General features: G+C 74.1%; 93 protein-coding genes (1 of these 93 only partly in view). 38 read left to right on the top strand and 55 right to left on the bottom strand.

What is annotated here, in order from left to right; translation table 11 throughout:
• Positions 1-88 precede the first annotated feature (88 nt).
• From AB0J53_RS33705 to zwf, 7 genes are all read right to left on the bottom strand, one after another.
• Complete coding sequence (locus tag AB0J53_RS33705; protein ID WP_364179829.1) at positions 89-2,050, bottom strand: protein kinase; 1,962 nt, start codon at positions 2,048-2,050, stop codon at positions 89-91.
• A gap of 631 nt (positions 2,051-2,681) precedes the next feature.
• Positions 2,682-3,077, bottom strand: coding sequence for a hypothetical protein (locus tag AB0J53_RS33700; protein ID WP_364179827.1), 396 nt, complete (start codon positions 3,075-3,077; stop codon positions 2,682-2,684).
• Between the two features lie 27 nt (positions 3,078-3,104).
• On the bottom strand, positions 3,105-3,788 hold the full coding sequence (locus tag AB0J53_RS33695) for a class I SAM-dependent methyltransferase (RefSeq protein WP_364179825.1): 684 nt from the start codon (positions 3,786-3,788) through the stop codon (positions 3,105-3,107).
• A gap of 43 nt (positions 3,789-3,831) precedes the next feature.
• Complete coding sequence (locus AB0J53_RS33690; protein ID WP_364179823.1) at positions 3,832-4,443, bottom strand: bifunctional 4-hydroxy-2-oxoglutarate aldolase/2-dehydro-3-deoxy-phosphogluconate aldolase; 612 nt, start codon at positions 4,441-4,443, stop codon at positions 3,832-3,834.
• Positions 4,444-4,507: 64 nt separating this feature from the next.
• Entirely contained in the window at positions 4,508-5,494 is a 987-nt protein-coding gene (locus AB0J53_RS33685; RefSeq protein ID WP_364179821.1) for a glucokinase, read from the bottom strand.
• Complete coding sequence (gene edd / locus AB0J53_RS33680; RefSeq protein WP_364179819.1) at positions 5,470-7,404, bottom strand: phosphogluconate dehydratase; 1,935 nt, start codon at positions 7,402-7,404, stop codon at positions 5,470-5,472. Before edd ends, AB0J53_RS33685 begins: the two co-directional genes overlap by 25 nt.
• The gene (gene zwf / locus AB0J53_RS33675) at positions 7,401-8,885 is read right to left on the bottom strand and encodes a glucose-6-phosphate dehydrogenase (RefSeq protein ID WP_219517378.1); all 1,485 of its coding nucleotides are present in this window, start codon (positions 8,883-8,885) and stop codon (positions 7,401-7,403) included. Before zwf ends, edd begins: the two co-directional genes overlap by 4 nt.
• Positions 8,886-9,027: 142 nt before the next feature.
• Here zwf and AB0J53_RS33670 point away from each other — a divergent pair, with 142 nt between their 5' ends.
• The gene (locus AB0J53_RS33670; RefSeq protein WP_364179816.1) at positions 9,028-10,203 is read left to right on the top strand and encodes an ROK family transcriptional regulator; all 1,176 of its coding nucleotides are present in this window, start codon (positions 9,028-9,030) and stop codon (positions 10,201-10,203) included.
• Between the two features lie 36 nt (positions 10,204-10,239).
• Here AB0J53_RS33670 and AB0J53_RS33665 read toward each other — a convergent pair whose 3' ends face one another.
• Both AB0J53_RS33665 and AB0J53_RS33660 read right to left on the bottom strand, forming a co-directional pair.
• Positions 10,240-10,779 carry a hypothetical protein gene (locus tag AB0J53_RS33665; RefSeq protein ID WP_364179814.1) on the bottom strand — a complete coding sequence of 180 codons (540 nt, stop codon included), beginning with the start codon at positions 10,777-10,779 and terminating at the stop codon, positions 10,240-10,242.
• Between the two features lie 73 nt (positions 10,780-10,852).
• Positions 10,853-11,554, bottom strand: a complete 702-nt coding sequence (locus AB0J53_RS33660; RefSeq protein ID WP_364179812.1) for a DUF2470 domain-containing protein — start codon at positions 11,552-11,554, stop codon at positions 10,853-10,855.
• Between the two features lie 77 nt (positions 11,555-11,631).
• Here AB0J53_RS33660 and rpsD point away from each other — a divergent pair, with 77 nt between their 5' ends.
• Positions 11,632-12,246 (top strand): 30S ribosomal protein S4, encoded by a 615-nt coding sequence (gene rpsD / locus AB0J53_RS33655; RefSeq protein WP_219517313.1) that lies wholly within the window; start codon positions 11,632-11,634, stop codon positions 12,244-12,246.
• A gap of 33 nt (positions 12,247-12,279) precedes the next feature.
• Here rpsD and AB0J53_RS33650 read toward each other — a convergent pair whose 3' ends face one another.
• Both AB0J53_RS33650 and AB0J53_RS33645 read right to left on the bottom strand, forming a co-directional pair.
• Complete coding sequence (locus tag AB0J53_RS33650; protein WP_364179810.1) at positions 12,280-13,077, bottom strand: ion transporter; 798 nt, start codon at positions 13,075-13,077, stop codon at positions 12,280-12,282.
• A gap of 55 nt (positions 13,078-13,132) precedes the next feature.
• The gene (locus tag AB0J53_RS33645; RefSeq protein WP_219517302.1) at positions 13,133-13,597 is read right to left on the bottom strand and encodes a nitroreductase family deazaflavin-dependent oxidoreductase; all 465 of its coding nucleotides are present in this window, start codon (positions 13,595-13,597) and stop codon (positions 13,133-13,135) included.
• 86 nt (positions 13,598-13,683) lie between these two features.
• On the opposite strand from AB0J53_RS33645, the gene AB0J53_RS33640 reads away from it, so the two are divergent.
• Positions 13,684-14,007 carry a DUF4190 domain-containing protein gene (locus tag AB0J53_RS33640; RefSeq protein WP_364179808.1) on the top strand — a complete coding sequence of 108 codons (324 nt, stop codon included), beginning with the start codon at positions 13,684-13,686 and terminating at the stop codon, positions 14,005-14,007.
• Here the strand turns inward: AB0J53_RS33640 and AB0J53_RS33635 are convergent.
• Positions 14,004-14,606, bottom strand: a complete 603-nt coding sequence (locus AB0J53_RS33635) for a TetR family transcriptional regulator (RefSeq protein WP_364179804.1) — start codon at positions 14,604-14,606, stop codon at positions 14,004-14,006. The two genes, AB0J53_RS33640 and AB0J53_RS33635, sit on opposite strands and share 4 nt — an antisense overlap.
• Positions 14,607-14,672: 66 nt before the next feature.
• Here AB0J53_RS33635 and AB0J53_RS33630 point away from each other — a divergent pair, with 66 nt between their 5' ends.
• Both AB0J53_RS33630 and AB0J53_RS33625 read left to right on the top strand, forming a co-directional pair.
• The gene (locus tag AB0J53_RS33630) at positions 14,673-15,413 is read left to right on the top strand and encodes an ATP-binding cassette domain-containing protein (RefSeq protein WP_364179802.1); all 741 of its coding nucleotides are present in this window, start codon (positions 14,673-14,675) and stop codon (positions 15,411-15,413) included.
• Positions 15,413-16,135 carry an ABC transporter permease gene (locus AB0J53_RS33625; RefSeq protein ID WP_219517298.1) on the top strand — a complete coding sequence of 241 codons (723 nt, stop codon included), beginning with the start codon at positions 15,413-15,415 and terminating at the stop codon, positions 16,133-16,135. Before AB0J53_RS33630 ends, AB0J53_RS33625 begins: the two co-directional genes overlap by 1 nt.
• Positions 16,136-16,142: 7 nt before the next feature.
• Here AB0J53_RS33625 and AB0J53_RS33620 read toward each other — a convergent pair whose 3' ends face one another.
• Positions 16,143-17,501 carry a S8 family serine peptidase gene (locus AB0J53_RS33620; protein WP_364179800.1) on the bottom strand — a complete coding sequence of 453 codons (1,359 nt, stop codon included), beginning with the start codon at positions 17,499-17,501 and terminating at the stop codon, positions 16,143-16,145.
• A 176-nt stretch (positions 17,502-17,677) separates the two neighbouring features.
• Between AB0J53_RS33620 and AB0J53_RS33615 the strand changes: the two genes are divergently transcribed.
• Together AB0J53_RS33615 and AB0J53_RS33610 are read left to right on the top strand one after the other, a co-directional pair.
• Positions 17,678-19,714: a spermidine synthase gene (locus AB0J53_RS33615; RefSeq protein ID WP_364179798.1), complete on the top strand. Its 2,037-nt coding sequence runs from the start codon at positions 17,678-17,680 to the stop codon at positions 19,712-19,714.
• A gap of 267 nt (positions 19,715-19,981) precedes the next feature.
• Positions 19,982-20,674 (top strand): GH25 family lysozyme, encoded by a 693-nt coding sequence (locus tag AB0J53_RS33610; protein ID WP_219517295.1) that lies wholly within the window; start codon positions 19,982-19,984, stop codon positions 20,672-20,674.
• A 104-nt stretch (positions 20,675-20,778) separates the two neighbouring features.
• On the opposite strand, the gene AB0J53_RS33605 is transcribed toward AB0J53_RS33610, so the two are convergent.
• Positions 20,779-21,741 (bottom strand): AraC family transcriptional regulator, encoded by a 963-nt coding sequence (locus tag AB0J53_RS33605; RefSeq protein ID WP_364179795.1) that lies wholly within the window; start codon positions 21,739-21,741, stop codon positions 20,779-20,781.
• Positions 21,742-21,950: 209 nt separating this feature from the next.
• On the opposite strand from AB0J53_RS33605, the gene AB0J53_RS33600 reads away from it, so the two are divergent.
• A complete protein-coding gene (locus AB0J53_RS33600; protein ID WP_364179793.1) occupies positions 21,951-22,559 on the top strand; it encodes a flavodoxin family protein in 609 nt (202 codons plus the stop codon).
• 123 nt (positions 22,560-22,682) lie between these two features.
• Here AB0J53_RS33600 and AB0J53_RS33595 read toward each other — a convergent pair whose 3' ends face one another.
• A complete protein-coding gene (locus AB0J53_RS33595; protein ID WP_364179791.1) occupies positions 22,683-24,116 on the bottom strand; it encodes an LCP family protein in 1,434 nt (477 codons plus the stop codon).
• A 919-nt stretch (positions 24,117-25,035) separates the two neighbouring features.
• Positions 25,036-26,574, bottom strand: coding sequence for a neutral zinc metallopeptidase (locus AB0J53_RS33590; RefSeq protein WP_364179789.1), 1,539 nt, complete (start codon positions 26,572-26,574; stop codon positions 25,036-25,038).
• A 200-nt stretch (positions 26,575-26,774) separates the two neighbouring features.
• On the opposite strand from AB0J53_RS33590, the gene AB0J53_RS33585 reads away from it, so the two are divergent.
• Together AB0J53_RS33585 and AB0J53_RS33580 are read left to right on the top strand one after the other, a co-directional pair.
• The gene (locus AB0J53_RS33585) at positions 26,775-27,644 is read left to right on the top strand and encodes a LysR family transcriptional regulator (RefSeq protein ID WP_219517291.1); all 870 of its coding nucleotides are present in this window, start codon (positions 26,775-26,777) and stop codon (positions 27,642-27,644) included.
• A 79-nt stretch (positions 27,645-27,723) separates the two neighbouring features.
• Positions 27,724-30,726 carry a BTAD domain-containing putative transcriptional regulator gene (locus AB0J53_RS33580; protein WP_364179786.1) on the top strand — a complete coding sequence of 1,001 codons (3,003 nt, stop codon included), beginning with the start codon at positions 27,724-27,726 and terminating at the stop codon, positions 30,724-30,726.
• A gap of 10 nt (positions 30,727-30,736) precedes the next feature.
• Here AB0J53_RS33580 and AB0J53_RS33575 read toward each other — a convergent pair whose 3' ends face one another.
• The 3 genes from AB0J53_RS33575 to AB0J53_RS33565 form a co-directional block, all read right to left on the bottom strand.
• Positions 30,737-30,895, bottom strand: a complete 159-nt coding sequence (locus AB0J53_RS33575) for a hypothetical protein (protein WP_357592028.1) — start codon at positions 30,893-30,895, stop codon at positions 30,737-30,739.
• Between the two features lie 67 nt (positions 30,896-30,962).
• Positions 30,963-32,291, bottom strand: coding sequence for an ATP-binding protein (locus tag AB0J53_RS33570; RefSeq protein ID WP_364179784.1), 1,329 nt, complete (start codon positions 32,289-32,291; stop codon positions 30,963-30,965).
• Between the two features lie 7 nt (positions 32,292-32,298).
• Positions 32,299-32,973, bottom strand: a complete 675-nt coding sequence (locus AB0J53_RS33565; protein ID WP_364179782.1) for a response regulator transcription factor — start codon at positions 32,971-32,973, stop codon at positions 32,299-32,301.
• Between the two features lie 127 nt (positions 32,974-33,100).
• Between AB0J53_RS33565 and AB0J53_RS33560 the strand changes: the two genes are divergently transcribed.
• From AB0J53_RS33560 to AB0J53_RS33550, 3 genes are read left to right on the top strand one after another with little or no spacing between them, the layout of a single operon-like run.
• Positions 33,101-34,300 carry a DUF2092 domain-containing protein gene (locus tag AB0J53_RS33560; RefSeq protein WP_364179780.1) on the top strand — a complete coding sequence of 400 codons (1,200 nt, stop codon included), beginning with the start codon at positions 33,101-33,103 and terminating at the stop codon, positions 34,298-34,300.
• Positions 34,297-35,265: an ABC transporter ATP-binding protein gene (locus AB0J53_RS33555; protein ID WP_219519556.1), complete on the top strand. Its 969-nt coding sequence runs from the start codon at positions 34,297-34,299 to the stop codon at positions 35,263-35,265. Before AB0J53_RS33560 ends, AB0J53_RS33555 begins: the two co-directional genes overlap by 4 nt.
• Positions 35,252-36,229: an ABC transporter permease gene (locus AB0J53_RS33550; RefSeq protein ID WP_364179777.1), complete on the top strand. Its 978-nt coding sequence runs from the start codon at positions 35,252-35,254 to the stop codon at positions 36,227-36,229. Before AB0J53_RS33555 ends, AB0J53_RS33550 begins: the two co-directional genes overlap by 14 nt.
• A 56-nt stretch (positions 36,230-36,285) precedes the next feature.
• On the opposite strand, the gene AB0J53_RS33545 is transcribed toward AB0J53_RS33550, so the two are convergent.
• Complete coding sequence (locus tag AB0J53_RS33545) at positions 36,286-37,020, bottom strand: YcnI family protein (protein WP_364179775.1); 735 nt, start codon at positions 37,018-37,020, stop codon at positions 36,286-36,288.
• A gap of 47 nt (positions 37,021-37,067) precedes the next feature.
• A complete protein-coding gene (locus AB0J53_RS33540) occupies positions 37,068-37,604 on the bottom strand; it encodes an MFS transporter (protein WP_219519549.1) in 537 nt (178 codons plus the stop codon).
• Between the two features lie 146 nt (positions 37,605-37,750).
• On the opposite strand from AB0J53_RS33540, the gene AB0J53_RS33535 reads away from it, so the two are divergent.
• The 3 genes from AB0J53_RS33535 to AB0J53_RS33525 all read left to right on the top strand — a co-directional run bounded on the left by AB0J53_RS33535 (position 37,751) and on the right by AB0J53_RS33525 (position 40,137).
• Complete coding sequence (locus tag AB0J53_RS33535; protein WP_364179773.1) at positions 37,751-38,200, top strand: hypothetical protein; 450 nt, start codon at positions 37,751-37,753, stop codon at positions 38,198-38,200.
• 94 nt (positions 38,201-38,294) lie between these two features.
• On the top strand, positions 38,295-39,257 hold the full coding sequence (locus AB0J53_RS33530) for an alpha/beta hydrolase fold domain-containing protein (protein ID WP_219519546.1): 963 nt from the start codon (positions 38,295-38,297) through the stop codon (positions 39,255-39,257).
• A gap of 61 nt (positions 39,258-39,318) precedes the next feature.
• A complete protein-coding gene (locus AB0J53_RS33525) occupies positions 39,319-40,137 on the top strand; it encodes a siderophore-interacting protein (RefSeq protein WP_364179770.1) in 819 nt (272 codons plus the stop codon).
• Between the two features lie 35 nt (positions 40,138-40,172).
• Here AB0J53_RS33525 and AB0J53_RS33520 read toward each other — a convergent pair whose 3' ends face one another.
• From AB0J53_RS33520 to aceA, 3 genes are all read right to left on the bottom strand, one after another.
• On the bottom strand, positions 40,173-41,474 hold the full coding sequence (locus tag AB0J53_RS33520; protein WP_364179768.1) for a hypothetical protein: 1,302 nt from the start codon (positions 41,472-41,474) through the stop codon (positions 40,173-40,175).
• Positions 41,471-41,968, bottom strand: coding sequence for a SigE family RNA polymerase sigma factor (locus tag AB0J53_RS33515; protein WP_219518161.1), 498 nt, complete (start codon positions 41,966-41,968; stop codon positions 41,471-41,473). Before AB0J53_RS33515 ends, AB0J53_RS33520 begins: the two co-directional genes overlap by 4 nt.
• Before the next feature lie 161 nt (positions 41,969-42,129).
• Positions 42,130-43,416 carry an isocitrate lyase gene (gene aceA / locus AB0J53_RS33510; RefSeq protein ID WP_219518162.1) on the bottom strand — a complete coding sequence of 429 codons (1,287 nt, stop codon included), beginning with the start codon at positions 43,414-43,416 and terminating at the stop codon, positions 42,130-42,132.
• 259 nt (positions 43,417-43,675) lie between these two features.
• Between aceA and AB0J53_RS33505 the strand changes: the two genes are divergently transcribed.
• Both AB0J53_RS33505 and AB0J53_RS33500 read left to right on the top strand, forming a co-directional pair.
• Positions 43,676-45,115, top strand: coding sequence for a helix-turn-helix transcriptional regulator (locus AB0J53_RS33505; protein ID WP_219518164.1), 1,440 nt, complete (start codon positions 43,676-43,678; stop codon positions 45,113-45,115).
• Positions 45,116-45,158: 43 nt separating this feature from the next.
• Complete coding sequence (locus AB0J53_RS33500) at positions 45,159-46,094, top strand: glucosyl-3-phosphoglycerate synthase (RefSeq protein WP_357592013.1); 936 nt, start codon at positions 45,159-45,161, stop codon at positions 46,092-46,094.
• Here the strand turns inward: AB0J53_RS33500 and AB0J53_RS33495 are convergent.
• Positions 46,083-46,676, bottom strand: a complete 594-nt coding sequence (locus AB0J53_RS33495; protein WP_219518168.1) for a TetR/AcrR family transcriptional regulator — start codon at positions 46,674-46,676, stop codon at positions 46,083-46,085. The two genes, AB0J53_RS33500 and AB0J53_RS33495, sit on opposite strands and share 12 nt — an antisense overlap.
• A 69-nt stretch (positions 46,677-46,745) precedes the next feature.
• On the opposite strand from AB0J53_RS33495, the gene AB0J53_RS33490 reads away from it, so the two are divergent.
• Complete coding sequence (locus AB0J53_RS33490; RefSeq protein WP_364179765.1) at positions 46,746-47,936, top strand: MFS transporter; 1,191 nt, start codon at positions 46,746-46,748, stop codon at positions 47,934-47,936.
• 23 nt (positions 47,937-47,959) lie between these two features.
• The gene (locus AB0J53_RS33485) at positions 47,960-48,088 is read left to right on the top strand and encodes a hypothetical protein (protein WP_364179763.1); all 129 of its coding nucleotides are present in this window, start codon (positions 47,960-47,962) and stop codon (positions 48,086-48,088) included.
• Positions 48,089-48,158: 70 nt separating this feature from the next.
• On the opposite strand, the gene AB0J53_RS33480 is transcribed toward AB0J53_RS33485, so the two are convergent.
• The 9 genes from AB0J53_RS33480 to AB0J53_RS33440 all read right to left on the bottom strand — a co-directional run bounded on the left by AB0J53_RS33480 (position 48,159) and on the right by AB0J53_RS33440 (position 56,366).
• Positions 48,159-48,959, bottom strand: coding sequence for an urease accessory protein UreD (locus AB0J53_RS33480; protein WP_364179761.1), 801 nt, complete (start codon positions 48,957-48,959; stop codon positions 48,159-48,161).
• On the bottom strand, positions 48,956-49,657 hold the full coding sequence (gene ureG / locus AB0J53_RS33475; protein WP_219518174.1) for an urease accessory protein UreG: 702 nt from the start codon (positions 49,655-49,657) through the stop codon (positions 48,956-48,958). The genes AB0J53_RS33480 and ureG overlap by 4 nt, the downstream gene beginning before the upstream one ends.
• Before the next feature lie 23 nt (positions 49,658-49,680).
• Positions 49,681-50,358 carry an urease accessory UreF family protein gene (locus tag AB0J53_RS33470; RefSeq protein ID WP_364179759.1) on the bottom strand — a complete coding sequence of 226 codons (678 nt, stop codon included), beginning with the start codon at positions 50,356-50,358 and terminating at the stop codon, positions 49,681-49,683.
• Between the two features lie 78 nt (positions 50,359-50,436).
• Positions 50,437-52,332, bottom strand: coding sequence for an urease subunit alpha (locus AB0J53_RS33465; RefSeq protein WP_364179757.1), 1,896 nt, complete (start codon positions 52,330-52,332; stop codon positions 50,437-50,439).
• On the bottom strand, positions 52,325-52,972 hold the full coding sequence (locus tag AB0J53_RS33460; protein ID WP_364179755.1) for an urease subunit gamma: 648 nt from the start codon (positions 52,970-52,972) through the stop codon (positions 52,325-52,327). The genes AB0J53_RS33465 and AB0J53_RS33460 overlap by 8 nt, the downstream gene beginning before the upstream one ends.
• A gap of 130 nt (positions 52,973-53,102) precedes the next feature.
• The gene (locus AB0J53_RS33455; protein WP_364179753.1) at positions 53,103-53,741 is read right to left on the bottom strand and encodes a response regulator transcription factor; all 639 of its coding nucleotides are present in this window, start codon (positions 53,739-53,741) and stop codon (positions 53,103-53,105) included.
• On the bottom strand, positions 53,741-54,931 hold the full coding sequence (locus AB0J53_RS33450) for a sensor histidine kinase (protein WP_364179751.1): 1,191 nt from the start codon (positions 54,929-54,931) through the stop codon (positions 53,741-53,743). The genes AB0J53_RS33455 and AB0J53_RS33450 overlap by 1 nt, the downstream gene beginning before the upstream one ends.
• Complete coding sequence (locus AB0J53_RS33445) at positions 54,928-55,650, bottom strand: ABC transporter permease (protein ID WP_364179749.1); 723 nt, start codon at positions 55,648-55,650, stop codon at positions 54,928-54,930. The genes AB0J53_RS33450 and AB0J53_RS33445 overlap by 4 nt, the downstream gene beginning before the upstream one ends.
• Complete coding sequence (locus tag AB0J53_RS33440) at positions 55,647-56,366, bottom strand: ABC transporter ATP-binding protein (RefSeq protein ID WP_219518183.1); 720 nt, start codon at positions 56,364-56,366, stop codon at positions 55,647-55,649. The genes AB0J53_RS33445 and AB0J53_RS33440 overlap by 4 nt, the downstream gene beginning before the upstream one ends.
• 94 nt (positions 56,367-56,460) lie before the next feature.
• On the opposite strand from AB0J53_RS33440, the gene AB0J53_RS33435 reads away from it, so the two are divergent.
• Positions 56,461-57,735 (top strand): hypothetical protein, encoded by a 1,275-nt coding sequence (locus AB0J53_RS33435; RefSeq protein ID WP_364179747.1) that lies wholly within the window; start codon positions 56,461-56,463, stop codon positions 57,733-57,735.
• 14 nt (positions 57,736-57,749) lie between these two features.
• Here the strand turns inward: AB0J53_RS33435 and AB0J53_RS33430 are convergent, their stop codons facing one another.
• Positions 57,750-59,309, bottom strand: a complete 1,560-nt coding sequence (locus AB0J53_RS33430; protein ID WP_219510069.1) for a glycosyl hydrolase family 18 protein — start codon at positions 59,307-59,309, stop codon at positions 57,750-57,752.
• 318 nt (positions 59,310-59,627) lie between these two features.
• Between AB0J53_RS33430 and AB0J53_RS33425 the strand changes: the two genes are divergently transcribed.
• Positions 59,628-60,881, top strand: coding sequence for a serine hydrolase domain-containing protein (locus AB0J53_RS33425; RefSeq protein ID WP_364179744.1), 1,254 nt, complete (start codon positions 59,628-59,630; stop codon positions 60,879-60,881).
• Here AB0J53_RS33425 and AB0J53_RS33420 read toward each other — a convergent pair.
• Complete coding sequence (locus tag AB0J53_RS33420; protein ID WP_364179742.1) at positions 60,878-61,423, bottom strand: dihydrofolate reductase family protein; 546 nt, start codon at positions 61,421-61,423, stop codon at positions 60,878-60,880. The genes AB0J53_RS33425 and AB0J53_RS33420 overlap by 4 nt on opposite strands.
• Before the next feature lie 156 nt (positions 61,424-61,579).
• Between AB0J53_RS33420 and AB0J53_RS33415 the strand changes: the two genes are divergently transcribed.
• Entirely contained in the window at positions 61,580-62,047 is a 468-nt protein-coding gene (locus tag AB0J53_RS33415; protein WP_364179740.1) for a hypothetical protein, read from the top strand.
• A 4-nt stretch (positions 62,048-62,051) separates the two neighbouring features.
• On the opposite strand, the gene AB0J53_RS33410 is transcribed toward AB0J53_RS33415, so the two are convergent.
• Positions 62,052-62,846 carry an SDR family oxidoreductase gene (locus AB0J53_RS33410; protein ID WP_364179738.1) on the bottom strand — a complete coding sequence of 265 codons (795 nt, stop codon included), beginning with the start codon at positions 62,844-62,846 and terminating at the stop codon, positions 62,052-62,054.
• 113 nt (positions 62,847-62,959) lie between these two features.
• Here AB0J53_RS33410 and AB0J53_RS33405 point away from each other — a divergent pair, with 113 nt between their 5' ends.
• A complete protein-coding gene (locus tag AB0J53_RS33405; RefSeq protein WP_364179736.1) occupies positions 62,960-63,613 on the top strand; it encodes a TetR/AcrR family transcriptional regulator in 654 nt (217 codons plus the stop codon).
• A 210-nt stretch (positions 63,614-63,823) separates the two neighbouring features.
• Complete coding sequence (locus tag AB0J53_RS33400) at positions 63,824-65,209, top strand: MFS transporter (RefSeq protein WP_219510062.1); 1,386 nt, start codon at positions 63,824-63,826, stop codon at positions 65,207-65,209.
• Between the two features lie 15 nt (positions 65,210-65,224).
• On the opposite strand, the gene AB0J53_RS33395 is transcribed toward AB0J53_RS33400, so the two are convergent.
• Entirely contained in the window at positions 65,225-66,202 is a 978-nt protein-coding gene (locus AB0J53_RS33395) for an aldo/keto reductase (RefSeq protein ID WP_364179734.1), read from the bottom strand.
• A 17-nt stretch (positions 66,203-66,219) separates the two neighbouring features.
• Here AB0J53_RS33395 and AB0J53_RS33390 point away from each other — a divergent pair, with 17 nt between their 5' ends.
• On the top strand, positions 66,220-66,933 hold the full coding sequence (locus AB0J53_RS33390) for a hypothetical protein (RefSeq protein ID WP_364179732.1): 714 nt from the start codon (positions 66,220-66,222) through the stop codon (positions 66,931-66,933).
• Here the strand turns inward: AB0J53_RS33390 and AB0J53_RS33385 are convergent.
• A complete protein-coding gene (locus AB0J53_RS33385) occupies positions 66,875-68,581 on the bottom strand; it encodes a GNAT family N-acetyltransferase (RefSeq protein ID WP_364179730.1) in 1,707 nt (568 codons plus the stop codon). The genes AB0J53_RS33390 and AB0J53_RS33385 overlap by 59 nt on opposite strands.
• 73 nt (positions 68,582-68,654) lie before the next feature.
• Between AB0J53_RS33385 and AB0J53_RS33380 the strand changes: the two genes are divergently transcribed.
• Both AB0J53_RS33380 and AB0J53_RS33375 read left to right on the top strand, forming a co-directional pair.
• Positions 68,655-69,668, top strand: a complete 1,014-nt coding sequence (locus AB0J53_RS33380; protein ID WP_364179728.1) for a hypothetical protein — start codon at positions 68,655-68,657, stop codon at positions 69,666-69,668.
• A gap of 36 nt (positions 69,669-69,704) precedes the next feature.
• Positions 69,705-72,305, top strand: coding sequence for a hypothetical protein (locus tag AB0J53_RS33375; protein WP_364179726.1), 2,601 nt, complete (start codon positions 69,705-69,707; stop codon positions 72,303-72,305).
• Positions 72,306-72,319: 14 nt separating this feature from the next.
• Here the strand turns inward: AB0J53_RS33375 and AB0J53_RS33370 are convergent, their stop codons facing one another.
• Complete coding sequence (locus AB0J53_RS33370) at positions 72,320-74,197, bottom strand: ATP-binding cassette domain-containing protein (protein WP_364179724.1); 1,878 nt, start codon at positions 74,195-74,197, stop codon at positions 72,320-72,322.
• Between the two features lie 178 nt (positions 74,198-74,375).
• On the opposite strand from AB0J53_RS33370, the gene AB0J53_RS33365 reads away from it, so the two are divergent.
• Entirely contained in the window at positions 74,376-75,233 is an 858-nt protein-coding gene (locus AB0J53_RS33365) for a hypothetical protein (protein ID WP_364179722.1), read from the top strand.
• 9 nt (positions 75,234-75,242) lie between these two features.
• On the opposite strand, the gene AB0J53_RS33360 is transcribed toward AB0J53_RS33365, so the two are convergent.
• Positions 75,243-76,406, bottom strand: a complete 1,164-nt coding sequence (locus AB0J53_RS33360; RefSeq protein WP_364179720.1) for an acetate/propionate family kinase — start codon at positions 76,404-76,406, stop codon at positions 75,243-75,245.
• Between the two features lie 115 nt (positions 76,407-76,521).
• Between AB0J53_RS33360 and AB0J53_RS33355 the strand changes: the two genes are divergently transcribed.
• Genes AB0J53_RS33355 through AB0J53_RS33335 form a run of 5 tightly spaced genes read left to right on the top strand, consistent with a single transcriptional unit; the run spans position 76,522 to position 81,393 of the window.
• Complete coding sequence (locus AB0J53_RS33355; protein ID WP_364179718.1) at positions 76,522-77,301, top strand: alpha/beta hydrolase; 780 nt, start codon at positions 76,522-76,524, stop codon at positions 77,299-77,301.
• A gap of 35 nt (positions 77,302-77,336) precedes the next feature.
• Positions 77,337-77,825, top strand: a complete 489-nt coding sequence (locus AB0J53_RS33350; RefSeq protein ID WP_219510051.1) for a 2Fe-2S iron-sulfur cluster-binding protein — start codon at positions 77,337-77,339, stop codon at positions 77,823-77,825.
• A complete protein-coding gene (locus AB0J53_RS33345; RefSeq protein WP_364179716.1) occupies positions 77,822-78,793 on the top strand; it encodes a xanthine dehydrogenase family protein subunit M in 972 nt (323 codons plus the stop codon). The genes AB0J53_RS33350 and AB0J53_RS33345 overlap by 4 nt, the downstream gene beginning before the upstream one ends.
• Positions 78,790-80,814, top strand: coding sequence for a xanthine dehydrogenase family protein molybdopterin-binding subunit (locus AB0J53_RS33340; RefSeq protein ID WP_364179714.1), 2,025 nt, complete (start codon positions 78,790-78,792; stop codon positions 80,812-80,814). The genes AB0J53_RS33345 and AB0J53_RS33340 overlap by 4 nt, the downstream gene beginning before the upstream one ends.
• Positions 80,815-80,871: 57 nt before the next feature.
• Positions 80,872-81,393, top strand: a complete 522-nt coding sequence (locus tag AB0J53_RS33335) for a DUF6328 family protein (RefSeq protein ID WP_364179712.1) — start codon at positions 80,872-80,874, stop codon at positions 81,391-81,393.
• Here AB0J53_RS33335 and AB0J53_RS33330 read toward each other — a convergent pair.
• Genes AB0J53_RS33330 through AB0J53_RS33305 form a run of 6 tightly spaced genes read right to left on the bottom strand, consistent with a single transcriptional unit; the run spans position 81,360 to position 87,402 of the window.
• The gene (locus AB0J53_RS33330) at positions 81,360-81,710 is read right to left on the bottom strand and encodes a monovalent cation/H(+) antiporter subunit G (protein ID WP_219510047.1); all 351 of its coding nucleotides are present in this window, start codon (positions 81,708-81,710) and stop codon (positions 81,360-81,362) included. The genes AB0J53_RS33335 and AB0J53_RS33330 overlap by 34 nt on opposite strands.
• On the bottom strand, positions 81,707-81,967 hold the full coding sequence (locus tag AB0J53_RS33325) for a monovalent cation/H+ antiporter complex subunit F (protein ID WP_364179710.1): 261 nt from the start codon (positions 81,965-81,967) through the stop codon (positions 81,707-81,709). Before AB0J53_RS33325 ends, AB0J53_RS33330 begins: the two co-directional genes overlap by 4 nt.
• Positions 81,964-82,503, bottom strand: coding sequence for a Na+/H+ antiporter subunit E (locus AB0J53_RS33320; RefSeq protein ID WP_364179708.1), 540 nt, complete (start codon positions 82,501-82,503; stop codon positions 81,964-81,966). The genes AB0J53_RS33325 and AB0J53_RS33320 overlap by 4 nt, the downstream gene beginning before the upstream one ends.
• Positions 82,500-84,050, bottom strand: a complete 1,551-nt coding sequence (locus tag AB0J53_RS33315; protein ID WP_364179706.1) for a Na+/H+ antiporter subunit D — start codon at positions 84,048-84,050, stop codon at positions 82,500-82,502. The genes AB0J53_RS33320 and AB0J53_RS33315 overlap by 4 nt, the downstream gene beginning before the upstream one ends.
• Positions 84,050-84,619: a Na(+)/H(+) antiporter subunit C gene (locus AB0J53_RS33310; protein WP_357588488.1), complete on the bottom strand. Its 570-nt coding sequence runs from the start codon at positions 84,617-84,619 to the stop codon at positions 84,050-84,052. Before AB0J53_RS33310 ends, AB0J53_RS33315 begins: the two co-directional genes overlap by 1 nt.
• The gene (locus AB0J53_RS33305; RefSeq protein WP_364179704.1) at positions 84,616-87,402 is read right to left on the bottom strand and encodes a Na+/H+ antiporter subunit A; all 2,787 of its coding nucleotides are present in this window, start codon (positions 87,400-87,402) and stop codon (positions 84,616-84,618) included. The genes AB0J53_RS33310 and AB0J53_RS33305 overlap by 4 nt, the downstream gene beginning before the upstream one ends.
• Positions 87,403-87,564: 162 nt before the next feature.
• On the opposite strand from AB0J53_RS33305, the gene AB0J53_RS33300 reads away from it, so the two are divergent.
• Positions 87,565-87,933 (top strand): hypothetical protein, encoded by a 369-nt coding sequence (locus AB0J53_RS33300; RefSeq protein ID WP_219510041.1) that lies wholly within the window; start codon positions 87,565-87,567, stop codon positions 87,931-87,933.
• A 38-nt stretch (positions 87,934-87,971) separates the two neighbouring features.
• Here the strand turns inward: AB0J53_RS33300 and AB0J53_RS33295 are convergent, their stop codons facing one another.
• The gene (locus tag AB0J53_RS33295; protein WP_219510040.1) at positions 87,972-88,400 is read right to left on the bottom strand and encodes a hypothetical protein; all 429 of its coding nucleotides are present in this window, start codon (positions 88,398-88,400) and stop codon (positions 87,972-87,974) included.
• 233 nt (positions 88,401-88,633) lie between these two features.
• Here AB0J53_RS33295 and AB0J53_RS33290 point away from each other — a divergent pair, with 233 nt between their 5' ends.
• Positions 88,634-91,069, top strand: coding sequence for a DEAD/DEAH box helicase (locus AB0J53_RS33290; protein WP_364179702.1), 2,436 nt, complete (start codon positions 88,634-88,636; stop codon positions 91,067-91,069).
• Here AB0J53_RS33290 and AB0J53_RS33285 read toward each other — a convergent pair.
• Genes AB0J53_RS33285 through AB0J53_RS33275 form a run of 3 tightly spaced genes read right to left on the bottom strand, consistent with a single transcriptional unit; the run spans position 91,050 to position 94,216 of the window.
• Positions 91,050-91,871, bottom strand: coding sequence for a PIG-L family deacetylase (locus tag AB0J53_RS33285; RefSeq protein WP_364179700.1), 822 nt, complete (start codon positions 91,869-91,871; stop codon positions 91,050-91,052). The genes AB0J53_RS33290 and AB0J53_RS33285 overlap by 20 nt on opposite strands.
• 10 nt (positions 91,872-91,881) lie before the next feature.
• Entirely contained in the window at positions 91,882-92,985 is a 1,104-nt protein-coding gene (locus AB0J53_RS33280; protein WP_364179698.1) for a glycerophosphodiester phosphodiesterase, read from the bottom strand.
• 10 nt (positions 92,986-92,995) lie between these two features.
• On the bottom strand, positions 92,996-94,216 hold the full coding sequence (locus AB0J53_RS33275; RefSeq protein WP_364179696.1) for an MFS transporter: 1,221 nt from the start codon (positions 94,214-94,216) through the stop codon (positions 92,996-92,998).
• 63 nt (positions 94,217-94,279) lie between these two features.
• Here AB0J53_RS33275 and AB0J53_RS33270 point away from each other — a divergent pair, with 63 nt between their 5' ends.
• Positions 94,280-95,236: a LysR family transcriptional regulator gene (locus AB0J53_RS33270; protein WP_364179694.1), complete on the top strand. Its 957-nt coding sequence runs from the start codon at positions 94,280-94,282 to the stop codon at positions 95,234-95,236.
• Positions 95,237-95,309: 73 nt separating this feature from the next.
• Complete coding sequence (locus tag AB0J53_RS33265) at positions 95,310-96,107, top strand: NUDIX domain-containing protein (protein WP_364179692.1); 798 nt, start codon at positions 95,310-95,312, stop codon at positions 96,105-96,107.
• A 35-nt stretch (positions 96,108-96,142) separates the two neighbouring features.
• On the opposite strand, the gene AB0J53_RS33260 is transcribed toward AB0J53_RS33265, so the two are convergent.
• The 4 genes in view from AB0J53_RS33260 to AB0J53_RS33245 are tightly spaced (at most 48 nt apart) and all read right to left on the bottom strand, a layout consistent with a single transcriptional unit that may run on beyond the window.
• Positions 96,143-97,660, bottom strand: coding sequence for an acyl-CoA synthetase (locus AB0J53_RS33260; RefSeq protein ID WP_364179690.1), 1,518 nt, complete (start codon positions 97,658-97,660; stop codon positions 96,143-96,145).
• A 48-nt stretch (positions 97,661-97,708) separates the two neighbouring features.
• Positions 97,709-98,224: a GNAT family N-acetyltransferase gene (locus AB0J53_RS33255; protein WP_357588475.1), complete on the bottom strand. Its 516-nt coding sequence runs from the start codon at positions 98,222-98,224 to the stop codon at positions 97,709-97,711.
• 39 nt (positions 98,225-98,263) lie between these two features.
• Positions 98,264-99,445 (bottom strand): hypothetical protein, encoded by a 1,182-nt coding sequence (locus AB0J53_RS33250; RefSeq protein WP_364179687.1) that lies wholly within the window; start codon positions 99,443-99,445, stop codon positions 98,264-98,266.
• A gap of 45 nt (positions 99,446-99,490) precedes the next feature.
• Positions 99,491-99,518, bottom strand: partial view of a helix-turn-helix transcriptional regulator gene (locus tag AB0J53_RS33245; RefSeq protein ID WP_364179685.1) — the 3' end only. The gene runs 1,007 nt beyond the window's last position; only the last 28 of its 1,035 coding nucleotides appear in the window; its start codon lies beyond the right edge, outside the window; it ends in the stop codon at positions 99,491-99,493.

The following is a 99,518-nucleotide window of genomic DNA, read 5'->3' as shown; positions in this document are numbered from 1 at the left end:
CCCACTCCGCGTTCGTTAAGTCACCACGACCCATATGCCCATCGTGACGTCTCAACCACGAACGGTCATCAGATCTAAGAAACAGCCCCTAGCCGAGGCTGATGCGGACGCCGTCGCTCAGGGCCGAGTCGTGCAGCTCCAGGCCCGCCGGCTCGGCGTCGCGCGGCAGCTCGAACACGAGGGTGCCGGTGAACGACTTGCCGGGGCCGATGCTGACCGGGGAAATCTCGGCGCCCTCCTTGTCGAGCAGGCCGGAGCCGTCGTGGGCGCCGTCGTCGGCGTCGAGGAGCTTCTGCTGCGCCGGGTAGAGGACGCGGGCGTCCTGGCCGGCGTTGCTCACCTTCAGCGCGATCCGGCAGGTGCGCCGCTTGGCGGACCTGGCCGGCTCGGGGCACTTGGCGGCCGTGACGGCGAAGCTCAGCTTGCCGTCGCGCACCGGCTCGCCGTCCTCGCCCACGGCGGGGCCGCGTGACATCCAGATGAGCACCGTGATCAGCACCGCGATGAGCACCAGCGTGATCACCAGGGCGGTCATGCAGCCGGTGAACACGTTCCGGCCCGTCCGCGCGGCCTTGGGGAAGGGGCGCGGCGGGAGCGGGCCCTGGCCCGTACGGTGCGGCGCCATCGGCACCGGGCCGGTCCGCTCCGGGTGCGGCAGGGACGACGGTACGGGGCCGGTGCGCTCGGCGTGCGGCATCGGCCCCTGCCGCGTCCGGTCGCCACGCGGCTGCCCTCCCGGGACCGGGCCCGTACGGTCGGCGTGCGGCATGGCCGTGGGGCCGGTGCGCTCGGCGTGGGGCATGGGCGTGGGCCCGCTGCGCTCGGCAGGAGGCACGGGTGCCGGGCCCGTACGCTCCAGATGGGACGCCGGGACGGGGCCGGTGCGCTCCGGGTGGGGCGCGTGCCCCCGCGCGGACCCGTGCCCGGGCGGCGGTGGTGGCGGGGCGGCCCCGTGCCGCGACGACGACTGCGCCCCGGGCGGACGCCCCTGCGCGCCCTGCGGGCCGTGCGGCGCCTGCGACGACCCCTGCGGCCCCTGGGCCCCCTGCGGGCCCGGTGGGCGGTGCGGGGCGGCGGAAGGCTGCGGGCCGCGGGACGGCTGCGGCCCCGGCGGCGCAGGGCGGGGGCCCGGACGGCGTGACCCGGCGGCCAGCGGGGGGAACTCGGCCGGGTTCCACGAGTCGGTGAGGTGGCGGGTGGCGGCGAGCTGCGCGGCCGGCTCGTCCGTCGCGCTCACCAGCTCCAGCAGCAGCTGCTTGGCTGTGGGCCGGCGCGCCGGGTCGGGGTGGATGGCCGCGGCGACCAGCCGGTCGAGCGGCGCGGGCAGCCCGCGCAGGTCAGGCGGCGCGGTGCGGGCACGGGCCGCCATCACGTACGCGTCGCCCTCGCCGAACGGATGCCCGCCGAGCCCCGCGTAAGCGATCAGCGACCCCCACGCGAACACGTCGCCCGCAGGGCTGGTGCGGCCCTCGAAGACCTGCTCGGGCGCGATCCAGCCGGGCGTGCCCATCACCATGCCGGCGTTGGTGTGCCGGGAGCCGACGTGCGTCGAGCGGGCCAGGCCGAAGTCGATGACGCGCGGCCCGGCCAGCGTCAGCATCACGTTGGCGGGCTTGAGGTCGCGGTGCACCAGCCCGGCGGCGTGGATGGCGGTGAGCGCGGCGGCGACTCCGACGGCGGCCGAGTGGAGCATCGACGACGACAGGCTGCCGTGCTCGATGAGGTGGTCCTCCAGCGAGACGCCGTCGATGTACTCGGTCACGAGGTAGAGGACGCCGTCGTGCTCGCCGTGGTCGAGCACGCGGGCGGTGCAGAACGAGGCGACCTTGCGGGCGTTGGACACCTCTTCGTGGAAGCGCGCCCGGTAGACCGCGTCGGCGGTGAAGTCACGGCGGATCGCCTTGAGCGCCACCTGCTCGCCGTCGCCGCCACGGGCCAGGTAGACGGTGCCCATGCCGCCCGAGCCGAGCCGGCTGAGCAACTCGTACGGGCCGATCGCCGGCGGATCCTCCGGCGTCAGCGGAGTGCCGGAGCGACCCTGCTGCCCCAACGTCGCTGTCCTCTCGCCGTCGTCATCCCTGCCGACCAACCGACCATGTCACCCCAGACTCTAACGGAGGAAGCGACCGCTCGGTGGCGGTGCGGCGGCCTCGGTATCACCGGCTGCCGGGCGGGCGCGGCACCCCCAGCTCGATGATCTGCGCGTACACGCAAACGCCCACCTCGCCGGGGCTGCGGCTCCTCCGCCAGGCTCGGGCGCTTCCCTGCGCCGAAGGGCCTCACCGCCCCTCGGCCGTTCCCCATCAGCGGGCCCCGCCCGATCCCGCAAAGGCCCTCGCTCCGCTCGGTCGCCTTCCCTGGGCGCGACTCCGCCGCGCGCCGCCCTGTTGGCCGGCTGCCCACGGAACGGCCTTGCCGGATCGGGGAGAGGGAGAGACGGTCGGATCAGGTCGGGGAGGGAAGCCACCCGCAGTAGTGAGATGGAGCCATGGCCGGGTCGTGCGACGGCGACGTGGCCGCGTCAGTGAGGCGAGGAGGGGTCGCAGTCCGATCGGTGAGCGTAGCCAGGTCGCGTGGCACGGCACAGCAGAAGCCCCCGACGCATCGGGGGCTTCTCTCGCAGGCAGCGGACCTTCGGCTGGGGACGCCGGATGCCGTAGTGGTCGAGCAGACGTAGACGGTCAGGTGCCTGAGTCGGGCCAGGGGCGCGAGGTCCGAGCCGGGGCGGCTTCCACCAGCGACAAGCGGCGCAACTGGGGCAGATCCGTCAAGGGGAACAGGTCGGCGCGGGCCAGGGTGGCGGTGACCTCGGCGAGCACGACCACGCGGTCGTCGTCGCCCAGCCCCGCGAACTCGTGCGCGCACACCTTGAGCACCCGGGCGGTCACCGCGTCGGCGACGTCCTCGATCTGGCGCTCGGCCTTGCGGCGGACGAGCTGGTCGGGGAAGCGCGACCGCATGAGCTCGACCAGGTCCTTGCCTCGGCTCTCGGCGCCGGCCCGGGAGGTGAGCCAGGTGTGCAGAGCGCGGGTGCCGACCACCTTGCCCAGCCCGAGGGCGGCTGTTTCCAGGGCCACCCGGACATTATGACCCGCCCGGCCCTCTCACACGCTGTCTCCGTCGTCGCCCCGGATGTCGGCGACGAGGGCGTAGCGCTCGTCGCTCACCGGTCCGCCCCACAGGTCGGGGTCATCGCTGAGCGGCTCCACGTGCACGTCGCCGGCCAGCGGTCGTACGGCGGCGGCCAGGTCGGCGGCGGTGACCCCGCCGTTCCAGGGGAGTGCCTCGGCGCCACCCACGTAGCCGCCGCCGTCGCCGTCGCCCCAGCGGCCCTCGATCAGGAGCAGCCGCCCGCCCGGCCGCAGCCGGCCGGCCCAGGCGCGCAGCGCCGCGTGCGGGTCGGGCAGCGTCCACACCAGATGGCGGCAGAGCACCAGGTCGAAGCGCTCGTCGCCGGTCGGCGGCGACGCCGCGTCGCCCACTGCGAACCGGCCGGTGAGCCCGGCGGCGGCCAGCTTGGCGCGGGCCAGCTCGACCATCCGCGGCGCCACGTCCACGCCGGTCACCCGGTGCCCGGCCCCCGCCAGCAGGGCCGACAGCGAGCCGGTCCCGCAGCCCACGTCCAGCACGTCGAGGACGCCTCCCGGCGCGGCGGGCGTCCAGGCGCGCAGCAGCCGGTCCCAGGCCGCCCGCGTGCGGTCGCTGCGCAGGCCGTGGTCGGGCTCGTCGTCGAACGCCCCGGCGGCGGCGTCCCAGTAGCCGGTGATCGCGGTCATGAGTCGGGTCATGACCGCGATCCTCCCAGCCGCCACCGACAGAAATCGGGGCCCGTTATCGCAGGGCCGCGGCCTCGGAGGCGAGCTTCTCGATGCGCGCCCAGTCACCCGAGGCGAGGGCGTCGGCCGGGGTGAGCCAGCTGCCGCCGACGCAGCCGACGTTCGGCAGCGCCAGGTAGGAGGCGGCGGTCGACGGCTGGATGCCGCCCGTCGGGCAGAACCGGACGTCCGGCAGCGGCCCGGCCAGCGACTTCAGGTACGGCACGCCGCCCGCGGCCTCGGCCGGGAAGAACTTCAGCTCCTTGAGGCCGCGCTCGGCCAGCGCCATCGCCTCGGTGGCGGTGGCCGCGCCCGGCAGGTACGGCAGGCCGCTGGCGTCCAGGGCCTCCACCAGGGTGAGCGTCGTGCCGGGCGAGACCAGGAACTTCGCCCCGGCCTCCAGCGACGCCGCGATGTCGTCGGACGTGCGGATCGTGCCGGCGCCGACGCGGGCCTCGGGCACCTCGGCGGCGATCCGGGCGATGGCCTCCAGCGCGGGAGCCGTACGCAGCGTCACCTCGATGACCGGCAGGCCGCCGGCGACGAGCGCCCGGGCCATCGGCACGGCCGTGTCCGCGTCGTCGATCACCACGACGGGGATCACGGGGGCGAGATCGAGCAGGCTCATTGGATTGGTTTCCCCTCCCCGGGGCGGCGGCCCCGGGATCACGGCCCGCACGCGGGCCTGTCGTTCACGCGGCCAGGTCGACGGCGGCGCGCTGGGCGAGCCAGGCGGCCGCGCCGGTCAGCGCCGGTTGCGGCGCGACGATGAGCGTGGTCGCGATGGCTTCCAGATATGTGGACATGTCAGGATTCGTCGTGAACCGGGTGCGGAAGCTGCTGGCGCACACCCGTTCCACGATACGGGGCAGCACTCCGCCGCCCAGGTAGACCCCGCCCCGGGCGCCGAGCGTCAGCGCCGTGTTGGCGGCGAAGCTGCCCAGCATCCCGCAGAACACCTCGACCGTCTCCGCGCACAGCGGGTCGTCGAGCCGCGCCACGATCCCGGACGCCGTCGCCTCCACGGCGGGCACCCCGTTCACCCGGGCCAGCGCCCGGTGCAGCCGGACCAGGCCGGGCCCCGACAGCACGTGCTCGGCGACCACCTGCTCCAGCCCCTCGGCGCGCAGCACGCGGACGATCTCCAGCTCCCGCTCGCCGGACACCGGCACCGTCACGTGCCCGCCCTCGCCCGGCAGCGGGATCCACCCGTCGCCCGACGGCACGAGGGCGCCGACGCCCAGGCCCGTTCCCGGGCCGAGCACCGCCTTGACCCCGTGCGCGGGCTCCGGCCCGCCGAGCGGCACCAGGTCGGCGCCGCCCAGGTGGGGCAGCGACACGGCCAGCGCCTCGAAGTCGTTGAGCAGCGCCGCGAACGGCACCCCCAGATCGCGTACGGAACCGGCCCACGGCGAGTTCGTCAGCCGGTAGCGGTCCCCGTCGATCGGGCCCGCCACGGCCAGGCACGCCGCCCCCGGCCGCAGGCCCTCGCCGTGCTCGGCGAGATAGGCGTCCACGGCCTCGGGCAGCGTGGCGTACGCGGACCCGGGCAGCACGGCGACCCGCGACGGCGGCGCGCCCACCTCGGTCACCAGGCCGAACCTGGCGTTGGTCCCGCCGATGTCGGCGACCAGCCAGGGCAGGTCGAACGCCTTCACCGGCCGGCCGCCGCGGGCCACGTCGCCACGCCGGACTCCAGGTGCGAGTTGCCGGACCCGGCGGGGAAGCCCAGGCCGGGGCCGTGGTCGGCGGACTCGGCGCCGCTGACGCCGAAGATGCCCGCGCCCTGCTCGGCGTGCCCGGCCATGCGCCGGAACGCGGCGAACAGCTCGCGGCCGGTGCCGACCCACTGCGCGTCGCTCAGCGGGCGGCCGCCAGGCGTCCGCCGCGCCAGCTCCTCGGCCGGGACCAGCAGCTCCAGCGTGCCCGCCGCCGAGTCGAGCCGGATGACGTCGCCGTCGCGCACCAGCGCGATCGGCCCGCCGTCTGCCGCCTCCGGCGACAGGTGGATCGCCGCCGGCACCTTGCCGGACGCGCCCGACATGCGGCCGTCGGTGACGATCGCCACCCGCTGCCCCCGGTCCAGCAGCACCGCCATCGGCGGCGTCAGCTTGTGCAGCTCCGGCATGCCGTTGGCGCTCGGCCCCTGGTAGCGGATGACGGCGACGAAGTCCTGCCCGTCCAGCCCGCCCGCCTCGAAGGCGCGCAGCAGGTCGAGCTGGTCGTCGAAGACCTTGGCGGGCGCCTCGATCACCAGGTGCTCGGGCTTGACCGCCGACACCTTGCTCACGGCCCTGCCCAGGTTGCCGCAGACCATGTGGATGCCGCCGTCGGAGGAGAACGGCGCCGACACCGGCCGCAGCACGTCCAGGTCGGTGCTCTCGGTCAGCTCCGACCAGACCAGCTCGCCGTCCTCCAGCGCGGGCGCCGAGCGGTAGCGGTCCAGGCCGGGCCCGGCCACGGTCAGCACGTCGGCGTGCAGCAGGCCCGCGTCCAGCAGCTCGCCGATGAGCACCTGCATGCCGCCCGCGTCGCGGAAGTGGTTCACGTCCGCCTGGCCGTTGGGGTAGACCTTGGTCAGCGACGGCACCACCTTCGACAGGTCGGCCAGGTCGTCCCAGGTCAGCATGATGCCCGCGGCGGCGGCCATCGCCACCAGGTGCATGGTGTGGTTGGTGGAGCCGCCGGTGGCCAGCAGCGCGACGCAGGCGTTCACCACGGACTTCTCGTCGACGAGCTCGCCGATCGGCGTGTACTCCGAGCCGTGCGCGGTGATCTCCACGGCGCGGCGGCCCGCCGCCTCCGTCAGCGCGTGGCGCAGCTCGGTGTGCGGGTTGACGAACGTCGAGCCGGGCAGGTGCAGGCCCATGACCTCCATCAGCGCCTGGTTGGAGTTCGCGGTGCCGTAGAAGGTGCAGGTGCCGGGGGAGTGGTAGGACTTCGACTCCGACTCCAGCAGCTCCACCCGGCCCACCTTGCCCTCGGCGAACAGCTGGCGGGTGCGCGCCTTGGCCTTGTTCGGCAGCCCGGAGGTCATCGGCCCGGCCGGCACGAAGATCGCCGGCAGGTGGCCGAAGTGCAGCGCGCCGATGAACAGGCCCGGCACGATCTTGTCGCAGACGCCCAGCAGCAGCGTCGAGTCGAACATGTCGTGCGACAGCGCGATCGCCGTCGACATGGCGATCACGTCACGGCTGTAGAGCGACAGCTCCATGCCGGCGCGGCCCTGCGTGATGCCGTCGCACATGGCCGGCACGCCGCCCGCCACCTGTGCCACGCCGCCCGCCCGGCGCACCGCCGCCTTCAGCTCCTGCGGGTACGTCTCGTACGGCTGGTGAGCCGACAGCATGTCGTTGTAGCTCGTCACGATCGCGACGCCGGGCTTGGCCGAGCCCATCAGGGCGGGCTTGTCCTCGGCGGGCGCGGCGGCGAAGCCGTGCGCCAGGTTCGCGCACCCCAGGTGGGCGCGGGCCGGGCCCTTGGCGCGGGCGGCCTCGCCGTCGCGGCGGATGCGCTCGAGGTACGTGGCGCGGCTGCGGGCGCTCCGCGCCGCTATCCGGTCGGTGATCTCCTGGATGACGGTGTTCACGCTTCCTCCTCGTGCCAGGCGCGACCGCTGCGGCCGAGCAGTTCGTGGGCGCCCGCGGGTCCGGTGGACCCGGCGGGGTAGGGCTCGGGCAGGGCGGCGGACGCCTCCCACGCCTGCAGGATCGGGTCGATGAAGCGCCAGGCGGCCTCCACCTCGTCCCGGCGCATGAACAGCGTCGGGTTGCCGGCCAGCACGTCGGTGAGCAGCCGCTCGTACGCCTCGGGCACGCGCGCGGTGAACGTCTTGCCGAAGCTCAGGCTGAGCGGCACCGGCTTCAGCATGACCTCGCCCGCGCCGGGCTCCTTGGCCATGATGTGCAGCTCGATGCCCTCCTCCGGCTGCAGCCGCAGCACCAGCCGGTTCGGCGTGCCGCCGGGGAAGATGGAGTGCGGCACGTCCTTGAACTGCACCACGATCTCCGAGCGCCGCTGCGGCATCCGCTTGCCGGTGCGCAGGTAGAACGGCACCCCGGCCCAGCGCCAGTTCTTCACCTCGGCGCGGATCGCGGTGAACGTCTCGACCCGGGCCGACGCCTCGGTGGGCGGGGTGGAGCCGGGCTCGTCCAGGTAGCCGGGCATGCCGGCGGCCTCGGTGTACTGGCCGCGCACGGTGAAGCGGTCGACCTCGGTGCCCGCGATCGGGCGCAGCGACTGCAGCACCTTGACCTTCTCGTCGCGGATCGCCTCGCGGTCGTTGCGGGCGGGCGGCTCCATCGCGGTCAGCGTCAGGAGCTGCAGCAGGTGGTTCTGCACCATGTCACGCAGCGCGCCGGCCTGGTCGTAGTAGCCGCGCCGGCCCGGCGTGCCGACGGTCTCGGCGGCCGTGATCTGGACGTGGTCGATCCACAGCGAGTTCCAGATCGGCTCCAGGAAGGCGTTGGCGAAGCGGAGCACGAGCAGGTTCTGCACGGTCTCCTTGCCCAGGTAGTGGTCGATGCGGTAGATCTGCCGCTCGTCGAAGATCGCGCCGACCTCGTCGTTGATCCGCTGCGCGCTCGGCAGGTCGCGGCCCAGCGGCTTCTCCAGCACCACCCGCGACTGCGGCGTGACCAGGCCCTCGCGCTCCAGCTCCCGGCAGAAGGGGCCGAACGTCATCGGCGGGCTGGCCAGGTAGAACACCCGGTCACGGCCCTCGAACCCGGCCAGCATGGCGCCCAGCGCGGCCCAGCCGGACCGGTCGTCACCGCCCACGTCGACCGTCAGGTGGTGCAACCGGCCGAGAAAGCGCTGCCATCCGGCGTCGTCGTCGGCCGGCACCTGGTCACGTACCTCGGCGTCCACCTTGCCGCGGAAGTCGGCGTCGGTCAGCCCGCCCCGGGACAGGGCGATGATGCGGGTCTCGGGGGAGAGCCGGCCGTCCCGGTCGCTGTGGTAGAGCGCGGGCAGCAGCTTGCGCATGGACAGGTCGCCGGTGCCGCCGAACACGACGAGATCGGCCGTGTGGGAGGCAGAAGAGGCCGGGGAGGACGCAAGGGGGGACACGAGGAGAACTCCGATGATCTACCAAGCAATGGACAGAACGGACACTAGCCAGAGTTTGGGTCGTGCACAACCGTAGTTTTGGTATTCGAGATGAAAAAGTCGTGACTTTTCATGACACAAGGCTCTGTGGTTCACTTGGCCGATGGCACGACGTACCGCCGCTAGCCTCGCCACGAGTGGCGAGGTGCTGCGCCTCATCCGCACCGGTGAGGCCGTCACCCGGGCCGACCTCGGCCGGGTGACCGGCCTGTCCCGGCCCGCGGTGCAGCTCCGCGTCGGCGAGCTGCTCGAACGCGGCCTGGTCGTCGAGCGCACCGACGCCCCCTCCACCGGCGGGCGGCCGCCCGTGCGGCTGGAGTTCAACGCCTCCGGCGGCGTCGTGCTGGCGGCCGCGCTCGGCGCGAGCCGCACCCGCGTCGCCGTCTGCGACCTGGCCGGCCGCGAGCTGGCCGGGCAGGACTTCGCCATCGACGTCGAGCAGGGCCCCGACGTGGTGCTGCCGCTGGTCATGGACACCTGGGACGACCTGCTCGGCGACCGGCCGCGCGAGTGCGTCCGGGGCGTCGGCATGGGCATGCCCGCCACCGTCGAGTTCGCCCAGGGCCGCACCGAGAGCGCGCGGGTCATGGCGTCGTGGACAGGCGTGGTCATCCCGCCCCTGGTACGGGCCCGCTTCCCGGTCCCGGTGCTGGTCGACAACGACGTGAACGTGCTGGCCATCGGCGAGCACCGGGGCGTCTACCCCGAGCTCGGCGACCTCATGTTCGTCAAGATCTCCACCCGCATCGGCGCCGGCGTCATCGCGGGCGGCGGCATCCTGCGCGGCGCGCTCGGCGCCGCCGGCGAGATCGGCCACATCCCGGTCCGCGACGGCGGCGGCGTGCTGTGCCGGTGCGGCAACATCGACTGCGTCGACTCGGTGGCCAGCGGCACCGCGCTGCTGCGCGAGCTGCGCGAGGCCGGGAAGGACGTCAAGGCCATCGCCGACGTCACGGCCCTGGTCCGGGCCGGGGACGCCGAGACGATGGCCATCGTGCGCGAGGCCGGGCGGCGCATCGGCGAGGTGCTCGCCGGGGCGGTCAACATCCTCAACCCGTCGGTCGTGGTGCTCGGCGGCGACATGGCCGAGGCGTTCGGGCCGCTCGTGTCGAGCATCCGCGAGGTCGTCTACCGCCGCTCCACCGCGCTGGCCACCCGGCGGCTGCGCATCGAGCCCAGCCGCCTCGGCGCGAGCGCCGGCATCAGCGGCTGCGCGGTGATGGTCCTCGACCACGTCCTGTCGCCGGAAGCGGTCGACGAGAGCCTCGCGGTCCGCTGACGGCGCGACCCCGGCCGGCGTGTCCTGGGCGGGGCGCTAGCGGTGACCGCGCAACCGCATGTCGCCGCGGTCCTGGGGCTGCCGCGGGGGAGCGGGCGTGCGGGTGCGGCGGCCGGGCCGCGGGGTCGTGACGCCGGTCGGCGGCTGGGCCGCCGGGAAGCCGGAGCGGTCGGCCTCGGTGACCGGGCCTGAGCGGTCCGGCGCCGGGGCCACGGCCGTGGGGCGGGCGGACGGCCGCCGGGTCGGCTCGCCGGAGCGGCGCACCCGCGCCGGGACCCGCTCGGTGGGGCCGGCGTCGGGCGAGGCGGGCGTGGCCGCCACGCGGGCGTGGGGCGGCGTGCTGCCGGCCGGGGCGCGCCGCGTCGGCTGCGCCGCCGGGACCCGCGTGGGCACCGACACGAGCATCCCGCTCCGGTGCGCCGGGACGTCGCCGCCGAGGTCGGGCATGCCCGCCTGGGTGAGCGAGGCGCCGGTCAGCCCGCCGCCCGCCAGGACGCCCGCGAGCGCGACCATGACCGTCCCGGTCAGCGCCGCGGCGATCTGCAGGGCTCGCCCGCGCCGTTCCGTCTGTCCCACAGGGGCAGATGATAGTCACGCCTGGGGGCCGGCAGTGCCCGTACGTGACAATCGTGATCAAGTACGCACTCGATCAGCAGGCGCACAGCAGCCCGTTCAGCGCCGTCTCCAGGGCGCGGACGCCGGACGCCGGGGCGGGCCAGGGGAAGCGGATGAGCGCCCCGTCGGCCCGTACGGTGGCGCCGAAGGCGTCGAGCTCCCACAGCCACACGTCGCCGGCCGGCTCGCCGAGCTGCCGTGACACGCCACTGGCGAGCTGCGGCCGGTGGCAGGCGTTGACGTGCGCGAGCACCCGCTCGGCCGTCTCCGCCAGGGGGTCGGGCCGGGCGTCCAGGTACTCGTCGGCGTCGAGCACGCCCGACTCCTGGCCCGTCAGGTAGACGACCTGTCCCACGTCCAGCCGCAGCAGCCGGGGCGCGCCGGGCCTGCCGTACTGCTCAAGGGCGTCGAACAGGGCCTCGTCCGGGTCGGCGGCCGCCACCGCGACCGCCGCCGCGCGGGCCTCGCGCTCGGGCACGGGCTGCGCCCATCCCTGCACCTCCAGCAGGCCGCGCGGGTGCTCGACGTCGCCCAGGCGGCGCATCGAGGTCAGGTTCACGGCCACCACGGCGTCGTCGCGCAGCCCGTGCAGCGCCTCGCCGGGGCGGACCAGGAGCACCGGGCGGCCACGCTCGTCCACGCCGCCGCGGGCGGGGGAGGGGGCGCCGTCGACGGACAGCCGGGCGACGCTGGCGGTCGCGGCGAGGGTGCGGATCCGCTCCGGGATCGGGAGCATGACGCCTCCTTGAGATCACACTGAATAGTAGGTTAGGCTCACCTAAGTAAGGACTACCTAACCACATTGAGGTGAACGTGCGCTACACCGGTCCCAAGGTGCGACTGTCACGTCGTGCGGGCGTGCCGCTGACCAGGAAAGCCGTCCGCTACTTCGAGCAGCGCCCCTATCCGCCGGGCGAGCACGGCCGCAAGACCAACCGCCGCAGCAGCGGCGACTACGGGCTGCGGCTGATGGAGAAGCAGAAGCTGCGCTGGTACTACGACGTGTCGGAGCGGCAGCTGCGCCGCTACTGGGATCTGGCCGTCCGCAAGCCGGGCGCCTCGGGCGCCGAGCTGGTCACGATCCTGGAGACCCGGCTGGCCTCGCTCGTGCTGCGGTCCGGGCTCGCGCCGTCGATCTACGCCGCCCGCCAGTACATCGCGCACGGCCACATCGCCGTCGACGGCCGCAAGGTCGACATCCCCAGCTACCTGGTCAAGCCGGGCCAGGTCGTCTCGGTGCGCGAGCGCTCGCGCCGGATGCAGCCGTTCGTCGCCGCCGCCGAGGGCGTGCACGCCGACGAGCGGACCGCCGCCTACCTGTCGGCGGACCTGGCGAACCTCACGTTCACGCTGGTCTCCCGCCCCGAACGTGAGCAGATCGCCGTCCCGGTCGACGAGCAGCTCGTCGTCGAGTTCTACTCCCGCTGACGCGCCGGCCGGGCCGGCCCGTGCCGGGCCGGTCTAGCCGCGGTCCGGCGTGAGCCGGCCGCGCAGCTCGGCCACCTCCTGGCGCAGCGCCGTCAGCTCGTCCAGGATGCGCTGCGTGGAGGCCGCCGAGACGTCCTCCAGCTCGGCCAGCTCGGCGGCCGACTCCTCGTCCATGGCACTCACCACGACCGCCATGAACAGGTTGAGCACCACGAACGTGCAGACCAGGATGAAGATGGTGAAGAAGATCCACGCCGTGGGGTGACGGGTCATCACCTCCCGGGCGATGTTGCCCCAGTCGTCGCCCGTCATCGTCTGGAAGAGCGTGAACAGCGACGTGGGCAGCGTGCCGAACCGTTCCGGCGCGGTGTTCCCGTACAGCTTGGTGGCCAGGACGGCGGCCACGTACAGGACGAGGGAGAGCAGCAGCACGATCGAGCTCATCCCGGGCATGGCGCGCAGCAGGGCCGAGACGACCCGCCGCAGGCTGGGCACGACCGACAGCAGGCGCAGCGCGCGCAGGATGCGCAGCGAGCGCAGCACCGACAGGCCGCCCGTGGCGGGCGCGAGCGCGATGGCGACGATCACGGTGTCGAAGATGTTCCACGGGTCGCGCGGGAAGTCCGCGCGCTCGACGTACACCTTGGCCGCGAGCTCCGCCACGAAGATGTAGAGCGCCACGTGGTCGACGGCGGTGAGCAGGTCGCCGTACCCCGCCACGACGGACGGCACCGTCTCCAGACCGAGCGTGGCCGCGTTGATCAGGATGACGGCGACGATGAAGCGCTGGAAACGCCGGTGCGCCAGGACGGCGCGGGTGCGTTCACGCACGGGGTGCTGCTCCTCGGGGGACGGCGGCGGTCCCGCCCATCTTCCCGCAAAACGATCAATCCGTAGGAATCAACCGGAACACCCGCAACTCCCGCCCCGACCGCTCGGTGTAGCGCGCGTACACGGCCTGGTGGGCGACCAGCCGCGGCCACGCCTCCGCGCGCTCCGCGCCGGTCAGCAGCGACGCGGTGACCGGGAACTCGCGCCCGCCGAAGCGGACCGTGGCCTGCGGCCGGGCCAGCAGGTTGGCCGTCCACGCCGGGTGGCGGGGGCCGCCGAAGTTGCTGCCGACGACCAGCAGCGCGCCGCCGGGCTCCGGCAGGCAGGCCAGCGGGACGGCGCGCGGCAGCCCCGACTTGGCCCCGGTCGTGGTCAGCAGCAGGGCGGGGATGCGCCCGCGCTCGGTCATGCGGCTGCCCGCGAGCCTGCGCGCCACCGGGTCGAACGCGCGCATCAGCCGCGGCCCGGCCTGGGAGAACCAGGCGGAGCCCGCGAGCTTCTGGGAGAGGGCCTTGATCATGCGCGGAGTCTAGCTTGATCACCTGCGGCGCCGTCTCGCTCTGTGGTATAAATCCTGCCTATTCGCCAGCCGACGGGGGAGCGCCGATGTCCTATCCCAACTACGGCCCTTCCTATTACGGCCCGCCGCCGCAGACCCATCCCAACGGCACCACGATCCTGGTGCTCGGCATCCTGAGCCTGGTGGTCTGCGCGATCCTCGGCCCGTTCGCCTGGAACATGGGCACCAAGGCGCTGCGTGAGATCGACTCCAGCGGCTACATCTACGAGAACCGCGGCATGATCCAGGCGGGCCGCATCTGCGGGATCGTCAGCACCTGCCTCATGCTGGCGGTCGTCGGCCTCTACGCCATCATGTTCGTCTTCTTCGGCGGCATGGCGCTGCTCGGCGGCGTCTCCAGCTCCCTCTAGCCGCCCAGGCCCCGCTCCAGCAGGTCGAACGCCCGCTCGGTCTGCTTCTTCAGCGCGGGCTCGATCACGCTCCACGGCTCACCGGCGGCCATCCGCCGCACCGCGTAGCCGGACAGCGCGCGGGTCGCGCCGAGGATCTGCGCGGCGACCACCCGCGGCGTGACGTCGTCCCCGTCGGGATCGAGCGCCGCCGCCAGCGCCTCCTCGCGCTCGTCCTGGATCTCGCGGATGCGGGCCAGCAGCGACGGGCTGGCCCGCACCAGCGCGTCGAACACCTCGGCCCCCTCGTTGAAGCCGTAGCGCCAGCTCCGCGTGGCGATCGCGTCGAGCACGTCGCGCCGGAACGCCCGCACCACGCTCTCGCCTGGCTCGCGCCGCCGCGCGACCTCCTCCGGCCTGCCCTCGGTCCAGTCGCGCCGGTCGAGGAACAGGTCCTCCTTGGCCGGGAAGTAGTTGAACACCGTGTTGACCGACACGTCGGCGGCCCGCGCCACCTCGGCCACGGTCACGCTGTCGAACCCGCGCGCCGCGAACAGCCCCATCGCCACGTCCGCGATGCGCTGCCGGGTCTCGCGCTTCTTCCGCTCCCGCAACCCCATGCCGCCATCGTACCCAAATTGCAGTGACTCCAAATTTGTGGTTACTCTAATTTTGGAGGCGATGAAGTGATCAACACGACCGGTCTGACGAAGACCTTCGACGGCGGCGCGACAGCCGTCGCCGACCTGACCATGTCCGTGGAACCCGGCGAGATCGTCGGCTTCCTCGGCCCCAACGGCGCCGGCAAGACCACGGCCATGCGCATGCTCACCACCCTGCTCAGGCCCACCTCGGGCACCGCCGTCGTGGCCGGCCACGACCTGCTGGCCGACCCGCGCGAGGTGCGCCGCCGCGTCGGCTACGTCTCGCAGACCGGCGGCGTCGACCCCGCCGCCCCCCTGCGCGAGGAACTGCTGCTCCAGGCCATGCTGTACGGGCTCAGCCGGGCCGAGGCGGCGGCCGGGACCGCCGAGTCGCTGGCGCTGCTCGGCCTGACCGGACTGGAGGACAGGCCGGGCGGCGCGCTGTCCGGCGGGCAGCGGCGCCGCTTCGACATCGCGTTCGCGCTGGCGCACCGGCCCGTGCTGCTGTTCCTGGACGAGCCGACGACCGGGCTCGACCCGCGGAGCCGGGCCGCGCTGTGGGACCACGTCCGCCGGCTGCGCGCCGAGCGCGGCGTCACGGTCTTCCTCACCACCCACTACCTCGACGAGGCCGACGCCCTCTGCGACCGGCTGCTGATCATGGACCACGGCCGCGTCGTCGCCGAGGGCGCCCCGGCCGCGCTCAAGACCGGCGGGCGCACGCTGGACGAGGTGTTCCTGGACGTCACCGGCAGGCCGCTGGCCGAGGAGGCGGGCGTCTGATGCGCGACACCTGGATCCTGTTCCGCCACAGCGTGCGGGCGAGCCTGCGGCAGAAGGCCGGGGTGCTGTTCGGCGCCGTCCAGCCGCTGCTGTTCCTCCTGCTGTTCGGGCCGATCTTCGTCACGATCGGCACCTGGGAGACGCTCGTCCCCGGGCTGATCGTGCAGCTCGGGCTGACGAGCACCGGCCTGGCCGGCTTCGGCGTGGTCTTCGACAGGCGCTCGGGCGTGCTGGAGCGGCTGCGCGTCACCCCGGCGAGCCGGCTGTCGCTGCTGCTCGGCCGGGTGCTCGGCAACGCGGTCACGCTCGTCGCGCAGACGCTGCTGCTGGTCGCCGCCGGCTACGCCTTCGGCATGCGCGCCCCGCTCGCCGGGCTGGCGGCGGGCCTCGCGCTCGTCGTCGTGCTCGGGACCGGGCTGGCCGCGCTGTCGTACGCGATCGCGCTCACGATGGACGAGCACCTGTTCGCGCCCGTGATGAGCACGGCCGTGGTGCCGCTCGTGCTGCTGTCGGGCTCGTTCCTGCCCATGTCGATGGCGCCGGGCTGGCTGGACGCCCTGTCGCACGCCAGCCCGTTCCGTTACGTGCTGGAGGCCCTGCGCGAGCTGTTCGCCGGCCGCTACGCCTCCGCCACGGTGGTCACCGGCGTGGCCGTGGCGGTCGCGTTCGCCGCGATCGGCCTGCTGGTGGGCACCCGGGTCTTCGGCGAACGGGCCGCCTGACGGGGGATCAGGCCGCGCTCCTGGCCCGGCGGCGCAGCGAGGCGAGCACGCCCGCCGGGTCGACGATCCCGTAGCCGTAGCCGTAGTCGAACCCCACCTCGCTGCGGTCCTCGGCGGTCCGCCGCAGCAGCGCGCGCAGCTGCGACGGCGACAGCCGGGTGGCGGGCCACAGGGTGCGCACCGCCGCGACCAGGCCCGCCGCCACCGGCGCCGCCGCCGACGTGCCCGAGTCGGGGGTGCCGTCGCCGAACGCGCCGGACCCGTCGAAGTGCGTGTAGGCGCACACGTCGGGCTTGCGCGCGGTCAGCCGCCCCGGCCCCTGGGAGGAGTAGCCGACCCGGACGCCGTTGACGTCGACGCCGCCGACCGACAGCGCCTTCGGGTGGGAGTTGCCGCCCGAGATCGGCCGCTCGGTGTAGGCGCAGCGGCTGTCGGGGCACTCGCGCCCGCAGTTGCCCGCCGCGAACACCACGTCGGCGCCCGCCGCGTCGAGACTCGCGATCATCAGGTTGAACGGATGCGCCCCGTTGTCGGAGTAGTTGCCCGGATGCCCCACGGGGAAGTCCCACTCGGGGGAGAACGACCCCCACGAGTTGTTCACCACCAGCGCCTTGGACCCGGCGGGCTGCGCGTCGATCACCGTGCGCAGGTGCGCGAACGCCGCCACCGCGTCGGACAGCAGCCCGTCGAGCGCCGAGCCGCCCGGCCGGGTGGAGCGCAGCAGCGGGAGGTCGAGCAGCCGCGCCTGCGGCGCGCCGAGGAGCGCGTCGAACGCGCACATGGTGCCGTGGTCGACCTCCGACTCGCCCGGCCTGTCGGGCACCCCCGCCGGGCGCCAGCTCCGCTCGGCGTCGAGCGCGACCGGGCGGCCGAGCCGCCGGGTGAGGTGGGCGAGGTTGATGCCCGTGTCGAGCACGGCCAGGGGAACGTTCGAGCCGTCGAGGCCCTCGGCGTGCAGGCTCGGCACGTTGAGCAGCCGCTCCACGTCGTGCCAGGTGCCGGAGGGGCGGTCGCCGCCGCACAGCGGCGAGGACTCGATGACCGGGTCGGCGAACACCCCGACGACGTCGGGCCGCAGCGTCGGCAGCAGCGCCATCCGGGTGGCGCGCTCGTCGTCGGAGATCGTGCCGCGCACCAGCACCGAGGCGTCCTCGGCGGCCAGCGAGAAGCGCAGCGGCTGGTTGAGCGAGAGCGGGTCGCCGCCCGTGGCGGGCACGGGCCGGGGCAGCGCCACGGGGGTGAACTCGGTGTCGAGCTCGACACCGGGCAGGCCGTCGGCGACGTCGGCGGTCGTGGCGCGCCGGCCGGGATCGGCGACGGCCGCGACCAGATCGGGTGAGGGGCGAAGCTGGATGAGCACACGCATGAGAGTCACCACCGGGGGGTCTGACGAAGCGAACCTTTCCACATTCCTGCATCCGCCGCGCCACGTCCACCGTGACTTGACCTGCTAAAACGCCGTAAAAGCCGCTTAGTACACGAAGATTGTTCTCGGCCTTTCAGGCTTCCGTCCGGGACGATCGTTCACTACCGTGAGTCAGCATGACGCTTCAGGCGCAGAAGGCGGTCGACGGCGGCGGCACCAGCGACCACTGGCTGGCGGTGCGCCCGAGGCTCGTCCTCGCCAGCGCCTTCATGCTCTTCCTGGAGCTGGCCCTGATCCGGTGGACCGGCTCCAACATCGTCCACCTGAGCTACTTCACCAACTTCGTGCTGCTCGGCTCGTTCCTCGGCATCGGCCTGGGCTTCCTGCGCGTCGGCCGCTCCCGCCGCCAGCCCTACTACTCGCCGCTCGTGCTGTTCGGCCTGGTGCTCGTCGTCCTCACCTTCCCGGTCACCGTCGACCGGCAGACCGAGGGCGTCCTCTACTGGACCAGCCTCGGCACCACCGGCCCGCCCGCCTGGGCCATCCTCCCGGTCATCTTCTGCGCCGCCGCCGTCATCCTCATGGGCCCCGCCGAGCTGGTCGGCCGCTGCTTCCCCGAGCTGCCCCGGCTGGAGGCCTACCGCTACGACCTGATCGGCAGCCTCACCGGCATCGCCGCGTTCACCGCGCTGTCGTTCCTCAGCGCGCCGCCGGTGTTCTGGGGCCTGATCGCCGCCGTCTGCTACGCGATCCTGCTCGTGCCCCGCCCCCGCCTGCCCTATGCGGCCCTCGTCGTCGTCCCCTCGCTGGCCGTCGTCGGCCTGCTGCTCGCCGAGACGCTCACCGCCGACGCCATCTGGTCGCCCTACTACAAGGTCACCACCCGGGCGATGCAGGTGCTCGGCGTCCCCGCCACCGACATCGCCGTCAACGGCATCCCGCACCAGCTCGCCTCGCCCGCCGCCGCCCGCCTGCAGTGGGAGGGCCAGTACGGGCTGCCCTACCAGCGGGCCGCCGCCGCGCCCGACGACGTGCTCATCGTGGGCGCGGGCAGCGGCACCGACGTCGCCATCGCGCTGCTCAAGGGCGCCAAGCACGTCGACGCCGTCGAGATCGACCCCAAGCTGCGCGAGCTCGGCGGCTCCGTGCACCCCGACCGCCCCTACTCCGACCCGCGCGTCACCACCCACGTCACCGACGGGCGCGCCTTCCTGGAGCACACGAGCAAGAAGTATGACCTCATCCTGTTCGCCCTGCCCGACTCCCTCACGCTCGTGTCGGGGGCCAGCTCGCTGCGGCTGGAGAGCTACCTGTTCACCGTCGAGGCCATGCGGGCCGCCCGCGAGCACCTCAAGCCCGGCGGCGCCTTCTCCATGTACAACTTCTACCGCGAGACCTGGCTCGTCGACCGGCTCGCCAGCACCGTGCAGAGCGCCTTCGGCCACAAGCCCTGCGTCGACGTGGTCAGCATCCGCGGCCAGCAGGCCGTCATCACCGCCGGCGACACCCCCGCCGCCCAGCGCTGCGCCGTCGAATGGCCCGGCGCCGCCGCCACCAGCCCGCCGCCCGCCGACGACGACCGGCCCTTCCTCTACCTGAAGGACCGCACGATCCCGCCGATCTACATCATCACGCTCTGCCTCATCCTCATCGTCAGCCTGCTCGCCGTCCGCCTCGTCGCCGGCCCCTACCGCCGGATGCGCCCGTACGCCGACCTGTTCCTGCTCGGCGTGGCGTTCCTGCTGCTGGAGACCAAGAGCGTGACCGGGTTCGCGCTGCTGTTCGGCACCACCTGGGTGGTCAACGCCATCGTCTTCGCCGGCGTGCTCGTCGCCGTGCTCGCCGCCGTCGAGGTGACCCGCCGCTTCCGCACCCCGCCCCTGCCGGTCATGTACGCGGTGCTGCTCGGCGGGCTCGTGCTCGCCTGGCTCGTGCCCAACCAGTGGCTGCTGTCGCTCCCGCTGCCGCTGCGCGCCCTCGTCGCCGTGACCGTCGCGTTCCTGCCGATCTTCGCGGCCAACGTGGTGTTCGCCAAGCGGTTCGCCGACTCCGCCGACGCCACCACCTCCTTCGGCGCCAACCTCCTGGGCGCCATGGTGGGCGGCTGCCTGGAATACCTCGCGCTCGTCATCGGTTATCAGGGGCTGCTCATCGTGGCCGCCGTCCTTTACCTCGGCGCGTTCGCCCTGTTGCCCCGCCGGGCACTTGCCTGAAACCCCCACGGGGCCGGGTTTGCCGGGGCACTTATGGCTTGACCTGGGCTTTTGGGAATGTTTGGGGTAGCCTCGTGGTTGTAACCACCTGAGCGCCCATGAGTCCGGCTCCGCGCGGCGATGTCCCCGGTGACCGAGCGACCCCGGCGGCTCGATCATCCAGCACCTCTTCTTCCGCAGTGGCCCACGCGCCCCGTCGAGGTGTCCCGCAGTAGCTCCGCGTGTCCACGCGGACGCATGCTGTCCACATCCAGGAGGAAATACCGCATGACCATCACCAGCAACCTGCGCAAGTTCCGCAAGAGCGCGCTGCTGGCCATGGCCACCGCCGTGACGGCCGTGGGCATCGCCGGCCCCGCCATGGCCGTCCCCGCCGACCTCCCCTACGGGCAGGACGTCTCCAACTACCAGCCCGCGCACGACTGGGCCGCCAGCGGCGCCGACTTCGGCATCGTGAAGGCCACCGAGGGCGTCGACTTCAAGGACCCGACCTTCGCCCGCCACTGGAAGGAAATGGACAAGAACAAGCTTGTCCGCGGCGCCTACCACTTCGGGCACCCCGCCAACGACCCCATCGCCGAGGCGGACTTCTTCCTCGCGGCGGTCGACAGCCAGCCCGCCAAGGCCGGCGACCTGCTCGCCCTCGACCTCGAGGTCACCGACGACATGCCGTCCGCGCACGTCAACGCCTGGGCCAAGAAGTGGCTGGCGCACGTGAAGGCCAAGACCGGCGTCACGCCGCTGTTCTACAGCAGCCAGTCCTTCGCCGAGGAGCACGGCGCCGGGCTGGGCGCGTACCCGCTCTGGGTCGCCAACTACGGCAAGGCCAAGGGCACCGTCACGCCGCCCGCCGACTGGAAGTCCTGGGCCATCCACCAGTACTCCGACGACCCGGTGGACCAGAACGTCTCGGCGCTGACCGTCGACCAGCTCCGCGCCCTGGGCCGCCCGGCGAAGTGACCCCCGGGCCGGGACCCGTACCATCCGCCCCCTGAGAGAGCGGCCGCGCGACGCGCGGCCGCTCTTCGGCGTCCGCGGCCTTCCGGTCGCGGTCCAGGCAAAGATCATCCCAGAAGTGGATCACTCACCTGATCCACTTCCAATCCGTCCTGGTCACCGGCCCGGTGGCGTCGCCATGTGCCGGGTGCCATGCCCTCGTGCCGGCGGAACGCCCGGCTGAAAGCGGCGTCGGTGTCATATCCGATCGAATGGGCGATCTGCTGCAAACTCGCCTCGGTGTCACGCAACAGCGTCTTGGCCCGGTGCATGCGCCAGTAGGTGAGGTAGCTGATGGGTGATTCGCCTGTCTTCCGTTTGAACGCCACGGCGAACGCCGCCCGCGACATCCCGGCTCTGCACGCGAGTGCCCCGACCGTCCACGGATGCGCGAGATCGGAGTGCAGGTCCCGCAGTGCCGGCTCGAGCTGCGGGTCGCTGAGAGCGGACAGCCATCCGGACGAGCTCTTGGCGGGCGACGAGACGTAGGTACGAAGGGCGTACACGAAGAGGGCATCCGCCAGGCGGCTCATGAGAAACTCGGCACCGAAACCGGAGCGAATCCGCTCCTGTTCCAGCAGCTTGAAGGTGGAGCGCAATGCGTCACCGGCCGAGTTGTCGGGATCGAGCCGCAGCACGGGAGGCAGCACTTCCAGTAGCGGTTCGGCGACACTCGTGTCGAAGGACAACCGGGCCGAGACGATCTCCGTCGCCGGTCCCGTTGTGCCGTGACGCACGGAAGGTCCCCGCCCGGCCGCCAGAAGGCTCTCGCAGCTGACCAGAGATCGCCCCGGTTCGTCCGCGAGGATGAACTCGGAGCCGGCCCGGACCAGAAAGCAGATGCCAGGGGCGAGCAGCTCCGGGGCGGCGCCCGTGTCCGGCTGCCACCAGCAGCGCCCGCTTTTGATCATCATCACGTACGAGGCGCCGGGCGACTTGAAGGAGATCCCCCAGGCTCCACGGGCCTCCACGCTCACGAACCGCGAGTCCTCGACAGCTCCCGCCGCCAGGACATCATCGAGGGCATCCATCTCGCAATCCTAGACGTTCAGTCATAAAAGCAAGACGATTAACGTTCCTCCGTCCTGACCAGCCGCCGTAGCGTGAACAGCACACGGGCAGCACGTGGGCAGAGGACAGGGCCCGAAGCGATCGGCCGCGGTCCCTCCGCAGGCCGGGAACTCCACCCGTCGTCTGTCCGCCACAGCATCCGGCCCGCATCCACACCACTGGAGTTGACTTGCCTGAGTTCATTGCCCCGGCTCCCTCGGTTGCCGTCGCCTTCTACTCCGGATACGGGCACACCGCCGTCCTCGCCGAGGCCGTACGGCGGGGCGCGGCAGACGCCGGCGCCGACGTCAGCCTCATCCCGGTGGACACCATTCGAGACGAACAGTGGCAGCGATTGGACGATGCCGACGCGATCGTCTTCGGCTCACCCACCTATATGGGCAGCGCGTCCGCCAAGTTCCACGCGTTCGCCGAAGCCACCAGCCGCCGCTTCTCGGAAGGCCGCTGGGCTGACAAGCTCGCCGCCGGCTTCACCAACTCCGCCTCCATCTACGGCGACAAGGCCGGCACGCTCGCCTTCTTCGCCACTTTCGCCGCCCAGCACCGCATGCTGTGGATCAGTCTCGGCCTTGCCCCCGGCTGGAACTCCACCACCGCCTCCGAGAACGACCTCAACCGCCTTGGCTTCTGGGGCGGTGCCGGAGCTCAGACGCCGCTGGACGGCGGTGTCGACACCGTTCACCCCGCTGATGTCGCCACCGCCGAGCATCTCGGCGCCCGTGTCGCCCGCCAGGCGTCTCTTGTAACGGCCGGACTCCGCGTCGCGTCCGCCGCCTGACGCGACGACCGGCCCTGAGCCCCGATGCCGGCCCGGGCCCCGCCGTCAGGCCGCGAGCCTGAACTCGGGCCCCGGCGGACGAGCCGCGCGGCCCCCGGTGTCAGGCCGGGGGCCGGTTCGGCGCTAGAAGCCGCACAGCTCCTCCAGGGACTGCGCCTCCGCCTTCTGGTTGTTGCGCGTGGGCGTCTGCGACGGCTTGGCCGTGACCGACTGCGACGGGGTCGGGGTGACCGCCGGGGCGCCGGGGGAGGCGGCCACGTCCGCGGCCTGGGCGCGGCGGGCCGGCCGCGTCGACGCCTTGATCGCCCGGTCCGTCGCCTTGCGGATCTTCGCCCAGTCCGGGCTGCCCGGCCAGTACCCCGGCGGCACGAACTGCAGGCTGCTGATCCGCGCATCCTTGACCTTGAGCCCCAGGTTCAGCAGCGGCGGCAGCAGCTCCTGCGGGATGTTCGTCTCCGCCATCCGCCGGGCCGCACCGGCGATCTTGGTGAAGTTGGCCAGGATCTTGTCCGGCGTCGCCTGCTGGGCGAACGCGCCGATGACGCAGCGCTGGCGGCCCATGCGGGAGAAGTCGTCGCTGCCCACCCGGGACCGGCCGTACCACAGCGCCTGCTCGCCCGTCAGCGTCCGGTAACCCGCCTTGATCGTGCCCGCCGTGCCGAACGTGCCGCCCCACGGCACGTCGTGCTCGACGCGGATCTTCAGGCCGCCGATGGCGTCCACCAGGTCGGCGAAGCCGTACATGTTCATCAGCGCGTAGTAGTCGATCTTCAGGCCGAGCGTGTAGCCGATGGCGTCCATCAGCGCGCGCGGCCCCTTGTTCTTGCCCCCGGCCTGCTCCGGGTGGTCGTTGGCGTACTGCCAGACCTCGTTGAGCAGGCCGCCGCCGGGCAGCTCGGCCATGTAGCCGTTGGGGAACACCTTGCGCAGCGGCGACGTCGGGGGGAAGCGCACGTGCTGCAGGTTGCGCGGCAGGCTGAACAGCACCGTGTTGCCCGTCGGGATGTGCACGCTGGCGACGTTCATGCTGTCGGTACGCATGCCGGTCCGGTTGCCGGCCGCGTCACCGCCGATGAGCAGGAAGTTGACCCGGTCCCTGCCGTTCCACGGGTCCTCCTCCTTGACCGGCTGCGCGTCCGGGTCGCTGGAGGCGGGGCGGAAGATGTGCGTGATCGTGTTCTTCGTCTCCTGGACCCCGTTGGCCCCGTACCCGAACGGCACCATGACCGCCACGCACAGCACGCCGACCAGGATGCCGGAGATGATCTGACCCTGCCGGTCCAGCCTGGCGGGGCGCAGGGCGGCGTACGAGAAGGCGACGAGCGTGAACCACGCGAGCGCGCACGCGCCGGAGACGATCGTCAGAGTGAGGAGCCAGCCGGGGGAGGCGAACATGGTGGCCGCGGTGGGGTCGTTCCACACCACCAGGCCGAAGGCCAGCAGGGCGAGCAGCAGCACCGCGTACGAGGAGACCAGGATCAGGCCGGTGCGGCGGCGCCCGGTGCGCAGGTGGGCGGCGCCGGGCAGGACGGCCGACAGCAGCGTCCAGCCGAGCACGCCGCCCAGCGAGAGCGGCTTGGCGAACTGCGGCGCGCTCCCGCCACCCGTCCGCGAGCCTCCCCGTGAGCCGCCCCGTGAGCCACCGCGCAGGCCGCCGCCGATCCGCGAGAACGCGCCCGCCGCGCCCTGCCGTGCACTCGCGCCGCCCCGGCCCGCGGTCTCGTCCTGGCCGTGCCGGCCGGTCCCGTCCGGGCCGGCCGGGTCCGCGTTCGGGTCGCCGGCGCCGCCTCTGCCGCGGCCTGCCTGGCCCCTGCCGCGTCCGGGACGGGTCCCGGCCCTTCCGGAGGCCGATCCGCCTCTCCCGGAGGCAGATCCGGCCCTCCCGGAGGGCGTCCTGCCCCGCCTGGCGGACGTCTCACCATGCTCGGGCGGCGCCTCACTCCGGCTGCGGGCGGCGTCGTCCCGGCCTTGGGGCGTGTCGCCCCGGCCGCGTGGGGTGTCGTCCCGCCCTGCAGCCGGACCGCCCGGGGTGGGGCCGGGGCCGGGGGGCGGGCTGCCGGGCCCTGCGGGAGGGGTCCCGGGCCCTGCGGGAGGGTTTCCGGGGCCGGAGGGGGCTTGGGGGGCTCGCCGGGCCGGGGGCGGCGTGTCACCGCCGCGGGGAGCTCTGGCGCGGCCCGAGCGGCCCTCGGCGGCGGCGTTCGCGTCTCCGGCGGGGTTCAGGGGAGGGCGGGCCGGGTCTTGGGGGGCGTCGGGCGACTGGCCGGCGGCGGGACGGGAGCGGCGAGGGGTACGCCGTTTCCTGCCACCCCCGGGCGCGGCGCCTGACCCATCCCGATTGCTCACACCGGCTCCTTCACACGCCTACCAGGCAGAACCCGTGGGTTTGCCCCCCATTGGCACAAGATTGCCAGGATTCTAGCTGCCATATATGGACATCAAAGACATGTGCCCAAGCTGAGATGAACGCCATGTGACCTCATGACGTCGCCGAGGAAGGCATCACCCAGGTGTTGCACTGGTACGCCTGGCTCTTCTCCCAGCCCTGCCGGAACCACCGCTGGTTGTTGGCCCGGGAGCCGTGGTCACGCGGGTAGCCGGGATAGTCGCCCACCTGGCCGTAGAACCAGAACAGCTCCCCTCGGCGGGCCGTGTTGATCGGGTAGCTGGCCGCCACCGAACGCATCCACATCCCGCCGAAACACGTTGCCTGGAGCTCCAGGCGGCGGCTGAGCGCGAGCTTGCCGCTGTTGCTCGACGAGTCCAGCGTCTGCGCCCACCATGAGTCCATCAGGCCCGTGATGTTCTGCACGTGATGTCCGTACTCGTGGGCCATCATGCTGATGATCCCGCCATGCCAGGAGATGATCTGGCCGTAGCCGCGCGCGTTGCCGTTCCCCTTGGCCATGGCCGAGGTCGAGGCGTAGATGGTGCTGTTGCGCGGGCAGTAGTACGGCACCATGCTCCCCGGCTGCGGATAGTCGCCGCACGCGCCCCTGCCGCGCCCTGACGCGATCGCGTAGTTCGGCGGCCGGAACGGGATGCCCTGCTTGCTGAGGATCTGGCCCCACGCCCGGTCCATGCACTTGCTGGTCCTGAGGATCAGCGACTTGAGCTGGCTGTGGCTGAAGATGCTCGTGTTGCCCGCCCGGCACGTCATCCTCGGCAGCGCGCCCGCCCGGTACATGGTGTTGTTCTTCAGGCTCCGGTTCAGCGTGACCTGGCGGGGCGGCTCGACCGTGGTGTCCGGCTCGTCGTCCCGCGTCGGCGTCTCCGTCGGCTGGCGGGTGGGCTGCTCGGTGGGCTGCTCGGTCGGTTGCTCGGTGGGCTCCCGGGACGGCTCCCGTGTCCGGTTCTCGCGGGGCTCGTACGGGGACGCCGTCGGGATCGCGACCGGCGTCGTCGACTCCGAACGCGAGCCCGACCCGCCGAACAGCGCCGCCCCGACGACGATCAGCAGGAACAGCCCCGCCATCGCCCCGAACACGCCCCCGACGACCCCGGCCACGCCGATGCCGGACTTGCGGCGCGGCGGCTGCCAGTTCCCGTACGGCCCGTGCCCCGGCGGGGGCGGCGGTGGCGGTGGCGGCTGCTGCCAGGGCGCCCCCTGAGGAGGCGGCGGCGGATACCCGTGCCCCGGCGGCGGCCCCTGCGGCATCCCGTGCGGCGGGCCCTGCGGCGGGCCCTGCGGCGGGCCCTGGGGCATCCCGTGCGGCGGGCCCTGGGGAGGGGTCTGCTGCGGGTACGGGCTGCCGTGCTGTCCCGGGTACGGGCTCCCGGGCGGCGGCCCGGGATGCGGCGGCTGCCCCGGATGGGGCGGCTGCGGATACGGGGTGCCCGGCCCCGGCGCGCCCGGGTACGGGTGCGCGGGCGGCTGCCCCTGGGGCGGGTACGGCGGCTCCTGCGGGGGCCGCTGCGGCGGCTGCCCGTAGCCCGGCGGGGGCCACGGGCGCGAGGGTGGCCGCTGGGGCTGTCCTGGCCCCTGGGGCGGGGGAGGGTACTGCCCGTTGCCTGTCACCGTGTTGCCCCTTGAGTCGCTTGTCCGGAATGCGTGACTTGCTGGGTCACGTCCCGGGGCTTTGCCAAATTTGGGGCAGAAGCATACTGATTTATCACCCGTCACGGATGTAGCAGCACTCGGTTACAGTCCGAAATCATTCGAGGTGATCTCCGCTATGTCCCGCACCCCGCGGCGGCCGTTGTCCTAGCTTCTTTGCCATGAACCTCCAGCAGCTCCGCTATGTGGTCGCGACTGCGGAGCACCGCACCATGACCGATGCGGCCAAGTCGCTTTACATCGCACAACCTGCGCTTTCCCGTGCGATCCGGGATCTTGAGCGGGAGCTCGGCCTGACGCTCTTCGCCCGCTCCGGGCGCGGCGTGGTGGTCACGGCGCAGGGCCGCCGGGTGGTGAAACTGGCGCGGGAGGCGCTCGACGCCGTCCGCGAGATCGAGGGCCTCGCCGGCCACGGCGGCGGCGGGGAGGCGGAGCTGCGCATCGCCTCCACCCCGAGCCTGGAGCCGGGCCTCGCGGGGCGGCTGCTGCCCGCCTACGCCGCCGAGCATCCCGGCGTCCGCGTGCACATCGTCCGCTGCGACGGCCGCGACGCCGTGGTGAGCGCCATCAGGGACCAGCGGGCCGACCTCGGCCTGACGGACCTGCCGGTGCCCGGTGACCTCGTCACCCACCCCCTCGAACGCCAGGAGATCGTGCTGATCTCCCCGCCCGGCCTCGAACTGCCCAACCCCGTGCCCATGCGCCGGCTCGACGGCATGCGCCTGGCCCTGCCCGCCCGCGGCAGCGTCCGCCGCCGCGAGCTCGACGCCATGTTCGGCAAGTACGCGGTCAGCCCCCGCGTCGTCCTGGAGACCGACGAGCGCAACGGCTGGCTCAACGCCGTACGCGCCGGTCAGGCGTCCCTGCTGTGGTATCGCGGGATGGCCGAGCAGGCCAGCAGAGCCGGCCTCGTGGTCCGCTCCCTGGAGCCCGCCGTGCGCCGCGTCATCGCCGTCGTGCACGCCCGGCGCCGCCTGCCGCTGATCGCCCAGGACTTCCTGATGACGGCGGAGAAGGGCACCGCCGCCTGACGGCGCCCCGGCCCCGGGCTGTTGGCGTTCGGCAAGAAAAGTGCAAACCCCGGCTGAGAGCATCTCAGCGGAGGGATACATGCGCTTCAGGATTCTCGGCCCGCTCGTCATCGAACGCGATGGGGGCGAGCTGCACCTCGGGGGAGGCCTGCAACGCGTCGTCATGGCGCTGCTCCTGCTGGAGGCCAACCGGATCGTGCCGCTCGACCGGCTGATCGAGGCGGCCTGGGGGCACGCGCCGCCCGGCACCGCGCGCAACCAGATCCAGATCCGGGTGTTCCAGCTCCGCAGGGCTCTGGACGACACCGTCCAGCCCTTCCAGGTGCTGCTGACCCGGCCGCCCGGCTACCTGCTGAAGGTCGGGCCGGGCAGCCTCGACCTGGCCGACTTCGACGCGCTCGTGGCGCGGGCGCAGGAGGAGGACGCCGAGCGGGCCGCCGCGACGCTGCGCGAGGCGCTCGCCCTGTGGCGCGGGCCCGCGCTCGCCGACGTCGAGAGCGACCTGCTCCTGCCGATCGCGCACGACCTGGAGGAGCGGCGGCTGCTGGCCCGCGAGCGGCTGGCCGACCTCGACCTGGAGCTGGGCCGCCACCAGCAGCTCGTGGGGGAGCTGCGGCGGATGGTCCAGGACCACCCGCTGCGCGAGCGGCCGCACGGCCAGCTCATGCTCGCCCTCTACCGGTCGGGACGCCAGGCCGAGGCGCTCGACGCCTTCCGCGACTACCGCGGCATGCTCCTCGACACGCTCGGCCTCGAACCCGGCGACGAGCTGCGCCGCCTGGAGCTGGCGATCCTCAACCAGGACGCCTCCCTCGCGCTCGGCTACGACACCGCGCCGGGCCGCCCCGCCGTCCGCCTCCCCGGCGCCCCCCACCCCGGCGACGCGCCCGTACCCCCGGACGACGGCGCGCCCGAGCAGCCCGATGAGGAGTCCCGCGAGGAGCACGAGCCCGGCGACGAGGCGGCGGGCGGGCGCGGGCTGCCGCCGGTGCCACGGCAGCTGCCGCCCGTGTTCTCGCCGCTGTCCGGCAGGGACGCCGAGCTGGAGCGCGTCGCCGCGATGCTGCGCCCCGGCGGGAGCGCGCTGCCGCTGGCCGCGATCGTCGGCCGGGCCGGCGTCGGCAAGAGCGAGCTGGCGCTGCACGCCGCGCACCGGGCCGCCGCCGACTTCCCCGACGGCCAGCTCTACATCGACCTGCGCGCCGGGGAGCTGCAGCCGGCCGACGTGCTGGGCCGGTTCCTGCGGGCGCTCGGGCTGACGTCGCTGCCCCGGGGGCTGGAGGAGCGCAGCGCGCTGTTCCGCTCGACGGTGGCGGGCAGCAGGCTGCTGGTCGTGCTCGACAACGCTGGCCCCAGCCCGGGGGTGTGGCCGCTGCTGCCGGGCGCGGCCCCGTGCGCCGCCCTGGTGACGACGCGGGAGCGGCCGGTCGGCCTGCCCGGCAGGCAGGTGCTGCGGCTGGACGTGCTGGGCGAGCGGCACGCGGCCGACCTGATCGTCCAGGACATCGGCCCCGCCCGCGCCGCCCGCGAGCCGGACGCGGTCCGCACGCTGGCGCAGCAGTGCGGCGGCCTGCCGCTGGCGCTGCGCATCGCGGGCGCCCGGCTCGCCGCCCGCCCCCGCTGGCGGGTGGAGACGCTGGTCGCGCAGCTCGCCGACTCGCGCACCGCGCTCGACGCGCTCACGCACGGCGACGTGGAGGTCCGAGCCAGCCTCGACGTCAGCTACGCCGCCCTGTCGCCGCGCGCCCGCCTGCTGTTCCGCCGGATCGGCCTGCTGGGCTGCCCCCAGGTCGCGCCGTGGCTGGCCGCCGCGCTGTGCGACGCCGACCCGGCCGACGGGGTGTCGGGCCCGCTGGCGGAGCTGACCGACGCCTCGCTGCTGCGCCGGACCGCCGGGGGCCGCTACGGCATGCACGATCTCGTACGCGCCTTCGCCGAGGAACGCGCCCACGCGGAGGAGACCCGCGAGCAGCGGGCCATGACGGTCGAGCGGGCCTGCACCGCCCTGCTGGCCCTCGCCGAGCGGGTGCACGAGCGCCACTACGGCGGCTTCTTCACGATGCTGCGCGGCAAGGGCACCGCCACCTCCGCCGTCACCGCCGAGCTGGCCGACACGCTGATCGGCGAGCAGCCGCTGCCGTGGCTGGACGAGGAGCGCGCCGTCCTGCTGGCGGCGGTGCGCCAGGCGGGCGCCCACGGCCTGGACGAGCTGTGCTGGAACCTGGCCATGACCGCCGTCACCCTGTTCGAGGCGTACGGGCACTTCGACGACTGGCGGTCGGTCAGCGAGCAGGCCAGGCGGGCGTGCGTGGCGGCGGGCAACGCCAGGGGCGAGGCCGCCATGGTCTACTCGCTGAGCTCGCTGCTGCTGTTCGAACAGCGCTACACCGAGGCCGGGCCGCTGCTGCGTGACGCCATCCGGCTGTTCGGCGACATCGGGGAGATCCAGGGCCGCGCGCTGGCGCTGCGCAACCTGGCGCTGGTCGAGCGGGTGGGCGGCCGGGCGGAGGTGGCGCTGGCCCGCTACGCCGAGGCGCTGCCGCTGCTGCGGGCCGTCGGCGACCGGGCCGCCGAGGCGCACGTGCTGGTGAACGTGGCCGCCGTGCACCTGGAGGGCGACCGGCCGGGCGAGGCGGAGCCGCTGCTGGAGCGGGCCCTGGCGACGTTCCGGGCGGAGGGCGTGCCGCGCGGCGAGGCGCAGACGCTCACCAGGATCGCCGAGCTGGCGCTGCGCCGGGGCGACGCGGCGGCGGCGAAGGAGTCGTTCGCCCGGGCGGCGGCGATCGTGGGCGCCGTGCACGACCGGATCGGCGAGGTGTACGTGCTGCACGGGCTGGGGGAGGCGCAGGCGGCGCTGGGCGAGTCCGAGCAGGCGGAGGCGACGCTGCGCCAGGCGCTGGCCCTGGCGGTCCGGCTGGGCGAGCGGCACATCCAGGGCCGCGCCGGTCTCTCGCTGGGGCTGCTGCTGGGCGGGCGGGGCGACCCGGAGGCCGCCGAGCACCTGCGTACGGCGCACGAGCTGTTCGCCGGCATGGGCGCCGAGCGCTGGCGGGCGAGAGCCGCCGAGGCCCTCGCCCGCTGATCACCCCCGGTCAGACGCCCGGCTTGGCCGGGTCGCCGGTCCACGTCATGTCGCACGAGCTGGGGATCTCGGGCTGGCACGGCCCGTCGGAGCGGACGGCCTGGGCCGGCGTGGCGAGGCCCGCGGCGACGGCGGCCGCCAGGGCGGCGACGATGACGATTCTGCGCATGTGAAGCACCTCCGTGATGAGTCGCGAGGACTCTAGGGAGCGCCGCTTTCGACGCGCTTTACGCGCTTCAGCCGCGTGGCAGCCACACCACGGCCCGCAGCCCCGGCCCGGCGTCCTCCAGGTGCACGGTGCCGCCGTGCGCGCGCACGGTCTCGCGCACGATCGCCAGCCCGAGCCCCGCGCCGCCCTCGTCACGGCTGCGCCCGGAGTCGAGCCGGGTGAACCGGTTGAACACCCGCTCCCGGTCCTCCTCCGGGATGCCGGGCCCGTCGTCGGTGACGGTGAGCGTGCCGTCGGACGTCAGCGCCACCTCGACCTTGGACGCGGTGTGGCGCACGGCGTTGTCGATGAGGTTCGTCAGCACCCGGCTCAGGTCGAGGGCGTCGCCCCGCACCACGACCGGGTCGCACGCGGTCAGCCGTACCTCGCCGTAGCGCTCGGCGCACTGACGCACCACCTCGTCGAGGTCGACCGGCTCGCGGCGGCCGGGCACGCCGCCACGCTCGTCCAGCCGGGCCAGCGCCAGCAGGTCCTCGGCCAGCCGGTGCAGCCGCAGCGTGTCCTCCAGCACCCCCTCGGCCGTCTCCCGCCAGTCCTGGCCCTCGGGATGGCCGAGCGCCACCTCCAGCTGCAGCCGGATGCTGGCCAGCGGGCTGCGCAGCTCGTGCGCGGCGTCGGACACCAGCGCCCGCTGCCGCTGCTCGGCCTCCTCCAGCCGCCCCAGCATGTCGTTGAGCGTGGTGGCCAGCGAGTGCACCTCGTCGCGTGACTCGGGCACCGGCAGCCGCCGCGACCGGGCGGTGTGGGTGATGTCGGCGGCGCCGCGCCGCAGCGCGCTGATGGGCCGCAGCGTCCTGCCGATGATCATCCAGCTCGCCACGGCCAGCAGCACCACGAGCAGCGGCGTGCCGACGAGCAGCACCCGGCCGGCCGTGCCGATGCTGGTCTGGATCTCCGCGACCGGCCTGGCCGCGATCACGGTCTGGCCCCGGTCGGCGCGCAGCACCACCACGCGCAGCGGCCCCGGGATCGCGTACGGCCGGCCGTCGACGAACACCGCCTGCCCGCCCGCCAGCGCCTCCCGCCGGGCGGCGGCGCCCAGCAGCGGCACCAGCCGGTCGGCGCCGTAGGTGACGTGCGTGATGCGCCCGTCCGCGTCGAGCACCTGCACGATGGTGCCGTCGTGGGTGGTGATCGGGCTGGTCAGGGTGCCGGCGTCGGCGTGCACCCGGACGGTCTGCGCCTGCTGCCTGGTCGAGTCGTCCACCGTGGAGATGAGCGCCCGGTCGAGCACGCTGAGCAGCACCGACGCCGACACGGCCAGCGCCAGCGCGAGCACCGCGGCGGCCACGGCGGTGAGGCGGAAGCGCAGCCCCTGCCGCCGCCACCACGTCATCGGGCTCTCAGCCACCGTCGCCGGCCAGCCGGTAGCCCGCGCCGCGCACGGTCTGCAGCGCGTTCCTGCCGAACGGGACGTCGATCTTGCGCCGCAGGTAGCCGACGTACACCTCGACCACGTTCGGGTCGGTGTCGAAGGTGTCCCACACGTGCTCCAGGATCTCCGCCTTCGACACGACCTCGTCCCGCCTGCGCAGCAGGAACTCCAGCAGCGCGAACTCGCGCGGCGTCAGCTCCACCTGCGCCTCGCCGCGCAGCACCCGGCGGCGGGCCGGGTCGAGCGTCAGGTCGCCGGCCGACAGCACGGCGGGCCGCCGCCCGGCGTCGCGCCGCAGCAGCGCCCGCAGCCTGGCCACGAGCACCACGTACGAGAACGGCTTGGTCAGGTAGTCGTCGGCGCCCAGGTCGAGGCCGTCGGCCATGTCGTACTCGCCGTCCTTGGCCGACAGCATGAGGATCGGCACCCAGTTCTCCTCCGCGCGCAGCTGCTTGCACACGTTGTAGCCGGACAGCCTGGGCAGCATGATGTCGAGCACGACCACGTCGTAGTCGCCGTTCCTGGCCTGGTGCAGGCCCTGCTCGCCGTCGTGGGCGAGGTCCACGGCGAATCCCTCGGCCTGCAGCCCCCGCTGGAGGGCGGCGGCCATCCGCCTCTCGTCCTCGACGACCAGAACTCTCATGCGGCGATTCTCCCGTCCTCCCCCTGAGACCCGGCTGAGAAGGCTGAGAGGGATCTCAGCTCGTCTCAGGCTCGCCTAAGGATGCATCACACAGGCTGGCGGCATCGACATACCGTTAAGGAGTGAGATGCGAAGAGGCACGTTCGTGAGGTGGGGAGTGCCGATCGCGGCTGCTGCCGTGATCGGGGCCGCGATCGGCGCCGGTCCGGTCGTCGCCGCGGTGAGCGGCGACCCGGTGCTGCCCGAGCGCTCGGCCCAGCAGCTGCTGGCCGACGCCGCGGCGGCCGCCCAGAAGACCGAGGGCATGCTGCCGATGTCCGGCACCGTGCAGCAGACGGCCTCGCTCGGCCTGCCGGCGCTGCCGGCGACCAGCTCCGCCGGGCCGCTCAGCCTGCTGTCGGGCTCGCACGAGGTCAAGGTCTGGTACGGGGCGGGCGACAAGCTGAGGGTCGCGATGCCGACCCAGATGAACGAGACCAACCTGATCGTCAACGGCGACCAGGCGTGGTACTTCGACAGCGCCACCAACACCGCCACCAAGATCATTTATAACGGGAAGCGGCCGCACGACGCGGCCGAGACCGCCCCGGCGGAGCTGACCCCGCAGGCGGCGGCGGAGAAGGTGCTGGCCCAGGCCGACGAGCACACCGCCGTCAGCGTGACCAACACGGCCGAGGTGGCCGGCCGCCCGGCCTACCAGCTCGTGCTCAAGCCGAAGGACGCCGGCTCCCTGGTGGAGGAGGTGCGCCTGGCCCTCGACGGTGAGAACTTCGTCCCGCTCCAGGTGCAGGTGTTCGCCAAGGGCTCGGCCGAGCCGGCCTTCCAGGTCGGCTTCACCCAGGTGACGTTCACCCCGCCCGCGCCGGAGAACTTCGCCTTCACCCCGCCCGCCGGGGCCAAGGTCGAGGAGAAGAAGCTCACCGCGCCCCAGGAGGGCGAGGGCGGCGAGCGGGCCGAGGAGCACCGTGAGGAGGCCAGGAAGGCCGCCGAAGAGGTCAAGATCGTCGGCGACGGCTGGACCTCGGTGGCCGTGCTGCCCGCCTCGGTGGCCGACCTGAAGGCCCAGGACGGCCGCCAGGCCGGCGAGCAGGGTGAGCAGGGCGAGCAGCAGGGTGACGACGGGTCGCCGTTCGGCGGCGACGGCGGCGCCGACCCGGCCGCGCTCCTCGAGACCGTCCTGAAGTCCGCCACCCCGGTGAGCGGCCCGTGGGGCTCCGGCAAGCTGATCACCACCAAGCTCGCCACGGTCCTGCTGACCGACGACGGCCGTCTGCTGGTCGGCGCGGTCACCCCGGAGGAGATCACCAAGGCGGCGGGCGTCAGGTGACGACCGCCACGCAGGAAGCGGGGGCGCCTCTCGGGGCGGCCCCGCCCTCCGACGCCGCCATCGTGACCAGCGGCCTGACCAAGCGCTTCCGCGGCGGCCAGGTCGCCGTCGACGCGCTGGACCTGGCCGTGCCGCGCGGGTCCGTCTACGGCTTCCTCGGGCCGAACGGCTCGGGCAAGACCACCACGATCCGCATGCTGCTGGGCCTGGTCGCGCCCACCGAGGGGGAGCACGCGCTGCTCGGGCTGCCGCTCGGCCAGGCGCTGCCCCGGGTCGGTGCGCTCGTCGAAGGACCGGCCTTCTACCCGTACCTGTCGGGTGAGGCCAACCTGCGCCGCTTCGACGCCGCCGACCCGACCGCGACGCCCGCCACCGCCAAGGAGCGGATCGGCGAGGCGCTGGAGCGGGTGGGGCTGAGCGCCGCGGCGGGCAAGCGGTTCCGCAACTACTCGCTGGGCATGCGCCAGCGCCTGGCCATCGCCGCCGCGCTGCTCGGCCCGCGTGAGCTGCTCATCCTGGACGAGCCGACCAACGGGCTCGACCCGCAGGGCACCCGCGAGGTGCGCGCGCTGGTCAAGGAGATCGCCTCCGGCGGCACCACCGTCTTCGTCTCCTCCCACCTGCTGGCCGAGGTGGAGCAGATGTGCACGCACGCGGCGATCATGCGGGCCGGCCGGCTCGTCGCGCAGGGCACGATCGCCTCGCTCAGCGGCGGGCGCGCCACCCGGATCCGGGTCGAGACGCCCGACCCCGCCGACGCCGCCCGGGTGCTGGGCGCGCTCGGCCTGGCCGACGTGCGCTCCGACGAGCACGTGAGCGCCGAGCTGGGCGGGCACGCGCCCGAGGAGGTCAACGCCGTGCTCGTCCGCGAGGGCGTGGCCGTGCGCGGGCTCGCCGTGGTGCGGCCGAGCCTGGAGGACGTGTTCGTGGGACTGACGGGAGAGGGTTTCGATGTCGACGGCTGAGACCACCACCGGTACGGAGGCGGCGACGCGGACCGAGCGGCCCCGCCGCACCCCCGGGCTGGTGCCGGTGGCCGAGACGATCGGCAGCGCCGAACGCCACGCCCCCGAGCCGCCGCCGCCGGGGCTGCCGTCGCCGCCGCGCCGGCCGGGCGCGTTCTGGCGGCTGCTCGGCTCGGAGCTGGGCCTGACGTTCCGGCGCCCGCGCAACCTCGCCATGCTCGCGGTGGTCGCCACGGTGCCCATCGTCGTCGGCGTCGCGCTGCGGATGGTCGGCGGCGGCGGGGACGACGAGATGAGCGGGCTGATCGCCAGCGTGGCGGGCAACAGCCTCATGCTGACGTTCGTCTCGTTCTCGTTCCTGACGCTGCTGCTCATGCCGGTCGCCGTCGCCGTCGTCGGCGGCGACTCGATCGCCGGCGAGGCCGGCGCGGGCACGCTGCGCTACCTGCTGGCCGCGCCCGCCGGCCGGGGCCGGCTGCTGGCCGTCAAGTTCCTGAACGTCGTCGTGTACGCCTACGCGGTCACCGCCGTGGTGGCGCTGTCGGCGCTGCTCACCGGGCTGGTGCTGTTCCCCGTCGGGGACGTGACGCTGCTGTCGGGCACCACCGTCTCCGTGACCGACGGGCTGCTGCGGATCGCCGTCAGCGTCGGCTACATCGGCGCCGGCATGGCCGCGCTGGGCGCGGTCGCGCTCGCCCTGTCGACGTTCACCGAGGTGCCCATCGGCGCGATCGCCGGCGCGGTCGTGGCCGTCATCGTCTGCCAGGTGCTGCGCGCCATCCCGGAGCTCGCGCCGCTGGAGCCCTATCTGCTGCCGGCCCGCTTCACCGGCTTCGACGCCGTGCTGCGCGCCCCCATCGACACCGGGGCGCTGCTCGACGGGCTGGCGGTGTTCGGCGCGTACACCGTGCTGTCGCTGTCGGTCGCGTGGGCGCGCTTCACCGGCAAGGACATCACCTCCTGACGGGCGCGCCCCATACGCAGACCGGGTTCGGGCCGCGTACGGGACGCGCCCGCGGGTCAGGACGTGCGGCGGCGCAGCGCCAGGAAGGCGACCACGAGGCCGATGACGCCCACGGCCAGGCCCGCGCCGCCGAGCAGGCGGGCGGTGCCGTCGGAGGAGCCGGAGGCGGCGGCGACCGGCGTCACCGAGGGCGCGGGGGACCCGGCGGCGGGGGACGCCGGGGCGGTGGCCGCGCCGTGCGCGTCGCCGCCGGTCGCCGGGGTCAGCTTGAGCACCGGCGCGGGGTGCTCCGGCTCGGAGCCGTCGGCCGCGGGCGCGTCGGCCCAGTCGACGACCTCGCCGCCGGAGTAGGTCTGCTTCGTCGGGAACACGATCTGGCCGACGCCCTCGGGCAGGCGGCCCATCGACACCTCGAACTCCTGGAACTCGCCCTTGCCGATCTTCCCGCCGGACCAGACGACGGTGGTGACGGCCTCGGTGAGCTCGCCGAACTCGGTGGTGACGGGCTTGGGCAGCTTGCCCTCGGTGACCTTGACGCTCCAGCCGGGCACGGGCTTGACCGACACGAACGCCAGCGGGTGGTCGGTGGGGAAGGACACCTCGACCTTGACTGTCGAGGCGTCGTCGCGCTCGTTCGGCACGCGGAAGGCGACCTTGGTGAACCCGCCCTGCTCGGCGGTGCCCGGGTTGATCGTGACGTGGGCGAGCGCGGGCAGGGCGAGCCCGGCGGTCAGGGCGGTCAGGGCGGTGGTGGCCGCGAGCACGGTCGCGGCACGGCGGACGAAGGACATGGCGGATCTCCACTTGTCGTGATGGGGGTTACGGAGGTGTCAGCTGGTCAGGCGGGCAGTGGAGGACCACGCCTGGCCACGGAGTGACGCAGCCCGGGATCGGGCGGCACGGCCCGCGCGCGCACGATCGGCGCGGCGGGGCGGAGGACGGGGGAGCGGACCGGGCGCAGCGGCGTCAGGCGGCGCAGCAGCCGGCGCAGCGTCGCCCACAGCGCGGCCTCGCCGCGGGCCAGCCACCAGCCGGTGAGCAGCGTGGCCGTCAGGTGCGCGACCAGCATGCCGAGCGCGTCGCCGAGCCCCTGCCCGTGCAGGTGGAGGGCGACGTAGGCGGTGCCGTCGCCGCCGCCGAACAGCTCGTGCAGCCCGGCCTGCGCGACGATCAGCGCGGTGTTGACGGTGGCGGCCGGGCGCTCCCGGCCGGACAGGGCCAGCGCCAGCGCGAACACCGAGGCCGCGCCGAGCCCGGCGGCCCACGCCGCGGGGCCGGTGCCGCCGCCCAGCGTGTGCGCGATCGCGGCAAGCGTCACGCAGACGGCCGTGAAGACGGCCGCCCTGACGAGCCGGAGGGGCGGGTGCGCGCGCATGGGTGTGCCACATGGTCTCACGGGGAGGGGGCGGCGACGAGTTCTTCTTCAAGCTCGGCAATGCCTGGTTGATTCGCGATGTTTGTCGCTAGGGTCGGGCTCACCACGTTGACATAGGGGTGAGTACGTTGCGGCACTTAGGTGGTTTGCTCCTGGGGCTGGTGGTGACCGCGGCGGTCCTGGCCGGCGGCGGATGGGCCGTGCAGCAGGCGATGCTCGCCGCGCAGGCCGCTCCTACCGGCGGGCAGCAGTTGTGGATCGCGCTCGGCTCGATGGCCGCCGTCGGCCTCGTCGTCGGGCTCGTCGTGGCGGGGCGGGTCTCGCCGCTGGCCACCTTCACGCCGTCGCTGGTCCTGCTCGCCTGGACCGTCGTCTACGCCCTCGACATGAACCGCGCGCTCAGCCTCCTCCCGGACGAGCCGTCGGTGCACCAGCTCGTCCGGGAGGCCGCCGCCGGCGACCGGCTGCTGCTGACCTCCGGCGCCTTCGCCCTGCTCGGCGTGGCGCTGTTCATCCCCGTCCTGATGCCCTCGCGCTGGGCGCGCGACGAGGACGACGACGAGTACGAGAGCACGCAGGAGGGCGGCTACTACTGACCCCGCTGCGATCTACTTTGTAAAGGCAGCGGCCCGGAAGCCCCCTGGTTACCGGTGAGTAGTGCGGGTATGTACAGGTCACGGAGGACTCGTCATGAGCCTGGACCGCGACGTCACGCCTGACTACCCGCTGAGCTGGCAGGCCCGCGCGCTCACCGGCCTGATGCGGGGCACCCTCAAGCCCGCCTCGCACCTGCTGCTGCGCCACCCGCTCGCGCTCGACTGCGCCTCGCGGCTCGGCGGCCTCGCGGGGGCCGTGCCGGTGCCGGAGCACGTCACCGTGACCCCGGCGGCCTTCGCCGCGTGCGGCGGCGAGTGGGTGCGCGCCGGGCGGGAGCTGGACGAGGGCAAGGTGCTGCTCTACCTGCACGGCGGCGGCTACTTCTGGTGCTCGCCGCGCACCCACCGGCCGATCACCTGGCGGCTGTCGGCGGCGGCCCGCCGCCCGGTGCTGGCCCTGGACTACCGGCAGGGGCCCGTGCACAAGCTCGCCGACTCGCTGAGCGACGCCCTGGAGGCGTACGGGTGCCTGCTCGAACGCGGGTACGACGCGGCCGACGTGATCGTGGCAGGCGACTCGGCGGGCGGCCATCTGACGCTGGCGACGCTGCTGGCGCTGCGTGACCGGGGGCTGCCGCTGCCGTCGGCGGGCATCTGCCTGTCGCCGTGGGCCGACCTGACCGACTCCCCGCGCCGGGCCAACCGCTGGCAGGACCCGATCCTGCCGGCCGGGCGGGTGCGCTGGCTGGCCCGCCGCTGGACCGACGGGCTCGACCCGCGCGACCCGCTGGTGTCGCCGGTGCTGGGCGACTTCACCGGGCTGCCGCCCCTGATGATCGTCACCGGGTCCACCGAGGTGCTCAGGGACGAGGCGCGCCGCGTCGCCCTGCGCGCCCGGCGGGCCGGGGTGCCGGTGACGTACGAGGAGTGGCCGCGGATGCCGCACGTGTTCCCGCTGCTCGCGGACGTGCTGCCGGAGGCGCGGCTGGCCTTCCGGCACATGGCGGGGTTCCTGGCCGCCGCGGGGGAGCGGCCGCCGATGGAGGACGCGGCCTGACGGTCTTCTCCCGGGCAGGGTGTAGGTTAGGTATGCCTAACTTCTGGAGGGGGTCGTTGGAATGACCGATCACCGCGGTGTCGTCCTGCGCACCGAACGCATCTCGCCGCACATGATCCGTGTCGTCGTCGGCGGTGACGGCCTGCGTGACTTCGCCCTCTCCGGAGCCACCGACAGCTACGTCAAGGTCGTCTTCCCGCACGAGGGCGTGGACTACCCGCAGCCGTTCGACGTGCGGCAGGTGCGCGAGACCATGCCGCGGGAGTTCTGGCCCCGCCTGCGCACCTACACCGTGCGCGCCTGGGACCCCGACACCCGGGAGCTGACGCTCGACTTCGTCCACCACGGCGACGAGGGGCTGGCCGGGCCGTGGGCCGCGCGGGCCAGGCCCGGCGACGAGGTGCTCATGCTCGGCCCCGGCGGCAGCTACGCGCCGGCCCCGGAGGCCGACTGGCACCTGTTCGCCGGGGACGAGAGCGCGCTGCCCGCCATCGCCGCCTCCCTGGAGGCGCTGCCGGAGGACGCGCTCGCGTACGTGTTCGTCGAGGTCGAGTCACCCGAGGACGAGCTCAAGCTGAGCACGCTCGCCGACGCCCGCGTCACCTGGCTCTACCGCGACGGCGGGCCCGTCGGCGAGGCGCTGGTCGAGGCGGTGCTCGCGTTCGGCTTCCCGCCCGGCGACGTGTGCGCGTTCGTCCACGGCGAGGCCGGCTTCGTCAAGCGGCTGCGCCGCTACCTGCGGGTGGAGAAGAGCGTGCCGCTGGAGCGGCTGTCGATCTCCGGCTACTGGCGGGCAGGCGTGGACGACGAGGGGTGGCGCGCGGTCAAGAAGGACTGGAACCGCCAGGTCGAGACCGAGGAGGCCGCCGAACTCGGCTGAGCCCGCCCCCGGCCGCGACCCCGGTCAGAACTCGGTCAGATCTTGGTCACGTCGACCACGTACAGCGTGTCCCCGACCTCGTAGGACAGGAGCCTGCCCGCGGCGTCGAAGCCGGGCGACTGGACGGAGAAGCCGTTCTCCCGCTGCTCCGCCTCGATGCCCAGGTCGGCCGAGCGGCCGCCGGCGAGGTCGTACAGGGCGACGGCGACGAACCCGGTGCGGTCCCTCAGCGTGGCCACGTGGAAGCGGTCCTGCGCCAGCCGGTCCATCCGCCCCATGGAGCCCGGCAGCGGCTGCTCGCCCGAGCCGTCGCGCAGGCGCAGGAACATGGCGCCCTTGCGGTGCCCGATGCAGTGGGTGACCGAGCAGCCGAGCAGCTCGTCGCCCGCCCGGGTGGTGCCGGTGCGCGTCTCGCCCGTCTCCACGTTGCGGATCCGGCCGAACCTGGGCCCCACATGCTCGCCGTACGGGCCGGGCTCGCCGATCCACGGCCAGTTCAGCACGTGCATCGACGCGCCGCCCTCGACCGGGGTGGCCGGGCCGCCCGCCAGGGGGGCGGTGTGGACGCCGCCGGAGCGGGCGGAGAAGACGACCCGGTCGCCGGCGATCTGCACGCCGTCCAGGCCGCTCTCGTCGGTCCGCACGGTGGTGACGAGCGCGGCCTCGCCGCCGGACAGCGGGGCCGACCAGATCTGGGTGGTGCCGTCCTTGAGCCGGTTCCACCAGACGACCCGGTCGCCGCCGGCGCGGAAGTCGGAGGCGAACAGCACCGTGCCCTTGGGCGTCGGCACCTTCGTGATCTCGCGTCGTTCCCGGGTGCCGAGGTCGTAGGCGTACAGGGCGCTGGTCTTCTCGAAGCTCGACCAGGTCGAGACGAGCAGCGTCCGGTCGTCGAGGAACTGGATCGGGCGCAGCCGGTCGCGCCCGGTGCCGGGGAGCTTGTGGAGGGCCTGCGGCCACACCTCCTCGATCGGCGGCGGCGCCTGGAGGTCTGCGAGCTCGCCGGTGGGCTCTGCGGTGGGCTCGCTGGTGGACACGCCGGCCGAGGCGGTGGCCGCCGGGCCGGCGGGGCGGGGCTCGGCCGGGCCCCCGAGGCCGGCCGTCACCGCCACGCTCACCCCGGCGGCCACCACGACGACCGCCGCGGCGGCGAGCAGCGCCTGCGCGCGCGGCGCACGCCGGGGAGGAGGCCCGGCCAGGCGGGCGGCGACCGCGGCGGGCAGCGCGGGCGCCCGGTCGGCGGCGCGCTCCAGCGTCCTGCGCAGGGTCTCCTCCAGGACGGTGGCGCCGGCCCCGTCCCGATTGTGCTCGTTCGGTCCGGTCGTCGGTCCGGTCATCGTGCGCCTCCGGGGATCAGGTGGGCGGGGACGGTGGCGCGCAGCTTGGTGAGCGCGCGGTGCGCCTGGCTGCGCACGGTGACCCGGGACACGCCGAGCGTCTCGGCGATCTCCGCGTCGCTGAGCTGCTCGTAGTAGCGCAGCACGAGCACGGCCCGCTGCTTGCGGGGGAGCCCGGCCAGCGCCTGCCACATCGCCTGCTCGTCGCCGCCGGGCAGCGTGTCGTGGTGCTCGCGGTCCGGCGGCTGCCACATCACCTGCTCGCGCCGGCGCAGCCGCCAGGCGGCGATGTGCAGCCGGGCCATCGTGGTGCGCGCGTAGCTCTCCGGGTTGTCCTTCGACCGCAGGCCCGGCCAGGCCGCCCGCATCTTGAGCAGCGCCTCCTGCACCAGGTCCGCCGCGTCGTGCGGATTGCCGGTCAGCACGTATCCGTACCGCATCAGCGCGTCACCCCGCCGGGCGACGAACTCCGCGAACTTGGACTCCTCATCCACGCTGCCTCTGCCTCTCGTCGTTATCTGTCACCTCCGAGAGAGGGATCGCGGGGAATCTGTTGCACGAAAAAGTGGCCGCGCCAGGCCGGGGGGTGTCTGGCGCGGCCGTTTCGCCGGGGGAACCGTCCCATGCCCTGGAGGTGGCCGGCGAGTTCGGGACATCAGTGGGTGAACTGCTCCTCTTCGGTGGAGCCCTTGAGCGCGGTCGTCGAGGAGTCGGGCGCGACGGCCGTGCTGACCAGGTCGAAGTAGCCGGTGCCGACCTCGCGCTGGTGGCGGGTGGCGGTGTAGCCGCGCGCCTCGGCGGCGAACTCGGCCTCCTGGAGGTCCACGTACGCGGTCATGCCGTCGGTCGCGTACCCCTGGGCGAGGGCGAACATGGAGTGGTTCAGCGAGTGGAACCCGGCGAGCGTGATGAACTGGAACTTGTACCCCATGTGCCCGAGTTCCCGCTGGAACTTGGCGATGGTGGAGTCGTCGAGGTGCTTCTTCCAGTTGAAGGACGGCGAGCAGTTGTAGGCGAGCATCTGGTCGGGATACTCGGCCTTGATCGCCTCGGCGAACTCGCGGGCCACGTCCAGGTCGGGCGTGCCGGTCTCCATCCAGAGCAGGTCGGAGTGCGGCGCGTAGGCCAGGCCGCGCGCGATGCACGCCTCGATGCCGTTGCGGACCCGGTAGAAGCCTTCGGCGGTGCGCTCGCCGGTGGTGAAGCGCTGGTCGCGGGGGTCCACGTCGCTGGTCAGGAGCGTCGCGGCCTGGGCGTCGGTCCGCGCGATGATCAGGCTGGGGACTCCGCAGACGTCCGCGGCGAGGCGGGCGGCGTTGAGCGTCTTGATGTGCTGGCCGGTGGGGATGAGCACCTTGCCGCCGAGGTGGCCGCACTTCTTCTCGGAGGCGAGCTGGTCCTCCCAGTGCACGCCGGCGGCGCCCGCGGCGATCATGCCCTTCATGAGCTCGAAGGCGTTGAGCACGCCGCCGAACCCGGCCTCGGCGTCGGCCACGATGGGCGCGAGCCAGTACGGCGCGTTCTCGGCGCCTTCCGACCAGGTGATCTGGTCGGCGCGCAGCAGCGCGTTGTTGATGCGGCGCACGACGGCCGGCACCGAGTTGGCCGGGTAGAGGCTCTGGTCGGGGTACGTGTGCCCGCCGAGGTTCGCGTCGGCGGCCACCTGCCAGCCGGACAGGTAGATGGCCTTCAGCCCGGCCCGCACCTGCTGCACGGCCTGGTTGCCGGTCAGCGCCCCGAGGGAGTGGACGTAGTCCTCGGTGTGCAGCAGGTCCCACAGCCGCTGGGCGCCGAGCCGGGCCAGCGTGTGCTCCTCCTGGACGCTTCCACGCAACCGGACCACGTCCTCGGCGCTGTAGGTGCGCTCGATGCCGGCCCAGCGAGGGTCGTTGTCCCACTCTTCACGCAGCTGCTCGGCAGCTCCCTTGAGGCGATCGTTCATCGTTGTCTCCTTTGTCGTCCCCTGGGGCTCATGCCGAGTCTGTGCCCTGACCACCCCACCGCCATAGGGGCCGATTCAGAGAAGAACGGCGAAATTTCGCATAATTCGCAACTCTTGCTGCCTGTTCGCTGCAGAAGAAATCGCGACTTTTCCTGTTGGCCTAGACCATTCACCCTCAACCTGCTGTGACTAGAAGATGGGCGGATTTTCCGTCTAAGATGCCTGCATGGCGTCCTTGCTAGGCGAAGAACCGCTGTCTTTGACGCAAGAGCTCGATCTCATCGCGTTCGGGCAGCGCCTGCGCCACCTGCGCAAACAGCGTGGCCTCACCCTGTCCGACCTGGGCTCGCGCGTCAGCCGCGCCCCCAGTCAGCTCTCCCTGCTGGAGAACGGCAAACGCGAGCCGAAGCTGTCGCTGCTCAAGTCGCTCGCCGCCGCGCTCGGCGTCCCGGTGGAGGAGCTGCTGCGCCGCCAGCCGCCCAACCGGCGCGCCCAGCTGGAGATCGCCCTGGAGGAGGCGCAGCGCGACCCCCTGTACGCGGGGCTCGGCCTGCCCAGGCTCAAGGTGTCCGCGCGGGTGCCCAACGACGTGCTGGAGCACCTGCTCGGCCTCTACGGCGAGCTGCGCGCCCGGCAGGCCAGGGGCACCGCCACCCCGGAGGAGGCCAGGGCCGCCAACGCCGAGCTCCGGCGCAGGCAGCGCGAGCTCGGCAACTACTTCCCCGACATCGAGAAGGCCGCCGCCGAGGCGCTGGCCGCGGTCGGCTACCGCACCGGGGCCCTGTCCCAGAGCATGATCCAGAGCCTGGTGACGCACTTCGGCTACACCGTGCACACCGCCCAGGACCTGCCCCGCTCGGTGCGTTCCATCACCGACCTGCGCAACCGCCGCATCTACGTCAAGCACGAGCAGCTCGGCATGCACACCCCGCGCACGATCCTGCTCCAGACGCTCGGCCACCTGGCGCTCGGCCACGACAAACCGCGCGATTTCGCCGACTTCCTGCGCCAGCGCACCGAGGCCAACTACTTCGCCGCCGCGGTGCTCGTGCCGGAGAAGGCCGCGGCCGTCTACCTGCGCGAGGCCAAGGCCGACCGGGCGCTGTCGGTGGAGGACCTGCGCGACGTGTTCGCCGTCTCCTACGAGATGGCCGCCCACCGCTTCACCAACCTCGCCACCCACCACCTGGGCCTCGTCTGCCACTTCGTGCGCAACGACGCCGGGGGCATCATCTACAAGGCGTACGAGAACGACGGCATCGTCTTCCCGGCCGACGAGCAGGGCGCGATCGAGGGCCAGCGGATGTGCCTGCAGTGGTCGGGCCGCCAGGTGTTCACCTCGCCCGACCGCTTCTCCGTCTTCTACCAGTACTCCGACTCGCCGACCGGCACCTACTTCTGCGTCGCGCACGTCGACCCGTCACGTGAGCGCGACTTCGCCATCACGCTCGGCGTGCCGTTCCGGGAGTCGCGCTGGTTCCGGGGCCGGGAGACCACCAACCGGACCCGGTCGCTCTGCCCCAACGGCGACTGCTGCCGCCGCCCGCCGACCGATCTGGCCGAGCGCTGGGAGGGTTACGCCTGGCCGTCGGCCCGCGCCAACTCCCACGTGCTGGCCGCGCTGCCGCCGGGGTCGTTCCCGGGGGTCGACGAGGCCGACGTCTACACGTTCCTGGAGCGCCACGCGGGAGCCGGCTGACCTTCGCCTATCCTGGGGGCGGGGATGAACGGGGGTGGTTCGCATGCTGCCTGAAGTTCAGAGCTGGATGCGGCGCCGCAGCTCGCGGGCCGCGGACTGGCCGGTCGCGGCGCTGGCCGAGGCCAAGGGCGGCGCGACGGTCAGCGTGGTGCTCCCGGCGCGTGACGAGCGGGAGACCGTGGGGGAGATCGTCGCCGTCATCATGGGGGAGCTCGGCGCGGTCGTCGACGAGGTCGTGGTCATCGACTCGCGCTCCACCGACGACACGGCGGAGGTGGCGGCGCGGGCGGGCGCCGTCGTGCACGCCCAGGACACCATCCTGCCGGGCCTCGCGCCGCTCGACGGCAAGGGCGAGGCGCTGTGGAAGTCCCTGGCGGTCACCAGCGGCGACATCGTCGCCTTCGTCGACGCCGATATCCGGAAATTTCGCTCCACCTTGGTGAGCGGATTGCTCGGCCCGCTCCTCAGCGACTCCTCCGTCGCGTACGTCAAGGGCTGCTACGACCGCCCGCTCGACGGCGCGCCCACCGGCGGCGGCCGGGTCACCGAGCTCGTCGCCCGCCCGCTCATCAACCTGCACTGGCCCGAGCTGGCCGGTTTCGTCCAGCCGCTCGCCGGCGAGTACGCCGGCCGCCGCGCCGCGCTGGAACGGGTGCCGTTCCTGACCCGCTACGGGGTCGAGATCGGGCTGCTCATCGACCTGCTGGAGCTGGCCGGGCTCGACGCGTTCGCCCAGGTGGACCTCGGCACGCGCGAGCACGCCCCGCAGTCGACCGAGGCCCTGGGCGGCATGGCGGGGCAGATCATGCTCGCCGCCTGGTCCCGCCTGTGCCGCCAGGGCAAGATCCAGACCTGCCACGACCCGTCGTGCCGCCTCGACCAGTTCCGCCGCGTCAGCGCCGGGCACGAGGTCCTGACCAGCGACATCTCGGTCGCCGAACGCCCGCCGATGGTCACCGTGCCCGCGTCAGCCGCCTGACGGACCCTCCCCGGGCAGGCCGTCGCGCAGCGCCGCGGCGGCGAAGGCGGCGGCGTGCTCGCGCATCGCCTCCTGGTCGCCCGCCGCCTCGCCCAGGAGGATGCGCGCGAGCTGCGGCATCATCGCCGGGAACAGCGCCAGCCCCGTCAGCAGGAACACCGTGCGCGCCGTCGCCTCCGTGGGCCGCTCGCTCATCGACGCGGTCTTGCGCGCGCACCGCTCGACCCGCGCCTCCTGGCCGGGCAGCAGCTCCTGGCCCCGGTAGTTGAGCGCCTCCCACATCAGCAGCCGCACCAGCTCCGGATGGGCCTGGTAGTAGGCCGACAGCTTGGCCACGTAGTCGACCGGGTCGCTGCCGGGCAGCGCGATCTGCGCGGTCAGGTCGTCGATCGCCTCGGTGATGACCGCGTCGAACAGCTTCTCCTTGCTGCCGAAATGGCCGTAGATGCGCTCCTTGTTGACGCCGGCGCGCTCGGCGATCCGGTCCACGCGCGCTCCTGCGACGCCGTACGCGGCGAACTCCTCGCGGGCGGCGGCGAGCAGGGCGGCCCTGGTGGCGGTGGTCGAGACCTTGGCTGGCATGCGGCCATCCTACCTCGACCAACTAGTTGGTTGACATCCAACTAGTTGGTTGGTGTAGCGTCCCGGCACATGACGACCACTTCCCTCCGCCCCGCGCCGCCCGCCACGGCGCCGTTCGGGTCCACGCTGCTGTCCTTCGTGCTCACCGCCGTGCTGGTCAGCGGCCAGCTCTACATCGTGATCCCGCTGCTGCCCGACATGGCCGCGACCTGGGGGACCGTCCCGGGCGAGCTGACCTGGCTGGTGACCGCGTTCGGCGCCGGATACGGGGTGGGATTCCTGATCTTCGGTCCGCTTTCCGACCGGTTCGGGCGCAGGCGGCTGGTGCTCGCCGGACTGCCCCTGGCCGCCCTCGCCACCGCGCTGGTCGCCGCCGCGCCCTCGCCGGAGGCCGCCCTCGTGCTGCGTGCCGTCCAGGGGCTGGCCGTGGCCACGTTCCCGCCCGCCGGGCTGGCGTACCTGGCCGAGCGGATCGAGTCGCGCCGGCGCGCGGTCGCGATCTCCGCGGTGACCGGCGCGTTCCTCGCCTCCGCCGTGCTCCTTCAGGTGCTCGCCCAGCTCCTGGTGGACACCGCCGGGTGGCGCGGGCTGTTCCTGATCTCCGGCGCCGCCCTGGCCCTGTCCGGCCTCGGCCTGCGCGCCACCATGCTGCCCGGCACCCCGCAGACGCCGACCGGCGGCGGGCTGCTCGCGGCCTACCGGCCGCTGCCGGAGCTGCTGCGCGACCGGCCGCTGCTGGCCCGGTACGCGGCCTCGGTCGTGGTGCTGACCGGGTTCGTGGCCGTCTACACCGGCCTGCAGCTCTACGGCGTCACCCCGTCGTCCGGCGAACTGCTCGCGCTGCGCGCCGCCGGGCTGCCCGCCATGATCGCGGTGCCGCTGCTCATGCCCTGGTTCGGCCGCGTCGCGCCCGTCACCAGGGCCGCCGTGATGCTGGCCGGCGGCGCGCTGGTGCTCGCCGCCGCCGCCCTGACCGGCGCCGCCGGGCCCGGCCTGGTGCTCCTGCTCGCCGTGTACGCCGTCGCCATCACCGCCGGCCTGCCCAGCCTGAACGAGTCCATCTCCGCCCGCGCCGGCCGCTCGCGCGGCACGGCGCTGGCGCTGTTCTCCTTCTCGCTCGCCGTCGGCGGCAGCGCCGGCCCGCAGGTCGCCGCCCTCTTCAGCGGCTTCACCCCGCTCCTGTACGCCCTCGCGGCGGCGATGGGCCTGTCCGCCCTGGCCGTCGCGCTGGTGAGCGGCCGGGGCGGTGTCCCGGTTTGATCTTTTCGCGGCGAATTCCGGGTATGGCTGCGATCGAATGGGACGTGCCGCCACGGGTGGCCTTCGACACCCCGTGGGAGCTGGTCGCCGCCCTGGCAGCCGGGCTCCCGGCGCTCGCGGCGGCCCTGGCGGCGCTCAGACCGGCGAGATGACCCGGCCCTGGCGGCGCTCAGGCCAGGAAGATGGCCTGGTCCCGCCCGCGCCTTGTCGGGGCGCCGGGGGTCACGCGATCTGTGAGGCCGCGTCGAGAAGGCGGCGCAGCCGGACCAGGTCCGGGGCGACGGCGCTCACCAGGAAGGCCGGCCCGGCGAGCGGGGTGAGCACGGCCTGCCCCTCCCCGGGATCGTCGCCGGCGAGCCGGACGGCCGGCGCCCGCTCGTCGAGGCCCGGGTCGACGACGAGGATCTGCCCGGCGGTGCGATGACCGGCCAGGACCGCCGGGCCGTCCCACCCGGGCGCGTCCGGCCCGTACCGGCTCTCCAGGTCGAGCAGGGGACGCCCGCCGCGCCGGACGGTCAGCCGGGCCGACAGCCGGCCAGGCGGCTCGCCGACGCGGCCGAGGACGTGCTCCTCGCGCAGCACGAGCCGCGCCGTGGCCGCCAGGTCGACGACGCACGTCTGCCGCAGGTTGCTGCGCGCGGCGGAGATCAGCGGCTCGGGCAGCCACTGCAGGCTCGCCCCCGCCGCGACGCTCACCCGTACGTCGTAGGCGGCGTGCCCGGACGTGGGGCCGCGCAGCGCGACGGTGGCCCCGGCCGAGGTGACGCGCAGGTGGGCGTCCTCCTCGACGCCGACCTCGATGCGCAGCCGGTCGCCGCCCAGCGGCGCGCTCATGGCGCCGATGACGCACACCCGCGCCTGGCTCCCGTCGGAACGGCCGCGCCGCAGGTCGAACGGGCCGTCCCCGGCCAGCACGGGCAGGGCCGTGACCGTCCCCGCGCGCACCGCCCTGATGCGCGCGGTGGCGTGCACGCCCGGCCCGGGACGACCGGCCCGGCGCGCGGTGGCCGCCGTGAGCGTCACGCGGCGCCCGCGCCCCAGGCGGCCAGCCGTCCGCGCACCCAGTCGGCCACCGGCGTGACGCCGCCCTCGGCCTTCAGCGCCGTGAACGCCACCGGCAGGTCGCCGCGCTGCGCCCTGGCGTCGCGGGCCATGCCCTCCAGGTCGGCGCCCACGTACGGGGCCAGGTCGGTCTTGTTGACCACCAGCAGGTCGGAGGCGGTCACGCCGGGGCCGCCCTTGCGCGGGATGTCGTCGCCGCCCGACACGTCGATGACGAAGATCTGCGCGTCGACGAGGCCCCTGGAGAAGGTGGCGGTCAGGTTGTCGCCGCCGGACTCCACGAGGATGAGGTCCAGCGCGCCGATCCGGTCCTCCAGGTCCTCGACGGCTTCGAGGTTGGCGGAGATGTCGTCGCGGATGGCGGTGTGCGGGCACGCGCCCGTCTCGACCGCGGCGATCCGCTCCGGCGGCAGGACGGCCTCGCGCAGCAGGAACTCGGCGTCCTCGCGGGTGTAGATGTCGTTGGTGACGACGGCGATCGACACCTCGTCGCGCAACGCCCGGCACAGGGCGGCGACCGTGGCGGTCTTGCCGGTGCCGACCGGGCCGCCCAGCCCGATGCGCAGGGCCCGCCGCCCGCCGCCCGGGCGCTGCGGGGGAGAGCCGCCGGGGCCGTGCGGGTGGCCGTCGGGGAAGGAGTCGCCGTGGTTCAGGTGCATGGGTGCTCCGGATGGTCTGGGGGTCAGGAGGCGAACAGGCGTACCGGCAGGGCGGCATGCCGTTCGGCGGAGATGTCGAGCAGCGGCGCCGAGACGGCGGGCAGCGCCTCGACGCCCTCGGCGGCGACCCGCCGCGCGGCCCCGGCCGCCCGCGCCGCGACCCGGTCGACGTCCTCGGCGAGGCGGGCGAGCACGCCGGCGGCGTCGACCGGGTCCAGCCGCAGCAGCCTGACCGTCGCGCCGGCCGGCCCGCTGACGCTCTCGTACGCGGCCGCGTACGCCGCGTCGAGCGCCGGTAGGCCCGCCGAGCGGGCGGCGAGCCCGAGGACGACGGGCTGGTGCGCGCCCCGCGGCCGCGCCGCCGCCAGCGCGTCGAGGTCGCCGCAGGGCCAGATCGCGCGGGCGGCCCGCAGGAGCTGCCGCCCGAGCCTGCGCGAGGCCCGCCGCAGGGCGGGGGAGGGGGTGCGCGCGTCGGCGGCCTCGTCGAGCGGGAGCGGGTCGTAGCCGGCGGCGGCCGCGGCGGCCAGGCCCGCCGCGACCAGCCCGGCGGTGTGCAACCGGCCGCGGCAGAACGCCTCCAGGCCCGCCGTGTCCCGGACGAGCCCCGCCGAGACGGCCGCCTCGGCCCCGCCGGAGTGGGCGTGCCCGCCGGCGGGGAAGCGCCCGTCGGCCAGCACGAGCAGCGCGGCGCGGTCCGTCATGTACGGGCTCCTTCGATGCGAGGCGATCAGACAGGGCGGGGCGGTCAGACAGGGCGGGGCGGTCAGCCGGCGCGGTGGTCAGAAGAGGAAGTAGCGCTGCGCCATCGGCAGCTCGGTGGCGTACTGGTCGCCCTCGACGAGCTCGTCGTCGATCTCCGTCTTCACGTCCTTGGCGATCGCCCCGCCGATCTCCACCGTGAACGTGTCGGGGTCGACGCGGATGTCGGGCCGGGCGTCGTTCTCCCGCATGTCGGCCTTGAACACCTTGCGGGTGTCGCGGATGGCCGTGAACGGCTTGCCGACCTTGACCCGTTCGGCCAGGCCCGCGGCGATGGCGTGCTCGGTGACGAAGTTGACCGAGTTGGCGCCCGGGGCCCGCCCGGTCGCGCCCCACACGGGCCTGGGCAGGACCGGCTGCGGGGTGGTGATGGAGGCGTTGGCGTCGCCCACCTGGGCGTAGGCGAGCTGGCCGCCCTTGATCACCCGGTCGGCGCGGACGCCGAAGAACTTCGGCTCCCACAGCACCAGGTCGGCGAGCTTGCCCACCTCGACCGAGCCGACCACGTGGTCGATCCCGTGCGCGACGGCCGGGTTGATCGTGTACTTGGCGACGTAGCGGCGGGCGCGGTGGTTGTCGGCGTCGCCGTCGCCGTCGAGGGGGCCGCGCCGGGCCTTCATCACGTGCGCCGTCTGCCACGTCCTGATGATCATCTCGCCGATGCGGCCCATCGCCTGCGCGTCCGACGACATGATCGAGATGGCGCCCAGGTCGTGCAGGACGTCCTCGGCCGCCATCGTCGAGGGCCGGATCCGCGACTCGGCGAACGCCAGGTCCTCCCTCACCAGCGGGTTGAGGTGGTGGCAGACCATCACCATGTCGATGTGCTCCTTGACCGTGTTGACGGTGAAGGGCCGGGTCGGGTTGGTGGAGGCCGGCAGCACGTTCGGCAGGGACACCATCGTGATCATGTCGGGCGCGTGGCCGCCGCCCGCGCCCTCGACGTGGAAGATGTGGATCGGGTGGTCGCCGATGGCCTCGATCGTGTCGGCGACCGCGCCCGCCTCGTTCAGCGAGTCGGCGTGCAGCGCGAGCTGCACCCCGGTGGCCTTGCAGACCTCCAGGCACCTGCGCAGGACGGCGGGCGTGGCCCCCCAGTCCTCGTGGATCTTGAACCCGAGCACGCCCCCCTTCACCTGGTTGAGCAGCGACTCGGTGGACATCGTGCTGCCCTTGCCGAGCAGCCCCACGTTGACCGGGAAGTGGTCCAGCGCCTCGAACGCCCGCGCCACGTGCCAGGAGCCCGGCGTGACGGTGGTGGCGGTGCTGCCCTCGGCCGGCCCGGTGCCGCCGCCGATCAGGGTGGTGACGCCCGCCGCCAGCGCCTCGTGGACCTGCTCCGGGCAGATGAAGTGCACGTGCGTGTCGACCCCGCCCGCGGTGAGGATCTTGCCGTTGCCGGCGATGACCTCGGTCTCCGGGCCGATGAGGAAGTCCGTCGCCCGCTCGTGCCCGTCGTGCAGCCGGTCCATGAGATCGTCGTTGTACGCCTTGCCGAGCGCGACGATGCGGCCGTCGCGGATGGCGACGTCGGCCTTGACCACGCCCCAGTGGTCCAGGATGACGGCGCCGGTGATGACGGTGTCGGGCGGTCGCGGCGCGCCGAACGCCGCCGGGTCGCGCGGCGCGTGCGACTGGCCCATCGACTCGCGGATCACCTTGCCGCCGCCGAAGAGGACCTCGTTGCCGCTGCGGCCGGGGCCGCCGGACCAGTCCTCGGTCACCTCGATCCGCAGGTTGGTGTCGGCCAGCCGGATCCGGTCGCCGGCCGTCGGGCCGTACCGGTCGGCGTAGTCGGCCCGGCTCAGCGGGGCGTCCACCGGGCGCTCGTCCGGCGGGGCGATCCGCTCCCTCGGCACCGCGTCCACCGCGTCCGCCAGCGGGATGGCCACCGGGTCCGTCACGGACTCATCCATCGAGGGGACCTCCGACCTCGCCGCGCAGCCCGGCGACGACCCGTTTGCCCTCGATGGGCACGAGCGTCACCTCGCGGGTGCAGCGGGGCTCGAACCGCACGGAGCTGCCGGCGGGGATGTTGAGGCGCTTGCCGTAGGCGGCCTCGCGCGGCTCGATGGCGAGCCGGGGGTTGGCCTCCCAGAAGTGGTAGTGGGAGCCGACCTGGATGGGCCGGTCGTCGGTGTTGGTCACCGTCACGGTCGTGACCTCGCGGCCCTCGTTGAAGACCACGGGCCCGGCCCCGTCCGGATGGTCCACCTTGCCCGGATGCGGCGCGGCCTGTTTCGTGGCCTGCTCGGGGAAGGGCTCGCGGATGGTGACGAGCTTGGTGCCGTCGGGGAACGTCGCCTCGACCTGGATGTTGGAGATCATCTCCGGGACGCCCGGCATGACGTCGTCCCGGCTGAGCACCTCCGGGTCCGGCGGGAGCATGAGCTCGGCGACGGACTTGCCGTCGCGGGCCCCCTCCAGCACGAGCGAGGTCAGCAGCGCCACGGTCTCCGGATAGTTCAGCTGCACCCCCCGCTCCTTACGTCTCCTGGCCACGTCCGCGGCCACGTGGATCATCAGACGTTCCTGCTCGTGGGGAGTCAGGTGCACCCCGGCCACCTCGCCTTCGCTCCGCCGCGCCCGGACGGCCCGGCGTCTCCGAACGTAACGTGACGACTACGGATCGTGACGTGCCGGGACGGTAAGGCATCCGTCACCCGGCCTCACCGCGCGGGTCCGGTCACGCCTCCGAGGCGGGCTTGAGCAGCCCCGTCTCGTAGGCCGCCGCCACGGCCGCCGCCCGGTCGTTGACCCCGAGCTTGGCGTAGACGTGCAGCAGGTGCGTCTTGACCGTCGCCTCCGTGACGAACAGCCGCGCCGCGACGTCGCGGTTGGTCGCCCCCCGCGCGATCAGCGCCAGCACCTCCAGCTCGCGCCGGCTCAGCCGCCGCCGCTCCGGCTCGCGCGCCGCGCGGGTGAGCCGCCCGGCCACCGTGGGCGACAGCACCTGCTCGCCCCGGGCGGCGGCCCGCGCCGCGCGCAGCAGCTCGGCGCGCGGCGTGTCCTTGAGCAGGTAGCCGGTCGCGCCCTGCGCGATCGCGGGCAGCACGTCGGCGTCGTCGTCGAACGTCGTCAGGACCAGCACCCGGACGTCCGGCGCCTGCTCGCGCAGCCTGCGGATGAGCTCGGCGCCGCCCATCCCCGGCATCCGCAGGTCGGTGACCACCAGGCCGGGGCCCGTCTGCCGGGTCAGCGCCAGCGCCTCCGGCCCGTCGGCCGCCTCACCGACGACCTCGAACGCCTCGTCGGAGGCGAAGATCCCGCGCTGCCCGTCACGGACCACCGGATGGTCGTCCACGATGACGACCCGGATCGCCATCAGCGGTCCCCGGGAACGGCGGGCACCGTGGCCGAGATGCCCGTGCCCTGGCCGGGAGCCGACTCGACGGCGAACTCGCCGGCCAGCCGGGCGACACGCTGCCGCATCCCCATCAGCCCGAACCCGCCCGCCGCCGACGGCTCCACCGCCCCCGGGTCGAACCCGGCCCCGTCGTCACGCACGTCCAGCACCACCACGTCCTCCATGTACGACAGGGTGACGGCGACCCGCCCGGCGCGGGCGTGCCTGGCCACGTTCGCCAGCGCCTCCTGCGCCACCCGCAGCAGCGTCGCCTCCACCTCGGCGTGCAGCGGCCGCGCCTCGCCGGTCACCTCCACCGGCGCGGGCACCCCGCTCGCCCGCGACCACGCGGCCGCCACGTCCTCCAGCGCCGCCGCCAGCCGGGCCTCCTCCAGCGGAGCCGGGCGCATCGCCCGCACCGACCTGCGCGCCTCGTCGAGACTGTCCCGCGCCAGAGCCCGTACGGTGGCGATCCTCGCACGGGCGGCGGGCACGCCGGCGACGAGGTCGTCGACCACCTCCAGCTGGGTGAGGATGGCGGTCAGCCCCTGGGCGATCGTGTCGTGGATCTCCCTGGCCATCCGCTGGCGCTCGCCGAGCACGCCCGCCTCGCGCGCCCGGGTCAGAAACCGGGCCTGGAGGCTCGCGTTCTCCTCCGCCAGCTCCCGCAGCCGCGCGATCATGGCCTGGCGCTGCCGGTTCTGCTCGGAGATCGTCTGGATGAACAGGCCGACCGTCGAGGCGACGAGGACGGCCAGCAGGAAGGAGAAGATCATCTCGCCCGCCGGTCTCGGCTCCGGCCGGGCGCCGACCAGCACCGCCGCCGTCGCCGCCACCCCCGCGTACGCCTTCCAGCCCGGCAGGACGGCGAACGCCTGGACGAACGCCCCCAGCCCGGCCACCGTGAACGCCGAGTCGATCCTGACGAGCACCCCGACCGCGGCCAGCATGGCGGCGAAGTAGAGCACCGCCACCGCCAGGCGCTCGATCCGGCTGAACCGCGACGACACCATGAACCAGTGCCACACCCCGAGGAACACCGCCAGCGCCGCCACCTCCGGCCGCCACTCCCGCAGCAGCGAGAACCCGGCCGGAAGCAGCACGAACAGGTACGGCAGCGCCGGCCACGCCCGGTCCCAGCGCGAGACGTCACGCCCGGCGCCGCTCACCAGCGGTACGCCTTCACCGCGGCCCCGCCCGCCACCAGGAAGATCGCCACCATGACGGCGACGGCGACCGGCGGCAGCCCCTGCCCCTCCCAGCCCGCGCGGACCGCCTGCACGACCGGCGCCATCGGCGTCCACTCGCCGATCGCGCGCATCTGCGCCGGCAGCGTCTCCCGCGCGGACATCGCGCCCGAGACGAACACCATCGGGAAGAAGACCGCCAGGCCCACGACCGTTGCGGCCCGGCCGCCGGGCGCCAGCGCGCCGACGAGCAGCCCGATCGAGCCGAGACAGAGCGCCCCCAGCAGCCAGGCCAGCGCGACGGCGGCCGGATCGACCGGCCCGCTCATCCCGTACGCGACCAGGCCCAGGACCGCCAGCACCACGCTGCCGAGCACGGCCAGCAGCAGATGCGCCACCCACTGCGCGCCGAACACCATCGCGGGGGAGGCCGGGGTCGCGCTCAGCCGCTTGAGCACCCGCCGCTCCCGGTACTGCGCCAGCGTCGCCGGCAGCACCACCAGGGTGGCCAGGCCGATGACGAACACGCTGAGCATCGGCACGTACGCCTCGATCAGCGGCAGCCCGCCCGGCAGCGTGCCGCCGTTGCGCATCTTCATCCACAGGATGACGGCCGGGAAGGCGAGCGCGAAGAACGCGGACATCGGATCGCGCACGGCGAGCCTGAGCTCCACGGAGATGACGGTGCCTAGGCCCTTCATGAGGCGTTCCTCTCGATCAGTGCGAAATAGGCGTCCTCGAGGGTGCCGCCGGCCCCGCTCCTGGCGACGAGCTCGCCGGGGGTGCCCTCGTGCGCCACCCGGCCGCGATCGATCACGGCGATACGGTCGCACAGAGCTTCCGCCTCGTCCATGAAGTGGGTGACGAGGACGACGGTGACGCCCCGGTCCCGCATGTCGCGGATCAGGCCCCACGTCGTGCGCCGGGCCGACGGGTCCAGCCCGGTGGTCAGCTCGTCGAGGAACACCACCTCCGGGTCGCCGACCAGCGCCAGCGCGATGAACAGCCGCTGCTTCCAGCCGCCCGACAGCGCGCCGAACCGGGTCCGCCGCTTCCCGTCCAGCCCCCACTCCGCCATGAGCGCGCGCCAGTCGGCGGGCCTGTCGTAGAGGGACGCGTACATCCTCAGCGCCTCCCCGACCTTGAGCGCGTCGGGCAGCGCCGCCTCCTGCAACTGGACGCCGACGCGCTGGAGCAGCTCCCGCCGCCGCTCGCGCGGGTCGAGGCCGAGCACGCGCAGCGTGCCGCCGTCGGGCCGGCGCAGCCCGGACGCGCACTCCACCACCGTCGTCTTCCCGGCGCCGTTGGGGCCGAGGATGCCGAAGATCTCGCCCCGCCCCACCGAGAGCGTGACGCCCGCCAGCGCCTGGTGTGCCCGATAGCTCTTCGTCAGGCCGTTGAGCTCGATGACTGTCATGACCCGAGAATCCCCGCCCCGCGGCGATCGCGGCATCCACCGATCGGTTGACGAACGACGCCCGCCCGGCGGGCGGGGCGCGTACGATCGGGCCGTGCTGATCATGGCGACCCTCCTCGCGGGAGCCGTCGCGCTCGTGGCGGTCGTGGCCCGTGGGCCCCACCTGCGTGACCACCTGGTGCTGGGCGGGTTCCTGGTGGCGTTCTGCGCCGGGGCGCTGGCCTTCGTGGCGTGGAGCATGCGCGAGGACGGGCATGCGGAGGCGCCGATGGTGGTCTCGCTGGTCGGCCTGGCGGCCGGTGGGCTGCTGCTCCTCGGGCTGGGCCCGTTCGTGCCGTGGGCGCTCGGGCGATCGGCCCGGCCGCTGCGGCTGCCGGACCGGCTCCCGGGCGGCGTGGCCGCGGGCGTCGCCGTGGCGCTCACCGCGACCGCCGTCGCCGTCACGGCGCTGATCCTCGACTCCGCGCGGGAGTCCCAGCAGCGGGCCGCCTACCGGCCCGAGGCCAGGCCGGGCGCCCTGGTCGTCCAGGTCACCGCCGGGGCCGATGCCGTGCTGCGCCGGGAACTGCCCGGCGTCCCCGTCGTACGGGATCACGACGTGCCCGGCCTCAGGGTCGGCGAACCGGACTCGGAGCTGCCCCGCAGCTACATCGGCGACCGGGCGCTGCTCGGCTACCTCACGGGCGATCCGGCCATCCCGTACGACGAGAGCGCCGCCGTGCTGGTCACGGACGCCGCCACGGCCGCGACGGTGGAGATCAGGTACGGCGGCGCAGCCGTCCGGACCGTGCCCGCGACCACCGTCAGGCCCGCCCACCCCGGGATGTACGAGATCTTCATCCCCGCGAAGCTCCTGCGCGACCTGGGCCTGCGGCCGGAGCCCGAGGCGCTGGTCGTCGACCCGTCGGCGCACCGGGTCACGGCCGCCGAGCAGGAGCGGCTCGTCCGCGCCCTGGGCCCCGGCGCCGTCCACGTCGAGCGCGGCTACCAGGAACGGGGCAGCCGCTGGGCGGTCGCCGAGGCGCCGGCCCTCGTCGCGCTCGCCGGCGCGCTGGCCGCCGCCGCGCTCACGGCCGGGACCGGGCGGCCCCGGCCGGCGTCGGCGGGCCGCGCCGGGGCGCTCGCGGCCCTCGCCACGGTCGCGGGCGGGGCCGCCGGATGCGTGATCGGCCTGGCGGTCGCCTGGCCGTGGACGGCCTCCAACAGCTGGGACCCGCTGCCGAGGGCGCCGTTCGACACCCCGTGGGCGCTGATCGCCGCCCTGGTCGCAGGCCTGCCGGTGCTCACCGCGACCCTCACCGTGACCCTTACCGCACTGCTCCCGTCAGCCCGCCGGGCCCCCGCGGACGACGCGGGGGCCCGGCTCTGACATGCGCAGGCCGCTCAGCGGCCCTGGAGTGACTTGACGTTGTCGCCGAAGGTCCAGCCCTTGGAGCCGTCCCAGTTGATGGACCAGGTCATCAGGCCCTTGAGCTGGCCGTTGAAGCTGTTCCACGCCTGCGACACGAGCGAGGGCGACATGTGGCCGCCGCCCGCGCCCGGCTGGGCGGGAAGGCCCGGGACCTGCTTGTCGTACGGGACCCGGATCGTGGTGCCCTGGATGACGAGGCCGTCGTTGAGGCACTTGGTCTGGGCCACGAAGCCCTGGACGGTGCCGGCCGAATAGGAGTCGCCGGAGCAGCCGTACATGCTGCCGTTGTAGTACTGCATGTTCAGCCACCACAGGCGGCCGTTGTCGGCGTACTTCTTGATGATCGGCAGGTACGCGCCCCAGATGGAGCCGTAGACGACGCTGCCGCCGGTGACGTACGCCGTCTCCGGGGCCATGGTGAGGCCGAAGTTCGACGGCATCTGGGCGAGCACGCCGTCGATGATGCGGATGAGGTTGGCCTGCGAGGCGGACAGCTGGTTGATGTTGCCGCTGCCGGCGAGGCCGGTCTCGATGTCGATGTCGATGCCGTCGAAGTTGTAGCGCTTGAGGATCGGCACGATCGTCTGGACGAAGCGGTCGGCGACGGTGCTGGAGCTGAGGTCGATGCCGGCGGTGGCGCCGCCGATCGACATCAGGATCGTCGCCCCGGCCGCCTTGGCCGCGCACATCTCCTCAGGCGTGGCGACCTTGACGGTGCTGTCCATGCCGTCCTCCCACAGCACGGTGCCGTCGGAGCGGATCACGGGGAAGGCCGCGTTGTAGACGTTGTAGCCGTGCTGGCGGATGCGCGCGTCGGTGATGGGGGTCCAGCCGAACGGCGGGTGCACGCCGTTGGAGGCGCCGTCCCAGTTCTCCCAGTAGCCCTGCAGGACCTTGCCGGCCGGCTTGCCCTTGACGGCGCAGGTGCTGCCCGTCGGGGTGACGGTCGGACTGACGGTGGGGCTCACGGTGGGGCTCACCGTGGCGGTGGGCGTCACCGTGGGGGAGACCGTGACCGTGGGGGTCGGCGTCGGGGACGTCGGCGGGTCGCCGGGGCCGTCGAAGACGAGGTCGTCGGCGTGGTACGTGCCCTGCCCGTACCAGCCGTGCAGGTAGATCTCGGCGGTGGTCTGGCTCGCGCCCGTGGTGAACGGGATCGTGAGCTGGGTGTACGCCGACGGCGAGGAGGCCCAGATGGCCCGGCCGCCGGTCACGCCGAGGTAGACGTAGTTGCCGCGGACCCAGGCGGAGATCGTGTAGTCGGAGTTCGGCCGGACCGTCAGCGTCTGGCTGCACCGGGCGATGTCGGAGTTGCCGGCCGCCCCGGCGAGGGCCTTGCCGCCGGACCTGACCGGGGTGTCGACCACCGATCCGAGGCCGCCGGTGCAGTTCCAGGGGGACAGGGAGCCGGACTCGAAGCCGGGGTTGGCCAGCAGGTTGGCGGCGCTCGCCGAGGTCTGGGTGACGATGACGCCCAGGAAGGCGAGCAGTAACGAGGCGGCCAAGATGAGCGGGCGCGGTGTTCGCGTCATGGGGACTACCCTTCTGTGGCCCGGGGGTCCGGGCTCGTACGGGCGCGGCGCAAGGCCGGGGTGCCGCGACGGTTGGGGGGTGCGCGTCACTCCCATTATTGTAAAGAATCTTATCTATTGTCTATGGCGTCCCAGGTGGCAACCCGATCACTCCCTGTGGCATCGTGCCCGGATGACCCTGCGCACCGTCGAGGACGCCGTTTTGCGGCCGGGGCTGGGGGATCGCGCTGATGGCGGACGGGAGAAGCTGACAGGTTTGACAGCGGATGTCCGAAAAATCGGGACGCGGACGCCCGATATCCGTTAGAAATTCCCTTTGTGACCACGCTCAGCAGACGCCGCCTCCTCCAGTCCGGCGCACTCGCCGTCCCCGCCCTCGCCCTCGGCGCCGCCCCCGCGCGGGCCGGGACGGCCGCCCTGCCGGCGACCGGCGTGGTGCCCGCGCAGCTGGCCGGCTTCGACGCGGCGATGAAGAAGTTCATCGCCGAACGCGACATCAGCTGCGCGCAGCTCGCCGTGGCGAAGAACGGCAAGATCCTCCTGGCCCGCGGCTACGGCAGCTACACCTACGGCCGCTACGTCAGGCTCGTGCAGCCGACCTCGCTGTTCCGGATCGCCAGCCTCAGCAAGAGCATCACCGCCGCCGCGATCGCCCGGCTCGCCCAGGACGGCAAGCTGTCCCTCGGCGACACCGTGACCGACCTGCTGGGCCTGTCCGCCGACGCCGACCCGCGCCTGGCGGACGTGACGCTGTGGCGGCTCATGCAGCACACCGGCGGCTGGGACCGCGACGCCACCCTCGACCAGCTCTGGGCCGACCACGCCATCTCGGCCGCGCTCGACGTGCCGCTGCCCATCGGCCACGCGGAGATCATGCGGTACGCCACGGCCAGGAAGCTCGACTTCACGCCCGGCTCCCGCTACGCCTACAGCAACTACGGCTACATGCTGCTCGGCCGCATCATCGCCAAGGTCTCCGGCATGAGCTACGAGTCGTACGTCAGGCAGCGGATCCTGGCGCCGGCCGGGATCACCCGCATGCTGCTCGGCCGGTCGGCGTCCGGCCAGCAGTACGCCGCCGAGGTGCGCTACCAGTCGGTCTACACCCGCAGGAGCGTGCTCGACGACGGCGGCGCGACGGTCCCGTACCCGTACGGCGGCTTCAACATGGCCAACCAGGACGCCAACGGCGGCTGGCTGGGCTCGGCCGTCGACCTGGTCAAGTGGGGCTTCGCCTTCGACCGGGCCGGGCCGGTGCTGAACGCCACCTCGATCGGCCGGGTCTTCGCCAAGCCGGAGATCGGCGTCGGGTCCGGCGGGTCCTGGTACGGGCTCGGCTGGCAGGTCCGCGAGAACAACGTGGGCGGCCTCAACACCTGGCACACCGGCTCGATGCCGGGCACGTTCGGCTTCCTGGCCAGGATCCAGCACGGGGTGAGCTACTGCGCGCTGTTCAACCGCAGGCAGGAGGGCGACGCGCCGTCGTTCGGCGCGATCGACGGGATCCTGGGCACGGCGACGGGCGGCGTGTCGTCCTGGCCGACGACCGACCTGACCCCGCGCTACTTCTAGCCGGCGACGCGGTAGTGCAGGCCGGTGGCGAGGGGGGCCCGGCCCTGCTCGACCAGTTCGAGCGCGACGGCGGCTCCGCCCGGCCGGTCGAACAGGCGGACGCCGTCGCCGAGCATGACCGGCGCCACGAAGACCAGGACCTCGTCCAGCATCCCCGCCGCCAGGCACTGGCGGGCCACGTCGGCGCCGATGACGTTGACGTACCGGTCCCCGGCGGCCCGCCGGGCCTCGGCCACGGCGGTGCCGAGGTCGCCGACGAACGTGACGCCCGGGACCGGCGCCGGGGGCGGGCGGTGGGTGAGGACGAACTGCGGCCCGTCCCACCCGCCGCCGAACGCCTTGCCCTCCCGCTCGGGATCGCCCCGGTGCGGGTCGTCCCCGCCGAACGAGCGCCTGCCCGCCAGGATCGCCCCGACCCGGCCCACGAGCCTGTCCGCCATCGAGTTGGGGCCGAGGTACGGGGTCAGCCAGGACATGTCGCCGCCCGGGCCGGTGATGAAGCCGTCGAGCGACATGGTCGCCGAATAGAGCATCTTCGCCATGATCTGCCTCCTTGGGACACAGACCGGCGGACGGGCGAAAATTCATCGCGCCCGCGTACTTATCCGATGATTCGGGCATGCGGCGAGGGCCGGATCCGGCAAGATGATCAGCCGGTGGTCCCCGGACGGCGGGGACGGTTGAGAAGGGCTGGCCGAATGCGCGGGTCGACGACGATCCTCCTTGCCGCGGCGCTGTCGATCGGAGGGGGCCTGGTGACTCCCGCGTACGCGGCCGCCTCCGCCGCCACTCCGGAGCGGGTGTGCGGTTCCGGGTTCGCCCGGGTCGCGCACGGCAAGCAGGCCGTGCGGACGCCCTCCAAGCGGGTCCTCGGGTACGTCTACCTGCTGTACAACCGCAGGACCGGCTACAACTGCGTCACCACGTTCAAGACCTCGAACCTCGGCGTCCGCACCTTCGTCATGGCCACGATCACGACGCAGACGCGCGGGGCCAACGGGCGCGCGAGCGGCGAGAACGAGGGCCGGAGCGTCAAGCACTACCTGGGGCCGGTGAAGACCTACGGCAAGGGCCGGTGCGTCAGCTACATGGGGTCGATCCAGGATGACGGGCCCCGTGCCGCCGTGGGCAAGTCGCGCTGGAAGTCCTGGGGCAGATGCGGCTGAACGCTCACCGGCGCAGGGGGGACGGAGACGCGTGCTGAAGGGCGGGGCCGAGGAGGAGCCCGCCGTCGATGACGTACTCCGAACCGGTGATGAACGACGCGTCCGATGACGTGAGGAAGAGGAGCAGGCGGGTGACGTCGGCCGGCTCGCCGAGGCGGGGGATGGCGAACGGCTCGGGCGAGTAGAAGTCGGCGATCGCCGCGGTGGCGCCGGCCGCCGGCTCCTGGATGAAGGGGGTCGCGATCACGCCGGGGTGGATGGCGTTCACCCGGATGCGGTCGCGGCCGAGTTCGAGTGCCGCCGTCCGGGTGAGACCACGTACCGCCCACTTGCCGGCGACGTACGGCGCGTAGTGAGCCGTGCCGCCCAGGCCCATGGTCGAGCCGATGTTGACGATGGCTCCCCCCGCCGCGCGGCGCAGAGCCGGGGCGGCGGCCTTGATGCCGAGGAAGGTCCCGGTGAGGTTGATGCCGAGGATGCGTGACCAGGTGGCCTGGTCCGTGTCCTCGATCGGCGCCGGCGGGTTCTGGACGCCGGCGTTGTTGACGAGCACGTTCAGGGCGCCGAAGGCGCTTTCGGCGGCCAGCACGGCGGCGGACCACGAGCTCTCGTCGGTGACGTCGAGGCGGGTGAAGTGCGCACGGGGCCCGAGCTCGTCGGCGAGAGCGGCGCCCCGTCCGGCGTCGATGCCGCCGATCACCACGTTCGCCCCCTCCGCGTGGAAGGCGCGTACGTGGCTCGAGCCCTGGCCGCCGGTCCCGCCGGTCACGAGCACGGTCTGGTTGTCGAAGCGGTTCATCGGATGTTCCTTCGGTGCGAGGGATGGATGGTGAGCTGAGTGGCTCACCACACTGCTTGACAGTAGATCGGCGGCAATGGTGAGTCAAGCCACTCGTCTTGTATGCTCGGCCCATGAGCAAGGTCGTGACGACGTACCACCAGCGCGTCGCCCAGGAGAAGCGCGCACTGATCGTGACGGCCGCGACCGAGCTGTTCCTCGAGCTGGGCTACGACCGGACGTCGCTGGCGCGGATCGCGGAGCGCTCGGGCGTTTCGCGGGCCACCCTGTTCAAGCAGTTCCCGACCAAGGCCGCGCTGTTCGACGCCATCGTCACCGAGTCCTGGGCCACCGCTGACGAGGAGGCTCCTCCGCCGGCAGGCGACATCGTCGCCGGGCTCGGCGCCATCGGCCGCCGCTACGCCGAGCTGCTGAGCCGCCCCCAGATGACCGACCTGTTCCGCATCGTCATCGCCGAGCTGCCGCGCTTTCCCGAGCTCGCCAATGCGCAGTTCTCGCACGGGAAGCTGCCCTACTTCGAGTCCGTGCGCGGCTACCTCCTGGCCGAGCACGAGGCGGGCACGGTGCGGATCGAGGACGTGGAGCTCGCGGCCGCCCAGTTCCTGGGCATGATCTCCAACTATGTCTTCTGGCCGGCACTCCTCGTGCCGGGCTGGAAGGTGAGCGCCGAACGCGTCGCTCAGGTGGTCGACGAGGCCGTCCGCACCATCGCCGCCCGCTACGCCCTGCCCGGATCGGGGACGCGCGCCCGTGGTGGCCGGTCCTGAGGTGCGGCGTCCGGCGTGCCGGAGCTCAGGACACCGCCGGTAGCCGGCGCCGTTGAGGTCGAGGATGGCGCCACCGGCCCACTCGGCCTCCGGGGAGGCCAGGTGGTCCGCTCATTCCCAGGACGTTACCAGCGGGACGCTCTTGTCATTTAGGTCACACTCCTCTAGAACGGGATTTTAGAAATACCTTCCAATCGTGAGGAGGGCCCGTTGGCCGAGGTCGTTGCGGAGAAGCGCCGGCGCCTGGGAGCGCCACTCAGCCGGGGAATCAGTGCCACCGATCTCGCGCCCTTCGGCTGGGCGCCCCTGGTCGTCCTGTTCCTCGTCGGCCTGGTGGACCGGATCGAGGCCAGCCTGCTGTCCGGCGTGCTGCCCCTGCTCCAGGCGGAATGGGGGATCAGCGACACCGCCGCCGGGTCCATCCCGACCGCCGCCGCGCTGGCCGCCGCCGCCGTGGCGCTGCCCGCCGGGTACCTGTCCGACCGGTTCAACCGGACCCGGATCATCGCCGTCGTCGTGTTCTGCTGGAGCCTGGCCACGCTGGGGTCCGGTCTCGCCACCGGGTTCGCCATCTTCTTCGCGATGCGGGTGTTCCTCGCGGCGGCGGAGAACATCGACAACCCCGCCTCCGGAAGCCTGCTCGCCGACTACTACCCGCCGCTGACTAGGGCCAAGGCGTACGGGCTCGTCCGCATCACCACCTACCTGGGCGGCATCGGCACCGCGCTGGGCGGCATCCTCGGCCAGGCCGTGGGCTGGCGGGCCACGTTCATGATCATGGCGATCCCGGGGGCGCTGACGGCGCTGCTCGTGTGGTGGCTCAGGGAGCCGCCGCGCGGCTTCCTCGACCGGGTGATCGCCCTGCGCTCCGACCAGCCGCAACCCGTGCCCGAGGCCACCGGGCCGGGCCAGGTCACCGCGCTGTCCGACCGGCTGAGCGAGCGGCTGCGGTTCGGCAGGCAGTTCCGCCTCATGCTGAAGATCCCCACCCTCACCCTGGTCTGCGTCGGCCTGATGTCGCTCACCCTGGGCCTGGCCGGGATCGCGTTCTGGATGCCGACCCTCATGGTCAGGAACCTCGGCGTCGCCGCCGGCACCGCCGCCTCGCTGGCCGGCCTGATCAGCGTCGCCGGCGTCGTCGGCGGCACGCTCATCGGCGCCTACTTCGGCCGGCGCATGCACGCCACCCGCAAGGGCGGCCGGCTCCTCGTCGGCGGCACCGGCATCACGCTCGGCGCGCTCACCCAGGCCGCCGCGATCTCCATGGACTCGCTGCCGCTGTTCGTGACGCTGCTGCTGACCTCGTCGCTGCTGTCGGCCACCGCCATCCCGAACATGACGGCCTCACTCGCCGACGTGGTCGGCGCCGATTCGCGCGGGCTCGGCTTCGCCGTGCTGCAACTGTTCATCACGGCCGGCGCCGCGTTCGGGCCGCTGCTGGTCGGCGTCTCGTCCGACAGCAGCGGCTCCCTCCTGACCGCCATGTACGTGCTGATCGTCCCGATGGTGCTCGGCGGCCTGCTCTGCCTGGCCGCGCGCGGCTTCTTCGAACGCGACGCCCAGCGCGTGCTCGACGCCGCCCGCGACTCCGCCTGACCAGCCACAGCTCGACTACCAGCGCCCGTGCACCTGCGGGCGGATCAGCTCGTCGTAGACGTCCCGTACGGCCCGCAGCGTGCTCTCCGGCAGCGGCGGGAGAGCCGCGGCGGCCGCGTTGGCCGCCGCCTGGGCCGGGTTGCGGGCACCCGGGATGACGACGGACACGCCCGGCTGGTCGAGGATCCAGCGCAGCGCGAACTGCGCCGTCGTCGCCCCCTCCGGCACCAGCGGGGCCAGCCGGCGCACCGCCTCCAGCCCGGTCTCGAACCCGACACCCGAGAACGTCTCGCCCACGTCGAACGCCTCCCCGTGCCGGTTGAAGCTGCGGTGGTCGTCCGGCGCGAACGTGGTCTTCTCGTCGTAGCGGCCCGACAGCAGCCCGCTGGCCAGCGGGACCCGGGCGATGATCCCCACGCCCGCCTCCCGCGCCGCGGGCAGCACGCGCTCCAGCGGCTTGAGCCGGAACGCGTTCAGGATGATCTGCACGCTCGCCACGCCGGGACGGGCGATCGCGGTCAGCGCCTCCTCGCACGTCTCCACGCTCACCCCGTAGGCGGCGATCCGCTCCTCGGCCACCAGCGTGTCGAGCGCGTCGAACACCGCGTCGTCGGAGAACACCGCCGTCGGCGGGCAGTGCAGCTGCACCAGGTCGATCGTGTCGACGCCCAGGTTGCGGCGGGAGCGGTCGTTCCAGGCGCGGAAGTTGTCCAGCACGTAGTTCGACGGCACCTGCTCCACCCGGCGGCCCATCTTGGTGGCCACGGTCAGCTCCGGGCGTCCCTGGGCGAAGCGGCCGACGATCCGCTCGCTGCGGCCGTCGCCGTACACGTCGGCCGTGTCGACGAACGTCACGCCCGCCTCGGCGGCGGCGGCCAGCGTCGCGAGCGCCTCGTCCTCGCTCACCTGACCCCAGTCGGCGCCGAGCTGCCAGGCGCCCAGCCCGACCACGCCGACCTGGCGGCCGGTGCGTCCCAATACGCGGTGTTCCATGAGGGTAACCCTGTCATATGACAGTCGAAGAGGAGTTACGACGCCACCCGGCGGTGGCCGACTGCGCCGTCGTCAGCGTCAGGACCGGCTCCGGCGGGCCGAAGCTGATCGCGTACGTGGTGCCGGACGGTGAGGTCACCGGCGAGGAGCTGCGGGCCTACCTGGTGGAGCGGCTGCCGGGGCGGCGGCTGCCGCGGTTCGTCACGCTGGTGCGGGCGCTGCCGCGCACGGCCGACGGGCGGATCGACCACCGCGCGCTGCCGCTGCCGGTGCGCGCCACGGCCACGCCCTCCGGAGGGAAGGGCGGCGACTGGCAGCCCTCGACCGGCGTCGCGATGGCCATCTCCGCCGCGGTCGCCGCGGTCGCCGCCTACCTGCTGACGGACGTGCTGTGGCCGTACTCCACGGACCTGTCGGCCGTGCCGCCGCCGTGGGCGGGCCTGTTCGCGGTGCTCTACCTGGTCGAGTGCGCGGCGTTCGGGCTCGGCGTGGCCTTCCTGCTGTCGGGGCGCACGCTGCTGGCGCGGCTGGACAGGCCGCCAGGGGTGAGCGCGGCGGCGCACCTGGCGATCACGTGGCTGCTGGCCGCCTGGTGGCCGCAGGACAACTTCTACCGGCTCGCCGCCAAGACCGACTGGCCCCTGCAGGCCGCGCTCGTGTACGGGTTCAACGTCACTCTGATGATCGCCGCAGCCGTGGTCGTCGCCTTCGTGGCCGCCCGACCTCGGTGAACGCGAGCGCCTCGTTGGCGGCCCGTACGGCGGCCTCGGCCCGGTCGAGGGCGTCCGCCGTGCGGGCGGCCAGGGCGACGCCCAGGTACGGCCACGGCTCCATCGCGGCCACCGGGATCGTCGGCAGGAACGTCACACCGAGCCCCCGGCACTCCTGCGCGACCTCGTCCAGATGCCCGCGCAGCGCCGCCGGGGGCAGCCGCGCGCCCAGCGGCAGCCGGTCCAGCGCCCGGACCAGATGCCGCCCGCCCCGCAGCGCGTCGAGCCGGGCCCGCAGGGTGTGGGCCGCCGCCGGGCCGGTCAGCCGCAGGTTGATCTCCGTCGGCGCCAGGCGTCCCGCCGGGCCGGTCACGAAGTCGACGTCGTACCAGCCCCGGTAGCCGTGCTCCGCGAGCGCCCGGCCCACCGCCGTGCCGAACCGGGCGGCCGTGTCCGCCAGCTCCGCGGGCAGCACGCCGGGGCCGGTGGTGACGCCCCGGTATCGGGGGCCCTCGACCAGCATCAGCCCGGTCCCCACCGGGTGGACCGCGCCGTGCTCGTCGACGACGGCGTCGAACGTCGGGTCGCGGTACGGCCCGGATCCGGGCACGTACTCCTCCACCAGCACGCCGGCGCGGGCCCACCGCCGCCCGGCCCGGCGCGTGCCGCCGTCGAGGATCAGCGTGCCGGAGCCGCCGACGCCGTACTCGGTCTTCAGCACCAGCGGCACGCCCGAGGCCAGCTCCCGGCGCAGCGCCCGGCGGGAGCTGACCGGCCGCTGCGCCGGCACGACGATCCCCGGATGGCCCGGCGCCAGCGCGCGGAAGAGCTCGTGCGCGCCGCGCTTGGACTCGAACCGGGCGATCGCGGCCAGCACCCGGCCCGGCGTGGGGACGATCCGGGCGAACTGCTCGGTCCGGCCCCACGGCAGCACCGGCCCCGGCGACGACGCCAGCCGCCGCGCCAGCGCGGGCCGCCTCCCGATCGCCGCCGAAACGGCGCCGTCCGGGGCGATGCCGTCGTGCACCTCGACCTCGCCCCAGCCGAGCTCGTCCGCCAGCCCGTCGATCCACGCCCGGTCCACCGGCACCGGCAGCACCACGGCCTCCGGCAGCGGCCCCGCGAACACCGCCATGCACGCGTAGTGGTCCGGCCCCGGCGGCGCGCCGTTGAACTCCGCCACGTTCCCCACGTGCACCGCCGGCCGCCCGCCGGTCCACGCCGCCACCCACGACGGCTCCGGCGCCGGCGGCCATGCCACCAGCCGCGCCACCAGCCGCGCCGATCCGCACTCCACCGCGCCCATCGCCGTGTAGAACCCCACCGCGTGCGGGTCGGCCTCGATCACCAGCCGCGCGAACCCGGCCCGGCCCGCCTCCCGCAGCGCGTGCCCGTACAGCGCCCGGCCCACGCCGCCGCCGATCGCCTCCGGCTCCACGAACAGCATGCCCAGCACGCCGTCCGGCGGCTCCCCGTCGACCGTGACGAACCCCAGCACCCGGCCGTCCCGCTCGGCCACCGTCACCCGGCGCGCCGCCACCTCCTCCGGCAGCAGCCGCAACTCCTCCCGGAACGTCTCCTCATACCCCCAGTACGCCTTCGACCGCACCGCCAGCTCGCTCAGCCACCCGGCCTCCTCCACGCGCGCCGCCCTCAGCCGTAACGCCATGCCAGCATGCTGTCAGCCGGTCAACATGGGGAAAACCCGGATGCGGGGCGGAAGACGCCTCTAGTATCGCTGCGTGGGTGATCGAGCACACTTCGTGATCAAACGGCACGGCTCCTGGAGCCTGCGCTACTCCCCGTGGGCCGGCTACGACCTGGAGCTGGAGCTGCTGCCCGGCCCCGCCGCCGGCCTCGCCCACGCCGAACGCCAGCGGGCCGACACCACCTTCATGAACGAGGTCCTGTGCACCGGGGCCGCGCTCGTCGACGTGGACGAGCAGCGGCTGCTGTGGTTCTCGCCGTGCCGCGCCGACCCGTCCTACCGGTGGGCGGCGCTGCGCGTGCTGGCCACCACCTGGGCGGGCTGGCGGGTCGAATGGGCCTACGACGGCCTGGCCGACCTGGTCCGCGCCGTCGGCGAGGACCCCGCCGGGGTGGCCGCGCCCCGGTCGATGCCGGTGCCGCCCGGCGTGCGCACGCCCGAGGAGCTCGCGGCCAGGATGCCGATGCTCTGGCTCGACCCCGCCGTCCACCCGCCCGGGAGCCCGCTGCCCGCCTCCCTGCCCACCTGGCCCGACACGCTGCGGCGGGCCGCGCCGGGCGAGCCCGTGTGCCTGGTCACCGTCGCCCGCGCCGGGACCGTGCGCGGCTACCCGGTCAGCCCGCCCGTCGACGCCGTCATCGGCCACGGGCCCGCCTCCCTCGACACGTACGCGGCCTGGGAGCCCGTCCCCGCGTGGCCGGACGCGCCGACGGCGGGCATCCACCTCGACGCCGACACGCGCACGGCGGGCGTGTGGACGACCCGTGACCTCGCCCAGGTCCTCCCCGACGCGCCGCGGCTGTGGCCCGGCTGGCGCTGGGAGCTCTGGCAGGACCGGCACACCGAGCACCTGCGCCGCTGCGCCCCCGCCGTCACCTTCCCCGGGCCGTCGCTGCGGACCGGCCTGCTCACGCTCGCCGCCGCCTTCCACGAGCACCGCCACGGCGGCCCCGCCACCCGCGGGATCAGCGCCCTGCTCGGCCTCACCGCCTCCGTGATGCTGGACGAGCGCGCCGTCCTGCGCGCTATCGACGACCTGCGCGCCTGACCGGGACTGTCGGAGGCCGCCGCTAGGGTCCCCGCCATGTGGGAGGACTTGCTCAAGACCGTCAAGACCGGTGACACGGCCGCCGCCACCCGGCTCGTCGCCGGTCTCGACCCCGTCGGCCGCCGCGCGGTCGCCGCCGAGCTGCCCGGCTACCTGGCCACGCGGTCGCGCGCGGCCCGGGGGCCGTGGGAGTGGCAGGGGGAGCTCGCGCCGCTCGTCGTCGCGGGCGTCGGCTGCCTGGGCGGCGCTGCAGCCGTGACCGCGTGGCTGTTCCGGCGAGACCTGCGATGGCGGCCGCCGGATCCCGGCGAGCCCGCGCGCATCCTCGATCTCGTACGCGGCCGTTCCCCCGGGTGGCGGGCCGATCTGGCCCGGCGGACGGCCGCCCGGCTGCGCGTGACCGACGACCGCGAGTGGGAGATCGTCGCCGCGCTCGTCCGCGACACCGGGATCGAGCCGCCCCGGAGCGACGGGCTCGTCCTCGGCTGGCTGCGCCGGCTCACCCCCGCGAGCGCCGTGGCCGATCCGCTGCTCCCGCACCTGGCGCCGCGCGTCTTCGAGACGCCCGGCCTGGCGGAGGCGTTCGGGCCGGGGCAGGTCTCGGCGTTCGCCACGCTGATCGAGTGCGGGGCGCTGGAGCGGGCCGTCGTCCTCGACGGCGTCGTCCGCCGGCTGCTGCGCGACGGCGCGGCCGGGGCGGCGGACCTGCACGAGCTGCTGGCGCCCACCCTCGCCGAGACGGCCGAGCGGGCCCGCGACTACGCGGCGCTGCTGCCCGCCGCGCCGCCCGCCGTGGCCGGCCTGGCCTGCGAGCGGCTGCGGCTGCTCGACCGGGCCGGGCTGCTCGGCGGCGAGCTGTTCGCCGACGCGCTCGCCGCCCTGGCGTTCCGGACCGAGAAGGAGCTGGTCAAGGCCGCCATCGCCTGGGCCGACGAGGCCCTGGCCCGCGCCCCCGGCAGCCGGGCCGACGCGGCGCTCGGCGCGCTGGCCGTCGTCTTCCAGCACGACACACTCGACCTCCAGCACCGCGCGGTCGGCGTAGCCGTGAAACACGCGCGGGCGGGCGGGGACTCCGCCGCGCCGGTGGGGGCCGATGGGCGCGCGGCTCTGCTGGAGGCGGCCGGCGCGTTGCCCGCCGAGCTGCGCGCCCGGATCTCCGCCGCTCACGGCGTGGCCGTCGAGGAGGCCGCGCCTGAGACGGCCGCGCTCGTCGCCGCGCCCGCGCCCGCGCTTCCCGCGCCGATCGCCTCGATCGGTGAGCTGGCGGAGGCGGTCGCCGACGTCGACTGGCGGCTCGGGCCGTGGGGGTTCGAACGCGTCCTGGCCGCGCTGGCCGAGTGGGCCGCCCGCGACCGGCAGGCGCTCCGCGAGGCCCTGGAAGCGCGGTGGCGCGCGTTCGTCCCCGAATACTTCGGCCACCGCGGCCGGTTCCGCTACGAGGGCATCCCCGAGACGTTACGCCGCGCCGTCCTGGCCGCCGTCGCGCCGGAGGTCAGCCGGGCGCTCTCCGCCGACCTGGCCCGGGCCGAGGTACGCGCCCCGGCACGCGACGCGTTCGAGCGGCTGTTCCAGCGGCGGGCGCTGGAGCTCGTCGCCTCCCTCGAATCCGGCGCCCCCTGCCCGGTCCTGCTCGCCACGCCCACCTCCGGCACCGGCCACGTCGACCCCGCCGCCCTGATGGACCGGCTCCAGCGGCAGGCCGACGCCGAGCCGCTGCCCGCCGACCTGGAGCAGGCGCTGCTCCGCCTGCCCCGCCAGGTCGCCCCCGACGTCCTGGCGCGCGCCCGCACGCTCACCTCGGCCGCCGGGCGCGCCTGCGCCGCCTGGATGGCCGGCGGCGTCCCCGGCGACCCGGAGATCCGGTGCGAGCTGGAGACACACGTCTCCTACGACGGCGGCGTCCACACCAGCCTCATCACGGCGATGACGGTGCCCGAGACTGCGCCCGAGACTGCGCCCGAGACGGTGCCCGAGACGGTGCCCGAGACGGTGCCCGAGCCGCTGCGCGGGCTGTTCACCCCGAACCCGCACGCCGAGCGCCTCGACTGGCAAGCCCTCGTGCTGCCCTCGCACCGCGACGTCGTCGCCGCCCACCTCGTCCCGCACCTGGCGGTGTGGCTCGACTCCACCCACGACCCGCGGGTGGAGCTGCTGGCCGCCCTTCCGCACGCCGACGGGCCCGCCGGCGCGGGCCTCGCCTACGCGCTCACCTGCGTCATGGGCCACGCCGCGCCCGCCGACCGGGCCGTCGCCGTCGACGCACTCCTCACGCTCGCCGCCCATGACGAGGTGCCCGCCGCCGCGCTGGGAGAGGCGGTCGCCGACCTCGTACGGTCCGAGGTCGTCAAGCTCAGCCGGGTGGTCGCCGCACTGGAAGAGGTCACGCTGGGCGGCGGGCACGCGGCAGCGTGGGCGGTGATCGCCGCCACCCTGCCCCGCCTCCTCCCCGCCGGCGGCTCCCGCCCCCGCGCCGGACTGGCCGACCTGCTGGCCGCCGGCGCCCGCGCGGCCCGCGCGTGCCGCGCGGTGGGCGCCCCGGCGGCCGCCGTGCCGGAACTGGCCCGGATCGCGGCCCGCAAGGGCTCCACCCGCTTCGCCCAGGAGGCGCGCAGGCTGCACCGGCTGCTCACGGGGTGACGGCGGACCGTACGTCAGGAGAGTGACACCAGGTCGCGGTAGTCGTCGTTCCACAGGTCCTCCTCCGCGTCCGGCAGCAGCAGGACGCGGTCCGGGCGCAGGGCGTCGACGGCCCCCTCGTCGTGGGTGACCATCACGATCGCCCCCGGGTACGAGCCGACCGCCGCCAGGACCTCGTCCCGGGACGCCGGGTCGAGGTTGTTGGTCGGCTCGTCCAGCAGCAGTACGTTCGCCCCGGAATGCACCAGGCCGGCCAGCGCCAGGCGGGTCTTCTCGCCGCCGCTCAGCACCCCGGCCGGTTTGCCGGCGTCGTCGCCCGAGAACAGGAACGCCCCCAGCACCCCCCGCGCCTCGCCGTCCGTCAGGTGCGGGGCCGCCGCCGCCAGGTTCTCCCGTACGGTCCGCGCCGGGTCGAGCGTGTCGTGCTCCTGGGCGAAGTAGCCCAGCCGCAGCCCGTGCCCGCGCACCACCCGGCCGCTGTCCGGCTCCTCCTCCCCGGCCAGCAGCCGCAGCAGCGTCGTCTTGCCCGCCCCGTTGAACCCCAGCACGACCAGGCGGCTGCCCCGGTCCACCGCCAGGTCCACGCCGTTCAGCACGCGGTGGCCGTCGTAGGACTTGGCCAGGCTGATCGCGCCGAGCGGCGTGCGGCCGCAGGGGGCCGGGTCGGGCAGCCGGATGCGCGCCACCCGGTCAGCCCGGCGGGCCGGCTCCAGGTCCGCCAGCATGCGGTCGGCGCGGCGGGCCATGCTCCTGGCCATCGTGGCGGTCGCCGAGCGGGCCTTCATCCGGTCCGCCTGGGCGTGCAGCGCGGCGGCCTTGCGCTCGGCGTTCGCCCGCTGCCGGGTGCGCCGCCGCTCGTCGCTCCCGCGCTGCGCCAGGTAGGCGCGCCAGCCGGTGTTGTGCACGTCGATCGTGGCGCGGTGCGGGTCCAGGTGGAAGATCCGGTTCGCGACCGCCTCCAGCAGGCCGGTGTCGTGGCTGATCACCACCAGGCCGCCCCGGTGCCCCTGGAGGAAGCCGCGCAGCCAGGTGAGCGAGTCGGCGTCCAGGTGGTTGGTCGGCTCGTCCAGCAGCAGGACGCCGTCGTGGCCGGCGAACAGGATGCGGGCCAGCTCGGCGCGCCGCCGCTGGCCGCCGGACAGCGTCGCGAGCGGCTGGTCCATCAGCCGGGCGGGCAGCCCCAGCCCGGCGGCCACGCGCGCCGCCTCGGCCTCCGCCGCGTAGCCGCCGCCCGCCTGGAACGCCGCCTCGGCCCGCGCGTACTCCGTCATGGCCCGCTCCAGCGCGGCCTCGTCGCGGGCCCCGGCCATCGCGGCCTCGGCGGCCCGCAACCGCCGCACGGCCTCCCCGAGCCCCCGTGCCCCGAGAATCCGCCCCGCCACCGTCAGCGCCGACCCTTCGGGAGAGTGAAGCGCGACGCCTCCGCCCTGCCCTGCGGGCGAGCCCGGGGTGGCGGCCCCGCCCGGCCCTGCGGGAGAGCCTGGGGTGGCGGCCCCGCGCGGTCCTTCGGGGGAGCCCGGGACGGCGGCCCCGCGCGGTCCTTCGGGGGACCGGAGGGGGGCGTCTCCCCTTGTCCCCTCAGGGGAATCCGGGGTGGCGGCATCCCTGCGCCCCTGGGGGGAGGGCGGGGTGGCGGTCCCTCTGGGGCTCCCGGGGGAGGTCCAGGGCCCGGCGGGGCGGGCGTCCTGGGAGAGGTAGGCGGTGGGGCCGTTGGTGGTGATGGTGCCCGCGGCCGGGCGGGCGTGACCGGCGAGCGCGGTCAGCAGGGTGGTCTTGCCCGCTCCGTTGCGGCCGACGAGGCCGATGCGGTCGCCGGGGGAGACGGTGAAGGACACGCCGGACAGCAGCAGGCGGGAACCCGCGCGCAGCTCGACGTCACGAACGGTGATCATGAGATGACGCTCCGAGAAAGCTTGAGGACACACTTCTGGCGTGGAAGCGGGTCCTCAGCTAGGAAACTCGGGGCGTCGACATGGCGCCAGGTTACGCGATGTTGCCGCACGGCCGCATGTCGGGAGATGGTTGCCATGACGTCGGGCGATCAGATCGCTGACGGGAAGGGAAGCGCACATGACGGCGCCGGGCGAGCTGGAGCGGGCGGCGTACGCCGCGTGGGACCGCGAGGACTGGGACGGCGCGGTGCGGGGCCTGACCGAGCTGGTGGCGCTGGAGCCCGACGGCGAGCGGAGCCCGGCGTGGTGGTTCGACCTGGCGCTGGCGCACAAGTTCCGCAAGGACTGGGCGCACGCGTACGAGATCGGCAAGGAGGCGGCGGCCCGCTATCCGCGCGGCGAGCAGGAGCCGGCGTTCTGGAACCTCGGCATCGCCGCCACGATCATGCGTGACTGGGCGACCGCCAGGGACGCCTGGGCCGGCTACGGTCTGACGCTGCCGCCGGGTGAGGGGGAGATCGACGCCGATCTCGGGATGGCGTGCGTGCGGCTGGAGCCGGACGGCGAGCCGGAGGTGGTGTGGGTGCGGCGGGTGTGCCCGGCGCGGGCCAGGGTCGTCAGCGTGCCGCTGGCGGCCGACCGCAGGTTCGGCGAGATCGTGCTGCACGACGGCGCGCCCAGCGGCGAGCGGGTGGTGGAGGGGGTGCGCTATCCGGTGTTCGACGAGCTGATGCTGTGGGCGACGTCCGACCTGCCGACGCTGTCGGTCACCGTCACGGGGAGCGGCGCGGACGTGGTGGAGCTGGTGGAGCTGTTCGCGGCGGCCGGGCTGGGCGCCGAGCCGGCCGGGAACGTGCGGGTGCTGTGCGCCTGTTGCAGCGAGGGCAGCGTGGAGCAGGAGCGGCACGCCGCCGAGGGCGGAACCCAGCGGATGTGGCTGGCGGCGCCGCCGTCGCGGGCGGCCGAGCTGCTGGCCGAGTGGCGCGGGCGCGCCCCGGGACGCGACTGGGCGGATCTGGCCGAGGCCCACACGTGATCACAGGGTTCACGGGCCGCGGTCGGCCTCCTGCGGCGCGGCGGGCCCGTACAGCTCGCGCAGGCACTCGCGGGCGAGCTGCAACTCCTCGTGCACCTCGACGACCAGCACCGGGACGGCCGCGCCGGGGGCGCTGACCGGGCCGTCGTCGGCCCGGTTGCCGCGCACCGGCGTCGCCACGCCGAGCAGCCCGAGCCTGCGGCAGACCGCCTCGCGCACCTCCGGCTGGTCCCAGCCGATCTCCCCGGTGAACACCAGCGCGTCCAGGCGGTCCAGCGACGTGGCCGCGGCGGCGATCTCCCGGCCGACCCGGTGGCAGAACACCTCCAGCGCGAGCCCGGCCGCCCGGTCGCCGTCCCGCTCGGCCGCCACCAGGTCGCGGGTGTCGCCGGAACGCCCGCCGGACAGCCCCAGCAGCCCCGACTCGCGCTCCAGGCCGCGGCGCAGCTCGTCCGGCGTGAGCCGGCCGTCCTCCAGCAGCCACAGCAGCATCCCGGGGTCGACGGCGCCGGACCGCTTGCTCATCGGCAGCCCGTCGAGCGGCGTGAAGCCCATCGAGGTGTCCAGGCTGCGCCCGCCCGACACCGCGCACACCGACGCCCCGCCGCCCAGGTGTGCCAGCACCAGGCCGAGGTCGGCGACCGGCCGGCCGAGCAGTTCGGCGGCGCGGCCCGACGCCCACGCGTACGACAGGCCGTGGAAGCCGTAGCGGCGCAGCCCGTAGCGCTCCCGCCAGGGCCGCGGCAGCGGGTAGACGGCGGCGGCGTCGGGCAGGGCGGCGTGGAAGGCGGTGTCGGGGCAGAGCACGTGCGGCACGGCGGGCAGCAGCTCGCGGGCCGCGTCCAGCAGCGCCAGCGCGGGCGGCAGGTGCAGCGGCGCCAGCCCGGTCAGCTCGCGCAGCCCGCGCGCCAGCTCGTCGTCGGCGACCACCGGGGCGCGCACCAGGTCGCCGCCGTGCACCAGCCGGTGCGCGACGGCCGCGACGTCCCGGTCCAGGTGGCGGCCGAGGAAGGCGGACAGCTCCTCGCGGGCGGCGTCCGGCTCCATGGCGCGCTCGGCGTGCGCGCTGTCGACGACGCTGCCGCCGTCGACCAGGTCGAGGCGGAGGCTGGACGACCCCGCGTTCACGGTCAGCACCGCCGCCGGGCCGCCGTCCCACACCTGCGCCGTCATGTCCCTCCCCGCAGATCACCGTCCCCGTCGGCGCTACCCGTGAGGCATGGCGTGACACATGCCCTGGCCCGCCCTTTACGCTGCCGGGGGAGCACGTCGCCAGGAAGGGCCGCGAATGATCGAGTTCGGGTATGCCGGCACGCCGTTCGGACAGATCCACTACGCCTCGTGCGGGCGGGGCGAACCCGTCCTGCTGCTGCACCAGTCACCCCGGTCGTGGGACGAGTACCGCGAGGTGCTGCCGCTGCTCGGGCGCACGCGCCGGGCCGTCGCCATGGACACGCTCGGGTTCGGCGCCTCCGCGCGGCCGCCCGAGCACACCGTCGAGGCGTACGCGGGCGGCGTGCTCGCCCTGATGGACGCGCTCGGCCTGGAGCGCGCCGCGATCGCCGGGCACCACACCGGCGGCGTGATCGCGATCGAGGCGGCGAGCCGGGCCCCGGAGCGGGTCACCGCGCTGGTGCTGTCGTCCACGCCGCTCGTCGACGCCGAGGGCAGGCGGGTGCGGCGCGAGAGGCCGCCGGTCGACCACGCCGAGGAGAGCGCCGACGGCTCGCACCTGACCGCGCTGTGGGCGGGCCGCGCCGGCTTCTACCCGCCGGAGCGGCCCGACCTGCTGGCCCGGTTCGTGCGTGACGCGCTGGCCGTCTGGCCCGACGTGGAGCTCGGGCACCGGGCGGTCGCCGCGTACCGGATGGAGGACCGGCTCGGGCTGATCCGCTGCCCGGTGCTGGTCGTCGGCGCGTCGGCCGACCCGTACGCCTTCCCGGAGCTCAAGGCGCTGGCCGGGCGGCTGCCCGGCGCGCGGACGGCGGTGATCGAGGGCGGCATGGTGCCGCTGGAGTTCCAGGCCGAGGCCTTCGCCAGGGTCATCCAGAATTTCCTGGACGAGTAGCTTGTCCCCGGCGGCGCCCGGGTAGTCGAGCGGCCATGGAGATCACCCTGCGCGTGAACGGAGACGAGCGCACGCTGCCCGTGGATCCCCGCACCTCGCTGCTCGACCTGCTGCGCGAACGGCTCGGGCTGACCGGCTCGAAGAAGGGCTGCGACCACGGCCAGTGCGGCGCCTGCACGGTGTTGCTGGACGGGCGGCGGGCCAACGCCTGCCTGCTCCTGGCCGTGGCCTGCGACGGGCAGGCCGTGACGACGGTCGAGGGGCTGGCCGGCGACGGCGCGCCGCACCCGCTCCAGGAGGCGTTCATCGCGCACGACGCCTTCCAGTGCGGCTACTGCACCCCCGGGCAGCTCTGCTCGGCCGCCGGGATGCTGGCCGAGCGCGGGCCCAGCGCCGTCACCGAGGACCTGACCGCCGAGCCCGAGCTGACCGCCGGGGAGATCCGCGAGCGGATGAGCGGCAACCTGTGCCGGTGCGGCGCCTACCAGGGCATCGTGGCCGCGATCGCGGAGGTGGCGCGGTGAAGGCGTTCGAGTACACGCGCGCCGCCGACCCGGCCGCCGCGGTGGCGGGTTTCCGGCCCGGCGACATGTACCTGGGCGGCGGCACGAACCTGGTGGACCTCATGCGGCTCGGCGTGGCCGAGCCCGAGCGCCTGGTCGACGTCAGCAGGCTGCCGCTGGACCGCGTCGAGGCCGCCGGCGACGGGCTGCGCGTCGGCGCGGCCGTGCGCAACAGCGACCTCGGCACGCACCCGCTGGTCCTGGCCCGCTACCCGATGCTCGCCAGGGCCGTGCTGTCGGGCGCGTCCGGGCAGATCCGTAACCTGGCGACCGTCGGCGGCAACCTGCTGCAGCGCACCCGCTGCCCGTACTTCCAGGACGTCTCCAAGCCGTGCAACAAGCGGCGGCCGGGCTCCGGCTGCCCGGCCGTCCCCGGCGACCACTCCCACCTGGCCGTGCTCGGCCACTCGGAGGCGTGCGTGGCCACGCACCCGTCGGACATGGCGGTGGCGCTGGCCGCGCTCGACGCCCGCGTGCACGTGACCGGCCCGGCCGGCTCGCGCGTGCTGCCGATGCCCGGCCTGCACCGGCTGCCCGGCGACGAGCCCGAGCGCGACACCGTGCTGGAGCCCGGCGAACTGATCACCGCCGTGGAGCTGCCGCCCCCGCCGCCCGGCCGCTCGGCCTACCTCAAGGTGCGCGAGCGCGCCTCGTTCGCGTTCGCGCTGGTGTCGGTCGCCGCCGCGCTCGACGTCGGCGCCGACGGGACCGTCACCGGCGTCCGGCTCGCGCTCGGCGGCGTCGCCCACGCGCCCTGGCGCGCCGCCCGCGCCGAGGCCGCGCTGCTCGGCGCCCCCGCCGGCGAGGAGTCCTACGCCCGCGCCGCCGAGGCCGAGCTCGACCAGGCCAGGCCGCTGCCGCGCAACGCCTACAAGGTGCCGATGGCCCGCAACGTGATCGTGCGCGCGCTGAAGGAGCTGACCCCGTGAACCGTGTCGAAGGCCGGGACAAGGTCACCGGCCGAGCCCTCTACGCCGCCGAGTACCCCGTGGACGGCGTCGCCCACGCCTACGCCGTCCAGTCCGGGATCGCCAAGGGCCGCGTCACCGCGATCGACGCCGAGGCGGCCCGCGCGATGCCCGGCGTGCTGGCCGTGCTGTCCAGCGACGACCCGCCGGACCTGGCCGGCGACGCCGACCCTGAGCTGCGCCTGTTCAGCAGCCGGGACGTCGCCTACCGGGGGCAGATCGTCGCCGCCGTCGTCGCCGACACCTACGAGAACGCCCGCGCCGCCGCCCGCGCCGTCCGCGTCAGCTACGCGGCCGAGCCGCACGACGTGCTGCTGCGCGCCGACCACCCCGGCCTCTACCGGCCGGAGAAGGTCAACCCGGCCTTCCCCGCCGACACCGTGAAGGGCGACGTGACCGCCGGGCTCGACGGCGCCGCCGTCACCGTGGACGTCACCTACAGCACGCCGCCGCTGCACAACAACCCGATGGAGCCGCACGCCGCCCTGGCCGTCCTGGACGGCGACCGGCTGACCGTCTACGACTCCACCCAGGGCGCCGCCGCCGACCGCGACACCATCGCGCGCACGCTCGGCCTGCCGCCGGAACGCGTGCGCGTCGTGTCGCGGCACGTCGGCGGCGGCTTCGGGTCCAAGGGCACCACCCGGCCGCACGCGATACTCGCCGCGCTCGCCGCCCGCGCCACCGGCCGCCCGGTCAAGATCGCGCTCACCCGGCAGCAGCTCTTCGACGTCACCGGCTACCGCACGCCCACCATCCACCGGCTGCGCCTCGGCTGCGACGCGACCGGCCGGCTGACCGCGCTCGACCACGAGGTGCGGGTGCAGAGCTCGACGCTCGTCGAGTTCGCCGAGCAGGCCGCCGTGCCCGCCCGCACCATGTACGCCACGCCGGCGCTGCGCACCGCGCACCGGCTGGCCCGCCTGGACGTCGCCAGCCCCTCGTGGATGCGCGCCCCCGGCGAGTGCCCCGGCATGTACGCGCTGGAGTCGGCGATGGACGAGCTGGCCGTGGCCGCCGGGATCGACCCGATCGAGCTGCGCGTGATCAACGAGCCGGACGCCGAGCCGGAGGGCGGGCTGCCGTTCAGCTCCCGCAACCTGGTGGCCTGCCTGCGCGAGGGCGCCCGCCGGTTCGGCTGGGAGGGGCGCGACCCGGCGCCCGGGGTCCGGCGCGACGGCCGCTGGCTGGTCGGCACCGGCGTCGCCGCCTCCACCTATCCGGCCATGACCCGGCCCTCCCAGGCCACCGCCACCGCCGAGGACGACGCCTTCGTGATCAGGCTCGCCGCCGCCGACATCGGCACCGGCGCCCGCACGGCGCTCACCGCCATCGCCGCCGGCGCACTCGACGTGCCCGCCGGCCGGGTGCGGGTCGAGCTCGGCGACAGCGACCTGCCCGCCGCGCCGCTCGCCGGCGGCTCGATGGGCCTGGCCTCGTGGGGCTCGGCCGTCGTACGGGCCTGCGAGGAGCTGCTGCGCGACGGGAAGCACGGCGCCGCCGACACCGCCGGGGAGGCGGGGAGGGGCGGCGACTACGCCAGGCACGCGTTCGGCGCGCAGTTCGCCGAGGTGCGCGTCGACCCGGACACCGGCGAGGTGCGGGTGCCGAGGCTGCTCGGCGTGTTCGCCGCCGGCCAGATCATCGACCCCGACCTGGCCCGCTCCCAGTTCGTCGGCGGCATGACGATGGGGCTCGGCATGGCACTCATGGAGGAGAGCGTCACCGACGCGGAGTTCGGCGGGTTCGGCAACCACGACCTGGCCCAGTATCACGTCCCGGCGTGCGCCGACGTGCCGGACGTGCGCGCGTACTGGATCGACGAGGACGACCCGCACCTCAACCCGATGGGCGCCAAGGGCATCGGCGAGATCGGCATCGTCGGCACGGCCGCCGCGATCGGCAACGCCGTCCACCACGCCACCGGCGTCCGGGTCCGTGACCTGCCCATCACCCCGGCCAAGCTGCTGGCGGGGTTTTGACCCGCTTCCTCAAGGAAGAGGAGATCCCCGGCAGGCGCGAGGTCAGGGAGGGCGGGTATGGAACAGGTGCCGGAGCAGGACAGGGAGACCCGGCAGGAGCGGGCGGACCGTAATTTCGTCGAGCTGCTGCAGGGCGCCCGCGTGGCGGTCACCGGGGTGCAGGTGCTGTTCGCGTTCCTGTTGACGGTGCCGTTCTCGCAGGGGTTCGTCCGGCTGAGCGCGTTCGACCGGTGGCTGTTCTACGTGGCGCTGGTCAGCGCGGCGATCGCGTCGATCTGCTACATCGCGCCGGCCAACCAGCACCGGGTGCTGTTCCGGCAGGGCCTGAAGGAGCGGCTGGTGCGGCGCTCCAACTTCTACGGGATCGCCGGGGCGCTGGCGCTGGCCATGTCGATGACGGCGGCGACGATGCTGGTCGTGGACTTCCTGTTCGACTCGGCGCTCGCCTGGGGCACCGCGGGGGTCGTCGCGGCGCTGGCGGCGTGGGCGTGGTTCGCCCAGCCGGCCATCGACCGGCACAACTCCAACGGGGACGACGGCGGGTCTCAGCGCCGCTCGCGGCCCGGCGCGGGGGAGTGATCGGGCGGCAGCGCGGTGCCGTCGTCGTCCTCGGGGGCGCGGCGGCGGTGGGCCGCCCTGGCGATCACGTACGCGGCCACCGACACCGTGATCACCTGGGAGACGCCGACGATCAGCAGCGGCCCGGCGAGCCACAGGGTGGGCTCGCGCAGCCACATCGCCAGTAGCACCAGCAGCACGCTCAGCACCTGCGGCTTGGTGCCGGCGTGCATGCGGTCGAGGGTGTTGCGGAAGCGCATCAGCCCGGCCCCCGCCGACAGCGCCAGCACCGCCCCGGTGAGCAGGCACGCGGCCGCCGCCACGTCCAGCACGCTCATCGCGACCGGCCGGGGAAGAAGCGGGCGATCGACACCGACCCGACGAACCCGAGCAGCGACAGCACCAGCAGGATCGGGACGTCCGAATAGTCGTCCGTGACCGCCGCGAACGCGCCCAGCCCGCACATCGCCAGCGACGTCAGCACGTCCAGCGACACCGCCCGGTCCAGCATCGACGGCCCGCGCGCCACCCGGTAGAGCGCCGCCGCGGCCCCGCAGGCGAGCAGCGCCAGCGTCACCGCGTAAACCGTGGTCATCCCAGCTCCTCCCGGTCGGCCGAGGTGCCGAACGCCCGGACGATGCGCGACTCCAGCCCGGCCACCTCCGCCCGGCCGATCTCGTCCAGGTCCCCGCGCCGCCCCAGCAGGTGCAGCACCAGCTCGCGCCGCTCCGGCAGGTACTCCAGCACCAGGCTCCCCGGCACGGTCGACACCGCCACCATCACCATCATGATCATCGACTCGGACGAGGTGCGCAGCGGCGCCCGGACCACGCCCGTCGGCGGCGGCCCCGGATGCAGCACCCAGAACACCACCCGCACCGTCGAGGTCACCAGGTCCAGCCCGAACCACGCCACGAACCGCACGAACGCGACCGGCCACAGCCGGATGCCCGGATCGAGCACCGGCAGCGGCAGCAGCCACACCACCAGCGCCCCCGCCACCACCCCGCCCGCCAGCGTGAGCGGCGACACGCTGCCCCACAGCAGCACCCAGACCAGCGTCAGCCACGCCACCAGCGGCACCGGCACCGGCCTGCCGAACACCCTCGGCGTGAGCAGCCTCGACGTCACTCGCCCCTCCCCAGCACGGCGGAGACGTACGGCCCCCGGGACATGAGCTCGGCGGCGGCCCGGTCGGTCAGCGCCGACAGCGGCCCGGCGAGCAGCGTGTACGACAGCCCGAGCACCACCAGCGCCGCCGTGGACCCGACGAGCGTCAGCGGCATCGTGGTCGTGGTCACCACCGGGTCCTCGCCGGTGGACTCGTCGCTCTCCACCACCGTCCCGGTGACCGACGGCTCCGGCGCCCGCCAGAACGCCTTGCCCCACACCTTGGCCACCGCGTACAGGGTGAGCAGGCTCGTCGTCAGGCTGCCCGCGACCAGCAGCAGCGCCAGCGGGCTGCCGTCGGCGAGCCCGGCCTGGATGAGCGCCAGCTTGCCCAGGAAGCCCGACATGGGCGGGATGCCCGACAGGTTCAGCGCCGGGATCAGATACAGCAGCGCGATCAGCGGCGTGGCCGTCATCAGCCCGCCCAGCCGCTCCACCCGCGTGGTGCCGGCCCGCCGCTCGATCAGCCCCGCCACCAGGAACAGCCCGGTCGTGACCGTGATGTGGTGCACCACGTAGAAGATCGCCCCGCTGAGCCCCTGCACGGTCGACAGCGCCACCCCGAACACCATGTAGCCGATGTGGCTGACCAGCGTGAAGGAGAACACCCGCTTGATGTCGGTCTGCGCGACCGCGCCCAGCACCCCCACCAGCATCGTCGCCAGCGCCACCCACATCAGCAGCGTCGCCACCGGCCCGCCGGGGAACAGCAGCGCCTCCAGCCGGATGATCGCGTACACGCCGACCTTGGTGAGCAGCCCGGCGAACACCGCGGTCGCCGGGGCGGGCGCCGTCGGATAGGAGTCCGGCAGCCACGCCGACAGCGGGAAGATCGCCGCCTTGATCGCGAACGCGAGCAGCAGCGTCAGCTCGATCAGCAGCTTCACGTGCGTGTCCAGCGGCCCGAACCGCTCGGCGAGCTGCGCGAACGACAGCGTCCCCGTCGCCGCGTACGTGACGGCCAGCGCGATGAGGAACAGCATCGACGAGGCCAGCCCCATCACCGTGTACGTGGCCCCCGCCCGGATGCGCGACTGGGTGCCGCCGAACGTCAGCAGCACGTACGAGCCGCTCAGCAGCATCTCGAACGCCACGAACAGGTTGAACAGGTCACCCGACAGGAACGCGTCCGCCACCCCCGCCACCATCACCAGGAACGCCGGATTGAAGATCGCCATGGGCGCGTCGTGCTCCTGGTCGGCGTACGCGCCGCCCACCGCGTACACCATCACGCACAGCGTCACCAGCGTCGAGACCACCAGCATCAGCGTCGACAGCCGGTCGGCCACCAGGCAGATGCCCAGCGGCGACTCCCAGCCGCCCAGCTCGGTGACCACCGGCCCGTGCGCGTCCACCTCCCCGAGCAGCACCAGCGACACCACGGCCGTGATCGTCAGCGTCACGATGCTGATGAGCGACTGCAGATGGCGCAGCCGCGCGCCGATCGCCAGCTTCACACCGGCCGCCAGCAGCGGCAGCAGCACCGGCACCGCGACGAGGCTCTCCATCAGTCGTCGCCCTCCAGCTCCGGGTCCAGCGCCAGCGCCTGCCGCGCCCGCTCCTGCCGGATGGCGTGCCGCATCAGCCGCAGCGCCTCGCGCCGCCGCAGCCGCAGCCGCCGCCGGGCCTCCTTCTCCGTGGGCCGCTGCACCCGCTCCTCGGCCAGCAGCCGCCGGTACTCCTCCTGCCTGCGCCGCACCGCCTCGCTCAGCTCGCCCGCCCGCGCGCGCAGCCGCACCCGCCGGTCCTCGGTGTCGTCCTGCACCTCGTCGCTGCCGGTGAGCTGCCACGACCGGTGCACCATCGCCAGCAGGAACGCGGTCACGCCCAGCGTGATGACGATCGCGGTCAGCACCATCGCCTGCGGCAGCGGGTCGGCCATCTCCTCCTGCGGGAACCGGCCCAGGATCGGCGGGCTGCCCGGGCTGCCGCTGGAGGTGACGATGAGCAGGTTCACCCCGTTGCCCAGCATCACCACGCCGGCCAGCAGCCGGACCAGGCTCCGCTCCAGCATCAGCGTCACCCCGGTGGCGATCAGCACCCCGGAGGCGGCGAACGGCAGCAGCGGGATCGTCACGAGGCGTTCTCCTTCTCGATCTGACGGTCGAGCTCGGCGCCCAGCGCGCGCAGCACGTCCTGCACCATCCCGATCACGGTCACGTACACGCCGAGGTCGAACAGCAGGCCCGTGGACAGGTGCAGGGTGCCGAGCAGCGGCACCGTCACGTCGGCGGCCAGCATCGTCAGCGCCGCGCCGCTCGACAGCAGCCCTGCCAGCGCGGTGCCGGTCGACAGCGTCAGCCCCGCGCCCAGCAGCACGCCCGCGTGCACCGGCACCGCCGCCGCCAGCTCGTACCGGCCGCCCGCCAGGTAGCGCACGGTGATCGCCAGCCCGGCCACGATGCCGCCCGCGAACCCGCCGCCCACCAGGCTGTGCCCGACGAGCAGCAGGTAGACCGACAGCACCAGCACCGTGTGGAACGTCAGCCGCGCCGCCACCTCGAACGCCAGCGCCCGCTCCCCCCGGGGCAGCGCCGAGCTGAGCCAGTGCGGTCGCCCCGGCGGCCGGGCCGTGCCGCCCTCGTCCCGCTCGATCGTGTACGAGGTGCGCCGCAGGAACACCAGGCTCGTGACGCCCAGCGTGAGCACGACGAGCACGGTGCTCTCGCCCAGCGTGTCCCAGGCGCGGATGTCCAGCAGCAGCGCGCTGACGATGTTGTGCGCCCCGGCCCGCTCGGCCGCCCCCGCCATCAGCCCGCCGACGGGCTCCGCCTGCCGCGCCTCCATCGCCAGCATCCCCGCGCCCGCCGTCACCGTCCCCACCACCAGCCCGATCGCCAGCCGGAACGGGAAGCGCAGCCGCGCCTGGACCGGCTCGATCGGCAGCCGCCGCAGCACCAGCGCGAACACCACCAGGCTCAGCGTCTCGGCCAGGAACTGCGTCAGCGCCAGGTCGGGGGAGCCGTGCGCCAGGAACAGCAGCGCCGTCCCGTACCCGGTCAGCCCGGTCACCACCGCGAGCAGCACGTACGCGCGCGCGGCCAGCGCCAGCGCGGCCGCCGCGACCATCAGCACCACGACGAACGGCTGCTCCGGCTGCTGCCAGGCGACGATCCGCAGATCCAGGTCCGGCGGCGTCACGTACAGGAAGGAGAACAGGCCGAGCGCCGCCACCGACGCCAGCGTGATCAGCAGGTAGTCCGGCACCGAGCCGCGCTGGACGATGCCGGTCGTCTGGATCGCGAACAGGTCCAGCCGCCGCATCACCGTCCAGAACAGCGTCGCCGAGTCGGCGAACTGCAACGCCGCGCCGATCCGCGCCACCGGCCGCCGCGCCCAGAACAGCAGCCCGCCCACGGCGAAGATCAGCAGCGACAGCAGCAGCGGCACCGCCGCGCCCGTCCACAGCGCCAGATGCATGCCGTGCCCCGCGTCACGGAAGGAGCCCGTGTAACCCGACATGGCCGCGTCGTACACGCCCGCCAGCGGCGCCAGCGCCAGCCCCAGCCCCGACAGCAGCGCCGCCGGCGCGAACATCGCCGCCGGCGTGCGATGCGCCCGCGACGGCCGCAGCCCCCGCTTCGTGCCGAACGCCCCCCACAGGAACCGCAGCGTGTACGCGACGGTCAGCGCCGAGCCGGCCACCACCCCCGCCAGCGCCAGCGTGTCGAAGGTCTCCCACGTCAGCAGCGACTCCAGCGCCGCCTCCTTCGCCACGAACCCCACCAGCGGCGGCACCCCCGCCATCGACGCGCCCGCCAGCACCGCCGCCGCGCACAGCCACGGCGCCGACCGCCACAGCCCGCTCAGCCGGTTCAGGTCCCGCGTGCCCGCCGCGTGGTCCACCGCGCCCACCACCAGGAACAGCGCCGCCTTGAACAGCGCGTGCGCCAGCAGCATCGCCACCCCGGCCAGCGCCGCGTCCCGGGTGCCCATCCCGAACAGGATCGTCAGGAAGCCGAGCTGGCTCACCGTCCCGTACGCGAGCAGCCGCTTCAGATCCGTCTCCCGCAGCGCCCGCCAGCCGCCCAGCACCATCGTCAGCACGCCCAGCGGCACCGCCACCGCCCGCCACACCGGCACGTCCCCGAACGCGGGCGCCAGCCTGGCCAGCAGGTAGACACCCGCCTTGACCATCGCCGCCGCGTGCAGATACGCCGAGACCGGCGTCGGCGCCGCCATCGCCGCCGGCAGCCACGTGCTGAACGGGAAGATCGCCGACTTCGCCAGCGCCCCCGCCAGCACCAGGACCAGGCCCGCCGCCACCGGCCCGCCCTGCGGCGGGTCCGCCACGATCGCCGAGAGCCGGTACGTGCCCGCCGCCTGCCCGATCACCACGAACCCGGCCAGCATCGCCAGCCCGCCCAGCGTCGTCAGCGTCAGCGCCTTCATCGCCGCCCGCCTGCTCGCCCGGCTCTCCGGGTCGTAGCCGATCAGCAGCCACGAGAAGACCGTCGTCAGCTCCCAGAACACGTACAGCAGGAACAGGTCGTCGGCCATGACCAGCCCCAGCATCGCCCCCGCGAACGCCAGCATGAACCCGCCGAACCTGGCCAGCCCCGCCTCGCCCGCCGGGAAGTAGCGCGAGCTGTAGACCATGACCAGCAGCCCCACCCCCGTCACCAGCGCCATCATCAGCAGGCCCGGCTCGTCGGCGCGGAACGACAGCGACAGCCCCAGCGCCGGCGCCCACGACGAGCTCGACACCTCCGGCACCCCCGAGGCCAGCACCCACAGCGAATAGCAGAAGCCGGCCGCCGGAGCCAGCGCGAGCAGCGGGAACGCGTCCCTCCCCAGCAGCCGGGTCAGCCATGGAGCGCAGAGGGCGGCTGCCGCGTGCAGGATGAGCAGCGACTCCATGGTCTCCTCGGGACAGGCGTGGGCACTTCCCCCAATCTCCCGCCTGCCGGACCAGGCACGGAGCAGGCGCGGCCCGGGTTGACCGGAACCTCACCAGCCCATGAACATGCCGCCCACAGCCACGGGTATCGGGAGGGGCACGGCAACAGGGGGAGAAGCGCCATGTCCGAGCAGAACCGCCCCGTCGAGGGCGAGCACAAGTACGAGCAGGAGATCGGCTCCACCGGCGAGCACGAGGAACGGCCCGGCCGCAGCCTCATCACCACCGACCACGACGTGATCCGCAAGTGGGCCGACGAGCGCGGCGCCCGCCCCGCCACCGTCCCCGGCACCGAGCACGACGGGCGGGCCGGGGTGCTCCGGTTCGACTTCCCCGGCTACGGCGGCGACGACCTGGAGGAGATCTCCTGGGACGACTGGTTCCGCACCTTCGACGAGCGCGGGCTCAACTTCATCTACCAGGAGCACAAGAAGGACGGCAAGCAGAGCAACTTCTTCCGGCTGGAGAACCCGGGCCGCGAGGACGCCTGACCGCTGCGCCTGGCCGACGCGCCTCAGCCCGCGCTGCCTCAGCCCGCGTCGGTGACCCGGCGGCCCACCTCGTCCGCCAGCCGGCGCAGCGCGTCCTCCAGCATGGCCTGCACCTCGTCGGCCCGGTCACGCGAGGTCTTCTCGCCCGGCTCGTCCATGAGCGAGATGTGCACGGTCACCTCACTGGCCCCGCTCTGCCCGTCGGCCACCTGCAGCCAGCCGGCGTAACCAGGGTGGTCCCGGCCGCCCCACTCCACCCGCAGCTGGTCCGGCGAGGCGCTGAACAGGCCCTCGTGCCTGCCCTCGCCGGGCACCACCTCGCCGCCCGCCTCCAGCGTGTTCGGCCCGCTGTCGCGCACCCACAGGCCGTGCGGCAGCCACCGGTTCACCATCGAGACGTCCGACGCGATCCCGTACACCAGCGTGCTGTCCGCCGGCATCCCCCGCGTGGCCTCGTACTCCGCCATGACCGACCCCCCGTTCCCCATCCCGTGCCCGACCGCCTGCCCGGCCGCCCCCTCCCCAAACCGCCCGCCCACCGGCCCGGCCTACCCGGCGCGCTCCGTACGGGCAGCGTCCGGCCAGGGTCCGGGCGGGTGCGCGGCACGAGCGGCCGTGCGGCGCGCGGCGCGGGTGGGGGCAGGGGGGCGGGACACGGGCGGCGGCGCGGGAGGTGGGGGCGGCGTGGCACAGTGAGGCCATGCCCGACCCCCTTCCCCCGATCGCGCCGGGCCGCGCCGAGGCGCGCGAGCTGCTGCGCCGCGCCGCACGGCTCCTCGGCGAGGCCGGCGCGCTGCGGCAGGAGCACGACGCCGCCCGCGAAGCCGTGCACGCCGCCCTGTCGGTGCTGCGCGGGCGCCAGGCCAGGACGGGGCTCGCCGCCATCCCGATCACCAGGCTCAGGGATGCGACCGGCGGCCGGCTGCGGCTCGGCGCCCTGGAGTCCGCCGGCTACGCCACGGTCCTCGACGTCCTGGACGCGACCCCGTACGAGCTCCAGCGCGTCCCCGGCATCGGCCCCCGCACGCAGGCGCAGGCGCACGCCGCCGCCCGCGAGATCGCCCGCGCGGCGGAGGCGGCCGAGACCGTCCACATCGACGTCGAGCGGCAGGACCCCGAGACCACCGCGCTGCTCACGGCCCTCCACCGGCTCGTCGCCGCCGGCCCCGACCTCCCCCGCGCCCGCCGCACCGCCGACGCCCTCACCGGCACCCCCACCGGCACCCCCGTCGGGCCCTCCACCTCCACCTCCACCACCGGCACCGGCCCGGCCGACGCTGCGGGGCCCGCCCCCTCCACCGTCGACCGTGGGGGGTTCGCCGGTCCTGGGAGGCCCGCCGGTCCCGGGGTCCCGGCCGGCGGCACCGGCACCGGCACCGGCACCGGCACCGGCACCGGCACCGGCACCGGCACCGGCACCGGCACCGGCACCGGCGCTGTCGCCGGAGGGCTCGGGGAGCTGGTCTCGGTGGCGCGGCCGGCCGCGAGCTGGTGGCGGGGGCTGGTGGCGGGCGGGCGGCGGCGGGCGGAGGCCGCGGAGGCCGTGCGGAGGATCGGCGGGCTGCTGGAGGGCGAGACCGAGACGCGGCTGCTGATCAACCAGGCCACCGCCGACCTGCTCCGCCCCGCGCCCGGCGGCATGGAGGCGTGGATCGACTACGAGCTGCGCGCCGCCGAGTATCACAACCTGCTGGCCGAGCTCGCAGCCGTGGAGCCGCGCGACCGCGCCGCCGCCGAGGGGTTCCTGCCCGACGACCTGTCGGCGCGCGTGCGCGGGCAGGAGCTCGACGACACCCTGCTGCGCGTCTCGCTCCGCGGCTACCAGGCGTTCGGCGCCCGGTTCGCGCTCGCGCAGCGGCGGGTCATCCTGGGCGACGAGATGGGGCTCGGCAAGACCGTCCAGGCCATCGCGGCGCTCGCGCACCTGGCCGCCCGCGGGGAGACGCGCTTCCTCGTGGTCTGCCCGGCGAGCGTCCTGGTCAACTGGGTGCGCGAGGTGGAGACGCGCAGCACGTTGCGCGCCTACCGGCTGCACGGCGGCGAGCGCGCCCTGGCCGAGGCGGAGTGGGCCGAGCGCGGCGGCGTCGCGGTGACGACGTTCGAGGGGCTGCGGCGGCTCGACGGCGAGCGGGCCGGGGGCGGGCCGCCGGTCGGCATGCTCGTGGTCGACGAGGCCCACTACGTGAAGAACCCGGAGGCGCGGCGCTCGCTGGCCGTCGCCGCCTGGTGCGCGCGCGTGGAGCGGGTGCTGTTCGTCACGGGGACGCCCATGGAGAACCGGGTGGAGGAGTTCCGCACGCTCGTCGGCTATCTGCAGCCGGGCGCGCTGGCCGGGCTGCGGGAGAGCGACGCGGTGGCGGGCGCGCGGGCGTTCAGGCGCGCGGTGGCCCCCGTCTATCTGCGGCGCAACCAGGAGGACGTGCTCACCGAGCTGCCCGACCTGGTCCACGTGGACGAGTGGGAGGAGTTCAGCGCCGCCGACGCCGCCGCCTACCGGGAGGCCGTCGAGGCGGGCAGGTTCATGGCCATGCGCCGCGCCGCCTACGCGGTGCCGGAGAAGTCGGCCAAGCTCGAACGGCTGCGTGAGCTCGTCGGCGAGGCCGCCGGCGGCGGGCACAAGGTCGTCGTCTTCTCCTACTTCCGCGACGTGCTCGCCGCCGTGGAGGGCGAGCTCGGCGGCTGCTTCGGGCCGATCTCCGGCAGCGTCCCGGCCGAGCGCCGCCAGGAGATCGTCGACGCGTTCGCGGCGGCGCCCGGCCACGCGGTGCTGCTCAGCCAGATCCAGGCCGGCGGCGTCGGCCTCAACCTCCAGGCCGCCTCCGTGGTGATCCTCTGCGAGCCGCAGATCAAGCCCACGCTGGAGAGCCAGGCCGTGGCCCGCGCCCACCGGATGGGCCAGGTCCGCCGCGTGCAGGCCCACCGCCTGCTGTCGCCCGACAGCGTGGACGAGCGCATGCTGCGCCTGCTGCACGCCAAGACGGCGCTCTTCGACGCCTACGCCCGCCGCAGCGAGCTGGCCGAGTCGACGCCCGAGGCGCTCGACGTGTCGGAGCGCGAGCTGGCCCGCCGCATCGTCGAGGAGGAGCAGCTCCGCCTGGCCACCGGCGGCCCGGCGGCTACGGACGCAGGCCCGTGAACAGGTCCTCCTCGTGCGACGGTGCGCTGACGCGGCTGAAGACCCGGGTGAACGCCTCGTGCGAGAACGCCTGCTGCTGCGCCTCCTGAGGCATCTTCAGCAGGAAGATGTTCTCGCCCTGGCTTTCGTGCGAGCGCAGCGCCTTGAGCTTGCGCTCGGTGAACGCGGTGACGTCGACGACGGTCGTCACCAGCTCGTCGGGGGTGCCGAAGTCGTCGGACGGCTCGAAGTCGGTCTCCACGCCGCTGTCGCGCATCAGCTCGAACATGCGCTGGATCGCCGCCCGGGGAATGGCCGTGTGGTAGAGCTTGGCCGGGATGCCGGTCGCCTCGGCCGCCGCCATCGTGACGCGGTGCGTCTGCACGTGGTCGGGGTGGAAGTAGCCGCTGCCGCCGGTCTCGTCGTAGGTGACCACGACCTGCGGCCGGTAGCGCTCCATCAGCTCGCCCAGCCGGGCCGCCGCCACGTCGACCGCGACGTTGGCGAACGCCTCGGGGTGCTCGTTGGTCTCCCAGCCCTGCATGCCGGAGTCGCGGTAGCCGAGCAGCTCCAGGTGCTCCACCCCGAGGTGCTCGACCGACTCGCGCAACTCGGCCAGGCGGCGCTCGGCGACCTCGTCGGCGTCGTGGCCGGGGTCGCCGGGCTTGACGCCGCCGGGGCCGTCGCCCTGCTCGCCGTTGGTGCAGGTCACCAGCACCGTGCGGACGCCCTCCTCGCCGTAGCGGGCCAGGACGCCGCCGGTGCTGAGGCATTCGTCGTCGGGGTGGGCGTGCACGACCATGAGGGTGAGCTGCTGATCCATGCCTGAGACCCTACTCGCCGGCCCTGACAGAACGGCGCGCCACCACTGCCCGGCCGATGCCCGGATCGTCGCAGAACGCGCCGTCCACGCCCGCGTCGAGCAGCCGCGACAGCCAGCCCGTCACGTCGCCCGTCGCGCGCCCGTACACCGGGCTGGCCGGATCGCCGAGCCGGTGATCGGCGGGAAGCTGGGAGTTCTCGTTGCGGACGGTCCACACGTGCACGTCCAGCCGCCTGCGGTGGGCGTCGGCGACCAGCGTCGTGGGCTGCTGCAGCCTGCCGTCGGGGCCGACGGGGATGACGCGGCGCGTGTCGACGCCGATCCCGTCGGCGTAGCGGGCCACCTCGCGCAGCCCCTCGGGCGTCACCATGTCGTCGTAGGTGCGCCCGTTGCCCGCCGCCACCCAGTCGTACGGCGCGCCGCCGTACGTGATGAGCTGGATGAGCGGCAGTCGCGTGCGGCCGCTCAGCTCGCGCAGGTTCGCGGTCTCGAACGACTGGATGTACGCCTTGCGCACCCGGTGGCGCTCCAGCACGTCGAGCAGAGGCTCCTCCAGCGACAGGCCGATGGAGTCGAAGTAGCTCGGGTGCTTGGTCTCGGGGTAGACGCCGACGCCGTGCCGCCGCGCGAGGCGGACGACCTCCTCGAACGTGGGGATCTCCGCCAGCCCGTCGAACGCCGTGTTGCCCGGGCGCAGGTCGGGCACCCGCTCCTTGGCGCGCAGGGTCTTCAGCTCGGCCAGCGTGAAGTCCTCGGTGAACCAGCCGGTCACCGGGCGGCCGTCGATCGTCTTGGTGGCCCGCCGGGAGGCGAACTCGGGCCGGGACGCCACGTCGGTCGTGCCGGAGATCTCGTTCTCGTGCCGGGCCACCAGGACGTGGTCCTTGGTGGAGACCAGGTCGGGCTCGATGTAGTCGGCGCCCAGGGCGATGGCCGTCTCGTAGGAGAGCAGCGTGTGCTCGGGGCGCAGGGCGCTGGCGCCCCGGTGGGCGATGACAAGGGGGTCGTGGCCGCGGCGCTCGGCGGCGGCGGGAGTCGTCTGGAACACCACGACGGCGACCGTACCGCCGCACAGCACCGCCAGCACACCGGCGATCAACGCGCGCATCGTCATGCGCGCGACGTTAGAGCGCCGAGGTGGCCTCCGGGTTACGCGCCGGCGAACCCCGGCGCCCGCGCGGCGGGCGGCTCGTCACCAGGACGGTGACGAGCGCCAGCAGGAGCCAGCCCGCGATCAGCGCCACCAGCGCCGGCCAGCCCGCGTGCCCGTACACCGCCGTGCCGGCCGTGCCTCCGGCGCCGCTGCCCAGGTAGTAGCAGAGCGTGTAGAGGCCCGCCGCCCGGCCGCGCGCCCTCGGCGGCGCCTCGGCGGCGACCCAGGCGCTGGCCACGGTGTGCGCGGCGAAGAACCCGGCGGTCAGGATCGCGAACCCGGCGGCCACCACGGGCACCGCGTCCGGCAGCGTCAGGAGGGTCCCGGCGACCGTCGTGGCCAGCGCCGCGACCAGCGCGGGTCCGCGTCCCAGCCGGTCCACCAGCCGCCCGGCCGCCGCCGACGAGACGGTTCCCGTCGCGTACGCCAGGAACACCAGCGACGCCACCGCCGGGGCCAGGTCGAGCGGCGGCGCGGTCAGCCGGAACCCGGCGGCGTTGTAGACGGCGACGAACGCCCCCATCCCCAGCGAGCCCGCCGCGCACGGCACGGCCATCCGCCGTATCCACCCCCGGTCCGGCGCGGGCCCGCTCCGCGCGGGGGCGGGCGCGGGCCGTACGGTGCGGGGGAGCGTGACGGCGGCGAAGACGGCGCAGGCCGCGGACACGCCCGCCACCACGAGCAGCGCCCCGTGCCAGCCCAGCGGCTCGGCCGTGAAGCCCGCGCCGAGCCGCCCCAGCATGCCGCCCACCGAGTTGCCCGCGATCATCGCCCCGACGGCCGCGGGCAGCCTGGCCGCCCCCACCTGGTCGGCCAGGTACGCCGCCGCCACCCCGGGGAACCCGGCGATCGCCACCCCCTGCAACACCCGCATGACCAGCAGCACCCGGTAGTCGGGAGCCAGCGGCAGCAGCAGCCCGAGCACCGCCGAGCCGATCACCGACCAGATGATGATCTTCCGGCGGTCCACCACCTCCGACAGCGCGGCCAGCGGCAGCACCGCCAGTGCGAGCGCCGTCGTGGCCACCCCCACCGTCAGCGAGGCGCTGCCGGGATCCAGCCCGTACGCCCCGGCGAGCTGCGGCAGCACCGCCTGGGGCGCGTACAGCAGGGCGAAGGACGAGACGCCCGCCGCGGCGACGGCGGCGCTGACCCGCCCGGTGCTCACGGGGGCGCGGAGATCGGTAACCACTCACCCGACGCTAAGCAAAGCTAACAAATGCGTCCAATACCGGCATGAGCCATAATTCATACCGTGCTGGATGAATTGATGGACGAATCCGCCGACGCCCGGCTCGCCGCCACGCTCGCCCCCGCCCTCGCGCTGCTCGCCGCCGTCGCCGAGACCGGCCACGTCACCCGGGCCGCCGAACTCCTCGGCATCCCCCAGCCCACCGCCAGCAGACGCCTCTCCGCCCTCGCCGACGCCGTGGGCGCGCCCCTCGTCGTCCCCGCCGGGCGCGGCATCCGCCTCACCGCCGCCGGGCGCACCCTGGCCGCCTCCGCCGCCCGCGCGCTCGCCACCGTCGCCGCCGGGGTGCGGGAGGTGCGCGAGGAGGCCGACCCCGGCAGCGGCCACGTCAGGCTCGGCTTCCTGCACCTGCTCGGCCGCTCCCTCGTGCCGGGCCTCATCCGGAGCTTCCGCCGCCGCCATCCCCGCGTGCGGTTCAGCCTCGTCCAGGGCTCGCGCCAGGACATGCTGCACGGGCTCCGCGAAGGCGACATCGACCTGGTGTTCGTCGCCCCGCTGCCCGACGGCGACCCCGCCCTGGCCTGCCGGGCGCTCACCGACCAGGAGCTCGTCCTGTCGGTGCCGCGCGCCCACCCGCTCGCCGGGCGCTCCAGCGTCCGGGCCGCCGAGCTGGCGGGGGAGGAGCAGATCATGCTGGAGCACGGGTACGGGCTGCGCCGGATCGTCGACGACCTGTGCGCCGCCGCCGGGTTCGAGCCCCGGATCGCCTTCGAAGGCCAGGAGTCCGAGACCGTGCGCGGGCTGGTGGCGGCGGGGCTCGGCGTCGCGATCCTGCCCAGCACCGGCGGGCCCGGCACCGGCCTGCCCAGTGCCGGGCCCGTGCCGTCCGGGGTGGTCGAGATCCCGCTGTCGCCGCCGGTGTACCGGACGATCGGCGTCGTCTGGCGCGCCGGGGACCCGCTCACCCCGGTCGTCCGCGCCTTCCTCGACCACGCCCGCGCCCCCGCCCCGCAGCCCTGATCTTCCGGGCATCCCAGGCGAAGCCGGGCCGGGGTCGTGCGGGCGAGGGGCGGGCGCGGCACACTTGTCGGCCATGACGCATGACGGTGACGCGGGAGTGCCAGGGTCGCTGGCGAAGGTGCTGGCCGAGGTGGCGGCGGAACGGGCGGCGCAGGACGCGCGGTTCGGCATGCAGGCGCTGCCCGACGGCACCGGCGGCGCGGCGGCGGCCGAGGCGGCCGGCGTGGCGCGGCGGGAGACGGACGAGGCGGCCCGCGACGGCACGCTGACCTGGCGGCACATCCTCATGGAGGAGGTCCTGGAGGCGGCGGCGGAGAGCGACCCGGAGCCGCTGCGCGCCGAGCTGGTGCAGGTGGCGGCGGTGGCGGTCAAGTGGCTCCAGGCCCTCGACCGCCGCGACGGCCCCGCGACCGAGCCGGGCCACGGAGCCGTCGCGGCGGGCCCGGCGCCCGACCGGTTCCGGGCGATCGTGGACGTGCACGTGATGCTCGTCCGCGACGGCCAGGTGCTGCTGGGCAGGCGGTCGGGCACCGGCTACGCCGACGGGCTGTGGCACCTGCCGTCAGGCCATTTGGAGGCCGGCGAGTCGGTGGTGGCCGCCGCCGTGCGCGAGGCGCGCGAGGAGACCGGCGTCGTCATCGACCCCGCCGACCTGACCTTCGCGCACGTCATGCACCGGGCGCCCGACCGCGTCGGCCTCTTCTACGCCGTCACCCGCTGGCGGGGCGAGCCGCGCAATGCCGAGCCGCACAAGTGCGCGGAGGTCGCCTGGTGGCCGCTCGACCGGCTGCCGGAGGACACCGTCGACTACCCGGCCGCCGCGATCGCCCACATCCGCGACCGGGTCCCGTTCGCCCTGCACGCCTGGTAGCGACCGCCGCCCCGCACAGGTCAGAACCCGCGCTGTCAGAACGCCTCGCGCAGCTCCCGCTTGAGCACCTTGCCGCTGGCGTTCTTGGGCAGCGCGGTCACGAACTCCACCCGCTTGGGCGTCTTGAACGGCGCCAGCCGCTCCCGCAGGAAGGCGATCAGCTCGGCGGAGGTGAGGCTCGCGCCGTCGCGCAGCACGACGGCGGCGGTGACGGCCTCGATCCACCGCTCGTCCGGCATCCCGAACACGGCCGCCTCGGCCACGGCGGGATGCTGGTAGATGGCCTCCTCGACCTCGCGGCTGGCGACGTTCTCGCCGCCCGACTTGATCATGTCCTTCTTCCGGTCGACGACCGACAGGTAGCCGTCGGCGTCCATCACGCCCAGGTCGCCGCTGTGGAACCAGCCGCCCCGGAACGCCTCGGCCGTCTTGTCCGGGTCGTTCCAGTAGCCGAGCATGGCGTGCGGGCTGCGGTGCACGATCTCGCCCACGACGCCGGGCGGCACGGGCTCGTCGTTGTCGTCGACGATCCGGGTCTCGACGTTGAGCGCGGGGCGGCCGGCCGAGCCGAGCCGGGTGAGCTGCTCGTCCGGCCCGAGGATGGTGGCGACGGGCGCCATCTCGGTCTGACCGTAGAAGTTGAACAGCCGCACCTGGGGCAGCCGCGCGGCGATCTCCTTGAGCACCTCGACGGGCATGATGGAGGCGCCGTAGTAGCCCTTGCGCAGTGACGACAGGTCACGGCGGTCGAAGTCGGGGTGGCGCAGCAGCGCGATCCACACGGTCGGCGGGCAGAACAGCTTGGTGGCCCGCTCGCTCTCGATGGCGGCCAGGATCGCCGCCGGGTCGGCGCCGGGCAGCACGATGTTCGTGGCCCCGAGGTAGACGCCGGGCGTCAGGAAGCAGTGGAGCTGCGCGCAGTGGTAGAGCGGCAGCGCGTGCACCTCCACGTCGGCGGCGCTCATCTCGCCGTCGACGACGCAGGTCACGTACTGGGCGATGAGGCTGCGGCTCGACAGCGCCGCGCCTTTGGGCCGCGACTCGGTCCCGCTGGTGTACATGAGCTGGATGGGGTCGTCGTCGCCGATCTCCGCGGCCGGCTCGGTGTCGTCGGCGTGGGCGGCCCAGTCGTCGAACGGCTCCCACCCGTCGGCCCGCCCGATGACGCCGCGCACCGTGACGCGCTCGCCCGCCGCCCGGGCGGCCACCGGCGCCAGCGCCTCCTCCACGAGCATCCCGGTCGCGCCGGAGTGCTCCAGGATGTACGCGACCTCGTCGGCGCCGAGCATGAAGTTGATCGGCACGGAGACGGCGCCCAGCCGGGCAAGGGCGAAGTGGGCGACCACGAAGGCGTGGTGGTTGTGCGAGAACAGCGCGAACCGGTCGCCCTTGCCGACGCCGCGGGCGGCCAGCGCGTTGGCGGTGCGGTTGACCGTGCGGTCGAGGTCGGCGTAGCTCTGCCGCAGGTCTCCGAAGACGATCGCGGTCTTGCCGGGGAAGCGGGCGGCCGAGCGCCGCAACAGGTCACCGATGGCATGCTGGCGAGAGGTCATACCGGCACATCCTCACTAGGCCCGAACTATGTTCGGTGATCCTAACCCTCAGCGCGCCCGGACCTCACGCAGATCCTTGACCAGGATGCGGCAGACGTCCGGCACCTGCTCGACCCGCCCGTCGGCCCGGTAGACGCGGCGCGTGGTCCGTACGGGCGGATGGCCCCACTCCCGATACCCGAGCCGCCCGTACAGCGAGCCGGCGCGGTCGTTGTCGAGGTCGACGCCGAGCGCCACCCGCGCGTGCCCGAGGTCGCGCAGCCACCCCTCGGCGGCCTCGACGAGCCGGGTGCCGATCCGCCGGTTGCGATGCTCCGGCAGCACCTCCAGGTGCGTCAGCAGGGGCACGCCCGGCAGCCGGTCGCGCAGCTCCGGCTCCTCGGCCGAGCCGAGCCACAGGTACACGTCGCCGACCGGCGTGAAGGCGTGCCACGCCACCAGCAGCACCCCGTGCCCCGCCCGCTGCCGCCGGAGCTGGGCGGCGAAGTACGGCCCCTGCCCCAGAGCGCGGACGAGCGCGGAGAGATCCCCATCAGAAGCCACCCTGATCCGGACATGACGCATGACTTCCACGATCAGGGGACGAAACGCCCCATCACAAGCTCACACTGGCAATCTGTCAGATGACGACGAAGGATCGGGCCGGGCTTCGGCAACTTTCGGCAGCCTCAGTTGCAGGTGCGGCGGGGCGTGACCGGGCGCGGTGAGCGCGCGCAGCGCCTCGCGCACGGTCCGGGCCGGGCGCAGGCACGTGACGAAGTCGCGCCAGACCTTCAGATCGGCCCGCCAGGCGTCGAGGTAGCCCAGGCACAGCTCGGGCGTGATGAGCGTGAGGCGGCCCAGCGACGCCTTCAGCGCCTCCTCCATGCGCCGCCGCTCGCCGGGTTCGAGGCCGGCGGCGGGGACGCGGTCGAGCACGCTGACGATGAAGCGGCGGCGCCTGGCCAGGAAGTCGACCCAGTGGGACCGGTGCGCGTCGGCGATCGTGCGGCCCTCGTCCAGCAGCCAGAAGACGCCTTCGGCGAGCACGTCGCCGAGCTCCTCGGTGCGGGCCCGGTCGGGGGTGCGGAACGGGTCGTAGCGGGCCTGGCGCACCTGGCCGGTGACGGCGAGCGGCCGCAGCCCGTCCGCTTCGAGCAGATAGAACCAGTCCTCGTTATAAATATCCGGAAAAAAGGCGATATTTCGGGTCGTCTCCACCGCGAGCGCCCCGCCCCCGACGAACGAGTCCTGCTTCCCGCCCACCGCCCGGTACGCATGGCACACCACGGAGTTGTCCGGGAACCCCCCGATGGACAGCCCCACGGCGGCGAACCGGTCGAGCAGCCCGGCGGCCCGCCGCAGGTCGTCAGGCGCGCTCACCTCGATGTCGTCGTCGAGGAAGACGATCCGCGCCCAGCCCAGCATCCGCGCCAGGGCCAGCGCCAGGTTGCGCTTGGCCGCCGTGTCGGTGCCCCGCCGGAAGATCCTCGGCAGCATCTGCGAGGTCTCGAAGCGGGGCAGCGTCAGCCCCTCGGCCCCGCCCACGTCGACGGCGACGACCTCCGCGCCGGGCGGCGCCAAGGCGCGCACCTCGGCCGCCGAGGTCCACCTCCCGCTGCAGAGCGCGACCAGCGGGCAGCGCAGGTCCATCGACAGCCGCAGCGCGTGCGCCAGGTAGCGGCTGGGCCGTGCGGTCGGCACGACGACGGCGTCGATCCGGGCCGGTCCCACGGCCGCCCCCGGGGCCGGGAGCAGGTGCCTGTGGGAGCCGTGATGGTCCCCGGATCTCAGCGAAGGCTTCATGGATGGGCTTCACCGTTCGGGATGTGCGAGAAGGGATCGGAGCGGTCACTCCGGCCATTCGACGAGCCTCGAC

The sequence above is a fragment of the Nonomuraea sp. NPDC049725 genome (genome assembly GCF_040674795.1).
GTDB lineage: Bacteria > Actinomycetota > Actinomycetes > Streptosporangiales > Streptosporangiaceae > Nonomuraea > Nonomuraea ceibae.
The sequence above is the reverse complement of the archived record's forward strand: the minus strand, read 5'-3'. Positions and strand labels throughout refer to the sequence as shown.

Coding starts and splice junctions, on each gene's coding strand:
- AB0J53_RS33330 (WP_219510047.1), bottom strand. CDS start 81,710: ATGAGCGTGCTGGACGTGGCGGCGGCCGCGTGCCTGCTCACCGGGGCG.
- AB0J53_RS33465 (WP_364179757.1), bottom strand. CDS start 52,332: ATGGATGAGTCCGTGACGGACCCGGTGGCCATCCCGCTGGCGGACGCG.
- AB0J53_RS33500 (WP_357592013.1), top strand. CDS start 45,159: ATGCTGCCTGAAGTTCAGAGCTGGATGCGGCGCCGCAGCTCGCGGGCC.
- AB0J53_RS33470 (WP_364179759.1), bottom strand. CDS start 50,358: ATGACGGACCGCGCCGCGCTGCTCGTGCTGGCCGACGGGCGCTTCCCC.
- AB0J53_RS33530 (WP_219519546.1), top strand. CDS start 38,295: ATGAGCCTGGACCGCGACGTCACGCCTGACTACCCGCTGAGCTGGCAG.
- AB0J53_RS33290 (WP_364179702.1), top strand. CDS start 88,634: ATGCCCGACCCCCTTCCCCCGATCGCGCCGGGCCGCGCCGAGGCGCGC.
- AB0J53_RS33550 (WP_364179777.1), top strand. CDS start 35,252: ATGTCGACGGCTGAGACCACCACCGGTACGGAGGCGGCGACGCGGACC.
- AB0J53_RS33295 (WP_219510040.1), bottom strand. CDS start 88,400: ATGGCGGAGTACGAGGCCACGCGGGGGATGCCGGCGGACAGCACGCTG.
- AB0J53_RS33695 (WP_364179825.1), bottom strand. CDS start 3,788: ATGACCCGACTCATGACCGCGATCACCGGCTACTGGGACGCCGCCGCC.
- AB0J53_RS33605 (WP_364179795.1), bottom strand. CDS start 21,741: ATGGATGCCCTCGATGATGTCCTGGCGGCGGGAGCTGTCGAGGACTCG.
- AB0J53_RS33250 (WP_364179687.1), bottom strand. CDS start 99,445: ATGAAGCCTTCGCTGAGATCCGGGGACCATCACGGCTCCCACAGGCAC.
- AB0J53_RS33395 (WP_364179734.1), bottom strand. CDS start 66,202: ATGGAACACCGCGTATTGGGACGCACCGGCCGCCAGGTCGGCGTGGTC.
- AB0J53_RS33570 (WP_364179784.1), bottom strand. CDS start 32,291: ATGACGTGGTGGCGGCGGCAGGGGCTGCGCTTCCGCCTCACCGCCGTG.
- AB0J53_RS33565 (WP_364179782.1), bottom strand. CDS start 32,973: ATGAGAGTTCTGGTCGTCGAGGACGAGAGGCGGATGGCCGCCGCCCTC.
- AB0J53_RS33280 (WP_364179698.1), bottom strand. CDS start 92,985: ATGACGATGCGCGCGTTGATCGCCGGTGTGCTGGCGGTGCTGTGCGGC.
- AB0J53_RS33615 (WP_364179798.1), top strand. CDS start 17,678: ATGACGCTTCAGGCGCAGAAGGCGGTCGACGGCGGCGGCACCAGCGAC.
- AB0J53_RS33365 (WP_364179722.1), top strand. CDS start 74,376: ATGACGGCGCCGGGCGAGCTGGAGCGGGCGGCGTACGCCGCGTGGGAC.
- AB0J53_RS33325 (WP_364179710.1), bottom strand. CDS start 81,967: ATGACCACGGTTTACGCGGTGACGCTGGCGCTGCTCGCCTGCGGGGCC.
- AB0J53_RS33575 (WP_357592028.1), bottom strand. CDS start 30,895: ATGCGCAGAATCGTCATCGTCGCCGCCCTGGCGGCCGCCGTCGCCGCG.
- AB0J53_RS33300 (WP_219510041.1), top strand. CDS start 87,565: ATGTCCGAGCAGAACCGCCCCGTCGAGGGCGAGCACAAGTACGAGCAG.
- AB0J53_RS33420 (WP_364179742.1), bottom strand. CDS start 61,423: ATGGCGAAGATGCTCTATTCGGCGACCATGTCGCTCGACGGCTTCATC.
- AB0J53_RS33360 (WP_364179720.1), bottom strand. CDS start 76,406: ATGACGGCGCAGGTGTGGGACGGCGGCCCGGCGGCGGTGCTGACCGTG.
- AB0J53_RS33405 (WP_364179736.1), top strand. CDS start 62,960: ATGAGCAAGGTCGTGACGACGTACCACCAGCGCGTCGCCCAGGAGAAG.
- aceA (WP_219518162.1), bottom strand. CDS start 43,416: ATGAACGATCGCCTCAAGGGAGCTGCCGAGCAGCTGCGTGAAGAGTGG.
- AB0J53_RS33445 (WP_364179749.1), bottom strand. CDS start 55,650: ATGAAGGGCCTAGGCACCGTCATCTCCGTGGAGCTCAGGCTCGCCGTG.
- AB0J53_RS33670 (WP_364179816.1), top strand. CDS start 9,028: ATGGCACGACGTACCGCCGCTAGCCTCGCCACGAGTGGCGAGGTGCTG.
- AB0J53_RS33255 (WP_357588475.1), bottom strand. CDS start 98,224: ATGCGTCATGTCCGGATCAGGGTGGCTTCTGATGGGGATCTCTCCGCG.
- AB0J53_RS33335 (WP_364179712.1), top strand. CDS start 80,872: ATGGAACAGGTGCCGGAGCAGGACAGGGAGACCCGGCAGGAGCGGGCG.
- AB0J53_RS33635 (WP_364179804.1), bottom strand. CDS start 14,606: ATGGGGTTGCGGGAGCGGAAGAAGCGCGAGACCCGGCAGCGCATCGCG.
- AB0J53_RS33620 (WP_364179800.1), bottom strand. CDS start 17,501: ATGCGTGTGCTCATCCAGCTTCGCCCCTCACCCGATCTGGTCGCGGCC.
- AB0J53_RS33285 (WP_364179700.1), bottom strand. CDS start 91,871: ATGGATCAGCAGCTCACCCTCATGGTCGTGCACGCCCACCCCGACGAC.
- AB0J53_RS33410 (WP_364179738.1), bottom strand. CDS start 62,846: ATGAACCGCTTCGACAACCAGACCGTGCTCGTGACCGGCGGGACCGGC.
- AB0J53_RS33455 (WP_364179753.1), bottom strand. CDS start 53,741: ATGGCGATCCGGGTCGTCATCGTGGACGACCATCCGGTGGTCCGTGAC.
- AB0J53_RS33490 (WP_364179765.1), top strand. CDS start 46,746: ATGACGACCACTTCCCTCCGCCCCGCGCCGCCCGCCACGGCGCCGTTC.
- AB0J53_RS33265 (WP_364179692.1), top strand. CDS start 95,310: ATGACGCATGACGGTGACGCGGGAGTGCCAGGGTCGCTGGCGAAGGTG.
- AB0J53_RS33260 (WP_364179690.1), bottom strand. CDS start 97,660: ATGACCTCTCGCCAGCATGCCATCGGTGACCTGTTGCGGCGCTCGGCC.
- AB0J53_RS33540 (WP_219519549.1), bottom strand. CDS start 37,604: ATGCGCGCGCACCCGCCCCTCCGGCTCGTCAGGGCGGCCGTCTTCACG.
- AB0J53_RS33645 (WP_219517302.1), bottom strand. CDS start 13,597: ATGATCAAGGCCCTCTCCCAGAAGCTCGCGGGCTCCGCCTGGTTCTCC.
- AB0J53_RS33640 (WP_364179808.1), top strand. CDS start 13,684: ATGTCCTATCCCAACTACGGCCCTTCCTATTACGGCCCGCCGCCGCAG.
- AB0J53_RS33315 (WP_364179706.1), bottom strand. CDS start 84,050: ATGGAGAGCCTCGTCGCGGTGCCGGTGCTGCTGCCGCTGCTGGCGGCC.
- AB0J53_RS33625 (WP_219517298.1), top strand. CDS start 15,413: ATGCGCGACACCTGGATCCTGTTCCGCCACAGCGTGCGGGCGAGCCTG.
- AB0J53_RS33415 (WP_364179740.1), top strand. CDS start 61,580: ATGCGCGGGTCGACGACGATCCTCCTTGCCGCGGCGCTGTCGATCGGA.
- ureG (WP_219518174.1), bottom strand. CDS start 49,657: ATGCACCTGAACCACGGCGACTCCTTCCCCGACGGCCACCCGCACGGC.
- AB0J53_RS33585 (WP_219517291.1), top strand. CDS start 26,775: ATGAACCTCCAGCAGCTCCGCTATGTGGTCGCGACTGCGGAGCACCGC.
- AB0J53_RS33350 (WP_219510051.1), top strand. CDS start 77,337: ATGGAGATCACCCTGCGCGTGAACGGAGACGAGCGCACGCTGCCCGTG.
- AB0J53_RS33610 (WP_219517295.1), top strand. CDS start 19,982: ATGACCATCACCAGCAACCTGCGCAAGTTCCGCAAGAGCGCGCTGCTG.
- AB0J53_RS33385 (WP_364179730.1), bottom strand. CDS start 68,581: ATGGCGTTACGGCTGAGGGCGGCGCGCGTGGAGGAGGCCGGGTGGCTG.
- AB0J53_RS33520 (WP_364179768.1), bottom strand. CDS start 41,474: ATGACCGGACCGACGACCGGACCGAACGAGCACAATCGGGACGGGGCC.
- AB0J53_RS33690 (WP_364179823.1), bottom strand. CDS start 4,443: ATGAGCCTGCTCGATCTCGCCCCCGTGATCCCCGTCGTGGTGATCGAC.
- AB0J53_RS33560 (WP_364179780.1), top strand. CDS start 33,101: ATGCGAAGAGGCACGTTCGTGAGGTGGGGAGTGCCGATCGCGGCTGCT.
- AB0J53_RS33660 (WP_364179812.1), bottom strand. CDS start 11,554: ATGCTCCCGATCCCGGAGCGGATCCGCACCCTCGCCGCGACCGCCAGC.
- AB0J53_RS33305 (WP_364179704.1), bottom strand. CDS start 87,402: ATGGAGTCGCTGCTCATCCTGCACGCGGCAGCCGCCCTCTGCGCTCCA.
- AB0J53_RS33430 (WP_219510069.1), bottom strand. CDS start 59,309: ATGACGCGAACACCGCGCCCGCTCATCTTGGCCGCCTCGTTACTGCTC.
- AB0J53_RS33370 (WP_364179724.1), bottom strand. CDS start 74,197: ATGATCACCGTTCGTGACGTCGAGCTGCGCGCGGGTTCCCGCCTGCTG.
- AB0J53_RS33495 (WP_219518168.1), bottom strand. CDS start 46,676: ATGCCAGCCAAGGTCTCGACCACCGCCACCAGGGCCGCCCTGCTCGCC.
- AB0J53_RS33485 (WP_364179763.1), top strand. CDS start 47,960: ATGGCTGCGATCGAATGGGACGTGCCGCCACGGGTGGCCTTCGACACC.
- AB0J53_RS33580 (WP_364179786.1), top strand. CDS start 27,724: ATGCGCTTCAGGATTCTCGGCCCGCTCGTCATCGAACGCGATGGGGGC.
- AB0J53_RS33545 (WP_364179775.1), bottom strand. CDS start 37,020: ATGTCCTTCGTCCGCCGTGCCGCGACCGTGCTCGCGGCCACCACCGCC.
- AB0J53_RS33525 (WP_364179770.1), top strand. CDS start 39,319: ATGACCGATCACCGCGGTGTCGTCCTGCGCACCGAACGCATCTCGCCG.
- AB0J53_RS33390 (WP_364179732.1), top strand. CDS start 66,220: ATGACAGTCGAAGAGGAGTTACGACGCCACCCGGCGGTGGCCGACTGC.
- AB0J53_RS33375 (WP_364179726.1), top strand. CDS start 69,705: ATGTGGGAGGACTTGCTCAAGACCGTCAAGACCGGTGACACGGCCGCC.
- AB0J53_RS33355 (WP_364179718.1), top strand. CDS start 76,522: ATGATCGAGTTCGGGTATGCCGGCACGCCGTTCGGACAGATCCACTAC.
- AB0J53_RS33440 (WP_219518183.1), bottom strand. CDS start 56,366: ATGACAGTCATCGAGCTCAACGGCCTGACGAAGAGCTATCGGGCACAC.